The organism is Streptomyces sp. NPDC090798, assembly GCF_044768965.1.
Classification (GTDB): Bacteria; Actinomycetota; Actinomycetes; order Streptomycetales; family Streptomycetaceae; genus Streptomyces.
On record NZ_JBIVXA010000030.1, the window covers coordinates 1 to 115343 of the forward strand.

General features: G+C 69.0%; 86 protein-coding genes, 6 pseudogenes and 2 CRISPR repeat arrays (1 of these 94 running past the window's edge). Of the genes and pseudogenes, 41 read left to right on the forward strand and 51 right to left on the reverse strand.

Features of this window, described 5'->3' with window-relative positions:
• The first annotated feature begins 270 nt into the window (after positions 1-270).
• The gene (locus tag ACIQTP_RS41260) at positions 271-1983 is read left to right on the forward strand and encodes an IS1182 family transposase (RefSeq protein WP_403409834.1); all 1713 of its coding nucleotides are present in this window, start codon (positions 271-273) and stop codon (positions 1981-1983) included.
• 197 nt (positions 1984-2180) lie between these two features.
• Here the strand turns inward: ACIQTP_RS41260 and ACIQTP_RS41265 are convergent, their stop codons facing one another.
• From ACIQTP_RS41265 to ACIQTP_RS41280, 4 genes are all read right to left on the reverse strand, one after another.
• Positions 2181-4874 (reverse strand): tetratricopeptide repeat protein, encoded by a 2694-nt coding sequence (locus tag ACIQTP_RS41265; protein WP_403409837.1) that lies wholly within the window; start codon positions 4872-4874, stop codon positions 2181-2183.
• 367 nt (positions 4875-5241) lie between these two features.
• On the reverse strand, positions 5242-5766 hold the full coding sequence (locus ACIQTP_RS41270; RefSeq protein ID WP_403409839.1) for an AAA family ATPase: 525 nt from the start codon (positions 5764-5766) through the stop codon (positions 5242-5244).
• Between the two features lie 153 nt (positions 5767-5919).
• Positions 5920-6861: a helix-turn-helix domain-containing protein gene (locus tag ACIQTP_RS41275; protein ID WP_403409842.1), complete on the reverse strand. Its 942-nt coding sequence runs from the start codon at positions 6859-6861 to the stop codon at positions 5920-5922.
• The gene (locus ACIQTP_RS41280) at positions 6858-7367 is read right to left on the reverse strand and encodes a hypothetical protein (protein ID WP_403409845.1); all 510 of its coding nucleotides are present in this window, start codon (positions 7365-7367) and stop codon (positions 6858-6860) included. Before ACIQTP_RS41280 ends, ACIQTP_RS41275 begins: the two co-directional genes overlap by 4 nt.
• Before the next feature lie 2 nt (positions 7368-7369).
• A CRISPR array of direct repeats spans positions 7370-10204; the repeat unit is 29 nt; unit sequence GGGAACATCCCCGCGGGTGCGGGGAGCAG.
• Between the two features lie 350 nt (positions 10205-10554).
• Here ACIQTP_RS41280 and cas3 point away from each other — a divergent pair.
• The 9 genes from cas3 (at position 10555) to ACIQTP_RS41325 (ending at position 23201) form a co-directional block, all read left to right on the forward strand.
• Entirely contained in the window at positions 10555-13365 is a 2811-nt protein-coding gene (gene cas3 / locus ACIQTP_RS41285) for a CRISPR-associated helicase Cas3' (RefSeq protein ID WP_403409848.1), read from the forward strand.
• Positions 13346-15070: a type I-E CRISPR-associated protein Cse1/CasA gene (gene casA, locus ACIQTP_RS41290; RefSeq protein ID WP_403409851.1), complete on the forward strand. Its 1725-nt coding sequence runs from the start codon at positions 13346-13348 to the stop codon at positions 15068-15070. Before cas3 ends, casA (ACIQTP_RS41290) begins: the two co-directional genes overlap by 20 nt.
• Entirely contained in the window at positions 15067-15753 is a 687-nt protein-coding gene (gene casB / locus ACIQTP_RS41295) for a type I-E CRISPR-associated protein Cse2/CasB (RefSeq protein WP_403409853.1), read from the forward strand. Before casA (ACIQTP_RS41290) ends, casB begins: the two co-directional genes overlap by 4 nt.
• Positions 15750-16958: a type I-E CRISPR-associated protein Cas7/Cse4/CasC gene (cas7e, locus tag ACIQTP_RS41300; protein WP_403409855.1), complete on the forward strand. Its 1209-nt coding sequence runs from the start codon at positions 15750-15752 to the stop codon at positions 16956-16958. Before casB ends, cas7e (ACIQTP_RS41300) begins: the two co-directional genes overlap by 4 nt.
• Positions 16955-17680: a type I-E CRISPR-associated protein Cas5/CasD gene (gene cas5e, locus ACIQTP_RS41305; protein ID WP_403409858.1), complete on the forward strand. Its 726-nt coding sequence runs from the start codon at positions 16955-16957 to the stop codon at positions 17678-17680. Before cas7e (ACIQTP_RS41300) ends, cas5e (ACIQTP_RS41305) begins: the two co-directional genes overlap by 4 nt.
• The gene (cas6e, locus tag ACIQTP_RS41310) at positions 17680-18471 is read left to right on the forward strand and encodes a type I-E CRISPR-associated protein Cas6/Cse3/CasE (protein WP_403409861.1); all 792 of its coding nucleotides are present in this window, start codon (positions 17680-17682) and stop codon (positions 18469-18471) included. Before cas5e (ACIQTP_RS41305) ends, cas6e (ACIQTP_RS41310) begins: the two co-directional genes overlap by 1 nt.
• Complete coding sequence (gene cas1e / locus ACIQTP_RS41315; protein WP_403409864.1) at positions 18468-19436, forward strand: type I-E CRISPR-associated endonuclease Cas1e; 969 nt, start codon at positions 18468-18470, stop codon at positions 19434-19436. Before cas6e (ACIQTP_RS41310) ends, cas1e begins: the two co-directional genes overlap by 4 nt.
• Positions 19433-19795, forward strand: coding sequence for a type I-E CRISPR-associated endoribonuclease Cas2e (gene cas2e, locus ACIQTP_RS41320; RefSeq protein WP_403409867.1), 363 nt, complete (start codon positions 19433-19435; stop codon positions 19793-19795). Before cas1e ends, cas2e begins: the two co-directional genes overlap by 4 nt.
• Positions 19796-19887: 92 nt before the next feature.
• Positions 19888-23029: a CRISPR direct-repeat array (repeat unit 29 nt; unit sequence CTGCTCCCCGCGCCCGCGGGGATGTTCCC).
• A 31-nt stretch (positions 23030-23060) separates the two neighbouring features.
• Positions 23061-23201, forward strand: coding sequence for a hypothetical protein (locus tag ACIQTP_RS41325; protein WP_403410083.1), 141 nt, complete (start codon positions 23061-23063; stop codon positions 23199-23201).
• Here ACIQTP_RS41325 and ACIQTP_RS41330 read toward each other — a convergent pair.
• The 16 genes and pseudogenes from ACIQTP_RS41330 to ACIQTP_RS41405 all read right to left on the reverse strand — a co-directional run bounded on the left by ACIQTP_RS41330 (position 23170) and on the right by ACIQTP_RS41405 (position 39207).
• A complete protein-coding gene (locus ACIQTP_RS41330; RefSeq protein ID WP_403409870.1) occupies positions 23170-23463 on the reverse strand; it encodes a hypothetical protein in 294 nt (97 codons plus the stop codon). The genes ACIQTP_RS41325 and ACIQTP_RS41330 overlap by 32 nt on opposite strands.
• Before the next feature lie 82 nt (positions 23464-23545).
• A complete protein-coding gene (locus ACIQTP_RS41335; RefSeq protein ID WP_403409873.1) occupies positions 23546-23923 on the reverse strand; it encodes a toxin Doc in 378 nt (125 codons plus the stop codon).
• A 2-nt stretch (positions 23924-23925) separates the two neighbouring features.
• Entirely contained in the window at positions 23926-24171 is a 246-nt protein-coding gene (locus tag ACIQTP_RS41340; RefSeq protein ID WP_403409876.1) for an antitoxin MazE7, read from the reverse strand.
• A 326-nt stretch (positions 24172-24497) separates the two neighbouring features.
• The gene (locus ACIQTP_RS41345; protein ID WP_403409879.1) at positions 24498-26390 is read right to left on the reverse strand and encodes an ATP-binding cassette domain-containing protein; all 1893 of its coding nucleotides are present in this window, start codon (positions 26388-26390) and stop codon (positions 24498-24500) included.
• Positions 26391-26616: 226 nt separating this feature from the next.
• Complete coding sequence (locus ACIQTP_RS41350) at positions 26617-27159, reverse strand: hypothetical protein (protein WP_403409882.1); 543 nt, start codon at positions 27157-27159, stop codon at positions 26617-26619.
• On the reverse strand, positions 27159-27941 hold the full coding sequence (locus ACIQTP_RS41355) for an aldo/keto reductase (protein WP_403409884.1): 783 nt from the start codon (positions 27939-27941) through the stop codon (positions 27159-27161). The genes ACIQTP_RS41350 and ACIQTP_RS41355 overlap by 1 nt, the downstream gene beginning before the upstream one ends.
• Positions 27938-28528: an AAA family ATPase gene (locus tag ACIQTP_RS41360; protein WP_403409887.1), complete on the reverse strand. Its 591-nt coding sequence runs from the start codon at positions 28526-28528 to the stop codon at positions 27938-27940. The genes ACIQTP_RS41355 and ACIQTP_RS41360 overlap by 4 nt, the downstream gene beginning before the upstream one ends.
• The gene (locus ACIQTP_RS41365; protein ID WP_403409890.1) at positions 28525-29133 is read right to left on the reverse strand and encodes an exonuclease domain-containing protein; all 609 of its coding nucleotides are present in this window, start codon (positions 29131-29133) and stop codon (positions 28525-28527) included. Before ACIQTP_RS41365 ends, ACIQTP_RS41360 begins: the two co-directional genes overlap by 4 nt.
• Positions 29130-29468: a hypothetical protein gene (locus tag ACIQTP_RS41370; protein WP_403409893.1), complete on the reverse strand. Its 339-nt coding sequence runs from the start codon at positions 29466-29468 to the stop codon at positions 29130-29132. The genes ACIQTP_RS41365 and ACIQTP_RS41370 overlap by 4 nt, the downstream gene beginning before the upstream one ends.
• Positions 29469-29699: 231 nt before the next feature.
• Positions 29700-30818 carry an ATP-grasp peptide maturase system methyltransferase gene (gene tgmC, locus ACIQTP_RS41375; RefSeq protein ID WP_403409896.1) on the reverse strand — a complete coding sequence of 373 codons (1119 nt, stop codon included), beginning with the start codon at positions 30816-30818 and terminating at the stop codon, positions 29700-29702.
• A complete protein-coding gene (tgmB, locus tag ACIQTP_RS41380) occupies positions 30815-31762 on the reverse strand; it encodes an ATP-grasp ribosomal peptide maturase (RefSeq protein ID WP_403409899.1) in 948 nt (315 codons plus the stop codon). Before tgmB ends, tgmC begins: the two co-directional genes overlap by 4 nt.
• Entirely contained in the window at positions 31759-32052 is a 294-nt protein-coding gene (gene tgmA / locus ACIQTP_RS41385; protein ID WP_403409902.1) for a putative ATP-grasp-modified RiPP, read from the reverse strand. The genes tgmB and tgmA overlap by 4 nt, the downstream gene beginning before the upstream one ends.
• 349 nt (positions 32053-32401) lie before the next feature.
• Positions 32402-32530 (reverse strand): hypothetical protein, encoded by a 129-nt coding sequence (locus ACIQTP_RS41390; protein ID WP_257016307.1) that lies wholly within the window; start codon positions 32528-32530, stop codon positions 32402-32404.
• Positions 32531-32592: 62 nt separating this feature from the next.
• Positions 32593-33996, reverse strand: a complete 1404-nt coding sequence (locus tag ACIQTP_RS41395; RefSeq protein ID WP_403409905.1) for a glutamine synthetase family protein — start codon at positions 33994-33996, stop codon at positions 32593-32595.
• A pseudogene (locus tag ACIQTP_RS41400) lies at positions 33996-34775 on the reverse strand (amino acid permease); the annotation flags it as partial. The pseudogene ACIQTP_RS41400 and the gene ACIQTP_RS41395, both read right to left, overlap by 1 nt.
• Positions 34776-35505: 730 nt before the next feature.
• The gene (locus ACIQTP_RS41405) at positions 35506-39207 is read right to left on the reverse strand and encodes a hypothetical protein (protein WP_403409908.1); all 3702 of its coding nucleotides are present in this window, start codon (positions 39205-39207) and stop codon (positions 35506-35508) included.
• Between the two features lie 934 nt (positions 39208-40141).
• Between ACIQTP_RS41405 and ACIQTP_RS41410 the strand changes: the two genes are divergently transcribed.
• The 11 genes from ACIQTP_RS41410 (at position 40142) to ACIQTP_RS41460 (ending at position 52967) form a co-directional block, all read left to right on the forward strand.
• Positions 40142-42991 carry a CRISPR-associated endonuclease Cas3'' gene (locus tag ACIQTP_RS41410; protein ID WP_403409911.1) on the forward strand — a complete coding sequence of 950 codons (2850 nt, stop codon included), beginning with the start codon at positions 40142-40144 and terminating at the stop codon, positions 42989-42991.
• Positions 42992-43654: 663 nt separating this feature from the next.
• On the forward strand, positions 43655-45247 hold the full coding sequence (casA, locus tag ACIQTP_RS41415; protein ID WP_403409914.1) for a type I-E CRISPR-associated protein Cse1/CasA: 1593 nt from the start codon (positions 43655-43657) through the stop codon (positions 45245-45247).
• Between the two features lie 55 nt (positions 45248-45302).
• A complete protein-coding gene (locus tag ACIQTP_RS41420) occupies positions 45303-45974 on the forward strand; it encodes a type I-E CRISPR-associated protein Cse2/CasB (RefSeq protein WP_403409917.1) in 672 nt (223 codons plus the stop codon).
• Between the two features lies 1 nt (position 45975).
• Positions 45976-47193, forward strand: a complete 1218-nt coding sequence (gene cas7e / locus ACIQTP_RS41425) for a type I-E CRISPR-associated protein Cas7/Cse4/CasC (RefSeq protein WP_403409920.1) — start codon at positions 45976-45978, stop codon at positions 47191-47193.
• The gene (gene cas5e / locus ACIQTP_RS41430) at positions 47190-47981 is read left to right on the forward strand and encodes a type I-E CRISPR-associated protein Cas5/CasD (protein WP_403409923.1); all 792 of its coding nucleotides are present in this window, start codon (positions 47190-47192) and stop codon (positions 47979-47981) included. The genes cas7e (ACIQTP_RS41425) and cas5e (ACIQTP_RS41430) overlap by 4 nt, the downstream gene beginning before the upstream one ends.
• On the forward strand, positions 47978-48697 hold the full coding sequence (gene cas6e / locus ACIQTP_RS41435; RefSeq protein WP_403409926.1) for a type I-E CRISPR-associated protein Cas6/Cse3/CasE: 720 nt from the start codon (positions 47978-47980) through the stop codon (positions 48695-48697). Before cas5e (ACIQTP_RS41430) ends, cas6e (ACIQTP_RS41435) begins: the two co-directional genes overlap by 4 nt.
• Positions 48698-48737: 40 nt before the next feature.
• Positions 48738-50324 (forward strand): Mu transposase C-terminal domain-containing protein, encoded by a 1587-nt coding sequence (locus tag ACIQTP_RS41440; RefSeq protein WP_351539841.1) that lies wholly within the window; start codon positions 48738-48740, stop codon positions 50322-50324.
• A complete protein-coding gene (locus ACIQTP_RS41445; protein ID WP_403409929.1) occupies positions 50321-51172 on the forward strand; it encodes an AAA family ATPase in 852 nt (283 codons plus the stop codon). The genes ACIQTP_RS41440 and ACIQTP_RS41445 overlap by 4 nt, the downstream gene beginning before the upstream one ends.
• A gap of 339 nt (positions 51173-51511) precedes the next feature.
• Complete coding sequence (locus ACIQTP_RS41450; RefSeq protein WP_351537684.1) at positions 51512-51859, forward strand: PadR family transcriptional regulator; 348 nt, start codon at positions 51512-51514, stop codon at positions 51857-51859.
• Positions 51856-52689 (forward strand): HD domain-containing protein, encoded by an 834-nt coding sequence (locus ACIQTP_RS41455; RefSeq protein WP_403409932.1) that lies wholly within the window; start codon positions 51856-51858, stop codon positions 52687-52689. The genes ACIQTP_RS41450 and ACIQTP_RS41455 overlap by 4 nt, the downstream gene beginning before the upstream one ends.
• On the forward strand, positions 52686-52967 hold the full coding sequence (locus ACIQTP_RS41460; RefSeq protein WP_351537690.1) for a hypothetical protein: 282 nt from the start codon (positions 52686-52688) through the stop codon (positions 52965-52967). Before ACIQTP_RS41455 ends, ACIQTP_RS41460 begins: the two co-directional genes overlap by 4 nt.
• Before the next feature lie 11 nt (positions 52968-52978).
• Here ACIQTP_RS41460 and ACIQTP_RS41465 read toward each other — a convergent pair whose 3' ends face one another.
• Positions 52979-53635, reverse strand: coding sequence for a BlaI/MecI/CopY family transcriptional regulator (locus tag ACIQTP_RS41465; RefSeq protein WP_403409935.1), 657 nt, complete (start codon positions 53633-53635; stop codon positions 52979-52981).
• Positions 53636-53851: 216 nt separating this feature from the next.
• Positions 53852-54886, reverse strand: coding sequence for a hypothetical protein (locus tag ACIQTP_RS41470; protein WP_403409938.1), 1035 nt, complete (start codon positions 54884-54886; stop codon positions 53852-53854).
• A 174-nt stretch (positions 54887-55060) separates the two neighbouring features.
• Here ACIQTP_RS41470 and ACIQTP_RS41475 point away from each other — a divergent pair, with 174 nt between their 5' ends.
• The 4 genes from ACIQTP_RS41475 (at position 55061) to ACIQTP_RS41490 (ending at position 58324) form a co-directional block, all read left to right on the forward strand.
• The gene (locus ACIQTP_RS41475; RefSeq protein WP_403409941.1) at positions 55061-55324 is read left to right on the forward strand and encodes a helix-turn-helix transcriptional regulator; all 264 of its coding nucleotides are present in this window, start codon (positions 55061-55063) and stop codon (positions 55322-55324) included.
• Between the two features lie 170 nt (positions 55325-55494).
• Positions 55495-56355 carry a DUF6083 domain-containing protein gene (locus ACIQTP_RS41480; RefSeq protein WP_403409944.1) on the forward strand — a complete coding sequence of 287 codons (861 nt, stop codon included), beginning with the start codon at positions 55495-55497 and terminating at the stop codon, positions 56353-56355.
• Between the two features lie 2 nt (positions 56356-56357).
• Positions 56358-56834: a hypothetical protein gene (locus tag ACIQTP_RS41485; protein WP_403409947.1), complete on the forward strand. Its 477-nt coding sequence runs from the start codon at positions 56358-56360 to the stop codon at positions 56832-56834.
• Positions 56831-58324, forward strand: a complete 1494-nt coding sequence (locus ACIQTP_RS41490; RefSeq protein WP_403410080.1) for a UvrD-helicase domain-containing protein — start codon at positions 56831-56833, stop codon at positions 58322-58324. Before ACIQTP_RS41485 ends, ACIQTP_RS41490 begins: the two co-directional genes overlap by 4 nt.
• Before the next feature lie 105 nt (positions 58325-58429).
• Here the strand turns inward: ACIQTP_RS41490 and ACIQTP_RS41495 are convergent, their stop codons facing one another.
• From ACIQTP_RS41495 to ACIQTP_RS41515, 5 genes are all read right to left on the reverse strand, one after another.
• Positions 58430-58930, reverse strand: coding sequence for a hypothetical protein (locus ACIQTP_RS41495; protein ID WP_403409949.1), 501 nt, complete (start codon positions 58928-58930; stop codon positions 58430-58432).
• Positions 58931-59142: 212 nt separating this feature from the next.
• Positions 59143-59961, reverse strand: a complete 819-nt coding sequence (locus ACIQTP_RS41500) for a hypothetical protein (protein ID WP_403409952.1) — start codon at positions 59959-59961, stop codon at positions 59143-59145.
• The gene (locus ACIQTP_RS41505) at positions 59933-60835 is read right to left on the reverse strand and encodes an aldo/keto reductase (protein ID WP_403409955.1); all 903 of its coding nucleotides are present in this window, start codon (positions 60833-60835) and stop codon (positions 59933-59935) included. The genes ACIQTP_RS41500 and ACIQTP_RS41505 overlap by 29 nt, the downstream gene beginning before the upstream one ends.
• Entirely contained in the window at positions 60832-62028 is a 1197-nt protein-coding gene (locus ACIQTP_RS41510) for a cupin domain-containing protein (RefSeq protein ID WP_403409958.1), read from the reverse strand. Before ACIQTP_RS41510 ends, ACIQTP_RS41505 begins: the two co-directional genes overlap by 4 nt.
• A 19-nt stretch (positions 62029-62047) precedes the next feature.
• A complete protein-coding gene (locus ACIQTP_RS41515) occupies positions 62048-62185 on the reverse strand; it encodes a hypothetical protein (RefSeq protein WP_352054419.1) in 138 nt (45 codons plus the stop codon).
• Between the two features lie 201 nt (positions 62186-62386).
• On the opposite strand from ACIQTP_RS41515, the gene ACIQTP_RS41520 reads away from it, so the two are divergent.
• Positions 62387-63793, forward strand: a complete 1407-nt coding sequence (locus ACIQTP_RS41520; RefSeq protein ID WP_403409961.1) for a helix-turn-helix transcriptional regulator — start codon at positions 62387-62389, stop codon at positions 63791-63793.
• A gap of 818 nt (positions 63794-64611) precedes the next feature.
• On the opposite strand, the pseudogene ACIQTP_RS41525 reads toward ACIQTP_RS41520, so the two are convergent.
• A pseudogene (locus ACIQTP_RS41525) lies at positions 64612-64965 on the reverse strand (MFS transporter); the annotation flags it as partial.
• 1368 nt (positions 64966-66333) lie between these two features.
• Between ACIQTP_RS41525 and ACIQTP_RS41530 the strand changes: the two are divergent.
• Positions 66334-68829, forward strand: a complete 2496-nt coding sequence (locus ACIQTP_RS41530) for an NACHT domain-containing protein (protein ID WP_403409964.1) — start codon at positions 66334-66336, stop codon at positions 68827-68829.
• Between the two features lie 477 nt (positions 68830-69306).
• On the opposite strand, the gene ACIQTP_RS41535 is transcribed toward ACIQTP_RS41530, so the two are convergent.
• Positions 69307-70680, reverse strand: a complete 1374-nt coding sequence (locus ACIQTP_RS41535) for a hypothetical protein (protein WP_403409967.1) — start codon at positions 70678-70680, stop codon at positions 69307-69309.
• Positions 70681-70969: 289 nt separating this feature from the next.
• Here ACIQTP_RS41535 and ACIQTP_RS41540 point away from each other — a divergent pair, with 289 nt between their 5' ends.
• From ACIQTP_RS41540 to ACIQTP_RS41580, 9 genes and pseudogenes are all read left to right on the forward strand, one after another.
• On the forward strand, positions 70970-72922 hold the full coding sequence (locus ACIQTP_RS41540; RefSeq protein ID WP_403409970.1) for a helix-turn-helix domain-containing protein: 1953 nt from the start codon (positions 70970-70972) through the stop codon (positions 72920-72922).
• A 668-nt stretch (positions 72923-73590) separates the two neighbouring features.
• Complete coding sequence (gene tap / locus ACIQTP_RS41545; RefSeq protein WP_403409972.1) at positions 73591-75849, forward strand: telomere-associated protein Tap; 2259 nt, start codon at positions 73591-73593, stop codon at positions 75847-75849.
• Positions 75850-75855: 6 nt separating this feature from the next.
• On the forward strand, positions 75856-76413 hold the full coding sequence (gene tpg, locus ACIQTP_RS41550; protein WP_403409975.1) for a telomere-protecting terminal protein Tpg: 558 nt from the start codon (positions 75856-75858) through the stop codon (positions 76411-76413).
• A gap of 326 nt (positions 76414-76739) precedes the next feature.
• Entirely contained in the window at positions 76740-77180 is a 441-nt protein-coding gene (locus ACIQTP_RS41555) for a hypothetical protein (RefSeq protein ID WP_403409978.1), read from the forward strand.
• 232 nt (positions 77181-77412) lie between these two features.
• A pseudogene (locus tag ACIQTP_RS41560) lies at positions 77413-78169 on the forward strand (transposase family protein).
• Positions 78170-78472: 303 nt separating this feature from the next.
• Positions 78473-78709, forward strand: coding sequence for a recombinase (locus ACIQTP_RS41565; protein WP_403409981.1), 237 nt, complete (start codon positions 78473-78475; stop codon positions 78707-78709).
• A 142-nt stretch (positions 78710-78851) separates the two neighbouring features.
• Positions 78852-79655, forward strand: a complete 804-nt coding sequence (locus ACIQTP_RS41570; RefSeq protein ID WP_403409984.1) for a hypothetical protein — start codon at positions 78852-78854, stop codon at positions 79653-79655.
• A 581-nt stretch (positions 79656-80236) separates the two neighbouring features.
• Positions 80237-80440: a hypothetical protein gene (locus tag ACIQTP_RS41575; protein WP_403409987.1), complete on the forward strand. Its 204-nt coding sequence runs from the start codon at positions 80237-80239 to the stop codon at positions 80438-80440.
• Positions 80441-80595: 155 nt separating this feature from the next.
• Entirely contained in the window at positions 80596-81099 is a 504-nt protein-coding gene (locus ACIQTP_RS41580; protein ID WP_403409990.1) for a hypothetical protein, read from the forward strand.
• Between the two features lie 412 nt (positions 81100-81511).
• Here the strand turns inward: ACIQTP_RS41580 and ACIQTP_RS41585 are convergent, their stop codons facing one another.
• The 3 genes from ACIQTP_RS41585 to ACIQTP_RS41595 are packed head-to-tail and all read right to left on the reverse strand — an operon-like array spanning position 81512 to position 84979.
• Positions 81512-83383 carry a hypothetical protein gene (locus tag ACIQTP_RS41585; protein WP_403409993.1) on the reverse strand — a complete coding sequence of 624 codons (1872 nt, stop codon included), beginning with the start codon at positions 83381-83383 and terminating at the stop codon, positions 81512-81514.
• Positions 83376-83852, reverse strand: coding sequence for an ABC-three component system middle component 2 (locus tag ACIQTP_RS41590; RefSeq protein WP_382334665.1), 477 nt, complete (start codon positions 83850-83852; stop codon positions 83376-83378). The genes ACIQTP_RS41585 and ACIQTP_RS41590 overlap by 8 nt, the downstream gene beginning before the upstream one ends.
• Positions 83849-84979, reverse strand: coding sequence for an ABC-three component system protein (locus tag ACIQTP_RS41595; RefSeq protein ID WP_403409997.1), 1131 nt, complete (start codon positions 84977-84979; stop codon positions 83849-83851). The genes ACIQTP_RS41590 and ACIQTP_RS41595 overlap by 4 nt, the downstream gene beginning before the upstream one ends.
• 202 nt (positions 84980-85181) lie before the next feature.
• On the opposite strand from ACIQTP_RS41595, the gene ACIQTP_RS41600 reads away from it, so the two are divergent.
• Positions 85182-87614 (forward strand): Helicase associated domain protein, encoded by a 2433-nt coding sequence (locus ACIQTP_RS41600; RefSeq protein WP_403410000.1) that lies wholly within the window; start codon positions 85182-85184, stop codon positions 87612-87614.
• 147 nt (positions 87615-87761) lie between these two features.
• On the opposite strand, the pseudogene ACIQTP_RS41605 reads toward ACIQTP_RS41600, so the two are convergent.
• Together ACIQTP_RS41605 and ACIQTP_RS41610 are read right to left on the reverse strand one after the other, a co-directional pair.
• Positions 87762-88037 (reverse strand): annotated as a pseudogene (locus ACIQTP_RS41605) (RNA polymerase sigma factor); the annotation flags it as partial.
• Positions 87997-88203, reverse strand: a complete 207-nt coding sequence (locus ACIQTP_RS41610) for a hypothetical protein (RefSeq protein ID WP_403410003.1) — start codon at positions 88201-88203, stop codon at positions 87997-87999. The pseudogene ACIQTP_RS41605 and the gene ACIQTP_RS41610, both read right to left, overlap by 41 nt.
• A 61-nt stretch (positions 88204-88264) precedes the next feature.
• Here ACIQTP_RS41610 and tpg (ACIQTP_RS41615) point away from each other — a divergent pair.
• A pseudogene (tpg, locus tag ACIQTP_RS41615) lies at positions 88265-88823 on the forward strand (telomere-protecting terminal protein Tpg).
• 127 nt (positions 88824-88950) lie between these two features.
• Here the strand turns inward: tpg (ACIQTP_RS41615) and ACIQTP_RS41620 are convergent.
• The 10 genes and pseudogenes from ACIQTP_RS41620 to ACIQTP_RS41665 form a co-directional block, all read right to left on the reverse strand.
• Positions 88951-89724, reverse strand: a complete 774-nt coding sequence (locus ACIQTP_RS41620; RefSeq protein ID WP_403410006.1) for a hypothetical protein — start codon at positions 89722-89724, stop codon at positions 88951-88953.
• Between the two features lie 321 nt (positions 89725-90045).
• Complete coding sequence (locus tag ACIQTP_RS41625; protein WP_403410009.1) at positions 90046-90846, reverse strand: hypothetical protein; 801 nt, start codon at positions 90844-90846, stop codon at positions 90046-90048.
• A gap of 1077 nt (positions 90847-91923) precedes the next feature.
• Positions 91924-92313, reverse strand: a pseudogene (locus ACIQTP_RS41630) (reductase); the annotation flags it as partial.
• 310 nt (positions 92314-92623) lie between these two features.
• A complete protein-coding gene (locus ACIQTP_RS41635) occupies positions 92624-93034 on the reverse strand; it encodes a hypothetical protein (protein ID WP_403410012.1) in 411 nt (136 codons plus the stop codon).
• Between the two features lie 1428 nt (positions 93035-94462).
• Complete coding sequence (locus tag ACIQTP_RS41640) at positions 94463-95917, reverse strand: Wadjet anti-phage system protein JetD domain-containing protein (RefSeq protein WP_403410015.1); 1455 nt, start codon at positions 95915-95917, stop codon at positions 94463-94465.
• Positions 95910-99014, reverse strand: coding sequence for a hypothetical protein (locus tag ACIQTP_RS41645; RefSeq protein WP_403410018.1), 3105 nt, complete (start codon positions 99012-99014; stop codon positions 95910-95912). The genes ACIQTP_RS41640 and ACIQTP_RS41645 overlap by 8 nt, the downstream gene beginning before the upstream one ends.
• Positions 99011-99655 (reverse strand): hypothetical protein, encoded by a 645-nt coding sequence (locus tag ACIQTP_RS41650; RefSeq protein ID WP_403410021.1) that lies wholly within the window; start codon positions 99653-99655, stop codon positions 99011-99013. The genes ACIQTP_RS41645 and ACIQTP_RS41650 overlap by 4 nt, the downstream gene beginning before the upstream one ends.
• A 3-nt stretch (positions 99656-99658) precedes the next feature.
• Positions 99659-100219, reverse strand: a complete 561-nt coding sequence (locus tag ACIQTP_RS41655; protein ID WP_403410024.1) for a hypothetical protein — start codon at positions 100217-100219, stop codon at positions 99659-99661.
• Complete coding sequence (locus tag ACIQTP_RS41660) at positions 100216-101265, reverse strand: hypothetical protein (RefSeq protein ID WP_403410027.1); 1050 nt, start codon at positions 101263-101265, stop codon at positions 100216-100218. Before ACIQTP_RS41660 ends, ACIQTP_RS41655 begins: the two co-directional genes overlap by 4 nt.
• Before the next feature lie 553 nt (positions 101266-101818).
• Positions 101819-102565 (reverse strand): hypothetical protein, encoded by a 747-nt coding sequence (locus ACIQTP_RS41665; RefSeq protein WP_403410030.1) that lies wholly within the window; start codon positions 102563-102565, stop codon positions 101819-101821.
• Positions 102566-103195: 630 nt separating this feature from the next.
• Between ACIQTP_RS41665 and ACIQTP_RS41670 the strand changes: the two genes are divergently transcribed.
• Positions 103196-104167: a hypothetical protein gene (locus ACIQTP_RS41670; protein ID WP_403410032.1), complete on the forward strand. Its 972-nt coding sequence runs from the start codon at positions 103196-103198 to the stop codon at positions 104165-104167.
• A gap of 213 nt (positions 104168-104380) precedes the next feature.
• Here the strand turns inward: ACIQTP_RS41670 and ACIQTP_RS41675 are convergent, their stop codons facing one another.
• The 5 genes from ACIQTP_RS41675 to ACIQTP_RS41695 form a co-directional block, all read right to left on the reverse strand.
• Positions 104381-106900, reverse strand: a complete 2520-nt coding sequence (locus tag ACIQTP_RS41675) for a DEAD/DEAH box helicase family protein (RefSeq protein WP_403410035.1) — start codon at positions 106898-106900, stop codon at positions 104381-104383.
• Positions 106901-107140: 240 nt separating this feature from the next.
• Positions 107141-107626: a hypothetical protein gene (locus ACIQTP_RS41680; RefSeq protein ID WP_403410038.1), complete on the reverse strand. Its 486-nt coding sequence runs from the start codon at positions 107624-107626 to the stop codon at positions 107141-107143.
• A complete protein-coding gene (locus tag ACIQTP_RS41685) occupies positions 107623-109761 on the reverse strand; it encodes a hypothetical protein (protein ID WP_403410041.1) in 2139 nt (712 codons plus the stop codon). Before ACIQTP_RS41685 ends, ACIQTP_RS41680 begins: the two co-directional genes overlap by 4 nt.
• A gap of 896 nt (positions 109762-110657) precedes the next feature.
• On the reverse strand, positions 110658-111857 hold the full coding sequence (locus ACIQTP_RS41690) for a helix-turn-helix domain-containing protein (protein ID WP_403410044.1): 1200 nt from the start codon (positions 111855-111857) through the stop codon (positions 110658-110660).
• 12 nt (positions 111858-111869) lie between these two features.
• Positions 111870-112163 (reverse strand): hypothetical protein, encoded by a 294-nt coding sequence (locus ACIQTP_RS41695; RefSeq protein ID WP_384023861.1) that lies wholly within the window; start codon positions 112161-112163, stop codon positions 111870-111872.
• A gap of 540 nt (positions 112164-112703) precedes the next feature.
• On the opposite strand from ACIQTP_RS41695, the gene ACIQTP_RS41700 reads away from it, so the two are divergent.
• A complete protein-coding gene (locus tag ACIQTP_RS41700) occupies positions 112704-113135 on the forward strand; it encodes a hypothetical protein (RefSeq protein ID WP_403410047.1) in 432 nt (143 codons plus the stop codon).
• Positions 113136-113181: 46 nt separating this feature from the next.
• Here ACIQTP_RS41700 and ACIQTP_RS41705 read toward each other — a convergent pair whose 3' ends face one another.
• Together ACIQTP_RS41705 and ACIQTP_RS41710 are read right to left on the reverse strand one after the other, a co-directional pair.
• Positions 113182-114012: a hypothetical protein gene (locus ACIQTP_RS41705; protein ID WP_403410050.1), complete on the reverse strand. Its 831-nt coding sequence runs from the start codon at positions 114010-114012 to the stop codon at positions 113182-113184.
• Positions 114009-114875: a PIN domain-containing protein gene (locus ACIQTP_RS41710; RefSeq protein ID WP_403410053.1), complete on the reverse strand. Its 867-nt coding sequence runs from the start codon at positions 114873-114875 to the stop codon at positions 114009-114011. The genes ACIQTP_RS41705 and ACIQTP_RS41710 overlap by 4 nt, the downstream gene beginning before the upstream one ends.
• A gap of 402 nt (positions 114876-115277) precedes the next feature.
• Here ACIQTP_RS41710 and ACIQTP_RS41715 point away from each other — a divergent pair, with 402 nt between their 5' ends.
• Positions 115278-115343, forward strand: the start of a protein-coding gene (locus tag ACIQTP_RS41715; protein ID WP_403410056.1) for a hypothetical protein. Its footprint extends 885 nt past the window's final position; 66 of the gene's 951 nt are visible here — the first part of the coding sequence; its start codon is at positions 115278-115280; its stop codon lies beyond the right edge, outside the window.

The window sequence follows — 115343 nt, forward strand, 5'->3', positions numbered from 1 at the left end:
CTCTTCTCCGCGCGGGAGGCTGCCCCGTCAGGCGCGGTCCGATGACGTCGAATCAGGGCTGTGACCAGCGTGGATGCAATATTCGGCACGTACAAGATCTTGGTGGTTAATTCCAACTGCCGTGCATTGGCGCCGAGTTGGCGGGCGTCGTGATGACTGGCGGAGTCGGTCGTGGGTCTGCCCGTGCGCCAGGGGTCGCAGCGCGACGAGCAGGCGGTGGACCATGAGTGCTGGTGATCACTCGTGGGTCTTCTCGGATCGGAGCGTGTCGTGTCGGTGCAGCCCCAGCCTTGGCCTCAGCCGGATCCGCAGATAGTGGCGGCGGTCCGGGTGATGTACTCGGGCAGGCGGGAGGCCCCGCTGGCGGTGCAGGTCCGCGACCGGCTGGGCGAGCTGTTCCCGGACGCCGCCTTCGCCGACGGGTTCGGGCGGGCGGGCAAGCCGGGCTGGTCGCCAGGCCGGCTCGCACTGGTCACGGTGCTGCAGAAGGCCACGAACCTCACCGACCGGCAGGCCGCGGACGAGGTCCGGGAGAACCTGTCCTGGAAGTACGCGCTCGGCCTGGCGCTGGAGGACCCAGGCTTCGACCACAGCGTGCTGTCGGAGTTCCGCTCCCGTGTCGTCGCCCACGGGTCGGAGGAGCGGGTGCTGGACCTGTTGCTGGAGCGGCTGCGCGAGCTGGGACTGGTGGCGGCAGGCGGCAGCCAGCGCACCGACTCCACGCACATCGTGGCCGCGGTGCGGGACCTGAACCGGCTTGAGCTGGTCGGCGAGAGCGTGCGCGCGGCCCTGAACGCCCTGGCTGCGGCCTGCCCCGACTGGGTGGACCAAGCGCTGGTCGTGGAGGACTGGAGCCGCCGCTACGCGGACCGGATCGACACCTGGCGCCTGCCCTCCTCCAAGACCAAGCAGGACGAACTCGCCCTGCACTACGCCAAGGACGGCTACACCCTGCTGGAGGCCCTCTACGCCCCGGTTTCCCCGGCATGGCTGCGTGAACTGCCCGCGGTGCAGACCCTGCGGATCGTGCTGGTGCAGAACTACACCCGCACCACGGGTGGGGGCGGCAGGCTGCGGATCCGGCGCCGCGAGCGCGCCGAGGACGGGGGTGACGGGCTGCCGCCCGGCCCGATACGCCTGGCCTCCCCGTATGACACCGACGCCCGCTGGTCCGCCAAGCGCGATCTGTTCTGGAACGGGTTCAAGCTGCACGTGTCGGAGACCTGCCATCCACAGGCCGACGGCGACCGTCCCGCCCGGCCGAACATCATCACGAACGTGGCCACCACCGCCTCCACCCTCCCGGACACCAAGGCCCCGGAGCCGATCCACCAAGCCCTCGACCGCCGCCACCTGCTGCCCGCCCGGCACTACCTGGACTCCGGCTACCCCAGCGCCGACCTGATCGTCGCCTCCGCCAAGGACTACGGCATCGCGCTGGTCACTCCGGTCCTGCTCGACACCTCCCGCCAGGCCAAGGCCCAACAAGGCTTCGCCGCAGATGACTTCACCATCGACTGGGACGGCAAGCGAGCCGCCTGTCCGGCCGGAAAGATCAGTGCCACCTGGAACGACGTCGTCCAGGAGGGCGTGGCCAAGACCGTCGTTGCCTTCGCCGCCCTGGACTGCATCCCCTGCCCGGTCAAGGAGCAGTGCACCAGCTCACGAAAGGGCCGCCGGCTCAGCCTCTACCCCCGTGAGCTCACCGAGGCCATCCGCACCGCCCGCGCTCAGCAGCAGGATGGCACCTGGCAGCGCGACTACGCACTGCGGGCCGGGGTCGAGGGCGCCATCCGTCAGGCCACCCACACCACCGGCCTGCGCCGAGCCCGCTACCGCGGCCTTGCCAAGACCCACCTCGACCACACCACCAGCGCCGCCGCCCTCAACCTCATCCGACTCCACGCCTGGTGGCACGGCCGCCCCCTCGACCGCACCAGTCATTGCCACCTCGCCAGACTCCAACTACGCCTCGTCGCATGACAATTGGAATTAACCACCAAGATCGTACAACGTCACCGAGACCGAACCCCGTTCATCCTCCTCACGGAATTTGTGCCTGATCCCCGTTCTCGGTTACGAAGCCACTGTGAAATGTTCGCGAGTCGGCGCACCGCGCACAGCCGGGCCCAGGGCACCATGACCGCGCGGTAAGATCAGGACGTCAATCTCCGGCTGGTTCAGTCCTCGTCCGGCACGGCGACCGCTCCGTCCCGGCCGTGCATGCGGTCAAAGATCGGGTTGGCGACGGAGATGCCCCGCTGCATGACGTCGGCCTCCTCAGTGCGGCCTTCCGCTCGGAGGGTGCGGATCACGTCGTGGGCGACCGCGGCCTCGTTCCATTCGTACGAACCGGACCTGTAGACCTCCAGCGCGGCGTCGAAGTTGGCATGGGCCTCCGGGTACCGGCCAAGTTCGCGGTAGGCCACGCCGCGCAGGTGACGTGCCATGGCGCCCGCGTAGGCATCGCCAGCTGCAGCACAGGTGTCCACGGCGTGAGTGAGCGGTGCCTCGGCGTCCTGGGGACGCCCGGCACGCAGGTGCAGCCAGCCGACGTCCCGTTGGGTGTGCGCCACCCACATCTCGTTGCCGAGCTGCTCAAACAACGCGATCGCCTCGCGGGCGGTGGCGGCGGCGTCATCGAGTTGTCCCATGCCGGCGAGGACGCGAATACGTGCGTTGTTCACCCGGCCGACCCACAGCTGCTCGCCCATCGGGCCGAAGATGCCCTCCGCCCTGCTGTAGCAGTCGAGTGCCTTCTGGCGCTCTCCGAGGAGCCGGTAGATCTTGCCGAGAGCGTACTCGGTGGCGCCTTCCCAGCGGCGGTCGCCGAGGAGCCTGAAGTCGTCCCTGGCCGACTCGAGCAGCGGGGCCGCCTCCGAAGGACGGCGCACATAGCCCAGTGTCTCAGCCAGGGTGCGCCGCAGACGTGCCTGAGCCTTCAGGTCACCCACTTGTTCGGCGATGCGCAAAGCCTCCCGCTGGCCCTGCTCGCCTAGCTCCGGTTTGCCACGCCAGCGCTGCAGCTCGCCCAGCAGCTCGAGGGAACCGAGGGTGTGCCAGGAGTCGTCGGCCGAGCGGAGGCGGTCCACTGCGATCGTCATGCGGTCGAGGGCGGTGCGGTAGTCGCCCTTCATGGAGTGCGCCCGGGCGACGACCATCGCGTCCCGGGCCCATGCGGCCCGGTCCCCGGAGCTCTCCGTTGCATCTTCGCTGTCCGAGGTCAGGAGCGAAAGCACCCTATCTGGGTTGCCTTCGGCTAGGGCAGCCCTCGCGCGTGCCCTGCGGAGGCCGGCCAGCACCCGCGGCCGAGTTTCCCCGGGAGCGTTGAAGAGCCAGTCGGCGGAGTTCGGGGCCAGAGTGATGTCGTCGAGGAAGTACGACAGCGCCTCCCCGATCTCCGCCGCCACCGTGTTCAGCCCAAGGTTTCGCGCACGGTCGATCGCCCAGAGGAGACGGTCCTGCTCTGCGGCGACCCACTCGGCGGCCGTCGTCTGCGAGTCACGGAGGTCCGACACGCGCTCGGGGTCGACCTCGGCGCGCAGTTCTGGGGCGCGCTGAGCCGCCCAGTGGACAACGGCGTCCCTGTAGGCCCGGACCAGGCGTTCCTCCAGAGCGTTCTGTTCCTCCGGCGGCAGCTCGTCGTACTGGCGGGCGGCGAAGACACGGATCAGGTCGTGAATGCGGTACCTGCTTTCGGAGTCGCGGCCCCCTTCCCCGTCCAGTGTCTCCATCATCGCGACCTCGACCAGTTCGTCGCCGGCCGCGAAACCGGCCCCGCGGGTGACCGCGAGCCGGGCGAAGTGCCAGTCCGCCAACCGGCCTGCGGGCAAGGAGGCGAGCATGGCGAAGGAGGAACGAGTGGTTGGCGTGAGGCCCTGGAAGCTGAAGATGAGGCAGGCGGTCAGGCTGCGGTTCCCGAACTTCAGGTGGTCCAGGCGGCTTCTCTCGTCCTCCAAGAGCACGCGCATGCGGCCAAGACTGGGACCGGATCGCTGCTTCAGCTTGCAGCCGACCAGCCGCAGGGCCAGCGGGAGGTTGCCGCAGAAGCGGACGATGTCCATTGCCGCCTCCATCTCGGCGGCAATGCGTTCCTGCCCCGCGTAGTGTGAGAGCACGGCAAGTGCGTTCCGGTCGTCCGGCAGATGTACCGGGACGGGCTCCCGCTGGGTGATGCTGTTGAGAGAAAACGCCCGCCGGGAGGTGATCAGTACCGAGCACCCCGCGCCGGTGGGCAGCAGAGGCTCGACCTGGTCCGTACTGTGCGCGTTGTCTAGGAGGACGAACAGTCTCTGGTCGGAGGTGAGCGTCCGAAACATCGCCGCCCGGTCGTCGACGGAGTCCGGCATGTCCTCCCGCGCCACATGCAGGCTGCGGAGCATGTGGCCGAGGGCGTCCGCGCTGCTTCTCGGAGTCGCCTTGTCACCGTGGAGGTCGAGGTAGATCTGGCCATCTGGGTAGGCGTCCTTCACCCCGTGCGCGGCGTTGAGCGCCAGGGCCGTCTTCCCCACGCCGGGCTGACCATGTACGACGACGAGCTTCGACTGGCTCTCGGCACCGCTCGATGGGAGCGTGCGGTTGTCGGGCGCGGGCACGTCTCGGAAATAGGCGCGTAAACCGTCCAGGGCAGTGGTGTCACCCACCAGCGCTTCCCTAGTGGGAAGTTCGCGGGGCGGCAGCGCCTGGGGCACCGCATCCCGGGCAGGCACCGGCTCCTCAGCACGGTGGGCTCTGAGCGTCCCGTACACGCCCAAGCCTGCCGCGACCAAGGCCGCGCCGCCGCGAACAGCCCAGGAAGCCCAGCCTTCGAAGACGTCGAAGACCATGTCGCCGGTGAGTCCCAGTCCGGCGACCACACCGGTCGCAGTGGCCACCAGCAAGGTGTTACGCCGTGCAGCGACTTGTCCCGACACGCGGCCTCCCCCGAGTTTCGCCGGTGCTCGATCGTATCGGCTCCGGATGGATCTTGGCAGGTGCGGGGAACCGATCCGTCGGGATGCAAGAGACCACTCGACGACCTTGCTCATCCCTTCGGCCAGCTCAGCTTGTCCATGTCATTCAGCCGGGTGGGGTTCGTGTGTAAACCGATACGGCATGCAGGTGCCGCGACTCGGATCGCCTCGCGCTCAACTCGCCAAATCAAGTGCTCAGTCACAGGCCGTTTGAGCCGAAGCACGATTAGTTGTCACATAGGAAGGCTTATTGTTACCTGCGAGGTTTGACGCCGGAAGGTCGTTTTTCTCAACTCTTGACGGCTTCTGCGATCTGCTGGGCGGCCTGGGCGGGTGTGAGGTGCGTGGTGTCGACGACCTCGGCCTCGGCGTGCAGCCACGTGCGGGCTGCCTCGGCGTAGGGCTCAAGGTATTGGAGACGGAACGGGGAGTTGGGGCCAAGAACGGTGTCGCTCGCGATGCGCTCGCGGAGGGTGTCTTGGTCGGCGTGGAGGACGAAGTGCCGGACCGGGATGGCGTGCTGGGCAAGGCCCGAGCTGATCTCGCGCCAGTACTGCTCGACCAGGACGGTCATGGGCATCACCAGGGTGCCGCCGGTGTAGTCGAGGACGCGTCGGGCGGTCTCGACCACGAGGGGCCGCCACGGCGGCCAGTGCTGGAAGTTGTCCGTCGCGGGCAGCCCTGGCGTGATGTCCATGAGTGTCTCGCCGACTTTCTCGGCGTCGAACACCCGTGAGTCCGGGATCAGTTGCTGCACGAGCGCACTGGTCGTCGTCTTGCCTGCGCCGTGGGTGCCGTTGAGCCATACGATCATGGACTTGACGCTAGCGTCGTGCGGGCCGCGGGGACAGGCGGAAATGAGCGTGTGTGACAAGTCGGATGCTTCGCCTGTGACAACCAGGATGCTTCGACCGATCCCTTTTGCCATCTCGTTCGACCCCGCTAGTGACAACTCCTGAGCTTCGGCTCACCGATGAGGGCCGGGCCAGGCGGGGGAGTGGTGGAGGCCGAGGTCTGCTTGGGCGGCGGTCCGGGACGGCGCTGATGGTGCTTGACCTGGTAGATCGTCGTGTGACCGTCGGCGGTGGCCGACGAGGGCCGTGGTGGCCAGCCACTCGGGGACGGCGGTGGCGGTGCCGTTGAGCCGTCCGCGTTCCTCGAACAGGCGGGCGGTGCCAGCGGTGAGGACGGCCTCGACGTCTTCGGGTGACAGGACGGTGAGCAGGTTCTGGAAGGGCGGGCTGATCTTGTCGGTGAAGGCGGGCGGCCCGTCGGTTCCGCCGTGGGACAGCGGGATGCGCTGAAGACGCCCGGCCCGGCGGCGGGACGGGGGGAGGGGGCGGGTGCCGCGGTCGGCGGTGATGCGGTGGTAGGCGTCGATGTACGGGCGCTGCTCGGCCGGGCTGATGCCGCAGGCGGTGAGGAACGTCACCAACTGCTCGGCGGTGGGCGGCAGCTTCCTGCGCTTGACGATCCGCCAGGCGGTGGTGCGTGGCAAGGGGCTGCGTCCGGGGGTCAGGCGGGCGTCGCTCAGCGAGGGTGCGCCGGCCCGTTCGTAGGCGGCGGCCAGGGCGGCGCCGAGATCGTCCTCGGTGTGGATGAGGGGCGAGGCGGGGGCGTCGAGGTGGCGGAGCCGGTCGCGCTGGGCGGTGCGGCCGCGGGTGCGCAGGAGGCGGGCCCGGGCGTGTTCGGCAGGGCTGCCTGAGCATGCGCGTACATAGGCGTCGAGAACGGCCAGCGAGGGCGGCGCGGTGCCGGACTCGGCGCGCTGGACGGTGCCGCGCGAGACGTTGGCGGCCCGGGCCAGTGCGCGCTGAGGCAGCCGCGCGGCCCGGCACAGGGCGATCAGGTACTCGGCGAGGTGAGCGAAGGGGCGCTCTGCGGCGCCGCCGACAGGGGAACGGGTCATGGCGGCCACCTACTTGCCTGCGCCGCGCACGGCGGCCTCGACGAGGACGGCTGCCAGACGCCGGCCGCGGTTAGGGTGGCCGCGCCGATGGCTCCCAGGCCACCCAGCAGAGTGAAGACGTCGTCCAGCGGGGTGCCAGCGAGGAACAGGCCGCTGCCCAGCGACAGGACGCAGAGCAGGACCTGACCACCGCCGGCACCTACATCGAGATGACCTCCCGCCTGGCCGAGCCCGTCCTTCTGGGCCTCGCGGTCCTCGCCGTCCGCAACCGCGTCAAACGCTGACCCACTGCCACCCGACACTGAAGCAATCGCTGCACCCGAACCCGCATGAGCCATCGCACGGAAGATTTCAGTGCCCAGGTCACAGGCTCGCTCACTGAATGCTTCCGTGCTGCCCGACAGTCCTGCCGCCTCGGGATGGTAGTGAGGAGTGCCGCCGCAGAACCACATGTCCCCCATGCGGCAGCGACAGCCCCGGATGCTCCAGTGCGTGCGTGTCGGCATGAGGGAACATCCCCGCGGGTGCGGGGAGCAGCCAATCGGGACTTTCCAGTCCATCGGCCGATCGGGAACATCCCCGCGGGTGCGGGGAGCAGCCACCGTGAGCACGTCTGGCCGTCGGCGCACTGGGAACATCCCCGCGGGTGCGGGGAGCAGGGCATCGCGACGGTGTGCGCGATCATCGCCTTGGGAACATCCCCGCGGGTGCGGGGAGCAGGTGATCAGCCGGGACGCCTCTGATCGGGGCCCGGGAACGTCCCCGCGGGTGCGGGGAGCAGCCGGATTTGTCCGCCAAGACGGTGGCGGCGGCGGGAACATCCCCGCGGGTGCGGGGAGCAGGTCGCGCACGAGATCCGCATCCGCCAGGAGCTGGGAACATCCCCGCGGGTGCGGGGAGCAGGTCGCGCACGAGATCCGCATCCGCCAGGAGCTGGGAACATCCCCGCGGGTGCGGGGAGCAGGCCTCGATCCGCTCGGCCTTCTCGGCGCGGATGGGAACATCCCCGCGGGTGCGGGGAGCAGACCGAGCCCGACAGGTAGTCGTCGGGGGTCTCGGGAACATCCCCGCGGGTGCGGGGAGCAGGGCTGGGACTGGACGGTGATCAGGCCTGCCCGGGGAACATCCCCGCGGGTGCGGGGAGCAGATCGAACGTGCCCTCGCGATCCTTGAGCCCGAGGGAACATCCCCGCGGGTGCGGGGAGCAGCCCGGGTTCCTGGCCTGCAGGAGTGACGTCGGTGGAACATCCCCGCGGGTGCGGGGAGCAGACGACACGAAGGGAGGGGCCGTGAAGGGATCGGGGAACATCCCCGCGGGTGCGGGGAGCAGGAGCGAACGTGAACCGATCTTTCGTGTTCGGCGGGAACATCCCCGCGGGTGCGGGGAGCAGGGCGCTCCGGGCTGGCCTCCCAATTCAGCCCCAGGAACATCCCCGCGGGTGCGGGGAGCAGCCCTGATGGAGCCCCTGTTCGAACTCAACCTGGGGAACATCCCCGCGGGTGCGGGGAGCAGGAGGTGAGGCACAGGCTCCGGGCGAGTGCGCCGGGAACATCCCCGCGGGTGCGGGGAGCAGTCCGACAGACCGGGCGATCGCCTCGATGGTCCGGGAACATCCCCGCGGGTGCGGGGAGCAGTTCTTGTAGCGCTGGGCGATCTGGTTGCGGACGGGAACATCCCCGCGGGTGCGGGGAGCAGGGGGGTGGTGTAGTCCCAGGGCTGGGGGGTGAGGGAACATCCCCGCGGGTGCGGGGAGCAGAGGGTGGTCGTGGTGGTCATGCGCGTCTCCTTGGGAACATCCCCGCGGGTGCGGGGAGCAGCCTGCAACGCGGCATGCACATGGTTCTTGAACGGGAACATCCCCGCGGGTGCGGGGAGCAGTCGCCTTCATGGCCTGGCTGTTCTTCCACTTCGGGAACATCCCCGCGGGTGCGGGGAGCAGAGTTCGCCAATCGGACGCAGGATGCCGGACATGGGAACATCCCCGCGGGTGCGGGGAGCAGCGCACCACCAGCCGACGGAAACACCCGAAGCCGGGAACATCCCCGCGGGTGCGGGGAGCAGTTCCAGCCGGTCAGGTTCGTGTCGAAGTCCGGGGGAACATCCCCGCGGGTGCGGGGAGCAGCTTGAGTCCGGTATTCATTGGACTCGTTGCCGGGGAACATCCCCGCGGGTGCGGGGAGCAGTTTTTCACCAAGACGATTCCCAGTTGGGCCTCGGGAACATCCCCGCGGGTGCGGGGAGCAGGCCTTTTCGATCTGGTACATGCCGTCGACGAGGGGAACATCCCCGCGGGTGCGGGGAGCAGGTCCCGTGGAATTCCCCGCGCACCGTGAGGTTGGGAACATCCCCGCGGGTGCGGGGAGCAGGACGCTCGGCGCTGCGGCTGTGGCGTCGTCCTGGGAACATCCCCGCGGGTGCGGGGAGCAGCCGGAAGGCGGTGGCCGCGTGAACGCCGAGCAGGGAACATCCCCGCGGGTGCGGGGAGCAGTTCCTGAGCCAGCTGGCTCCGATTTTCCCGCAGGGAACATCCCCGCGGGTGCGGGGAGCAGGAGACCAGCGGCGCGAACCCGTGGGTCATCAAGGGAACATCCCCGCGGGTGCGGGGAGCAGCCCGCGCGCCGGGCTGCGAAGCCAGCGCTTACGGGAACATCCCCGCGGGTGCGGGGAGCAGATTCGTGGATGGCCCGGAGGTAGTCGAGTTGCGGGAACATCCCCGCGGGTGCGGGGAGCAGTCCGGATCCCAGTGCGGGGCACACCCGCGGTAGGGAACATCCCCGCGGGTGCGGGGAGCAGAATCGTCGAGATACCGATCGAGGATGTGCGCGGGGAACATCCCCGCGGGTGCGGGGAGCAGGCGGGCTCATCCGCGACGGGATCGGGCTTGTCGGGAACATCCCCGCGGGTGCGGGGAGCAGGCCGTCACCGCAGGCAGCCTGTCGCTGGCCTCGGGAACATCCCCGCGGGTGCGGGGAGCAGGCGACGCTGCCGTTGAAAAACCCGGACGGAAGGGGAACATCCCCGCGGGTGCGGGGAGCAGGCTACCCCGGACCCGTACGCCGACCCGCTGAAGGGAACATCCCCGCGGGTGCGGGGAGCAGCAGCCGAAGAAGTGGCCCCAGTAGGCGTATCCGGGAACATCCCCGCGGGTGCGGGGAGCAGGATCCAGCTGTGGCGCCGTGTCATCGCAGGGAGGGAACATCCCCGCGGGTGCGGGGAGCAGACCTTGGAGTTGGAGGTCGCGCGCCTGCGGCTGGGAACATCCCCGCGGGTGCGGGGAGCAGAGCCCAGGGAGGCTCAGCTTGTCCGCGGCGACGGGAACATCCCCGCGGGTGCGGGGAGCAGACTGTCTGACCTGCTGGTCTGGGGCTAGGGCTGCACGGTTTCACGTACTTTCACCGATCTCGGCAAAGGGTGCATTTCTCGCTTATCTCTTTCTGGGGTGGATGCCGATAGCAAATGGATCACCTTATGGCTTGAGTGTGCCTGCCGGGAGCTGGATAGCTCTATCGGCTGCAGATCAAGTCTGTTTCCTCGATTTGGCCTGCTGGGTGTTGGTTTGCGTGTAGGCATCTTGCATGACCAGTGGGGGTGTTGTCGGTTGTGGGCTATTGTCGCGGCTTCAGGTGTCGGCGCGGTCGGTGTGGGCGAAGCATGATCGTGACGCTGACGGATGGTTGCCCTTGTGGCGGCACATGGAGGACAGCGCGGCTGTCGCCGGCCTGCTGTGGGACGAGTGGCTGCCTTCCGGTGTGCGGCGGTTGATCGCTGGGGCGTTGCCCGGTGGTGAGGGGGACGGGCGCAGGCTCGTCGTGTGGCTTGCGGGTGTGCATGACATTGGTAAGGCGACGCCGGCGTTCGCCTGCCAGGTCGATCAACTCGCCGATGTCATGCGGGAGAAAGGTCTGGAAATGCGGTCCCGTCAGGCGATGGGGCCGGATCGGCGACTGGCACCGCACGGGCTGGCCGGTCAGGTGCTGCTGGGTGAGTGGCTGGAGGAGCGTCACGGGTGGGCGGCCAAGCAGACCGGGCAGTTCACCGTGGCGGTGGGTGGGCATCATGGGGTGCCGCCGGAGAACGGTCAGATCAAGGCCCTGTACGACCATGAGGAGTTGCTGCGTACTCCTGGCCGTAGCAGCGGGCTTTGGCGACAGGTGCAGACGGAGCTGCTCGATGCGTGCGCGGAGTGCTTTGGCGTGGGGGATCGGCTTCAGGCGTGGCGGGAGGTGAGACTGCCGCAGCCCGTGCAGGTGTTGCTGACCGCGCTGGTCATCGTCTCCGACTGGATCGCCAGCAATCCCGACCTCTTCCCGTACTTCCCGGATGCTGCGTCTTGTGGCAGTGAGGAGCGGCTGGCGGCGGCATGGCAAGGGCTGGATCTCCCGGCGCCGTGGCGGGCGGCAGAGCCTGTCGGGGAGGCGCAGGAGTTGTTCGTGTCCCGGTTCGGGCTTCCGCAGGGGGCGAGGGTCCGTCCGGTTCAGGAGGCGGCGCTGGCGCTGGCCCGGGAGATGGAGGCGCCCGGGCTGATGGTCATCGAAGCTCCGATGGGGGAGGGGAAGACGGAGGCGGCGCTCGCTGTGGCCGAGGTCTTCGCGGCGCGTTCGGGTGCGGGCGGTGTGTTCTTCGCGTTGCCGACGATGGCGACGGGCAATGCGATGTTCCCGCGGTTGCTGGAGTGGCTGAAACGGCTGCCGGACGACGGCAGCCGCCGGCACTCTGTGCACCTTGCGCATTCGAAAGCGGCTCTCAACGAGGACTTCGCCGGCCTACTGGCCCGTGGCGGGCAGGTGGCGGCGGTCGATGTGGATGCCGCCGTGCCTGCGTCCGGGCGGCTGGGGGAGCCGACGCGGTCCGCGGGCGCCGAGCTGGTGGCTCACACCTGGCTGCGGGGCCGTAAGAGGGCGATGCTGGCGTCGTTCGTGGCCGGTACCGTCGACCAGCTGCTGTTCGCCGGGCTGAAGAGCCGGCATCTGGCGCTGCGTCATCTGGCGGTGGCGGGCAAGGTCGTTGTGATCGACGAGGCGCACGCCTACGACACCTACATGAGCGTCTACCTGGACCGGGTGCTGGCCTGGCTGGGCGCCTACCGGGTTCCCGTGGTCGTGCTCTCTGCGACCCTGCCTGCTGCGCGTCGGCGTCAGCTGGTCGAGGCGTACTCCGGGACGGCCGGCACACAGGCCGACAGCGCTCCGGCAGACGGGGTGTATCCGCTGCTCACCGCTGTCGCGCCGGGCGGCAGGCCCGTGGTGCGCCATCCGGTTGCTTCGGCCCGGTGCACGGATGTCCGGGTGGAGCGGCTTGCGGACGGTCTGGATGTTCTGGCCGACCGGCTGGAGAGGGAGCTGGCCGGCGGCGGGTGTGTGCTCGTCGTTCGCAATACGGTCAAGCGAGTGCTGGAGACGGCCCGTGTGCTGCGGGAGAGGTTCGGCGACGGGGACGTCAGCGTGGCGCACTCGTGTTTCGTGGACGTCGACCGGGCGGCCAAGGACCGTGACCTGCTGGAGAGGTTCGGTCCGCCCGGCAAGGCGACGGGGCGGCCTTCAGGGCGGCATATCGTGGTGGCCAGCCAGGTGGCCGAGCAGTCCCTGGACGTGGACTTCGATCTCCTCGTCAGCGACCTGTGCCCGGTGGACCTGCTGCTGCAGCGGATGGGCCGGCTGCACCGTCACCAGCGCGGGGAGGGCCAGAGCGAGCGGCCCGCGCGGCTGCGTGCGGCACGGTGCCTGCTGACCGGCGCCGGCTGGGAGGCGGACGTGCCCGTCCCGGTGCGCGGATCGGTTGCGGTATACGGGGCGTATGCGCTGCTGCGGTCGGCCGCGGTGCTGCTGCCCCATCTTGACGGCGGGCCGCAGTGTCCCGTGCGGCTGCCCGCTGACATCAGCCCGCTCGTCCAGGGCGCGTACGCCGACGCTCCCGTCGGGTCGGAGCATTGGGCGTACGCGCTGGAGGAAGCAAGGGCGCGGTTCGAGCGGCACCGGGCCGACCAGGCCGAGCGGGCGGCTGTGTTCCGCCTCGGCGAAGTCGGCCGTCCCGGTCGGGCGTTGTTCGGCTGGGTGGCGGCCGGGGTGGGCGATGCCGACGACACTCGTACGGGGCGGGCCCAGGTCCGCGACAGCCGGGAGAGCCTGGAAGTCGTCGTCATGCAGCGGCGTGCCGACGGCACCCTTGCCACCCTCCCGTGGCTGGAAGCAGACAAGCGGGGCCGCCGGCGCGGGGGACTTGAGCTGCCGCAGGACCAGGTGCCCACGTCGTTCGCTGCCCGGGCGGCGGCGAGTTGCGGGCTGCGGCTGCCCATCCAGTTCTCCTACGCCGAGACCCTTGACAAGGTCATCGCGGAACTGGAGCAGCTGTACGTGCCCGCTTGGCAGGGCAAGGACAGCCCGTGGTTGGCTGACCAGCTGATTCTCGCGCTCGATGAGGATTGTCAGACCCTGCTGGCAGGCTATGCGCTCCACTACAGCCCTTCCGATGGCTTGGAGGTGACCCGTGACGGAACCGACCGGTGACAGCACGGCCCGTGTCCCGTTATTCGACCTGACCACCGAGCCGTGGATCGGGGTCCTGAAATGTGACGGCTCGCAGGAGGAGCTGTCGCTGCGTCAGGTCTTCGCCCGGGCAGCCGAGGTGCGGCGCCTCGCGGGAGACCTGCCCACCCAGGAATTCGCGCTGCTGCGCCTGCTGCTGGCCGTTGCCCACGACGCCCTCGACGGCCCCCGCGATGTCGAGTCCTGGGGCGAACTGTGGGCCGACCCGCGGTGCTTCGCACCGGTCGGCGCGTATCTGGACACGCACCGCGAGCGCTTCGGCCTTTTCCACCCGGCCGCCCCGTTCTTCCAGACCGCTGGGCTGCGGACGGCGAAGGACGAGGTCTTCTCTCTCAACCGGATCGTGGCCGACGTGCCCAACGGGGAGCCCTTCTTCACCGCCCGGATGCCCACCGTCGAACGGCTCACCTTTGCCGAGGCGGCCCGCTGGGTCGTCCACGCCCACGCCTACGACACTTCCGGGATCAAGTCCGGTGCGGTGGGCGACGACCGGGTAAAGGGCGGCAAGGTGTATCCGCTGGGCACGGGGTGGGCCGGCGGCCTTGGTGGCGTCTTCGCGGAAGGCGACACCCTGCGCGAGACGCTGCTGCTGAACCTGGTGGCCGCTGACACCGACGCTCTGGAGTTCACGGCGGACGACCGGCCGGCCTGGCGGCGTGAACCGTGCCCACCCGGCGGATTTGAACGCACGCCGACCGGGTTGCGCGATCTGTACACGTGGCAGTCGCGCCGGCTGCGCCTCCATCACGACGAGGACGCGGTCACGGGCGTCGTTCTCGGCTACGGAGACCCGCTCGCGTCCCGGAACATGCACCGCCGTGAGCCGATGACCGCGTGGCGGCGCAGCCTGGCGCAGGAGAAGAAGCTGCGCCAGTCGCCGGTCTACCTGCCCCGCGAGCACGATCCGGCCCGCTCGGCGTGGCGGGGCATCGCCTCCCTCGTCGCGGACCGGTCGGATACGGTCCAGGGCGCGGAGGCAGCTGCGTACCTGCGTCCCGGGATCCTGGAGTGGATCGCCCGCCTGGTCACCGAGGGGGAACTGCCGCGGGGCTTCCTCATCCGGGCCCGGATCGTCGGCGCCACGTACGGGACGCAACAGTCCGTGATCGATGAGGTGGTCGACGACCAGCTCGCCATGCCGGTCGTGCTGCTGCACCGCCAGGACCGTACGTGTGCCCGGCAGGCGATCGGTGCTGCCGAGGACGCTGACCTTGCGGTGCGGGCGCTGGGGGATCTGGCTACCGATCTGGCCCGTGCGGTTGGAGCCGAGGGGGAGGGGGCACGATCGGCAGCACGTGAACTCGGCTTCACCGCGCTGGAAATCGCCTACCGCACCTGGATCGCTGCCCTGGCGGACGCCGGTGACCCGTTCGAGCGCCGCCGTCGATGGCAGCGCGACGTACATAGCATCGTCGACGGTCTCGGCGACCGTCTCGTCGCGCAGGCGGGGGATGCTGCATGGCAGGGCCGGACCGTCACCGACAAGAAGGGCGCTCTGTGGCTCAACGCGGGCCTGGCGGACAAGTGGTTCCGCGGACGCCTGGCCAAGGCTCTGGGCCGCTCGCTGGAGGCCGGTGAGCGAGACGACGCAGGCACACCCCCGTCAGGTCCGCCTGGCCGTCACGAGACCGACCCTTCCGCGACCGACCCGAAGGTGCCCGCATGACCACCACAACAGCCCCGTCGACCGCCCGCTCACGGATCGCCGAACTCGCCGCAGCACAGATCACGCCGTGGCAGGAGGGCTACCTCAGGGACAGCCCGAAGGACGTCGCAGTGCTGGCCCGTCTGCGCCGTGGCGCAGGCCGGGATGCCGCCGACCTGCCCGACCTGTGGGAACTGGTCGACACCTCCCCCCTGCAAGCCCGCCTCGAAGGCGTGCGGCCACTCGGCGAGGAGGAACTCGTGCGTGCGGAGGACGCCCTGCACGCGGCCCTCACACTCTGGGCCCTGCACCAGCAGTCCCGTGGCGCGCGCATGCACCGCCCCCACACCTACAAACAGCCGGCCGGACTGGGTGCGGCCGTGCGGCGTCTCATGACGCCCGACGGCATCGACGAGCCCGTCCGCAAGCGCCTGGTGCGCGCCGGCACCGCCCCCGACCTGACCAGCCTCTCCCAGCGGCTGCGCGACTTGATCGTCCTGCTGCGCCGCGCGGACATCCCCCTCGACTACGGCCTGCTCGCCGGGCAGCTCTACACCTGGCAGCGGCCCGGCGGCGCCGACACCATCCGCCGCGAGTGGGGCCGCTCCTTCCACTCCTGGCAGGAACCGGCCGCACCAACCCCCAGCCAGAGCCCCGACGACACCGCCGCCAGCCTCGACGACAGCCACAAGGACGCCTCGTGAACCGCATCTTCCTGGACGTGCACGCCCTGCAGACCGTCCCGCCCAGCAACCTCAACCGTGACGACACAGGCGCGCCGAAGACGGCCGTGTACGGCGGTGTGCCGCGCGCCCGCGTCTCCAGCCAGGCATGGAAGCGGGCCACCCGCACGTACTTCGACGACGAGCACCTGCTCGACCCGAGCGAACTCGGCGTACGGACCAAGAAGGTCGTGGAACTGCTCGCCAAGCGCATCACCGAGCTCGCCCCCTCCCTCAGCACCGACACGGCCCTCACACTCGCCGACGAGACGGTCAAGGCGACAGGGCTGAAGACCGAGGTGCCCAAGCGGAAGGCCGACGCCGCCAAGGAGTCCGGTAACACCCCGGCGCCGGAGGCGAAGTACCTGGTCTTCCTCAGCGCCCGCCAGCTTGACGGCCTCGCCCGCCTCGCCGTCGACGGCGCCGCCGACATCACGGCCTTCCTCAAGGAGAAGACGAACAAGGAGAAGACGAACAAGGAGAAGGCCAAGGAGATCGCGGACAGCCGCCACTCCGTCGACATCGCCCTCTTCGGCCGGATGGTCGCCGACGCCGCCGACTTCAACGTCGACGCCGCCGTCCAGGTCGCCCACGCCATCAGCGTGCACCGGGTGGACAACGAGTCCGACTACTACACGGCCGTCGACGACGAGAACACCGAGGAAGAGACCGGAGCCGGAATGATCGGCACCGTCGACTTCAACTCCGCCACCCTCTACCGCTACGCCGCCCTCGGCGTCCACCAGCTCGCCGCCAACCTCGGCCAGGGCCTGCGCGAGGACGAGCCGAGGACCGAGCCCGTGCGCCGCGCGGTCGAAGCGTTCGTGCACAGCTTCGTCGCCTCACTGCCGACGGGAAAGATCAACACCTTCGGGCACCACACCCTGCCCGACGCCGTCGTGGTCAAACTGCGCACCACCCGCCCGATCAGCTTCGTCGCCGCCTTCGAAGAACCCGTCCGCGGCGACCAGGGCGGCCACGTCCGGGAGGCATCCGACCGCCTCGCCGCCTACGTCCCGGACATCGAACGCGCCTACGGCGACCAGGACTCCACCCTCAGCTGGGTCCTGCGCGTCGGCCCCAACACCCTCAAACTCGCCGACCTCGGCACCGAGTCCGACACCCTGGGCGACCTCGTCACCGCCGTCGGCCAAGCCGTCGCCGAACGCCTGGGCAAGCCCGCATGAGCGGCGTCCTCACCCTGCGGCTGGCCGGCCCCCTGCAGTCCTGGGGGGCCTCCTCCCGCTTCACCCGCCGCACCACCGAATCCGCCCCCACCAAGAGCGGCGTCATCGGCCTGCTCGCGGCTGCGGCAGGCATCGAACGCGGCGACGACACGGAACTCGCGCCCCTGGCGGCCCTGCGGTTCGGCGTCCGGATCGACCAACCCGGCACCCGCATCCGGGACTTCCACACCGCCCACCACGCCGTCACCGGCAAATCCATGCCGCTGTCGGAACGCTTCTACCTCGCCGACGCCGTCTTCGTCGCCGCCCTCGAAGGCGAGCACACACTGCTCACCGATCTGCATGCCGCGCTGAAATCCCCGGTCTACCTGCCGTTCCTCGGCCGCCGCTCCTGCCCGCCCGCCGCACCGCTCGAGCTCGGCCTGTACGAGGACGCCTGCTTGGAGCGCGTTCTCCGAGAGGTGTCGTGGCAGGCGTCTGCCTGGTACCGCAAGCAGCAGCGGTTCCGTCCGGAGGAAGGACTGACGGTGCTGTGGGAGGCGGCAGCCGGCGAGCAGGGCGGTGCCGACACTCTGCGCGACCAGCCGCTCAGCTTCGCCGCCGCACACCGCCGCCACGCCCTGCGCACCGTCGTCACCACCAAGGTGCCGGTGCCCGGCGCCGTCGCGGCCGTCGCCCCGCGGCATGACCCGTTCGATGCTCTGGAGGATGAGAGCAGCTGATGTTTCTCTCCCGCTTCCGTATGAACACCGCCCGTCCCGGCGCCCGCCGACTGCTGTCCTCGCCGCAGGCCCTGCACGCAGCCGTCATGTCCTCGTTCCCCGGCCTGCTGCCCACGGACGTCCCCACACCGGACGCGCCACGGGTGCTGTGGCGTCTGGACCACCAGGCCCGCGCCGAGGTGCTGCTGTACATCGTCAGCCCCGACCGCCCGGACCTCACCCACCTCGTCGAGCAGGCCGGCTGGCCAGCGGCAGCCGCAGCCGACCCACACACCCCCGGCTGGCAGACCAGGCCCTACACCCCGTTCCTCGACAAGCTCTCCACAGGCGACCGCTGGGCCTTCCGGCTGACCGCCAACCCGGTTCACACCATTCGCCGCACCCCCAACGAGCCCCGCAAGATCACCGCCCACCTCACCCCCGTCCACCAGACGGCATGGCTGATCGACCGCCAGGAGCGCAGCGGCTTCCGCATCCTGGAGAAAGCCGACGACAAACGTCTACTGCCCAGCGGCACGACGTACCAGGGCAAACACGAACACCACGGCGACCGCTACGAGCTGTCCATCCGCAACCACAACAACCGCTCCTTCGATAAAAGGCGCACAGACGACGACAGGAAGACCAAACCCGTCACCCTCGTCGCCGTCACCTTCGACGGCCGGCTCGAAGTCACCGACCCCGCAGCCCTGCGCCGCACCCTCACCCAGGGGATCGGCCGGGCCAAAGCCTACGGCTGCGGCCTGATCACCCTGGCACCCCTCACCCCGCCCGCCCGGCAGACACCATGACCACGATCTCCCAGCACGCCGCACTGACACCGCGACAACTCACCCGCACCGCAGAGCGCATCTCCTTCATCTACCTGGAACGGTGCACCGTCCACCGGGACGCCAACGCCATCACCGCCCAGGACGCAGAAGGCACCACCCACATCCCCTCGGCGACCATCGGCACCCTCCTCCTCGGCCCCGGCACCCGCATCACCCACCAGGCGATGAGCGTGCTGGGAGAAACCGGCGCGGCCGTCTGCTGGGTCGGAGAACGCGGCGTGCGCTACTACGCCGCCGGCCGCGCCCTCACCCGCTCCTCAGCACTCATGGAAGCCCAAGCCCGGCAGTGGGCCAACGCGCGCAGCCGCCTCACCGTGGCCCGCGCGATGTACCGGCTGCGCTTCCCCGACGAAGACCCCGCCGGCCTGACCCGCCACGAACTCCTCGGCCGGGAAGGACGCCGCGTCAAAGACTGCTACCGCGCCCAGGCCGCCCGCACCGGCATCCGCTGGCGCGGCCGCCAGTATGCCCCCGGCGATTTCACTGCCGCAGACGCTGTCAACCAGGGCATCACCGCGGCAGCCCAGTGCATGTACGGCATTGCCCACGCCGTCGTCACTTCGCTGGGCTGCAGCCCAGCCCTCGGCTTCGTCCACTCCGGACACGAACTGTCCTTCGTCCTTGACATCGCCGACCTCTACAAGACCGAGATCGGCATCCCACTCGCGTTCGACGTCGCCGCGCAGGACGAGGAGGACGTCGGCCCCCGCACCCGCCGCGCTCTGCGGGACCGCATCAACGAAACGTCCCTGCTGGAGCGCTGCGTCGACGACATCAAACAGCTGCTGCTGCCGACAGGAACCAGCTCGGCCGACCCCGGCGGCGACCGGGACGTGGTCACCCTCCAGAGCGACGGCGGCCGCGAAGTCCCCTCCGGCTTCAATCACGACGACACTGGCGACTACGAACAGGTGGCCTGGTGACCGTCATCGTCCTCACCAACTGCCCCGCAGGACTCCGTGGCTTCCTCACCCGCTGGCTCCTGGAAATCTCCGCAGGCGTGTTCGTTGGCAACCCGTCAGCCCGCATCCGCGACGCGCTCTGGCACGAGGTCCAGCAATACGCCGGTCAAGGACGCGCCCTGCTCGCCCACACCACCAACAACGAACAGGGCTACACCTTCCGCACCCACGACCACGCATGGCACCCCACCGACCACGACGGCGTCACCCTTATCTACCGCCCTGACATGAAACCCCCGTCCCCGCAGGCGCCCCAACCCACCACGGCTCCTCCCGGATGGAGCAAGGCGGCCAAACGCCGACGCTTCGGAAGAGCCTGAAGGGCATTGGGGCGAGTTTGGGTTGATTGTCGGGTTCGGAGAAAGTGCTCTGGAATCCGTCGCCTCAGAGGTAAACACCCAGGTCAAACAGTCTGCTCCCCGCGCCCGCGGGGATGTTCCCCAGGCTTTCTCGGCCGTGTAGTCGCCCTTGGACTGCTCCCCGCGCCCGCGGGGATGTTCCCCCCCGCCGGTGAGGGGCACTCTGCTGTCAGGCCTGCTCCCCGCGCCCGCGGGGATGTTCCCGCTCCGCCGTCGAGGTAGTCGCCCAGGACGGTCTGCTCCCCGCGCCCGCGGGGATGTTCCCGCTGGGTACAGCGTGGGTACGGCGGCCGTCCTCTGCTCCCCGCGCCCGCGGGGATGTTCCCGGTAGAATCAGCCGTAACAACAATGGACCCCGCTGCTCCCCGCGCCCGCGGGGATGTTCCCCAGCCGCTCAGGGTGAGCGTCCCGGACGGGATCTGCTCCCCGCGCCCGCGGGGATGTTCCCGACGGGCATCGACAAGGGCGCGATGGAGCGGACTGCTCCCCGCGCCCGCGGGGATGTTCCCAGCCCACCGCATGACGAAGGCCCCGCCCGGAACTGCTCCCCGCGCCCGCGGGGATGTTCCCGGGGCATCCGGGCTGGCACTCCCCGCCGTCGACTGCTCCCCGCGCCCGCGGGGATGTTCCTCCCAGGTCGGCCAACCGGGCAACGGAATCCGCCTGCTCCCCGCGCCCGCGGGGATGTTCCCGTCTTGGTGTCACCCAGGCCGCCCATCCACGGCTGCTCCCCGCGCCCGCGGGGATGTTCCCACTGCCGACGGCGACTTGATCCCGAGGGCGTGCTGCTCCCCGCGCCCGCGGGGATGTTCCCGACGCGGCAGGCCAGATCAGGGCAGCTTTCAGCTGCTCCCCGCGCCCGCGGGGATGTTCCCGGGCTCATCACGTACGAGGACCTCTACACCGGCTGCTCCCCGCGCCCGCGGGGATGTTCCCGGCACCATCGCAAGTCACGTCCAGATAAAGGCCTGCTCCCCGCGCCCGCGGGGATGTTCCCCAGATCGGCGCCGCCAACGCCCTTGCGAAGCTCTGCTCCCCGCGCCCGCGGGGATGTTCCCCCGGCGAACCCACCCACGGGGAACCCGTCACCCTGCTCCCCGCGCCCGCGGGGATGTTCCCAAGGGCACTTCGGGCTCTTCCAGGTGAGTCGGCTGCTCCCCGCGCCCGCGGGGATGTTCCCCGTCGCGGGGACACCGTTGCGACGCTGCCGGGCTGCTCCCCGCGCCCGCGGGGATGTTCCCGGTGGGCCGGCTGGCACGTAGCGTTACCGGGGCTGCTCCCCGCGCCCGCGGGGATGTTCCCATCGAGGTCCCGGTCGACGACGCCGCGTACGCCTGCTCCCCGCGCCCGCGGGGATGTTCCCCATGCGACAGTGCACAGCAGACGCAGACCTGACTGCTCCCCGCGCCCGCGGGGATGTTCCCGGAGCGCTGTCATCGAAGTGGTAGTCGGGCGACTGCTCCCCGCGCCCGCGGGGATGTTCCCCCCAGCGTCGGCGCCATCTCTCAGGCCCTCCGCTGCTCCCCGCGCCCGCGGGGATGTTCCTGACCCACCACCTGCCCCGGCCACTCAGGCCGGGCTGCTCCCCGCGCCCGCGGGGATGTTCCCGACGACGGCATCGACACCGGCCCCGGCATCACCTGCTCCCCGCGCCCGCGGGGATGTTCCCGGGCGGTGAGGGGAGCGAGGGACAGTCCCGAGCTGCTCCCCGCGCCCGCGGGGATGTTCCCGACGCCGAGGCCGTCCAGTGCATCACCTTCGACTGCTCCCCGCGCCCGCGGGGATGTTCCCCTCTACCGCAGCGCCGCCAACGTTCTAAAGACCTGCTCCCCGCGCCCGCGGGGATGTTCCCCACACCGAGTTCGGCGTCGAGTACGGCGAGGACTGCTCCCCGCGCCCGCGGGGATGTTCCGTTCAAGGAGCTGCGGGTACTGGCCCGGTGTGACTGCTCCCCGCGCCCGCGGGGATGTTCCCGGTCAGCGACCCGGGGCGCGTGACGTGGAACGCTGCTCCCCGCGCCCGCGGGGATGTTCCCACCAACCCCGCCCCGGGCATCGGCGGATACGCCTGCTCCCCGCGCCCGCGGGGATGTTCCCCACGACCGACGGGTCGGCCGGGCCGTACTTGCCTGCTCCCCGCGCCCGCGGGGATGTTCCCGCCTCCGAGGCTGACGAGTTCACCGCCACCGGCTGCTCCCCGCGCCCGCGCGGATGTTCCCGCCGCCTGGTCCGCGAAGCCGCCGTCATGGGCCTGCTCCCCGCGCCCGCGGGGATGTTCCCCACCCGCCCCGCACCACCGGAAGGAGCACCACCTGCTCCCCGCGCCCGCGGGGATGTTCCCCCGGTGCGGTCGGGCTGGGCCGGCGGCCTCAACTGCTCCCCGCGCCCGCGGGGATGTTCCCGGGCGACACCCCCCGCAGGGCGGCGTACAGCACTGCTCCCCGCGCCCGCGGGGATGTTCCCACGAAGGTCGCGTTCGCGACCAGCATCGCGAACTGCTCCCCGCGCCCGCGGGGATGTTCCCACGACGTTCCTGCGGGGCACCACGGTCACGGCCTGCTCCCCGCGCCCGCGGGGATGGTCCCGAAACGGTTACGGCTGACCAGCTCGACGGCCCCTGCTCCCCGCGCCCGCGGGGATGTTCCCACGAACGACAACGGGTCGGCCGAGGGCGACGGCTGCTCCCCGCGCCCGCGGGGATGTTCCCGTGCGGGGCGCCGCCGATGGCGGGCTCTCCACCTGCTCCCCGCGCCCGCGGGGATGTTCCCTGGGTCGAGGTAAGCGGCGACTGGTCGATCATCTGCTCCCCGCGCCCGCGGGGATGTTCCCGTGGGACGGCGCCCGCTCGTGACGCAGTACGACTGCTCCCCGCGCCCGCGGGGATGTTCCCTCGCCACCGAACACGCCAAAGCCGTCGCCGCCCTGCTCCCCGCGCCCGCGGGGATGTTCCCCCGACCTCCGCAGGCGAGGCCTTCACGATCTCCTGCTCCCCGCGCCCGCGGGGGATGTTCCCCACGAGCACGTCAAGGGCGGATGGCAGTACCTCTGCTCCCCGCGCCCGCGGGGATGTTCCCGATCGGTGATCGCGGACATGGCGGGCTCCTGACTGCTCCCCGCGCCCGCGGGGATGTTCCCTGGCTCATGTCCGGGATCAGTGAGACCCGTGTCTGCTCCCCGCGCCCGCGGGGATGTTCCCATGTACCAGATGTTCCCATGGTGGAGCGATCGTGAACGTGAGCACCATCGCGGCCGCGCTGGGGTTCTCGGGAATGGCGCTGTGGACCGTCAGGCGTGCGAGTTCCGACGAGCCGAGCCAGCCACCGATGGTCGTCAGGATCAGGCCACCGGGTCGGGTCTGCTCGATCTAGGCCGCAGAACGGTGCGCACGCCGCAGGTAGCGATCACCCGGTCGTGCGGTGCCCCCTCGGCGTAGCCGAGAAGGCCGTCGCCGCTGACGAGCGTGGGGTACATCCCCTGTCGGCCAAGGGCTGTCCGTGCACGCGTGGCCACTTCCTCGTCGTACTCGATCGAGGTGACCCGCTGCACCTTGCCGTCTTGCGGCGGGGTTCCACCGTGAGAACCGGGGACTCCAAAGACGGCTGGCTCGTGCCGATGCTCCAGTACCCCCACGACTCGTAAAGCGTTGATTCGCCCGACCCGGGGCGTTCGTCTCTTGCTTGAAGCCGCCTAAAGATCGGACCCCACTGGATGATCACGGGGCCCGCCAGGATCGGAGACGATCCGCGATGTCGAAGGTGTCCAGTCGCAGGGCCTTGATGTCCTCGATCAGTTGAATCCACTGGACCTGACTCGCGGAGACGGTCTCGCCGGAGGCCTCGATGTACGCCACGGCGACGGCATATCCGTACAGCTCGTTCCGTGCCGGGAGCGGCCGCTGGAGCACGATGGTGTCCAGGAGTGCGGCGGCACGCCAGTAGGCATCGGGGTCGGACACGTCCAGGTGCGGGGTATTCACCCGGTGCCGCGCGACGGCCGCGACCAGCGCCGAGTAGTCGCGGATCTGCAGGTCCTTGCCGAGTGCGCGCTCTTGCCGGTCGAGGAGCCACCGGACGTCGACGAACAGTTCCAAGATCAGGCCGCCCGGCTACTGGCGGGCGCTGCGGGGAGGCCGCCGAATGCCTTGTCGAAGGCGTCGACGAAGCCCGGACGGTCGATCGCGGCGTCGAACGCGGCGCTCGCCCGCCCCAGTAGCGCCTGGTGCTCTTCTTTCTGGGAGAGGTCGTCGAGGTAGGCGGCCAGACTCATGCCGCGGGCCTTGGCGAGGGCCGCGAGGCGATCCCTCGTGGCCGTGTTGATCCGTACGCTGGTGTCAGCCATGCACCCAGTATGCACCTGTGCATGCGTTTACGCATACACCCGCCTCTGACCTGCGTCCTTCACTCACCGGCAGCAAGAGGCCTGCCGCCGATGTCGCGTCGAGCTCGAGCCATGGTGGCCTCGGGAGCCGTCGCGGCGGTGGATGCTACGGAACCCGAGGCCCTGCACCAGCGGTGGTACTCGGCGTGGTGCAGCACTCAACGGGAAGTAGCGGGAATCAGGCGAGCACGCAGGTCAGCGTCTCACCACGTCAGACCGCATCCCGTTACGCGTTCTTTCGCTGATGAAGCACGGCGAGGTCGACGCCCCGCCGTGACTCCTCTCGGTCAGCGATCCTTGGCCAGGGCAAGGAGTTCAGCGAACAAGCCGTTCCCGTATGCAAGTTCGTCGTACCGGCCTTGCTCGATGATGCGGCCGTCACGCATGACGAGGATCCGGTCTGCGAGACGGGTGTTCTCGAGCTGGTGCGTCACGACGATTGTCATGCGCTCGGCGGCGATGCGCTTGATCTCAAGGAAGATCTGGTGCTCGCCACGCGGGTCCATCTGCGAGGTCGGCTCGTCCAGGATCAGCAGCGGGGTCTGCCGGTACAGGGCCCTGCCGCACGCGAGCCGCTGCCACTGGCCTCCGGACAGCTCGGCGCCTCCAAAGAGTTCTTTGGCGAGCAGGGTGTCGAGCTGCTTGGGCAGTTTCTCGACCGCCTTCCGCATGCCGACAGCGTCGACGGCTGCCCACACGGGTCCGTCGTCGAAGGTTTTGGGCTGTCCGAGGGTGATGTTCTCGCGGGCCCGCAGGGGCCAGCAGGCGAAGTTCTGCGGGACGAGGGCGGTGCGGGACCACACGGAGTCAGGACGGGTGTCGGCCAGGTCGGTGCTGTCCCACAGGACACGGCCCTTGTCGGCGAGCAGGATGCCGGTGATGAGCTTGGCGAGGGTGGACTTGCCCGAGCCGTTCTCGCCCACGATGGCCAGGATCTCGCCCCGTCGCAGGGTGAGTGAGACTCCGTCGACGGCGGGTTCCTCCGTGCCGGGGTACTGGTACACGACCTCGTCGAGACGGATCTCCTCTACCCGTTCGGAGATGGTCAGCTCCCCGCGCTTGGGGACTCGTTCGGCGGCCATGTCGAGGAAGGACCGCATGTCGGCGAGGTACAGCGAGGTGTGGAACATCGCGGCGCCGTGGATGACGAACTGCGAGAGCGCGGCCAGGGTGGTCTGGACGGCGACCACCGCGGTGGCCGCGACCGGGAGGGCGACGCGGCCGGTGGTGGCGAGCCAGGCGAGGGTGGCCCAGGTACCGAGCAGGAACACCCCGCCGAGGGCGCTGCTCGCAAGGACGATGCGCAGCATGCGGGGCGCGGCGGTGAGGGTGCGCTCGTCGATGCGATCGGACAGGGCCCGGTACCAGTAGACGAGGTAGCTGGTCATGCCGTTCGCACGGACCTCGTCGCCGTAACGGGAGTAGGTGGCCCACCAGCGCATCATGGCCCGCACGTTGCGGTCGCCGACGTTGGCGTAGTGGGTCTCGTAGTCGACGCGCGCGGACAGCACGGCCCCCATGCCGGCAGGGAGGACGGCGAGCAGCAGCAGCGGCAGCATCATCCAGTGCAGCGCCGTGATGACGCCGCCCGCGGCGATCATGCGGACGACGGCGGTCATGAAGCGCTGGGCGTCCTGCACCATCATCCGTGTGCGTGTGACGCCGACCTCAGCGGCTTCCTGCCGGTCGGAGAAGCCGTCCTCCCCGTATGCGGAGGCTTCGACGCGGCACACCGCGGACACCAAGGCGACGTCCGCCTCGGTCATCAGCAGTGGGGTGATCCGCCCGTCGGCGTAGGAGGATAAAGCGCTGCTGACTCGGCCGACCGCCGCGGCCGCCGTGACGACGATGAGAGCGGGCAGGGCGGCATGCAGGCGTTCGGAGACCGCGCCGGCTCCGAGGATATGCGCCATGGCCTTCGCGGTGAACGCGAGGACCATGGCGGCCGCGGCTCCCGTGAGGAACTGGCAGGTGAGCAGCAGCATGACGGCGGGCCGGTCCACGGCCCAGGCCATGCGGGCGGTGTGCCCCAGCACGGACGGAAGCCGGCCGCACATCTTCGCAAAACTGGCCTCAGCCAGCGGGTTCTTGCCGTGTTCCCCCTCAAAGCTGATGGTGGCCGGAGGTGGAGGGGGTGGCGTGGAATCTTCGGGCGAGGTGTCGGTCACGGTCACCTGCATGCCTCCTCGGGGGTCCGCGCCGCACCTGGTTGGTCCGGCGGTGTCAGGCTCAACGAGACGGGGAGCGAGTCGAACGCGCTCGATTCCGGACGAAGGGCAGCGCCCGGAATCTCAAGGCGTCGAACGCGTGGTCGCAGTGCTGGACGGCCTCCGACGAGCTGCGAGTTGGCCGAAACGCCGAGGCTTGTTGCGCAGGTGACGGAAACAGAGGCGGCCCGGCATGCCTTCATGTGCCGGGCGACCTCTGCCCCCACCACTCTGGGGTGAGGTTTGGTGGTGCGGAGGGAAGGACAACGCCTCCTTCGATGTAGGCCGTCTCGCCGGTGGCCAGGGCCTGTAGCCCGACGAGGACCCGTAGCCGACCCTGCGTGGGAAGGTCGTCGATGACGCGCGCGGTGGGCAGCACACGCACTGTTGCCCGCGGATCGCGGTAGATCAGGTGACCGACGGCCTCGCGGGTCATCGGCGCAGTCGCCAGTACGTGCGTGATGACCTTCCTGCGCCGCGTCTGTGCCCAGTCCACGGCGACGCGGCGCAGCAGCCGAAGGCCGCCCGGGGGGCCGGAGAGGACGCGATGGGCGGCATCCTCCGGCGTCTGCCTCTCGTACACACCCCCGCCGGGCAGCACGAGCATGCCCCGCAGGTCGGCGACGGCGAGACAATCCGCTCCGACCGGCACCAGAAGAGAGACGCCGATCACCGGTGGCCGCCAGTTCTCGTACGGGGCCCGTATTCGGGGAGCGGCGACGGCCTGGGTGACTGCTGACATCACGGCCTCCCGCCGGCACCGACGGCGCTGACGATCTCGGCGAGATGGCTGAGCTGGCTGGTTGCGGGGATGGGGGCAACGTGCGGTCCGAGCTGGAGCAGCCAGGAAAGGGATGCCTCAAGTCCGGGGCCGCGCAGAAGGTTGCCCGCGTCGAGCGGCCGGTACGCCACGTACGGGATGCCGAGGTCCCGGCAGAGTTCCAGAGCCGGGTCGAAGTGGTCCCTCACGTTGAGGACGTTCTGTACCGCGGCTACGGTGATGTACTTGCCCGCGAGGCGAATGTCCTCGGATGTGACCTTGGACAGGCCGATGTGTCCGATCTTGCCCTCGCTCTTGAGGGCTTGCAGCGTGCCGAGTTGGTCCTCGATCGGCACTTGGGGGTCGATGCGGTGCAGGTAGCAGAGATCCAGGCGCTCACGGCCCAGTCGGCGCAGGCTCGCCTCGACGCAGGCCCGGAGATAGCCCGGGTGGCCGTGCGGAGCCCAGACGTTGGGTGCGGGGCGGATCATGCCGACCTTTGTGGCGACGAGCACGTCATCCGGGTACGGATACAGGGCATGCCGGATGAGGCCTTCAGCCGTGTGTGGACCGTAGGCGTCGGCGGTGTCGAAGTGCGTGATGCCGTAGGCGTTGACCGCTTGGCGCAGCACGGAGACCGCGGTAGTGAAGTCTTCGGGGTAGCCCCAGGTGCCGGGGCCGGTCAGACGCATGGTGCCGAATCCGAGCCGGGAGACGGTCTTGCCGGCGATGGTGATGGTGCCCGCGGGCGGTTCGATGCTCATACCGCCGCCCCTTTGAGGCTGAGCTGGAGAGCGAGTTCGATCGCGCGCGCTTGACTGTCGGTGTCGCTGGTGACGCGCTGGTGGGGGATCGCGTCGTCGGCCAGGAGGCCGTGGACATGCTGGTCGACCAGGCGACGGTATCGGGGATCGAGGGCGTGGCACTGGGCGATCGGGATGGACTCGTCGAGCACGGTGGCCAGGAGCAGGTCGTACTTGGGTGCCTGTGTCGAAGCCAGGAGCCGCAGCCTTTCCCTCTCCAGCCGGTGGGGGCGCTCGCTGCGGCTCTCCACGGCGGCGTTGAAGTACGCGACGGCGTCGAGGGCAGCACGGTCGGCAAGCACGACCCGGGCACCGTGCGCGGCTGCCGCGATCTCGTCGGCGATGCCCTGGGCGATGATCCACTCGGTGGAGGCCACGGTGTGGTGCCGCATCTTCGGCAGCCCGATCGCGGCAGCGCGTTTGCTGAGTTGGCCGGTGCGGGCCACGGCGAGGCCGTGGCCGCGCAGCTCCATCTCGATCCGCTTCAGCAGAAGAGTCTTGCCGGTGGAGTACGTGCCGAGTACGCCGATGCGGATGGGGTCGGTCACCACAGGGTTGGCTCCGTTTCTGGTTCGGGGGCGCCGGGGAGGCTGGGCGGGACTGCCGCGGTGATGAGCTGCTCCCAGCTCTCGTAGCGGTCGGCCATGGCGAGCAGGAGCTGTGCCGTGGCGTAGGCGTCGAAGGTCGCGCGGTGCCTGCCGACGCGTGGGGCGTTCGACAGGTCGGGCCTCACTTGCTTGATCAGGGCGTCGAGGGTGTACGAGGGCAGGGCCGTGTATGTCGCCTTGGCGAGGCGCAGTGTGTCGATGACCCCGGCCGGCTGCCACTTCGGCAGGTGACGGCTGAGCTCCCGGTAGTCGACGTGCGCGTTGTGGGCGCAGATCCAGTCCCTGCCCAAGAAGTCGTGGACCTGGTCGGCGAGCTCCGCCCATGCGGGCTTGTCCGCCAGAAGTGCGTTGGTCAGGCCGTGGATCCCGGCCGCGCGCGCCGTGACCGGGCGTTCCGGACGGATCAGCCACGCCCCGGCCGTGCTGGTGTCCGGCTGACCGCCACGGACAGGCAGGGCGGCAATCTCGACGAGGTCGGGCGGGTTCGTACCGTTGCCTTCGACATCGACGACGAGCACACGCTGCGGCCAGGACTGGAAGTTCATGGTGTCGGCGTTCCGTTCTCCGCCTCCCAGCCGATGGGGGCCCGGCCGTGCTGGCGGTAGAGATGGGGGTTGTTCCGGTCGTGGCACTGGAAGCCGAACACCTGCTGGAGGTAGTTGCGCGTCGGTCCGTCCAGGCCCTCCACGATGATGGCGCGTTCGTCGATCTCGACAGGCCCCGTCGCGCCGAGCGCACGCGCGTGGCGGGTGACCTCGGCCAGGTCGGGCTTGACCCACGCCTCATTGCACAACGTGATCTGTGCCAAGGGGCAGATGCTGCACACCTCTTGGATGCCGTAGTGGCCGTTGTAGTCGGCCTCTTGGTGGGCGAAGGCCACGCCGCAGCTCGTCTTGCGGAACAGGTGCCCGTACGGTGTCTCGGAGTTTCCGGGCTCGCGGAGTTCGATGACGCTTATGCGCGCTGTGCACGGACGGGCACGTTCGTTCCTGGTCGTCGACGTGGCCGGAGCAAGGCTCCGGACGAGGGACGTCGGACGATGTTCTGAGCACCGACGCCCGCCCCGGCTCGTCCGTCACAGGGGGCGGACGAGCGGGGCCGGCATGGGGGCCTACCAGTTGATGGTCTGGCCCTGCGGGGTGACGCTGACGGTGAACTCCTCCAGTGCCGGGGTGCCGGCCGCGTGCCAGCGGCCGAGCTGCTCCTCGACAGCATCCCAGAGGGCGTTGGGCCCGTCCTGTCGCACGATCCAGCGGCCGTCCTCCTCGTAGAGGGCAGCCCACGAGCCGGACTCGACGTCGACGAGAACGCGCTCGGTGCGCCCGTCGCGTTCCATCGTCAGGTGCTGTGCGTGGGGAGCTGCGATTTGCACGACGAAGCGGGACGTCCAGTCGTTTAGTGCGTCGGTTCCGATGATGGCCTCGCGCTCCTTGCCCTCGCTGAGGTCGGGGAGCAAGCCCAGCGCGGGCGGCAGGTGCGGGCGCGCGAGCATGAAGCTGACCTGACCGCTCAGCAGCGGCCCGGTTGCCGTGCCGTCGTCGTGGACGGTCAGGCGTGCGAGTTCCGACGAGCCGAGCCAGCCACCGATGGTCGTCAGGATCAGGCCACCGGGTCGGGTCTGCTCGATCCAGGCCGCAGGAACGGTGCGCACGCCGCAGGTAGCGATCACCCTGTCGTACGGTGCCCCTTCGGTATAGCCGAGGAGGCCGTCCCCGCTGACGAGCGTGGGGTACATCCCCCGTCGGCCCAGGGCTGTCCGTGCACGCGCGGCCACTTCCTCGTCGTACTCGATCGAGGTGACGTACCCCTCGCCCAGCCGCGCGCAGAGCACCGCGGTGGAGTACCCGGTGCCGGTCCCGATTTCCAGCACCTTCGACTCCGGCTCGACCTGGAGGTCCTCCAGCATGCGCACCACGAGAGACGGCAGCGTGCTGGAACTGGTCGGGTCCCGCATGATCTGACCGCGGATGTCCGCGGGCATGATCGTGCCGGCGATCTGAGTCACCAGGGACTCGTCCTCGTAGCAGGCTTCGAGCCAACCGGCGTCGCCTTCCAGGACGGGTGCCCATGCCGAGGGCACAGCGCCGTCCACGCGGCGGAAGAACCCGGTCCGCAGGAACTCGTGTCGGGCGATGGTTTCGACGGCACGCTTCCACGGCTCCGTGCGCAGACTGCCGTTCGCCGTCATGGAGTCGATGAGTTGCTGGTGGAGCTGCGCTTGGTCGGTCACGACGTCCTCTCCAAAAGGTCTGCCAGGGCTGCGCACATCGGCAGACCGGTCTCAGCCTCCAGCCAGTACCACTGACCGGAGGGGTTGCACTCCAGGAACCACCATTGCCCGTCTTCGCCTACGCAGAAGTCGAAAGCCCCGAAAACGAGCCCGAAGCAGTCCAGGTAACGGTGAAGCGCCTGCTCAACCTCTGGCGGTGGCTCCACGGGGGTGTAGGTCAGGCGGTCGTAGTCGGTGCGCCAGTCCAGGACGTCGGAGTTGATGCGGACGCAGAACACCTGGGAGCCGATGATGGTCACGCGCGCGTCGGCTGTCTTGGGGACGCGTTTTTGGAACAGGTGGACTGTGCCGGACACGCTCTCGTCGATGTCCTCGGCGGTCACCTCAGTGATCCTGACGACGGACGAGACGCCGTCGATTCGGTACACGGGGTTGTGCAGTGGCTTGTAGATGACCGAGTCGTGCCCCTTGACGAAGGCCCTGGCGGCGTCGGGGCTGGAGGTGATGAGTGTGGGCGGTACCAGGAAGCCGGCCTTTACCGCCGCGGCCAGTCCGGACGGCTTGAATTCCGCGTCCCCGATGCGGTGTGGGTGGTTCACGTAGAGGCAGCCGGGAAGCGACGCCAGCACTCCACCGAGTCCATACCTGGCCTGGGTGATGGCGAACCGCGCATCCTGCTCACTGAGATGTGGGAAGGCGAAGCCGGTCGGACGGCGGTAGTACAGGGCGCGGACGCTGGCCAGGTCAGCGATACGGGACGGGGTGGTGAGTCGCCCCCGGACGCCTTGCGAGGTGATCTCGGCCTCCACCGACAGTGATGCGGGGAAGTCCCCCGAGTCGAGCCGCACGACCGGGATGCCCCGGTCGTGCAGCTCGCGGATCACCACGTCGGCGGTCGGGTCGTGCAGGCTGGTGACGACCAACACCGGACGTGGGTCATTCACTGGTCGTTGTCGCTCCCCGTGTCGGTGTCCTGGGTCCCGCCGTTGCCGTCGGGGCTGGTACCCGTGGACGGGCTGGTGCCGGTGCTGGTGCCGTGGCCCGGCATTTCCATGACCTGGCCAGCGGTGTCGTAGAAGACGGCGGTCTGGGTGACCGGGTCCAACTCAGCCCTGGCGTACTCGGGGGCCGTCGTGGGGTAGGGCGCCATCCGGCTCGCCCCCCACGGGGACGGGGTGATGGTTCCCTGCGGAACCGCGGTGCCGGTGGGCAGACGGTCGGAGTGGACGAACATGCGTCTCCTCTGTGTCGCAGTGATGAAACCCACCTGGTCGGCGGGTCAAGGTCATACCAACAGGGCGGCGCTGGGGCCCGCCGGGGGGACGTAGCCCCAGCGCCGTTTCCGCCCGCGCCAACTTTCGTGTCCTACGGGCGGAGCTTGTGAACTGCCCGATGGCCACGGCCGGACGGCATCCGGGCCACCGGGCAGGGTCTATGCGGCCTGCTTGCGTGGATGAAGCTGTGGAGTCCCGGCGCGGACGGCTGCCATGCCGCCCGAAGGGAACCGGGGGTCGCCTGGCCCTCCGCGCGAGGGCCTCCGCCCGGTGCCGACACCCCCTCATGCGGCGGGCACCGGGCGGGAGTCATGCGGTGAAGAGAGCGAAGTCGATGTCGTCGTACACAGCGAGTTGCCCCCACGGGTTCACGCCGGAGCTGAAGCGCGCGACTTGCTGGGCAAGGGCGAACAGCACGGTGGCCGTGAGGCGGTCCAAACGTCCTGAGCGATCGGCAGCGGCAGTGCTGGGCCAAGATCTCTGTGGCACAAGGGAGGAGGTCAGGCACGGAGGAACCCCCGCTCCAGCTCTGCATCAGTGACGCGTTCGCGATGCGCGTCGATCTCGTGCTGCGTGGCGTAGGCGTAGTGCCGCACCACGGCCGCCCCGAATGCGCTCTGTGCGATCTTGCTGTCGTCGAAGTCGGCCAGGGCTTCGACGAGGTCGCGTGGCACGGAGAGCGCGTCGGCCTCCTGGTAGGCGTCGCCGGTGGTGTGGGGCGGCAGTTCGGGCTCGGTGGTGAGGCCGTGGTGGATGGCGGCGAGGGTGGCGGCGAGGGCGAGGTAGGGGTTGGCGTCGGCTCCGGGCAGGCGCACCTCCAGGTGTCTGCCTGCACCGTGGCCGGTGACGCGGATGGCGCAGCTGCGGTTGTCGTATCCCCAGGTGAAGCGGGTGGGGGCGAACGAGTGCTCGGTGTAGCGCTTGTAGGAGTTGGCGTGGGGTGCGTACAGCGGGGCGAGGTAGGGCATGGCGGAGATCAGTCCGGCGATGGCCCGCTGCATCGTCTCGGGCAGCTCTTCTTCGTCTGGGCGGGTGGCGAACGCGTTGCGGTAGTCGGCGACGTCCAGCAGGGAGAGGTGGATGTGCAGGCCGCTTCCTGTGCCGGTCCGCGGTGCGGCCATGAACGTGGGCGTCATGCCGCGCCGTTGCGCGATATGCCGTACGGCGTGCTTGTAGACGGTGTACGCGTCGCAGGCCGTCATCGCCGGCCCGTAAGGGAACGTGATCTCCAGCTGTCCGGGGGCGCCCTCGGTCTTGACCGATTCGACTGGCGCTCCGGCGCCGCGCAGTGCGTCTTCCAGGTGCTGGAAGAAGTCGGTGAGGGCCGGGGGATGGTCGAGGGCGTAGTCGAGGTTGTGGAAGGCTACGGGCTGAAGGCCCCGGTATCCGACCGCGTGCGCGTGGAGCGGGCTGCCCTGGTAGAGCACGAACTCGCTCTCCAGGCCGACGCGGACCTCCAGCCCGAGGGCCGCGAGCTTGTCGAGCTGCGTGCGGAGCATGTGGCGCGGGGCGATCTCGAGCAGCTCGCCGCCCTCGTCGGCGACGTCTGCGTGGATGAGGACGGCGCCGGGCAGAAACGGCAGGACGCGGATGGTGTCCTGGCTGGGGATGACAGACAAGTCGCCGTACCCGTCGTCCCAGCCGGTGAGGTCGAAGCCTTCCAGGGGGGTCATGTCCACGTCGGTGGCCAGGATGTAGGCGCAGGCCTCCGACTTGGCCAGCATCCGGCCCAGGAAGACGGAGGCGCTCAGACGCTTGCCCTTGAGCCGTCCCATCATGTCCGGGACGGCGAGCATCACCGTGGTGATCTCTCCGCTGTGCACGGCGGCGCGGAGCTCGTCGGGGGAGAGAAGCCCCGACAGGTGTGGCGCCTGGTCGTACCGCTTGATGGCCTGGTCGTTCATCACACCACGTCCCTGGCAAGGGCGGTGTTCTCGGCTTCGCTGCCGAGGGTGGGGATCTGGTAGTCGCGCTTGCCCTTGGTGATCCACATGAGCCAGGCGAGGACCAGGACGACGGCCAGGGCGACGCCCGCGTAGTTGAACGACTCCGCGGTGATCGGCGAGGCCTGGGGCAGGCAGAACACCACGGTCAGGATGGTCACGTAGGTGACGGAGATCCAGCCGAGGGGCTTGCTCCAGCGGCCCAGGTGCCACGGACCGGGCCGGAAGCGGTCACCCACGCGCAGGCGGAGGTATACCGGGATCGCGTACGCGGGCGTGATCCCGATGACGTTGATCGCGGTGACGGCGGCGTACGCGGTCGGCGAGTACAGGCTCGGCAGCGCCAGGACCAGCGCGACGCTCACGGACAGCCACACCGCGGCGATGGGGGTGCGGGTGCGGTGGCTGACCCGCCGCCATGACGAGGAGAACGGCAGCGCCCCGTCACGCGAGAACGCATACACCATGCGGCTGGCGGCGGCTGTCTCCGCGTTGCCGCAGAACAGCTGTGCGACGATCACCACGAGCAGCAGCCCCTTGGCGACGCCGGTGCCCAGGACGTCGATGAAGATCTGCGCCGGAGGCACGCCCGTGCTGGTGCCGAGGGTGCCCGCGTAGTCCTGAACGGCGAACAGCATGCCTGCCAGGAGCACGAACCCGGCGATCCAGGAGTAGCCGATGCTGCGGACGATGCCGAGCGGGGCCGCTATCTGTGCCCGGGTGGTCTCCTCCGACAGATGGGTGCGACTTCTCATTATGGTGTCATCAGTAGTTCTCACCTGGGTGTCATGAGTCTCTGCTGGTCAGCATCCAGAAGCGATGACACCGGCTGAGAATTGTTGGTGACATCGCGTGAGAATCCCCAGCGCGCTGAAATGAGAGAGCCATAAGGGTGATGCCATGACCAGCAGTTTTATCTTTTTGATCTTGCTGGGTGAGAGCTGTGGGTGGTGTCTGAGAGCCGCGAGGGCATGAGTAAGGAGCAGGAACGCCTGCTTTATTGTGTGGCCGTCGCTGTTGCCGCTTGTGGCTCGTCATGACGTCTGCGGTGAAAAGCTATCGGCGCCGCTCACCCAACTCCGGGCTGGCTACAGACCTCTACGCGCGGGGGAGGGACCGCATCGAGCGTGGAATCGGAATGCCTTCACATGGATAAGCCCCCACGAACGTGGGGAAGAGGCACCGCAGCCCTTCGCCGTGGGCAACGACCTGGGCAGACCCCCACGCGTGTGGGGAAGACAGTCCATCACATGCCGCTTTCGCGGACTTGTTGGACAGACCCCCACGCGTGTGGGGAAGACCCTTGCGCACCTGCTGTTTTGGAGATCGGTAGGGCGTATTTTGCTCACTTTACATGATCTGGCCGTGCTGGTGAGGGCTGCTTCCTGGCGGCGGTCGCCTTTGGTGGTTCGGCTTGAACTGCGCGACTCGTAGGTGGATTTGGGATTGTCAGTGGCGCGGTAGTTGCGCTTACCTGTGGGGTTTCTTCCGTTGGGCGCGGGTTGACCGGCGGGGTTGCTGGCGGGCTGCAGCCGACGGCCGGTGCTGAACGGAGGGTGTGGGCTGGAGGCGGACGAATACGAGTCCTGCGGCGAGGAGGCCGTTGTCGCTGGCGCTGTTGATGTGGCGGCCTAGTTCGGCGGGTGAGGCCATGAGTCGCCGGTGCGTGGGGGAGTCGTGGAGGGCGAAGCCGTAGCCGAAGTAGACCACCGCGCTGTGGCGGGAGCGGGCCGCCTGTCGCCATTGGCTGGAGGCCTGCACGGTCGCGCGGGCGATGACGGTGCCGTCGTCGTGTTCGAGGGTCAGCTGCTGGCCGGTCAGCACGAGCGTGAGGTGCTGGGGGGAGATGAGGGTGGGCTGCGGTCCGGCCAGTCGGCGCAGCCCTTTGTCGCAGGCTCGGTGGACCTGGAGCTCGATGGACTTGCCAGTGTCGGGGGAGGTGGCGCCGACCATCTTGTGGGGTTGCAGGATGACCAGAGCCTTCGGGCCGGGCAGGAACTTTCGGGCTTCCGGCAGGAGGAGGTCGATGGTGGAGCGTCCGGCGAGGCTGCCGTAGACCGGGTCCGTGGACAGCGACAGCACCGCGTGGCAGCGGGCTGCCTCGTAGGCGTCTTTGACTGCTGGATCCCGGTCGAGCATGGGCAGGCCGGTGGTCAGGATGGCATCTCCCTCCTCCTGGTAGCTGCGGTGCACCGTCTCACCCATCACGGCCGACAGCCGCGGCATCAGTCCGGAGTAGATCCGCTCCCACACGTTGTCCGGGTCGTAGGGCTCGGTGAACGTCTTGTCGTTGAGCTGGCTCATCTGCTCCAGGAATCCTTTGTCCTGGGAGCTTCCGTTCATGGCCCGCCAACTGTCGTGCACCACCTGGAGCAGGATGAACCGGGCCTCATCGGTGGTCGTCTCGAGCGCCGGATTCTCGGCGATGCCGGTTTCCTCCAGCAGCCGTCCCAGCAGTTCCACTGCACGCTGCTCTCCCTGGGTCACCCACGTCCAGGCGCAGTGACAGCCGACGTTGTGCACCAGGTGGTGCAGGGCGAATCCGTACAGTGTGCGGGGGCCGGCATAGAGTAGGAAGTCGCTCAGCGCGGCATTGGCTTGCTCCCACTTGTCCTGTAGGACGAGCGCCTCGATGAGGAGGCGTTTGAGGTCGGCCGTGACCCGCGACCATGGATCGGTGCTCCTGGCCAAGGCTGCTGCTGCGGCGTGTTCGGCGCGCTCGCCTTCGCTGTGTCCCAACAGGTCCTGGATGGCGAGGAGGTCTTTCGTCGCCTGCGTTGACTCGGTGGGGGGCAGGGCATCTGCCAGGGCACGGAAGTCCTCCAGCAGATGCGCGAGCGCAGGGTCCGGCTCGTCGCGCAGGTGCCTCTGCAGGATTCGCGACGCCTCGGCTGAGAGGTGGGCGACGGGCTCGGGCAGCGGACCGTCGAGCCGGCGGAGGTAGGCCAGTACGGGAAGCAAATGGGCAGCAACGCGGTGGCCGGCGTCGGCCTGCTTGCGCAGCTGGGTGAGGTGCGCGAGCAGGATGTGCGTTTGGGCGGCCAGTCCCTCGTCCGGGTCGCCAGCTCGTGCCAGCCATTCCAGCTCCAGCTCCAGCAGGGCGCGGGCGGCGTCGTACTGGCCGTGAGCATGGTGAAACGCTGCCAGATTGCCCATGAGTAGGGCCGTGTACCCGTCGGCGGTGTGTGTTGAGCGGATGTGCCCGACCAGCGCGGTGGCGTGCTGGGCCAGTTCCCAGGACCGTTCGGCCTGCCCGGAGAGCAAGGCCCCGCGCAGCCAGCGGTCGGTGTGGCAGGCCACGTGCGCCAGACCCGCAGCTACGTCTGACTGCGACAGCCCCAGGTGTCGGGCCAGGATGTCCTGCAGCACCGCGTTCATCGACACGGTGTCCTCACTGCCGGGAAATACCTCCTTGCGGGTCGGTAGCGGCTCGTCGTACCGGACAAGGGAGACATCGGTCAGTTCGCGGATGACCTCGCGCACCGGGACCTGCGCCTCGTCGAACACCACCCATCCGGGAGCCGGCGGCAGGTCTGTGGGGCCGACGAACGCGCTCGCCAACGCTAGATGCACCGGCGCCCGGCGCGGAGCGAGCCAGCACAAGGCGGCCACCGTGGCCAGGGTTGGCTGTAGCAAGCCACGGGAGCGGGCACTGCTGATCAGCCGCTCGGTGCTCAGCGCGACGGCCGCCGCCAGCGTCCGCGGATACCCGGCAGGCACCAACCGCTCATCGTCCGCGGCCCGGTGGATCAGCGTATTCGTGTAGGCGGGAAGCCGGTCCACGCCGATACCGCAGGTGACCAGATAGCCGCAGGCCACCTCGATCGCCAGCGGCCAGCACTCCAAGACCTGGGCCAGCCCGGACAGCGACGACGCGTACTGCTCAACCTGGCCCTCACTCAAGTCCAGCCGCAGCTGCAGCAAGCGGAGTGCTTCCTCGTTGCTCATTGGGCTCAGATCGATGCGCCCTTGCACACCGTGCCAGTGGCCGCCCAGAGTGGTGACAATGACCCTGCCCCGCCCGCTACGTGGTATCCAGGCACGGGCCACGGGCGCACTGGCGTCGTCGAACACCATTAGCCATGGCCCCGGCAGGGACTGCAACTCGGCATGCACCCGCTCGCGCACCAGCCGCGGATCCCGCACCTCGGCCGGTTCCTCACTGCCGGTCAGATGTGCCAGCACGCGGGCAAACGACGCGACCAAGGCCTCCTCGCTCTCGGCGTCTACCCAGAACACCACGTCATAGCGGAAGGCCTGATCAGCGATGTGTGCCGCGGCCAGGCTCGACTTGCCAAGTCCCGACAGCCCGGTGATGACACACGTTCGGATGCCCATGGCGCCGTCCCCACCGGAAGAGAGGATCTCTCCGATCCCATCGACGAGATCCGCGCGCTCAACCTCAGGAAGGGGCGGCATCTGTCCGTAGACGATCCCGAGCTCGTGCCGGCCGACAGCTGAGATCAGTTCCTTGTCGCCGACCAGCACCGACCGGCGAAACTCCCGCACGTCCCAGTGCGCCAGGTCAGGGTCGGCCGCCCGGCGCATGACCTCGGCCACCAAATGGCCCAGCACCAGCCCCCCGGCCCTGTGCGACAACCCCTGCCCGGCACGCTCCCGTTCGGTGCGCAGCGCATTGTGAAGATCCTCACGCAACTGCCCGTCGCTGCGGCCATCGAACTCGATCCCCGCACGCCCCAGACGTTCCCAATGCTCCTCGGACAGAGCCTGGCAGATACCCCACACGGTCGGCGCCCGAACCAGAAGCTCCCGCAAGTCCGCTTTGAGCAGAGGAACATCACCGCCATGACGGCGCAACACCTCAGCCAGCCGCAGACATCCTTCGTCCGGCGCAGCCGAGGTGATCAACCGGTACTGCTCGGCCTCGAAACCGGTGACCAGATGCACCAGCACCGTCACCGCCTCTCGAGCCTTCACAGACCGCCCCGCTCCGGCGCTCTTCACCTGCACCGCCATCAGCGAGTGGCCAGCGGCGTCGGCCAGATCGAAATCGACCGAATCCGTATGCTGGAGCGACACCGCGTTCCCGGGCCCCTCGATACGGCACACAGCTGCTTCGCCGTTCCGCACACTGGCCAGCAGTGCTTCCACAGTGCGCAGATACTGGTACTGGAATCCGCGAGCAGCAACCCGCCCACCGTCGAACGCCACGCAAACCCCCTGCGTTGAAGCCGACTTGTCGCCGTAAGACTAGGCACGGGGTCTGACAACGGGTGTCCCACAGCAGGATCTGCGACGGCTTTCGGCCTCAGGTGCCCGCTGCAGGCTCACGCGCTATGGATAGGCCCCCAACTGCGCGGGGAACACGCGGTGGGCTGGATCGGGTGGGCCCAGTTCACCGATAGACCCCCACGAGTGTGGGGAAGACAGCACGCTCTGCACGGTGCCCGCAAGGGTGGCGGATAGACCCCCACGCGTGTGGGGAAGACATCGACTACGGCTGCGCGCTGTTCGTCGGAGCGGATAGACCCCCACGCGTGTGGGGAAGACCTGATGACGAGCTCCTCCGTGGCCGCGTCGACGGATAGACCCCCACGCGTGTGGGGAAGACCCTTACTGGCCAGCGGGTTTGAAGATCGACAGACTGTTTTTTGCTTACTTTAACACTGCACTGCCTGCACGTCGGCCTGCAGGTACGCAGCCTGTCCCACGACCGGGTCTGCGAGTTGTTCAGGGAGTTGAGGGAGCAGGCCGCACACATCGGCACATCGATGCTGGGACTGCGCACCCCCAGATGCCACGGCACGTCGTCGAGGAATGGTCCGGGCAACTGGTTCCCTTCAAGGCATTGAACGCACGGTCCTGCGTTTGTTCAGGGACGCGGACAACAACGTCCCCACCCAGGGCTGACCTCCGCCGTAGCCTGGACAGACCCCCACGTGAGTGGGGAGGCAAAGGCCCCGAGCGGCCCGTGATGACCAGCAGGGGCGCACCCTCGCAGGGTGAGGAAAGCGGCGAAACCCGGACCGCAGACTACACCCTCCGCTGCCGGGGACGTCTGCACCGAGAGATGATCCGCATGCGGCAGGATTGGGCGTCAACATCTCTGCTTTCAGGGCGGGTTGGCGTATGGCGGGAGTGGCTGGTGGGAGTGCGGGAGGATGCCCGGTACGGCGGGATCGATCTGACGCCCTGGGGCAAGTTCGACCGCGGACAGAGGGCGGTGTATCCGCTGCTGTTTCATCTGCTGGATGTCGCGGCGCTCGCGGGCGTGGTCTGGGACCGGTATCTGACCCGCGGCCAGCGCCGACTGATCGCCGCCGGACTGGGGCTTCCCCTGGTTGAGGCGCGCTGCTTGGTGATGTTCATCGCCGGCCTGCACGATTTGGGCAAGTTGTCCGCGTTCCAGGAGCAGGAGGCGCATCCCTGGGCCCGGGTCAGCGATATCCTGCGCGCGGACACCCGTAACTGGCGGCGTATGCCGCACGAGCGGGCGTCCATGCATAGTGCGCTGCACCTGCTGGCCGAGGCCGGCTACCCGGCGGACACATCCGACAGCACCGGGGTACTGGTGGCGCAGATCCTGGGCGGCCACCACGGCCGGTTCCTGCAGGTCGACATCGATGGCGCGGCCAAGGCTTCCCGGGTCAACCTCACGCTGGGCGGGCCGGCCTGGCAGGATCTGCGCCGCCGCTACTTCGCCCTGCTGCGCCATCTGACCGGAGCCACCGCGGTGCCCGCGGACGTGTCGGTGCCGGCGGCCCTGCTGATCACCGGAGTGGGTATCATCGCGGACCGGCTGGCCAGCCAGCGCCACTACTGGCTGCCCAAGGCCCAGGCGCCCGCCTTCGCCGCCGCCGAGCACTACGCACAGGCCGTCCGGGACGCCCCCGCCCTGCTCGAGCAGTCCGGTCTGACTCGCATCACCCTGCCGCACACACCCTTCACCCGCGCGCACGGCGGCTTGGACACCCCGAATGACCTGCAGGCATCGGTGATCGAGCAACTCGCCCCCGCAGTGGGGGAGAAGGGGCCCGGGATCTTGGTGGTCACCGATGCCACCGGCGGCGGCAAGAGCGTCACCGCCCTGGAAGCCGCACGGATCTTCAACGCCTCCGGTGACACGGCCGGCATCCTGTGGCTGCTGCCGACCTTGGCCACCACCAACGCCGCCTACGACGTCCTCGAGGCCTACGTGGCCGCCCACCGGCCCGAGCACGCCCCGGTCTCCCTGGTCCACAGCCACAGCTACCTCAACACCGCGTACACCGACCACCGCCTCGCCGCTCACGAGCCGTCGACCAGCGACGCCTTCTGGCCCGACGAAGGCGACGCCGACACGCCGACGGGGGAGCGGCCGGAGGAAAGGGTGACGGTGCCCGACGGTTGGCTGCGCGGCTGGGACCGGGCCCTGCTGGCCCAGTTCACCGTTGCCACCCACGACCAGGCCCTCATGGCCGCGTTGCCCGTCCGTTTCAGCGCCCTGCGCATGCTGGCCCTCTCCGGGCGGACCGTCATCGTCGACGAAGTCCACGCCTTGCCCCCGTTCATGCGGCTGATGCTGGGGCGACTGCTGCACTGGCTGGGCGCCTTGGGCTGCCCCGTGGTGCTGCTGTCCGCGACCCTGCCCAGGCACGTGAGCAGCGAACTCATCCGAAGCTACCTCGACGGCGCCGGCCACCCGCACCCCGCAACAGCCCATCTGGACTGCCATCCCCCTTATCCCGGCTGGCTCTACGCCGCGGCCTCAGACGCCTCCCTCACCCGCATCGACCCTGCCGCGGCCGCCGCCCACGCCGACCGGCACCGCCGCCGCGCCGACATCCGCCTTCACCCGGTGCGCCACCCGTCCTGCACCGATCCCGAGGACGCTCCAGCCCGGGAGACCCGCCTGGAGCGCATCACCAAGGAGATCGCACCTGTCGCCGAATCCGGCGGCTGCGCGGCCATCTACTGCGCCACCGTGGCCGACGCCCAGGCCACTCACGAACACCTGCACGCTGCCCTGGACTGGCCGGACGGCGGACCCGACGGCCAACTGCTCTTGCTGCACGCCCGCCTCCCCGGCCACGAGGGCGAAGCCCTCACCCGCCACGTCCGCACCGCCCTCTCTCGCAGCGGCCAGCGCCCGAAACGTCTGGTGATCGTCACCACCAGCCTGCTGGACATGAGCCTCGACATCGACGTCGACGTCATGGTCAGCGACCTGGCCGCCCTGCACACCCTCCTGCAACGCCTGGGCCGCCTGTGGCGCTTCGACCACATCGTGCGGCCCGCCTGGATACGCCGTCACGGCCGCCCCCGCCTGAGCGTCCTTGCACCCACCGACCACCGCGGCCGCACCCTCCTGCCGCCCGCCTGGCGCGTCCTGGACTCCCCGTTCCTGCCGCTCGCCACCGCCGACCACCTCGCACACCGGCACGACGGCCCGCTCACCCTGCCCGACGACGTGCAGCACCTCGTGCAGAGCGTGCACGGCGACGCCGAAGACCTCGCCACCACCGACACCGCCCTGCACCGCAGCCACACCCTCCACCGAACCCGGCAACGCACCGAAGAACACCACAGCGCGCTGCACCTCGTGCCCGCCTGGCACGACACCCTCTCGCTGTCCGACCTGCACCGCCAGAACCTGCACGCCAGCGAGGCCGCCACCCGGCTGGGCGTCATGCCCCGCCGGCTCCTGCCCGTCTACCGCACCCCCCGCGGACGCCTCACCCTGGACGCAGCCGGCACCCAGCCGCTGCCCCAGCAACGGAAACCGACCACCGCACAGACCCGCACGATCCTCCAGCACACCCTGCCGGTGCCCGCCGCCTGGGTCGCCGATCGCAGTCGGCGCAACCAGGTCCCCGCCTCCTGGCGTACGCACGCTCTCCTCGCCGACCTTGTCCTGCTGCCGCAGGATGCCGAAGACCCCGCACAGCCGGTGCGTTTCGGGCGCCACAGCCTGCGCCTCGACGCCACCTTGGGGCTGGTCCACACCCAGGCCTGAGCCGCCTTCGCCCGCGTGCCTCCGGCCGCCGCCCTTTCCTGAGCCCTTCAAGGCGCTGCGGCTGCTGATCGCGAACCGCGTCGGGCTGTGCGACGACCGGGAGAGCACTGTCGCGTCGGCATCCGCCGGTGCGCCGTCACCTCAGTCCGGCACCTGCCGACCACTCCGGCAGCCGCCCGGGCAGGCCCGGACACCCTGGAGACGGTGGCGCGTTGCATCCCTGTCTTCTCGAGGCGGTTCGGTTGTGTCCGTCGGGTGGCAGCGAAAAGAGGGGGATGCCGGGGCAGAACCGCGAATAGGGCCGCTCCGCATCCGGGAATTGACTCTGGGTCAAAAAAGGAAAACCGACCGGTAATTGCAGAGTGAACAACATGGTTCGGAAAGCTGCTGCGCTGTGGCTAATATGGAACTGCGAAGCCGGACGAACGTTCGAGTCCGGTGCCTCGCACCTGCTGCGCTGCGTGCACCGCACCCTTGGTGTTCCCGTGTAGCGCCTTGCTGCCCGCCGGCGTGGCTTGACCCGGCCCACGACCGCGCGGCCCGCCATCTTTCCTTGGTCCTCCGCATGCACCCGCGGCACTGCGATCCAGGCGGGCTCCTGATTTCGGCAGGCAACTCTTTTCAGAAATCCCCTCTTTCCTCACACCCGGCAATGGAGCCCGTGTGCCTGCCCCGCATTATGCGACAGACCAAGAGCCCTGCATTCCCGTCTTGTTCCTGAACGGGCGCCAGGAATACCTGGGATGGCGGGATGTGCTGCTGCACGCCCACCTCATCCAGGACCTGGCGCTGCCCCTGCCGCCGGCGGCATCCGCCGCCCTGCGCCTGCTCGTTGCGATGGCTGCACGGGTGAGTGGCCTAGACGCGCAGGCAGATGGACGCATGACCGCACGACAATGGGCACAACGCCGCCGTGACCTGCTGAAGAACCCCGAGGGATTCGACCCGGGCGCCGTCCACGACTACTTCGACCGCCACATCTGGGACCTGTTCCACCCGCAGCGGCCGTTCCTGCAGGACCCACGGCTGGCCGCGCAGTGCGCGAAACGGGCCGGCGTCAACAAGCTGGTCTTCGGCCGCCCCGAGGGCAACAACCTGGCCTGGCTCAGCCCACACACCGACACCGCCCCCCAGCCCGTGCCCAGCGACCAGGCTCTGTGGCACCTGCTCATCCACCACTACTACGGCGGGGCCGGCCAGTGCTCCGTGCGCACAGTAGGCGGCCGCCCCCTCGGACGGGCCAAAGCCGGACCGCTGCGCTCCACGCTCTCCTTCCACCCCCTGGGCCGCACCCTGTACGAAACCCTCCTGGCCGGCGTGCCCAAGCCGTCCCGGCTGTGGCCGGACGCAGAGGACCGCTGCCCGTGGGAGGAACCACTGCCCGCCCCGGACCGGGACGACGGCCCCGACCCCGATGCCGCGCCACCACCGGTGTCCTCCCCGGGCCGGCTTTTGACCGGCCGCTCCCGGCACGCCGCCCTCCTCATCCCCTCCTCCGACGGCCGGCAGGTGACCGATGCCTACCTGACCTGGGCCACCCAGAAAAAGCTCCCCGCCCTCGACCCGTACCTCATCCACCACGTCCATGCCGACCAGCCCGTCACCAAGCGTCACAGGCCGCGCCTTGCAGACGCCGACCGGGCCCTGTGGCGGGACCTGGACGCCCTGCTGCTGGCGGGTGATGAGGACGACCGCAAAGGAAAGACGGGCAAAGTCCGTAAGAACTACACCGTCCAGCGTCCCGACGCCTTCACCACGCTCAACGACCTGCCCCCGGACCTGCGGGCCGCTTTGCGGGTGAGGGTCTACGGCTTCGACCAGGACGATAAGACCATCAACCGCACCTGGTACACGGCCCTGACCCCGCCGATCTGGCCCTGGATGCAGGAACACGACCCGGCCGCGGCCGAGCGCATTGCCGAATGCCGCAAGGCTGCCGAGGAGATCGGCGAGCACCTTGACGCCGTCTCCAAGATCGCCTGGAGCCAAGTCACTTCCCCGGCCGGCGACAAGGCCGGGCGCCCGCCGAGGCGCCTGCCGTCGTGGACCCACAGCGCCCGCACCCTGTACTGGCCCCGCGCCGAGACCACCTTCTGGGCCCTTCTCGACGATTCCACCCGCGCTGCACGCGCGGCGTTCGCCGCCGACGCCATCCACGCGCTCCGCACCGCTACCCGCCCGGCCATCGCCCAGCACTTCCGCGCCGCCGAGGCCATCGCCCTAGCCGTGGCCCAACTGCGCCGCCACCGTCACTGACCCCCGGCTGCTGCCCCTTCGTCCCGCTGCCACCCCACCCAAGGCCATCGCACCCATGTCCTTCACCACCGCGCAACGCCGCGCCCACTACGACGACTTCGTCTATCAGGTCATTACCCTGTGCGCGGTCAACAGCATCCGCGCCGACCTCAACTCAGGATTCGGACGCCCCGTCGCCGAGTGCCCCCGGATGCCAGAGCACCTCACCCGGCACATCGCAGGCTTCGGAGCACGCCGCGCCCACTACGCCGTGGCCGGCCTCATCGCCCAGAACCGCGACCTACCTCACGAACACGGCCCCTACCAGCCGGAGTTGGTCACCCCCGGTACGGACCACACCGCCCGCGCCACCACCGCACCAGCCGTCACCGACGCTGCACCGGTGCCGGGCCCAGTCCCCGCACCACCGCCTGGTACTACCGCACGGCCCTGGCGTAGCCGCCCCGACCTCGGCACCCACCTCGCCATCGCCGTGGCCCGGTACGGCTTCAAGGAAGCCACCATGACCAACCGCATCAAAACCCTCACCAAACTCGACACCGAGCTGCTGCACCCCCGGCTGTGGTCGCTGACCAGCCACCTCCACAGCCGCGGCGCCGCCCGTCTCGACTTCGCCGTCCTCCTCGAGGACCTGGCCTGGTGGGACCACGACCAACTGGAGACTGCCGCCCGCTGGCGCGAGAACTACTTCCTCACCCTGCACACCCTGTCCGCCAAGGAGCACTGACATGGCCGCCTACACACCCGCCCGCTACGTCGACTTCCACGCCCTGCACCCACTGCCCGCCTCCGTACTGAACCGAGGGGAGGACGACCTGCCCAAAACGCTGCAGATGGGTGGCGTGGTACGCGCCATGGTGTCCTCGCAGTCCTGGAAGCGGCCCATCCGCACGCGGATGGAGACCGACCTCAACGAGTACGCCGCCCGCACCCGCATGCTGCCCCTGCGCATCGCCGACGCGCTACGCGAGGCCGACTGGCCGGCGGACCTGGCGGCCTTCGCCGGCGCCCAGGTCGTGCGCTCGGCCACCCGGGAGGGACTGAAGACCGAGGAAAAACAAGGAGGCATCACCTCGGTCACCCTCTACCTGCCACGCACCGTGCTCGATGACCTCACCGACCTGTGCGCCGAACACCGCCCACAGCTGGAAGAGGCCCTCGCCAAGGAACAGGCGGAAAAGGCAAAGGAGGCGGAAGCCGAAGCCAAGGGCACCCGCAAGAACGAAAAGAAAGACAAGACGCAGGCTGTCCTGCCCACGCCCACCGTCGCCGCCCTCGTCCGCCGGCGCACGGCCACCATCAATCTCTTCGGCCGCATGCTCGCCGAAGTACCCGGCGCCCAGGTCGACGGCGCCGTGCAGATGGCGCACGCCTTCTCCGTCCACCAAAGCGGCCAGCAACCCGACTACTTCACCGCGATGGAGGACTGGTCACTGCCCCACGAGACGGGCAGCGCACACCTGCAGACCAGCTTCTTCACCACCGGCCTGCTCTACCGCTACGCCACCGTCAACCTCACCGAACTGACCCGCAACCTCGGCGGCGACCACGACCAGGCCCTGCACCTGCTGGAACTGTTCGCCGAGGCATTCATCGACGTCATGCCCGGCGCGAAGAAGACGGCCACCGCCCCGCACACCTACCCCTACCTGGTGCACTACGCGGTACGCGACCGCCGCCCCGTCTCCCTCGCCGCCGCCTTCGAACAGCCCGTCCAAAGCGCTCCCGGCGGCGGCTACATCACCCCCGCCATCCAGGTCCTGTCACAGCACGCCGGCGCCCTGAACCGGCTGCTGGGCACCCGCCGCCTGATCGGCTCCGGCTACGCCACCGCGCACGACGCACCCGTCGACCACCTCGGCACCGTGCACGCCGGCTTCGACGACCTGACCGGCGCCCTCACCCAGACCGCCGCCCAGCCCTCCCCGACTCGGGCGGCCGCATGAACGGCTTCCTGCTGCGCGTGGCCGCCCCGCTGATGTCCTTCGGGGAACACGCCGCCTTCCACTACCGCGACACCCTCCCCTTTCCCACCCGCTCCGCCCTCATCGGCCTGTTCGCCGCCGCCGACGGACGCCCGCGAGAAGAAGCCCTCACCCCCGCCCCGGACTCTCACAAGATCCCTTATACGGACCTGGAGTTCACTGTCCGCATCGACCGGCCCGGCCATCGCCACACCGACTACCACACAGCCGGCGGCGGCCGTCCCCACAAACAAGGCCTGCGCACCAGCGTCGGCGACTACCGCCCCCAGACCAAGTCCACCCTCATCAGCAGGCGTGTCTACCTCGCCGACGCCGTCTTCACCCTCGCCGTCCAAGGCCCCGACCCGCTCCTGGAACACCTCATCCAGCGGCTCGAACAGCCCGCCTTCGGCCCCTACCTGGGCCGGCGCTCCTGCATCCCCGACGAACCCCTCGTCCTGCGCGGCCCGCACCCCGACCCCGTCGGCGAACTCCGCCACCACATTCCGCTCAGCCTGGCCGCCCCACCGCATCCCCAACAGGCCACCGTGCCCGTGGACTTCATCTGGGAACGACAGCCCGATCACGTGCCCGCCGCCCCCTCCCACCGTGAAGTCGCCGACGTGCCCGCCGACTTCACCCCCACCCGGCGCTTCCACGACACCCGCCACGTCTGGCGCACCACCGAACCCCTGCCCGCCGCCCTGTACGCCCCACCGCCCGCCCTCACCGCCCTCGCCGCCTACCTCGACCAGGACACCCCCCTGTGACCGACACACCCGAGATGATGCTCACCACCACGGCGACACTCACCCGGATCCGCCTCAACCGCCGCAGCAGAGCCGTCCGCCGCGACCTGACCGACACCGCCCGCCTGCACAAGACCGTGATGCTCCTGGCCGCCGACGCCCTCGGCGAGCACCCCCGGCAGAAAGCCGGCCTGCTCTTCCGCCTGGAAGACGCCACCGACGACACCCCGCCCACCCTGCTCATCCAATCCCACCAGCCGCCCGACCTCACCCGCCTGCCCCAGGACTACGGCAGCGCCGAAACCCGCGCTCTGCACCCCATGTTCCAGGCACTGACCCCGGGCCGAGCGGTGCGCTACCGCATCACCGCCAATGCCAGCGCCGTCCGCCGCGTCCTCGACGACCACCAACCCGTCAACAACAAGTACGGCAGGAAAACCGTCGCCCTCTACGGCGACGACGCCCTCGCCTGGTGGCAGCGCCGCGCCCACCAGGCCGGCCTCGCCCTGACCACGACCGACACCACCCCCGCCCGCTTCCGCCACCCCCACAAGCCCCCGAACCTCTCCACTGGGCCCGGCGAAGCCGACCACGCTCCCGGCCCGTCGCACGTCCTGACCCGCTTCGACGGCCTGGCCACCATCACCGACCCCGACCAGCTGCGCCACGCGCTGCTCACCGGGATCGGGCGCGGCAAGCCCTACGGCGCCGGCCTGCTCTCCCTCGCCCCCGCCTGACCCACCCCGACCCAGCAGCCCCAAGAAGGACGCGCCCCCCGTGCCCGCCACGCCCTCACCCGACGGCCCCTACGACACCACCTCCCTGCGCGCCGCCGCGGTCCGCCGCCTGCTGCGTCTGCGCGACACCGAGCGCCTGACCCACCACGACGTACGCACCGTCGCCGACGCCTTCACCGTCCACTGGCGCACCGTGCGCCGCTGGATGGACAACGCCGGCGCCCACAACGGCACCTACACCCCCCAAGGCCGCCGCCACTTCACCCTCACCCCGGCCATGCACGAAGCCCTGGCCCAATGGCACGGCAACGTGGCGAGCGCCTACCTCGCACTCGTCACTCACGGCCACCTTGGCACCCCGCCCCGGGCCTCCCAGGCCACCTTCTACCGCGCCGTGAACCGCGAACTCAGCCCCGGGCAACGCGCCGCCCTCAAGAACGGCGAAGCAGGACGCCGCCGACACGACGTCCACGCCCTACGCCCGCACGGCAACCGCAACGACGTCTGGGAGACCGACCACGTCGAAGCCAGCGTCTTCGTCAACGTCGACGGGCACCGCAGCAAACCGTGGATCACCTGGTTCGTCGACCACGCCACCGCCGTCATCTGCGGTCTGGCCATCACCCCCCACCAGCCCAGCCAGGACGCCATCCTGGCCGCCGCCCGCGACGCCATCCTCTGCACCGATCACCACCGGCCCTTCGGCGGCATCCCCCGCAAGGTGAGAGTCGACCGCGGCCGTGACTTCCTGGGCAGGTGCGTGGCCGAGGCCTTCCAGAAGTTCGGCACCGAACTGATCGTCCTGCCGCCCTACAGCCCCCACCTCAAAGGCACCGTCGAAGCCATCAACGGCGCCGCCAAGCACATGCTGTTCAAAGGCCTGCCCGGCTACGCCCACACCCCCCGAAGCCGCCGCGACCGCCGCGGACAGCCCCTGTGGGCCCTGGACGAACTCCTCGACTACGAAACCTTCGTCACCGTCGTCCTTGACTGGGTGGACTGGTGGAACAACGACCACACCATCGCCCGCCTCTACCGGCGCACCCCCGCCCAGGCCTGGCACGCCGATCTCACCCCCATCGACACCCTCGACCCCGGCGACTTGCACACCTACACCCTCAACGACGCCGGGCCACCCCTGAAAATCACCAGCAAGGGCGTCCGCTGGAACAGCGCCTACTACGTCGGCGAATGGATGCACGGCCACGGCAGCGCAGGCGAGATGGTCCGCCTGCGCCACGAACCCCACCACTACCACCGCGTCGAGCTCTACGACGCCGACACCCTCACCTACCGCGGCCCCGCCTTCCGCAGCGACGAGATGAGCCCCCGCCAAGCCCGCGCACTGCGCAACGCCCGCCGGCGCGAAGCCGACCGCTACGCCGCCAAAGCCCGCCGAGCCCGCAAGAACGCCAAACCGCGCTACGCCGCCACCAGCGTCGCCGCCACACCCGAGCCCCTCAACCGGCTCACCGCCAGCCAAGCAGCCGCCCAGCTACGCCAGTTGCAGACACCGGAAGCAGACCTCCACACCGAGGCCCGACCCGACCTCCTCAACCGGCCCACACCCTCCTCCACCCGCTGGACCAAACCCCTCTCCGGTCCCAAGCCCCAGGACACCGAGTGACCCACCCGACCACCGCGCCCGAAGACCAGCCGTCCACCAGTCCCAACTACCACTACATGGGCCTGCCCGGCGCCCGCGCCATGCTGACCAACGCCAGCGCAGAGACCTACGCCAACCTCGTCACCACCCTCAACGCCGACGCCGGCAAGGGCGCCATCATGTGCATCCACGGCGGCGTCGGCCTGGGCAAGACCTTCGCCGTCAACAGCCACCTCGACGACCTCGCCCCCCACACCACACTCCGCATCAAAGTCGGCTCCGCCAAAATCCAGGCCCTGCGCGCCGCCCTGTACAAAAAGCTCGACCTCCCCGGCGAGGCCCCCCTCAACAGCACCCGCTGCGAAGCCATCCTCAAAGAAACTTTGTCCGACACCCCGCGCGTCCTCGTCGTCGACGAAGCCCAGTGGCTCGACACCCGGGCCTTCGAATTCATCCGCGAACTCTGGGACGACGAGAACACCCGCCTCGCCGTCGTCCTGGTCGGAGCCGAAACCTGCTACCAGAAGATCAAGAACCGGCCCGCGCTGGACTCGCGCATCCTCGTCTGGCAGCGCTACAAACCCCTCACTCCGGCCGAAGTCCTCGCCGTCATTCCTCAGTACCACCCGATGTGGTCCGACGTCCCCGCCGACGACCTGCTGTGGATCGATGACCTCGCCTGCCACGGCAACTTCCGCCAATGGGCCAAGATCACCTACCTGCTCAACGAAGCCGCCCTCAACCCGCATCCCTCCGGCAGCGTCGCACCCACCCGGCCGGACAGGCCCGGCGCCGGCCCTGCGTACAGCCGCGATCTTGTACGCGCCGTCCTCAGCAGGATCGACCCCACCCAGCGACACACCGGCTGAGGCCGGGGACGGGCGCGAACACCCCTGCCCAGCCGGGGAGTTGAAGTCGCCCCGCCGGGGGGGGGGGGGGGGGGGGGGGGGGGGGGGGGGCCCCCCCCCCCCCCCCCCCCCCCACCACGAGGGGCCGGGCGTGTGGCGACTGCTGGGGGAGACGCTGCGCGGACGCGGCGTGGCGCGCACGGAAGGGGAACGCCGGTATGGCGTGGTGGAGTTGCACGAAGCCCACGCCCTGATGGAATCCCTGATCAAGGCAGGTTGCCGCGGTGGGAAGTTCCGGGAGGCGCCTCACCCCGTCACCACCTCTAGACAGCCTGTATATAGGCTATGTAGAGTACGAGTATGGGTATGCTGCGTATGACCCTGCAGACTCAACTGGTCCTGCGGGCTTTGCTGGAGGACCCTGCCAAGCAGCGGTACGGCCTGGAGCTGTGCGAGTTGGCGGGGCTGCCGTCGGGCACGATCTATCCGATCATGGCCCGGCTGGAACAGGTCGGCTGGGTGGACAGCAGTTGGGAGGACCCGACTGTGCATGAGGCGGCGGGACGCCCGCGCCGCCGCTTCTACCGGATCACGCAGGACGGTGCCGAACAGGCCCGCGATGCTCTGGCGCGCGCCTACCGGTCCCGGAGGCAGCCCCTGCCCGGCTGGGCGGCCGTCCGCCCGGCACCTGAGGGAGGCCCGTCATGAAGACCCGCCATCGGTTAGCGCCGCGCCTCGTCGTGCGGACAGGCACGGCACCGTCTCTCGACGGCCTGCTCGCCGTCGTCCGCGCCCACCATCCCGACGCTGATACCGCCCTGGTGGAACACGCCTATGCCGAAGCCGCCTTCTGGCACGAAGGCCAGACGCGCCGCAGCGGAGACCCGTTCATCGCCCACTGCCTCACCGTTGCCGCCATCGTCACCGATCTCCGTATGCCCCCGCCTGTCGTATGCGCGGCGCTGCTCCACGACGTGGACGACACAGCCTGTCCGCCGCAGCGGATTGCCGACCAATTCGGCAAAGAAGTCGCCGACTTGATCGCAGCGGTCCGCACCGCCGTGGTCTCCGCCTACCCGCAAGCCGGCCAGGGCACGACACCCCGATCCGATGCTGCCTGCCCGTCACGAGAGATGGCCGTGCTGGCCATTCGGCTCGCCGACCGGCTTCACAACATGCGCACCATCGCGTTCGTGGCCCAGACTCGGCAGCTCCTCATAGCGCGTGAAACCCTCGATGTATTCGCACCCGTGGCTTCTGCGGCGGGACTGGAGACGGTCGGCCGTGAACTGCAGGACCTCGCCTCAGCGGTCCTGCAACCGGCACCGGCTTCCTACGCCGTCACCGGCCCGCTCCTGGCCACCGTCACGCTGCTGCTGCCGTCACAGCAACGCGCGCGCTGGCAAGAGGAATGGAGTGCCGACCTGGCTGCCCACGCCACCCGCCGCGCCCGCACCCGCTTCACGCTCCGCGTCCTGCTCGGCGCGCCCCGACTCTCCATGACGCTGCGCCGCCCTTCCTGCCGGGAGCGGCGATGATGGGCGGAGCGGCGCGGCTGGGGGCCGCCCTCGGGGCGCTGGTCGCATTCGTGATGGCCATGGTGCACGGAGGGCTGACCGCCTGGGCGGCTGGAGCGCTCGCCGTGGGCGGCCTCGTGCTGGTGGCGGCAGTGCTCTTCGTCCCCAGTGAGACACCGGCCCGCCGTCTGTGCCGCCTGATCCAGGCCTGGCAGAGCACCACGACCGGTGCCGCCGGGCCCGAACCCGCGCGTATGCCGGGGCGGATCCCATCTGTGACCCCGCCGGAGGCAAACTGATGGTCTGGCGGTCAGTTCGTCTCGGGCAGGGTGTCGGCCAGGGACGCTGCGGGAGGGGTGGGTTCCGGGGTGGCGGTGGCGGTGTAGTAGACGGAGGTGCCTTGCTTGGTGCGCTGGGCGTGGCTTTTGGCGACGAGGTTTTCGAGTGTGGTGCGTACGACGGTGGTCTTGATGGTGCGGTCGGGATGAGCCTGGTCGAGCGAGGTGGCGATTTCCGCCGCGGAGCGGGGTTCGCTCTGATCGGCGAGATGGCGGCGGATGAGTTCGACGAGGGTGGGCCCGGTCGCCTTCGCGGTTGTCGCCTTGGCGGCGGGCTCCGGCCTCTTGGCGGCAGACTGCTTGGTTGCCTTGCCGCCTTCCTCGGAGGTGGTTTTCTTCGCCCGTGCCCGCTTGCCCGCACCGGACTTGGTTCCGGTCTTCTGCTGCGGAAGTGAGGGCGCTGCGGTCTCTTCGGGGGTGGGCTGGGTGGCGGTGTCCGAGGTGCCGAGCGCTTTTTGCATGTGGGCCAGCACGGTGTGGTCGTGCTGCAGGGCGCGCAGTTGTTCCTGCAGCGCGTCGATTTCCGCGGTGATGCGTTCCTGTTCTTTGGCGTTGCGCTCGAGGTCGCTGGCGACCTGGACCGTGTACTGCGAGGTCAGTTCGGTGGTGGGGGTCTGGGTGTCCGGCATGATGCTGGCCTTTCCTCGGGTCGCGGCCGCGGGCTGAAGTACCCCGCAGAGCGGGCGCCAGTGCTGGGTAGTGATTCCGCTGGCGTTGATGGAGCTATGGGTGGGACGCGACTGCTGTGGGTCGTCCCCGCGTAGAGATAGTACGGACAGGCGGAGTCAGTTGTTCCTCTCGGGCGGTGTCTCCGGCTCAACTCCGCTGTCACTCGTGGGCCGTGGTCAGCGTGATCGATGCGCATTAAGCCGTGCTGTGGCGTGCTGTTGGGGCAGGTGCCAGACGACTTCGTCGGTTTCCCGGTTGTGTTGCCAGGTGGTCAGTGTGTGTGATGCGTGCAGCCGATCGAGGAGTTGCGTGGTCTGGTGGGGTGAGTGTCCGCACAGGCGGGCGAGCACCTCCATGTCGGTACAACCGGCATTGCCCGAGGTGTGCGAGGCCAGGGCGAGTGCAGTTAGCTGCACGGCCGGAGGCCGTCCGGCCGGCAGCGCCAGGGGAGTGGGGCGCAGGGCCCAGTGTGCGGCGCGGGCCCGTGCTTGGCTGCCTGGTTGCTGGGAGAGGACCGCGGCATCCAGTAGCTGCGCCTCCGTATGCGGCTGCTTGCCTCCGGCGCGGTGCAGCCAGCCGGCGTGTTCCAGTTCCTCCCACAGTTCGCCACGGCCGCGCAGCCGCATGCCGCGCAACAGGCCGCCAGGTAGCCGGATGTAGCCGTTGGTGTTGGCGCGCAATGCGCACTGCAGGGCGAGGAGGCGGGCGGTTGGGGAGGTGAACTGGGGGAGTGCTGCTGCGAGGTAGGTGAGTATCTCCCGCACGCGTGTGCGTTCAGCCGGGCCGCCCGGTGGTGTGGGGCGGCGTCCGGCGTATTCCGGTCGGCGGGGAGCGAGGAGGGTGGCGGGGACGACGGCTGTGTGGCTGGTGGCGGCCGCGCAGGCGGCGCAGGCGTCTGCGAGACGCCAGGTCCGGCCGCTGCGGTCGCGGGTGAGGGCGAGCAGCACCGGCCCGGCGCAGCCGCGATGGCGCGGATGCCAGGAGCAGCCCCGTGCCCGGCACTGACAGGTGCGCAGATAGCCCGGCAGTGCGTCGGTACGCGCATGGCAGGCGAGATGCGCCAGAGCGGCGGACCGCGCGGAGGCGGCCTGGAGGGGGCGGGTGTGCAGCACGGTGCAGTGGGGGCAGACGAGACTCGGACCGCCCGCCCGTGATCGCAGTTCCACCGTCCAGATGCGCCGCACTGCGGCATGCGCGCCGGCAAGCCTCATCGGCCCGTTGTCCTCCTGTCTGTCCGTGCCGCCGTGGCAGGTGCTCCAGCCGGAAGCACCCAGGACGCACGCACGGTAGTGCAGATCCCTGCACCGTGAATGTCACCCCCACTCCGACGGATAGTGCAGAGGTCTGCACTGACAGGGCAGGGTCCTGCACCGTCGGATGGTGGAGTGACGATCTTGCCGCCCGACCCCGACCTCACCGCGCTGCGCGTGACGCTCGCACGGCTGAGGAACGAACGCGGCTGGACCTTCGATGAACTCGCCAGCCGCAGCGGCCTGGCCCGGCGCACCCTCATCGACCTCGAACACGGCCGCACCACCGGCAGCGTCACCACCTGGCACGCACTCGCCCACGCCTTCGACGTGCCGATCGAACACCTGCTGAACACCCTCTGCGACGACCACACCCCGCCCGGCACCCCGGACTCCTGACCCCGGCCCCGCCTCCTCGCGCACCGCCCTGCGAATCACCCGAACCGGTGCCCATACCCCGAACACCCAGGCGCCGACTGGGGCAAATGTTCGGTACCGCTGGGCCGCCCGAGGGATACCACCCTGCCTGTTCCCCTCACCGCGGGGTGTCGCCTGGCACGGTCCCCGCCATGCACCCCAACACCGTCTCCACCGGCTGCCACTGGGACGGCAGCCCCCGCACCACACGCCACCGCCGCCCGCTGCGGGTAACCGCCGCCAGCCCGAGCCGCCTGCTGCGCGCCGGCCAGAGCGGCCGCTGCCGCAGATGCGGCAACCGCATCGACTTCTACCAGCGCGCCGACCAACGGCCGATTGCCCTGCACCCGGCAGAACTGGCCACCACCCACGTTCCGGCCTCCTGCCGCTGGCACCTGAGCTGCGGCATCGCCATCCCGCATGGCGACGGCAGCGCCTGGTGCCGCATCCCGCACGCCGTACTCTGCCCGGACCGCACCCCCACCGCCCAGACCGGCCCGCACATCGAGGCGGTACGCCGCCAACTCGCCGTCCGCACCCGCCGCCTCATCGACGCAGGCGCGTTCACCCCCGCCCCGCCCACCGCCTGCGAGCCGCCTGCCAGCAGCGACCGTCCCGCCCGGTCCGTCGTGCAACTGCTGCTGGGCCGCTACCTCGCCGACGCCCCCCTCGCCGACGTCCGGTGCGTCGCCCAGACCCGACACCGGCACCGTTGCCCCCAACCCGTGCTCGCCCCCAACACCCCCCAAGGCATGTGGACGCTGCTGCCCGCCAGCCCACAGCGCGGCCAACTCGCCCTGCCCGCCGGGATGATGGCCATCTACGACCTCAGCCGCCTGCCGTACGCTGAGCAGATGCGCTGGCGCACCCAGCGCTGCCCCGTCCATGCCGCAACCCCGGGCGCCGCCGACCTCGCCCTGGCCGGATGGCAGGTCTTCGATCCCCTCCTGCACACGGAGTACATCCACACCCGCCTGCCGCACACCACGCCCGGCCGCCACGGGAAGGACTGACGATGCCGCACCACGCCCTGGACATCTCCCTGACCCGGCCCCTCACCTCGGCCGAACTCCACCAGGCCACCCGCACGATGCCACTCGCAGCCAACCACGACGCCACCCACCTCCTCGCCTTGGTCCCCGCCAAAACCCCAAGCAAGGCCCTCAACCGACTGCGCCACCAGATCAGCAGCCAGCTCCCCATCGGCGTGATCACCACGCACTACCCCGACCCCAGCGGCCAGATCCTGCTCAACGTCGACTTCCCACCCGCCACACACGCTGCCCTCCAAGCCGCCGCCGACGGCGCGGGACAACCACTCCGCCTCTACCTGCAACTGGCCCTCCACCAGGCCCTGGCCCGGCACACCAGCGCAGAGGCCGATCGCCTCGACCGAGCAGTCCAGCACCTACTCGCCAGCACCACCGCCCCCCACCTCCTGACAGCCCTCGGCCGCGCTCTCACCCACGCCCCCGGAGCAGCCCCGTGCTGACCCCCACCAACGAGCAGCAAGCCGCAGCTGACGCCTTCCACGCAGGCAAACACCTGGCCCTGCAAGCCGGAGCGGGCACCGGCAAAACCACCACCCTGGCCGAACTCGCCCACGCCACCCCGCGCCGCGGCCGCTACCTCGCCTACAACCGGGCCATCGCCCAGGACGCGCGCACCCGCTTCCCAGCCACCGTCAGCTGCAAGACCGCCCACGCCCTCGCCTACGCCGCCGTCGGCCACCGCTACACCCGCCGCCTCAACTCACCCCGCCGCCCCGCCTGGCAGACCGGACAGGCCCTCGGCATCACCAAAGCCATCCGCATCGGAGAACGCGACCTGTCACAAAAGACCCTCTCCAACGCCGCCCTACGTACCGTGGCCCGCTTCTGCCACACCGCCGACCCCGCCATCACCCGCCACCACGTCCCCCACCTGCGCGGCCTCGAAGACCCCGGCCTGCACACCCAACTCGCCGCCCACCTCGTCCCCTTCGCCCGCAAAGCGTGGGGCGACCTCCAGCACCCCGACGACGGCGCAGTCCGCTTCGACCACGACCACTACCTGAAAATCTGGGCCCTCACCCGGCCCAAAATCGACACCGACTTCCTCCTGCTCGACGAGGCCCAGGACACCAACCCCGTCGTCGAACAGATCTTCCTCGCCCAGCGCAGCCACGCCCAGCTCGTCATGGTCGGCGACTCCGCCCAGGCCATCTACGACTGGCGCGGCGCCAAAGACGTCATGACCGGCTTCGACGGCACCCAGCTCGCCCTGTCACAGTCCTTCCGCTTCGGCCCCCGGCTCGCCGAGGAGGCCAACCGGTGGCTGGCCATCGCCGACGCCCCCCTCCGCCTCACCGGCACCGAGACCGTGCCCACCGAACTCGGGCCCGTCAACCGGCCCGACGCCGTGCTGTGCCGCACCAACGTCGGCGCCATGGCCCAGGTCATGGAACTGCTGGCCACCAGGTACCGGGTGGCCCTGGTCGGGGGAGGAGACAGCCTGCGCGCCCTGGCCCTGGCCGCCCGTGACCTGAAGCAAGGCCGCCGCACCACCCATCCCGAACTGGTCCTGTTCCCCTCCTGGGGCGACCTGCAGGACTACGCCGCCCACGACCCAGCCGGACGTGATCTACAGCCCCTGGTCGACCTCGTCGACACCCACGGCACCGACGCCATCCTCAGCGCTGTTGCTCAACTCGTCCCCGAGCAGCAGGCCGAGGTCACCGTCTCCACCGCCCACAAGGCCAAGGGGCGTGAATGGGCGCGGGTGAAAATCGCCGACGACTTCACCCCGCCCAAGGACAGCGACCAGCTGGACGACACCGGCCGCGCGGTGCCTGGCCCGATCGACGACGGTGAAGCTCGCCTCGCTTACGTCGCTGTCACCCGTACCCGCAGCCGGCTCGACATCGGAGGCCTGTCCTGGATTGAGGATCACCCTGCCGCACCCTTGCCACTGTCACCGCAGGCAAGGGACGGGCACACGTAGACCTCGACTGACGGGGCCAGGCTGAATCGCCGGGCTCTGGGTCAAACGGCCTGCCGCTTGGCCCAGACCGTCTCAGCCCTCGACCGAGCCCCGCCCGCAGGCGGGCTATGCCTGATCTCGCAGGACCTCCAGTTCCGCACGCAGCGCGTTGTTCTCGGCTACCAGTTCGGCCTTGCTGCGCCGATCTGCGGGCGGTTGCCGTGTGGAGCGACTGGACATCAGGGAGCGGCTTTCCGCTGGGGGTTCGGCGGCAGGTCCCAGGGGCTCGAAGGCGACGATCACTGCGGGGTTCAGTCCGCATTCTGGGCAGCGTTCCTCGTCGCGGCCCCCTCCATCGGGCCGGGGGTTGTTCCGGTTACGGGTTGCCTCGATGACGTGTCCGCAGTACAAGCGCAGCCGCCACCGCTGCAGTTCCCACGGAGGAGTCGGAGGCCCGAGGAGCTGGCGCATCTCCTCCAAGTGCTTGTCTGACCAGGGAGGGGCCTTGGCAAGTTGGCGTTGAACCCACTCATGGACTTGCACAGCCTCTCGCTGCCGACGGTGGTCGGCCTTGGTCAGCGGGTAGTCCGCCAAAGGCACGCCGTGGCGTAGGTATTCGACCTCCATACTGGTGACGGTAAGCAACGGGGGGATCGGTCTGGGACGAGCCTTCAGAAGTCCACCCGTTCGGATGGCCCGCTGGGCGCCTGCCGCTGGAGGGCGCACCGGCGCGGTGTACCGCAGCTCCCTCAGCTACGGTCCGCAACTGTTGCGTATCGGTCCCCGGGTTTCTGTATTCACTGTGCATCAGGTCCTGGCCCCGTAAGAGCGGTGGTTCCTCAGGTGAGGGAGGCGACGAGGGCTCGTAGGGGGTCGGAAAGTTCGGGGTGGTCGCCGCGGGAGCAGGACTGCAGGAGGTCAGCGGCGACAACGAGAAGGGCCGTGTTGCCGGCTGGGGTGTTCAGGATGGGTAGTTCCCGGCGGATCGTGGCGGCCGTGGCCGGGGCGAGAAGGGAGTAGGCGTAGAGCATGGCGGCGTCGTAGCCGAGAGGGGCGGCGCCGAAGCCTTCCCAGTCCAGGATGACGGGTTCAGCGGTGATGTTGGCGAAGTGGAAGTCGCCATGCGCCGTGGCCCAGTTGGCGATGTCCGGTGCGGGAACTCGGGCGTGCTGAGGGACGGCTCGCGAGATCCATTCCTGTCGCACGGCAACACGGGTGGTGCGGGTGGCGGCAATGGTGTCGAGGTCGGTGCGCAGGCTCGTCCACCATGCCGGGGCCAGGTCCAGTTCGGCACGCAGGATGGGCTCGGGTGAGCAGGTCGGGCTGGCGACGAATTCCGACAGCTCGGCGCGGAAGACAAGGCCGCCGTAGCGCAGGTCATGGACGGCGTGGAGGGCGGGTTTGTGCACGGTGGGGAAGGCAGCCGCGGCCTCTGCGGTGCCGTCCCAGAGTTTCCCGTTCGCCTGGCTGGCCGGGGCGGAGATAAGGCGCAGCCAGCAGGCCCCGTGCTGTGGGTGGTGGGCCTGCTGGCCGAGGGTGCGGCCCTGGTAGCCCCACTGACGGGGCCCGGTGACCGTGATGCCGAGGGCGTCGGCGGCGGCCGACTGGGCGGTCAGGGCGCGCTGTTCGTCAGTCGAGGTGGTGGGGGGCGAGTACATCCAGGACCTTCCGCAGGGTCTCGGCGGGCAGGGGCGGCTCGTCGAGGGCTGCGCGAGCGGCATCCCAGTGTGCCGGAGTCGAGGCAGACAGCAGCACTTTTGAGACGCCGGGGCAGGAGGCCACGGCCAGGAGGCAGGCCTGGGCGATGCTCAGCGAGGAGTGGAGCAGGGCGGCGAGTTCGGCGGTGGCCAGGGCTAACAACTCTCCGCCGTGCAGGGGCGCAGAGGCATGTACGTCCCATCGTCGGGCGGCAGCGTCGGCGATCGGGCCGTGCCCGTCCAGCGCCGCAACGAGTGCTGAGTCCATCACGAGACTTACCGGCAGCTGAATGGCCTTCAGATGATGTTGCGGACTGCCGGCCGCCTCGGTGGCGAGGCCGTCGAGGCTGGCGACGGTGAACAGCCGGTCACGGAACCCGGTCCAGGTCGCGACGCCGTACGAGACAAGGTGCCCGGCGGCTGCTTCCTGTTCGAGGACCGAAAAGGCATCCCTCAGGACCTGTCGGAGTGAGGCCTCGCCGACGCGTTCGGGATTGTGGAGAAGGACGGTCTCGACGCGGTCCCGGCCGAGTTCGTGCCGGTTGCGTTCCACCTGCCACCGGACGTACCGAGGGTGCAGGCTGTAGCGCATCCCGGGCGGGAGGACGCCCGCGGCCGAGACTGCTTCCCTGTTCTGAGGGGTGAGGAACCCGACCTTCGTCGCGACCTGCAGGCGTGGGTGCTCGACGAGGACAGGGGCAAGGAGTGTCTGGGCGCGTCCGTGCAGGTAGTTCGGCGCGGTGTCCAGCCACGTAGTTCCGGAGGCGGCGGCGTACCGGACCGCGCTGGCCACGTCCCGCAGCCGGTACGTGCCGAGCGCCAGCGCGGCGGTCACCGGTGACCGGCCCGGACGCAGGCAGCCTGACCATCCACCAGCTCACCCACTACGCCGGCTGCATCGGGCACGGAGAGGCTGGCGGCAGTCGCCAGATCGGCCAGTGTCCACCAGCCGCCTTCGAGCAGACGGCGCAGCAGCGATGCGGTGGCCGGGGCGAAGTCGATCTCCTGTCCGGCCGCGGTGAAGCGGATCACCTCCGCACCGTCGTCATCGCGGGCCGTGGTGAGCCGGGCTCGGCCGGTGGTCAACCGCACCGCGAGGTCCGGATCCGCAGGGACGCCGTTGAGGAAGGGCAGAGAGGGGCGCAGTCGGCCGAGGTCTTCCGCGTCCCGGGCTGCAGCGAACCGCCCGATCAGGTCCGGCTCGTCCAAAGCGTCCAGCAGCAGCTTGCGCAGGGACTCCACATACGCCTCCTGGGCGCCGGGGCAGGCGTGCAGGGGGAGATCAGCTCGGACGAGGCCGTGGGTGCGTAGCCGCTCCGACAGCCAGCCGATCAGGTGGGCGCCGGTGTGGGGGCCGATTCCGCAGGTCAGGTGCAGGGAGGCGGTGCCTTGGTCGGCGGTGACCGCGTGCCACCAGCCGCGCGGCAGATACAGGACGTCGCCCGGGTTGAGAACGACGTCCGCGACCGGTGTCTCCGGTGGCGGCTCGGGGAAGGCGACGTCGTGGTGCATGGGGGCTTGCCGGGTCGGGCCGTACAGCCGCCAGCGTTTGGCGCCCTCGACCTGGACGACGATGACGTCGTGGTCGTCCCAGTGGATGCCGAATCCCTCAGTCGGGGTCCATGAGGCGTAGGCGTTGACCTGGATGCGGGTGCGCAGCCAGCTCTCCAGGTGCTGAGCGAGGTCGGCGACGGGCTCGTGGAGTTCGTCGATCGCGTCGATCGCCAGGGAGGCGCCGCCGGACAGGCATTGGTGCAGTTCGGCCGGATGGGTGCGCTGCCACACCGTGTGCCGTCGTGTGGTGACGGGCACGGTGTAACGGTGCTGGGGGAGGACCTCGCCGTCGGCCGACAAACGCAGCCGTGGCGGCTCCAGCCGGTGCGAGGCGATCAGTTCGTTGAGAACGTCGAAGGAGACGAGAGAGCCGGGAGCGTCCACGGCTTGGGTGACGTGGCGGTAATCGCGGTGCAGCGACCGGGCCAGGAACCCGTCCTGGCCCAGCCGCTCCGCGATGGACACGATGGTCATCGCTTCAGGCCGTCCTCGGCTAGTCGTTGCCGTCCGAGCGGCCGGTGCCGCCGCCGTCTGACGGCGTTGCCCCGCGGGCCCGGGCAGCGTTGATCTGACGGCGGGCGCGGACCAGCCCGCTGCCCGGCTCCGAGGACTGGGTGGTGGTGTGCGGCATCAGGAACCTCCTGAGACGAACCGTCCGGCTCACGATGGCCGGCTGCCCTCAGAAAACCGCCCCGGCAGACCACCCCGATACAAGGCCGGGAGCATCCTCAAGCGACTTGCAGGATCCGCAAGTTCGGCAAAGACGACCAGCCTGCCCCGGCCCTGGCGGATACCGTGAATATCCCCACGCAGGGCATGTCCAGGAGGCTTGATGAGCATCCACGCCCTACCGCCGCATCCCGTGGTTCTGCCCGTGGTCGCAGTGGACTTGGGGGTGCTCATCCGCAGCCGCCGCAATGCCCGCCGACCCCGGATGACCCAGGCCCAGTTAGGCGTGATGATCGGCTACTCCGCGGCCTGGGTATGCCGAGTGGAGAAGAACGAACTGACCCCGCCCTGGGAGATCCTGATCCGCATCGCGCGCATCCTGACCATCACCCCGGAGGAACTCGGACTCGCCCCCTCCTCACCCGGGCGACCCGGACCGCAGGAAGCGGCAAGGTCGGCTCACCTGGCCCTTCCGGCCACTAGGGTGGCCCCAGACCAGGCCCCGGCGGAGCAGGAGGACGACCCGGTGCGACGCAGAAACTTCCTTGCCGGAGCGGCCGGCCTCGGCGCCACCCTGGCCTCCACCGCCACCACGGCCGCTGCCGCGGACAGCAGCACCGCCACAGACCCCGCCGCAGTACTGGAATCCGCGCTGTTCCAGCCCCTCACCGCCGAGCCAATGCCCCTGGACCGGCTGTCCCTCGCGCTCACCGCAGCCCGCAGCGACTTCCGCGAAGCCCGCTACACGAGTCTGGGCGAGGAACTCCCCGCCCTGATCGCGGCAGCCGAGGCAACCCGCGACTCACTCAGCGGCACCCGCCGCGAGCACGCCAGCACGATCGTCGCGCGCGCCTACGTCCTGGCATCCGAACTCACCGTCAAGGCCCACTCGGACACCGCCTGGGTGACCGCAGATCGCGCCCTACGCGCCGCCCGCGAGAGCGGACAACCCGCCCCCGTGGGAGAAGCCGCCCGCGTTCTCGCCATCGCCATGCGCCGCTCCGGACGCGGACATACAGCCGTCGACCTGCTCACCCACACCGCCACCACCCTGGGCGCGGAACGGGGAACACCGGCACCGTCCGCGCTCGCCGTCCGGACCAGCCTGCTGCTGACCGCCGCGTACAGCGCCGCCGTCACCGGCGACCGCACCACCGCGCTGAACCTCGCCGACGAAGCCGACCAGAGCGCCCAACGCCTGCCCGCCGGCCCCGACGCCGGGCTGTTCACCGTGGACGCCAGTCCCCAGCAGTGCGCGCTGTACCGCATCGGTATTCACAATGCTCTCGGCACCCCGGACGAAGGCATCAGGTACGCCGACTCGATCAACCCCGCACGACTGCCCACCGCCGAACGCCGGGCACGCTTCTACACCGACACCGCCCGTATGTGGCACCAGCTGAACAATCCACGGGCCACTTACGCCGCACTGCGCGGCATCGAACACCAGGCCCCCGAAGAAGCCCGCCGACCCGCAGTCCGCGCCCTCACCGCCGACCTCGTGTACGGCTCCGTCGCGCTCCCCGGCCTCAAGGAATACGCCGTTCGTACCGGGGCCGTCAGCGCCTGAGATGGGTCGGTGTCAAACATGGCGCATACGCGTGGGGCGGCAGCTTGTCCCGAGCTGCTTGATTTGGCCGGTGATAGCCCGTGGGCTGAGGCCGGACATCCCCTCGGTGAGGCCACGCAGCGCAAGGTCAAAGCCCTCGCTGCTCCCGTCGGATTCACTGCGGCCGCCGCCGTCGCCAGCACATCCGCCCGCTCAGCCCCTGCACCCCACATAGCACGTGGACGCAAGACACCGCCGAAGCCAGGCCGCCCAGACGGCACCAGTACCAGGCTCCTCGAGGGAAGCGCCTTGAAGACGAAGGGGGCCAGGAGGCGCCCAGGCCCAGCGCGAGGCGCAAGCGGCCGAACAGCAGGGCCGCCAGCGAGAGGAGGAACACCAAGAGGTTTAGACGGCCGTCGGGCGGACCGAAGCAACACTCCGTCAACTTGAAGAACGCGCGACGGAACTGGCCCAGCAACTTCACGCCGTGGTGAAGCTGAGACGCCGGATCCGAAACGACCTCGACAACGCACGCAACCGAGCCGCGGAAACAGACCATGCCGCACAGCAGCACGCCGCGCCGCTGAGACGTCGCGAGACCGTGCCGAGCGCCTGGAGAAGTGAACCCGCTCGCTTCTCGACCGGCCGTGCCGCCGCTGTGACCACTCTCCAGGGTCCGCTGCAGGCCGTTCTCGCCGGCTGGCAAATCGACTCCGCGGGATGTCTCCGGGGCCAGAGCACGGATGCAAAGTCTGGTGCCGCAAGGTGTCGGTGCGGCCCTGCACAGCGCGGGCGGTCTGCCGCCCGGGCGCCCGGAACGACTAACGTGCGCCATAGCCAGTACGCCTTCCGGTGCCCGCCGAGGCGCTTTTGTGCGCAGGCAAGGTTTGCCATTGCAGCAGGGTGAGCGCGGCGAAGATGGCGGCGGCGACCGTGCATACGAGGCGGAAGTCGGCGGCCAGCAAGGCGAGTCCGACGAGCGGGTCGAGGAGCATGCCAGCCTGGTAGTAGACGTAAAGGGTGGCGAAGGTGTCCACGCGCCATTCGCCCGCCTAGGCGGCCAAGTAGGCGCGGACGGCGGGGTTGAACAGAGCGCCGGCGAAGCCGGTCGCGGCGGAAGCGGTGATCAGGGCGGCCAGGGTGTCGACCCAGCCCAGGAGTCCGAAGCTGGCGGTGCGCAGAAGGCACCCCGCCTTGTTGAAGCGGTCGCGGTGGTGCCGCCGAGTCGGAAGACCGGTGGAGTGAATCACGCAGGGGCTGAACGGGCCCCGGACGGGAACCCGGTTGGATACCTACGGGGGGCGAGCAGGGCCTCCTGAACCGTCTGTATGGCCAGGGTGACGTCACGCGGTGCCACCGCCACCTCAGTTCCCCTGTCGAGGGTCGTCTCGGCCCTTGTGGAGCACCCTTCACTAACCTTCACGACGACGAGGCCTCCTGGCCTCATCCCGTCCCAGTAGGCGGTCCAGCACGGTCAGCGCGGCGCGGCGTCGTCCTGTGTCGCGGCTCCACACAGCGGGACAGACCACGAAAAGGAAAGCGCACAGAGGCAGCGCGGCGACGATGACGGCGGGGATGTAGTTACCACTCCACGCTGCCGCGGCCGACAAGGTGACCGTCGATGTGGCGGAACCGCTTACGGCGGCACCCCGCATTCGCGAGAGAAGGGACGGGGTGGGGCTGGTGACCACGTGCAGCTCCAGGAAGTGAGAGTCGGACCGTGAGACCAGCACACACCCGTGATCGATTCTGTGGCCAACGAGCGGATTTCCCGAGCCTCTGAGCTGCTTTTACTGGCCTGCGGCACGGAATGAGCGGCATTCTGTGGAGAGTAAGCAGGTTTAGGGGGGCGAGAGTTGAGCGAGTACGCCGACAGCCCGAGGCGGTCGCCTGGCCGCCCGGCCGGGCCGGTGCGCCCCGACGAGCCGGGACACTCATACGCGACAGGGCTGCGCGCTTGGACCACCTCGGCGGGGATGTCGCGCAAGCGCCTCGCGAAGGCCTCCCCCTACTCTGAGACAACCATCAGCCACACACTGTCGGGGACCCGGTTCCCCGGTCTGACAGAAGCACTGCTACGCCGGGCACTCAGGATCCTTGAGCTGTGTGGCGCCAGCCGGTCCGACCTCGAAGCCTGGGAGCAATACCACGCTGCCATCGGAGCCTGGGCCCGCCGCGGCTTCCCAGGGACACCGCCCCAGCCGCCACTCCCTCCCGGCGCTGTGCGGACTGGGCCGCCACCAGAGCTGCCCGACACAGTTACCGAGCTCCTCGCACGGCAGCAAGAAGATGGCGACAGTGTGCCCTACCTGCTTCCAGAAGGCCGACTGCCCCGCCTCTCAGAAGTTTACGTACGGCAGGTCATCGACTCCGACGACAATGGGGGCACAACAGGCGTGGAGGCCCGGGCCGCGCAGGACGTGGTCACGGAAGAACCAGGACATCTCCTGGTCGTCGCCGGACCTGGTGGCGGCAAGTCCACCCTATTACGTCAGCTAGCAGGAGGCCTTGCAGCTGCCTGGCTGGAAGGAGACACGCCTCCGCCGCTCGTTCCCGTGTACATGACCGCCACCGAACTCGCTCGACGACCTGAAACGATCGAATCCGCCCTGATTCCTGCCGCGCTGCCTGAAGGCATGCGCTGGCTTGCCCTCGTGGACGGGGTCGACGAGATCGTCGAACCTGGGGCGCGCCGAGCGTTCGTGCTGAGCCTGGCCCGCTTCGCCGAGCGCCAGCAAGGCGCCGCCCAACTTCTCGTCACGACACGCCCGTTGCCCGCCAGCGAAAGCAGTGCTTTGCAGACTGCAGGACTGACCCCCTATGCGCTCGAACCCTTCGACCGGCCGCGCCTGATCGACTTCGCGACGCGTTGGTTCGGCGACGCGGAAGTCGCTGCTGACTACCTACGTCAGGTAGATCGCGCGTGCCTCGGCCCGCTGGTACGCGTACCGTTGCTCGCCACTATCACAGCCGTCGTCCACGAGGCGTACCCGGACAGCCCACTGCCGGGCAACCAGTACTTGCTCTACGAGCAGTACCGCAGGCATCTGGCCCGGTCCAAAGCACCTCAACTGCGCGAGCAGTGGCAATGGTTGGAGGACGCCGTGGATGGTAATCCACAGGGCGCCCCCGCCATCCGCGAGTTGGCCGCACAACGCGGCGAGGCACTCTTGCACTATCTGGCTGTCACTCAAACTGGACGCGGCGTCGAGAGCCTGACCCGCACCGCACTGAGCTGGCTGGACGACCGACTGGACACACCTGCTAGCCGTCTAGTACTCGGCTGGCCTGAGCACGTCAGGGGAATCCTCGCAGGCACAGGAATGCTGCTGCGCACGGCGACGGACGTACGGTTTCTGCACAACAGCTTCGCCGAGCATCTCGCAGCTGAGTACCGAGCAAGACAACTCCCCAGTTCGGGATTCTTTGACGAACCCGCATGGCACACGGTCATCAGCCAAGCCCGTGGCCACGACAAGGCCGCCCTGGCCACACTCATCCACGCCGCCCACCGCTCGACCAATCTCGCCAAAGAGTTGCTGGAAAGGCTGGAGGAGGGCACGCCCGCAGATCGCCTCGTTGCCGCCCACCTCCTTGCAGAAGGTCCCCTCCTCGATGACACGCATGCTCAGTGGTTTCTCACTCAGCTGGATGCAACCGACCCCGACCTTGAACCCGATTGGTGGTCGCTTGCAGCCCGCATTCGTCATCCGAAGATTGCGAACACGCTTACACAACTAGCGAGCAGGCCAAATGAACGACGCTACGCGGCGGCGGCGGCCCTTGCCGCGCATCGACCAGATACTGCGGGCCATGAGCTAACGAGAATCGTTCAGTCAGCTACCGAGCCATGGGAGACCCGATGTGACGCATTGCGTGCTCTGATTCGCCTGGGGGATGGGCGGGCGCAACGGGCCGCGCTGGCATTAAGAGAGCAGCTTCTCGAAGAGGACCGTGATCTCCTCGATCTTGAAAATACTCTCACAGTGCTCAAAGAAGTTTGGCCTACCGATGAGCTAGAGACTTATCTTCAAGAACGGTCGCTCTTCCCAGACGAGACAGCGCGCTTCACTGCACTAGCGTCGCTGGCCATCTTTAGTAGCGAGCATGCGGAAGATGCTTTGGATCATCTGTTCGCCCTGATTGATCCGAACTGCATCGATTCGCCGACATCTCTCCGATCGATCTCCACGCTTGCCCAACTGCCCGGTGGCAAAGCAAAGCTAAATGGAGTGTTCGCCGCAGCGCGCTGTGGCCTTAAGCAGCAACTGCAGCTAGCACGGCGACAAATCCAAAGGGGACTGCTGGAGCAAGAGGTCGTTGTAGTCATGCTGGCAGGTACTGCTGAACTGCCGCGCTGGTATGAGTTCACCGACGACCTAGAACTCTTCGATGCTGCTCAGGCTTTGAGACTGCTCTTGAATGACCTGCATGAGGATGTGCGATCGGCTCTCCATCTAGTGCTTCAGAGGAACGTAGTGTTCTGCCCTGACGGCTCCTCACCCCGGAATAGTGTGCTACTGGCGCTCATGGTCGCTGGTTGGGAATTGATGAGCCTGTATGGCTGGGGTGGTGCTTGGGGACCCGCTAACTCGGTCAGTGCTGTGAAGAAGGTGCTAGTCGACGGAGTGCTTTCTCCGTCCGAAGGCTCCCCAGGAGCTATTTGGCTTCACTGCGCAGAAGATTTCTCCGATAGTCCTATCGGCACGGGCAATGATTTAGAGGCGGTCATTCCCTTGGATAGCTATCTTGATTGGGGTACGTGGCTGGGTTGGCTGGCAATGGTGGTGGATGAATCTGGCCCGTGGGACTCACTGGTCAGTGAGCTTATTTCTTTTACTGTGGATACAGCTATCCCAAGGTCAGGACGAACAGCGATCCTGCTAATGGTGGCTCTACTGTTGTGCGTGCGCCATGTCCGAATGGATAGGGAGAGACGGGCTGCGTACCTATATTTTCTGGCGGACACTAACCGCCATAGAGTTATTCGGCTTGATCGAATATTGCGAGAGATTGCGCGAATGATAGTGCAAGAACCCGAAGCTCCTCAGGCTTAGTTTCCTCCCGTCATTTCCTTTCTCGGAGAACTGAAATGACGGGAAGCTGGAAGGAAGAAGGCGCGTCACTCCTAGCTCCTTCTCCCTCTGTGAAGTGACGCTTTGGTGCCAGTGACTACATGCTGTTTCTGTGACATCGTCAGGCCGTCTCGACTGGGTATCTGACGTGGTGAAAATGCCTTGGAGCCACTGGCATCTAGCGAGATCAAGCATTGGCGAGTAGTGGCGTCATCTCTGGACGGCTTCGAGGCACTCCCTATAGAGGGGTGGCCCACACACTTCTACGTGGACTGTGTGCGGCGCTGAGTAGGTGCTTTTCAACCTCAACGCTGCAAGTCAGGGCGTCCGTGTTTGCCTGTGGGGCACGTCCATAACCTGCTCACCGGTGAGGACGGGCAGGTTGCCTCGACGTGCGGCGCCGACCCGGTCCCCCTCGGATGCCAGGGATGTCATGCCTGGCGCCCACGGGTTTTGGCATCAGCTTTCGGTCTGAGCTGTCGGGTTGTTTTGGCCGTTGCTGCGTCGTCGGCGGGACAGGAGGCGGAGCCAGGAGAAGCGGTTGCGCCTTTTAGCGGGGCGTTCGGGCGCCGTGGCGGCCCGACGCGGAAGCGATCCGGTCGGCGCCACGGCAAGTACCGCAGCGCGCGCGGTAGCGGACTCCGGCATGACAACTTCGGTCGTCTCAGAGCGGGTGGTCGGTGTCACGGCCGTGTGCGGGGGTGCTGGTTCGCTTCGGGCTTCGTCGGCGGTGGGCAGCTGTAGTTGCTGGGGCGGACGGCTGCGGACTGTGGAGTGCTGTGTGTGGTTGCGGGCGAGGCTGCGGCGGTGGCGTTCGCGTCCTTGTTCGGCGTGTGCGAGGTCGGCCATGACCTGGAGCGCGGCCGCCAGGCGCTGGCCGGCGGGGCGGCCGAGGGCGGAGAGCGGTAGGGGGACCAGGCCCCACCAGTCGGCTTCACCGGCTGGGCGGGGGCGGGAGATGCGCCAGTCGTGGCGCCAGGACGCCATGTCGCCGCTCCAGTCTTCTCCTTCCCGGGCGGCGTGCTGGTGGTTGTGGCCGCCGTAGGGGATGAGCAGGGTGTCCTCGGCGAGCCAGCACACCGCGCCGCGCAGGGCGTTGATCTGCCGTTGGGCGAGGGTGGGCTGCACTTTGCGGTGGGTGAGGGCTTGGCCGCGTGGCCGGACGGAGAGGCTGCCGGCGCTGGTGTAGTGGACGGGGTCTTCACGGTCGAAGATCCACCAGTGCTGGGTGCCGGCGCCGTACTGCGCGCGCACGGCTTTCATCTGCTGGTCCACGAGGGCGGGGGAGAGCAGCCGCCGGGGGCGTTCGATGACCGCGGTCTCGTCCCCTTGGCGCACGACCAGAGCCGGTGGAAGTTCCCAGCGCTGCCCTACCTGGCCGGGGCTGATCTGCAGCCATGCGGCGACACCGGGCAGGGCGGACAGCCGGTCGCGCAGGTCGAGGACGCGCGTGAGGTCGGCCTGGACGTCTGCCTGCTGCTGCGCCGGGGCGCCGCAGCGGTCGGATCCGGGCCGGCTGCCGTGGTGACGGAAACGCGGGGTGAAGTGGGAGCCGGCGCTGGCGGGTCCGGTGAGTATCAGCTGCGCCCCGCAGGCGCAGCACCGGTAGCGGCCGTGGGCCAGGCCGCGCGGCAGGCTGTGCGGGGCCTGCGGGTCGCGGCGTAGGTCGATGATGCGTCCGGCGGTGGACTGGTCGATGGCGAGTTCGCTCATGCGGGGCAGAGCGGTACGGCGCCGGCTGGTCCGTGTGGCGGGCAGCGGCGCGGGAGCGGCGGGCCCGGACAGGGCGCGGGGGCGGGAGAGGGAGGAGCGGGAAGCAGCGGGGCGGGTCATGGACGACTCCAGGCAACAGGTGTGGGGACGAGACGGGCGGGACTGTTCACAGCCTTGCTCCGCCTGCTTTGTCCGACACAATGTTCGCGCCTTTGGCCTGGTGAATTGCGGACATGGCGCGGCAGCGCCGGACCGTCCACCCGCCGCCGGGCCCGTAGTGATCCGGCCATCCGTGTCCTAGGGAGGCTGGTTGACGCCCTGCCGTCTCTGGCGTGATCTTCGTACGCTGGGCCGCCAGCGAACTGTGCACTGCATCATCGGTGCGCCGCTGCCGTGGGGGAGGGGGGCTATGGCGGAGAAGAAGGCCGGCCGGGGATGGGGCGACCTGCAGGCCGACACGGTCGAGGGGCGGGCTCTGGCGATCTATCTGCGGCAGTTGCTGGACCGCTCCGGCAAGCAGCTGAGAGACCTCGAGCCGTCTGTCCGCTACGGCCGCAGCACGATCTCGGAGTTCTTCAGCGGCAAGAAGGTCCCATCACAGCAGTTCATCGTCAAGGCCGTCGACGCGCTCACAACGCCCCTGGAGCGGGAGATCCGCCGCCAGGAGGCCCTGGCGCTCTGGCACAAGGCGAAGAATCCCGCGCCGCCCTCCGCCCATCTGCCCGCCCCACGGCCCGCCGAGGAAGCCGCGGCGGCCGCGCTTGCCAGCGTTGCAGCCACCGCCCAGGACCAGGCGGCTCAGGCCCAGGAGCAACTCACCCAGGCGCACGAACGCAACGACCGCCTCACCCAGGAACGCAACCGCGCCCAGCAGATGGTCACAGCCCTCAGCATGCTCACCGTCGACCTCCAGCAGCGCATGAGCGGTCTCAAAAACCACCAGGGCCAGGAGACTCAGCAGGAGCTGGCCCGGCTGACCTACCAACTCGACACCGCACAGCAGGATCTGGGGCGCGCCCGCGCCAGCCGCGAGGAAGCCGAACAGCTCACCCGCCGCCTGCGCCGGCGCAGCGACGAACTTGAGGAACAGCTCGCCCGTCTCCGCGCCACCGCACCCGCCCCGCGCAGCGACAGCGACCCCACCCTCCTGCCACCCATGCCCGAAGACCTTCAAGAGGCCTTCTTCCGAGCCGACTTCGACCAGATGCTCGACACCGTGCACGGCTTCCTCGACGAAGGCCAGGCCCTGCGGGACGAAGTCCGCGACGAATGGGACCTGACCCCGCCCCGCCGCACCGCCACCCAGATCATCCAGCGCTGGCAGACCGCCACCCACCTCCTGGGCCGCGCCCTGGGATGCCTGCTGCTCATGACCACAGCCGTCGCCCTGCTCGCCGTCACCGACGCCGGCGCTCCCGGATGGGCACCGCTCCTGGTCCTGCTCGCGGTGAGCGGGCTGGTCTTGACTGCTGATCCGTGGGAGCCGGCACGACGGCTGTGGCCCGTGCTGCGCAGCTCTCTGCGGGGCGAACCGCTAGCCCGGCAGATCCGCTTCAGCGCCAAAAGCCTGTCGGACCGCCTTGTGCGCTGCCTCACCGCCCTCGCGGGTGCCGCTACGGCAGCTTTCAGCCTGTTCACGGCCACCCGGTGGAGCTCCTGGTGGCTGCTGGCACTGCTCCCGGCTGCTGCCGCGTTGGCCGCCTACACGGTCGTGGGCAAAGACCGCCGCGTCCTGCCGATGCTGCAGGACGCCATCGGCAGCCTCGCCGCTGACCTGAAAGCCCCCCGCCGCCAGCAGCCCGATGCCGCACCGCGCCCTCGCCTTGTGCTCACCGACCGGGACTGGCTCGATGCGCGGCGCCAGGAAGTCGCCGACGCCATGACCGGCCCGTGGCGCCAGACACCGCTGTGGATCAAAACCGCGGTGGTCATCCCAGCCTTCCTAGTTTTAATGTCCGCGACGGGAGCACTTCTGAGTGCGCTCTCGAGCCATGTTGCGAAAGCCTGGGACGGCAGCGGGCTGACCGCCACCGTCGACCGGCCGGTCCGCGCCTACCTGCATGCCCACACCGCGGGACTGCCTGTCACCGCCACCACCCTGCACCTGGTCTGGGTTGCCTCCGGCGCCGGGCTGCTGGCTTTCTCGTTCCTCACCGGGGCCTTCGGAGCACGGCTCACCTGGATCCTGTGGGGTGCCGCCACCACCGTCATGGTGTGGTCGGGAACAGCCGGTCCCGCACGACAGGTTGCCGCCGGACTTGCCGTCATCGGCTGGGGCATCGCCTCCATCGCAGGCTTGCGCGGCCTCGTCCTGCGTCCCGAACTGAGCCACAACGTCACCGTGAACAACAACAGCGACTGATGCGGATGATGGGCCTTCGGTAAGGCGGGGGTGAGGTGTCGGCAGCTGGTGGTATGAGTGGGCGATGACCGACACGACTTCGGCGATAGCCCTGTTGCAGGCGGCGATTCCTGCTGAGGTACGGCGACAGCCTCTGGGCAGGCACTTCGTACCTGGGAGGAACGACAAGGTGTCGCGCTGCCCGAGCCGTACCGCACCTTCGTAGCCGAGATCTCGAACAGTGCCTATGCCGGTCCGCCCGAAGACGACGGTTTGCTTTTGCCGGCGTCGATGCCCTGGCTGGTCTCGGCCGTTTGCCGAGGTCTTCACGCTCTGGGCGTCGACCACGGCCGCGGTGGGCTCCGTGCTGCGGCCGTGTGCCCGACGGGTCTTGTCGCGTAACAGGTCGTGGACCTGTACGAGGTCGGCGATCTGGGTCTTCCCGGTGCCGGGCTGTCCGGCGACGACGACCACGACCACGACTGGCCGGGGCTGCGGGACGGCGCCCTGGTCCGCCGACGGGAGGGTCGCCCGGTGCAGCACGTCGAATGTCTCCTGCTCACAGAGTTTTCTGTCACCGCTCCTCCTGGAAGAACCTGCGGCGTACTTAGCATCAAATGAGCGATCGATGTTAAATCGAGGAGAAATCCATGAGTGATTGAAGTAGGGTGGGGTCGGAGGTGAGCGCTGTGCCCAACGAGGAAGACGCGCTTTTCGGCGCGGTCGACGCACTGCTGGAACAGGTCGCCCAGGACCCTCTGCCGCCCCCGGCGGAGCGCAAGCGTCTACGGGAAGCCGCGGGCCTCAGCCAGGGGCAGATCGCCAAGGCGCTGGACGCCCGGCGGGAATCCGTCGGCAACTGGGAGACCGGCCGCAGTGAGCCGCGGCCACCGAAGCGGGCCGCCTACGCCCGGCTCCTGGACGGCCTGGCGGCGCGCTTCCCTGTTGCCTCCAACACCATTGCGCCCGTGCAGGACACGGCGGTGCGCGAGACGTTCACCGGCGTCCTCGCCCCGGCGGAGGCGCGGACTGTGCCCGCAAATCCGGCGCCCGGGGCTGTGGCCCTGCCGGCTGAAGGCAACACCCGTCCCCGCCCCGCCAAGACCGCGGCTGCGGCTGCCGCGTCCCCTCCGGTGCGCGCCGTCAGGCCGTCGGCGACATCGCGGCGCCCGGGCGTGAAGAAGGCGGCCCCGGCGAACACTCCGGCGGGCGTCGACCCGCGCTTCGAGAACGGGCCGTTGGCCGTCGTCGACGTCGAAGACGGCAACGTCGTCGCGTACTGCGTCGACGGTCTGGTCCTGGATGTGCCCGCCAAGTCGATCCCGGCGCTGGTCGACTGGACGCTGAAGGAGGCGAAGCTGGGGCAGCCGAAGCTGTCGGGACCGGGCAAGGACGCCGACCCGCTGCTCGTGCTCACCGAGGCCGCGTGCGAGCGCTACGGCCTGCCGGTCGCCCTCACCGAGAAAGAGCGGCTTGCCGGGCGGCTCCCCGAGGGGCACAAGGCCATCAGGCAGCTCGCGCGCGCCGACTGGAAGCTCACGAAGCGCGGGTTCGGCCCGTGGGCGCGGATCTACCGCCCGGCGCAGGGCTCCGAGCGTGCCTGCGTCCAGATGTGCATCCCGTCCTGGCACGCGCTCGGCACCCGCCACTGGGGCGAGGCCGGGCAGCTTCCGCCGGCCGAACTCGCCCGGCTCCTGGGCACGTACGCGTCCCGGGTGATGACGCCCCGCGGCTCCACCGCCGTCACCGGCCTGGAGCTGATGACCGCGCTACACCCGCCGACCCGCGCGTCCGAACCGGACGCCCACGGCGTGCGGCACAGCGAGCACAACCCCGGCTCGCTGGGAAAGGACCCGGTCGACCCGGCACCGTGCGAGGCCCCCGACGGCCATCCCGTGCTCAACGAACTGAACCTGCCCCGCTTCCACGTCCGCGGCCCGGCGGAGAAGCTGTTTGAGGAGGCGTACGACTGGGCGCGCCCGCTCACCGACGCCGAATGCATGCACCGGAACCTGGTGGGCATCGACGTGAACATGGCCTTCGCCGCCGGAGCGAACGGCACGGTCGTCGGCCTCGGCGCGCCGACCCGGGTGAAGAGCCCAGTGTTTGACCCGAAGCTGCCCGGCTCGTGGCTGGTCGACCTCTCACACGTCGACCTGTCCCGCGTGAAATCGGGCAAGGAGTGGGTGGACCTGGAGGGCGAGCTGCTGCCCAGCCCGTTCACGCCGAAGGGCGAGCGGCCCCAGGGCCCGGCCTGGTACGCGACGCCGACCGTCGCGTACGCAGTGGAGCTGGGCTACGAAGTGCGCCCGGTCGAGGCGTGGGTGCGCTACGACAACGGCCGCTACCTGGACGCCTGGTACAACCGGCTGCGCGACGCGTACGTCGCGACGATGGCCGACCTCGGGGTGCCAGCCGACGTGCCGCCGCAGGAGTTCCTGGCGGCGATGGACGGCTACAAGGAGCGCGACCCGCAGCTGGCGGTCGTGGTGTCCGCGATCAAGGCGACGGTCAAGGGCGGCCTCGGCAAGCTGCGCGAGCGCCCGCGCGGCGAGGGCTGGAAGCCCGGGCAGCCGTGGCGGGCCCTGTCCCGGCCGACCTGGCGTCCCGACATCCGCGCTGCCGTCATCTCCCGCACGCGGATCAACATGCACCGCAAGATCCTCAAGCACGCCGCCTTCACCGGGCAGTACCCGGTCGCGATCCTCTCCGACTGCGCCGTGTACGCGGTCGACGGGGAAAGCCCGCTGGACTTCCTGCCGTACCGGGAGGGCAAGCCGCTGCCGGGCGGCTTCAAGCTCGGAGTGAACCCCGGTCTGGTCAAGTGGGAGGGCACCCAGAGCGTGTTGTGGGGCGAGGGCGTCCGCGAGCAGTTCAATGCCCCCGAGCTCAACCTCGCCCGGTACATCAAGGACGGCACCGTCACTGACAAGGACAGCGGGGAGTAGGCGGGCATGGGCATGTTCAGGGACGGCCTGGACCAGGCGGTGCAGAAGGCGTTCACTCGCCCGGTCCCGAAGTCGGCCGGCGCGCAGATGCGGTATCTGGTCAAGCAGCTCAAGGGGACGAAGGCGGTCGCCCAGACGCTGCGGGTGTCCCAGCGCACCGTGGAGCGTTACGTGAAGGACCAGTTCAAGAAGCCGCGCCCGGACCTCGCCGCGCGTCTGGAGCGCGAGGTGAAGGCGCGGTGGCAGCCGCAGATCCGGGCGAAGGCCCGGGAGGAGGCGGCAAACACCGGCGGCATCGTCATCGACACCCGAGCCCGGCTCGGCTACACCGCGCCGATCGGGTCGACGGACCAGAACCGGATCCGGCACCTGACCGTCGCGCTGCCGCCGCGCTACGCCGCCCGCCTCTTCGACGCCCAGCAGCAGGGCGCCAGCGATCAGGAACTGCGGGAGATCGCCGCCGAAGCACTCAAGGAGGTGTACTTCCAGGACAGCGGCCGCCGCGCCGGAAGCTTGGAAGAGGTCCGCTTCACCGACATCGAGCACCTGGAGTTCGACCTGTAGAGGCCGCGCCCTGAACAGCCCGCGAGCCCCAGAAGTGGTCGGGCGCTTCAGTTGGCGAGTGAGTGCCCGGGTTGGCGAGTTGAGCGTTCGGCGGGCGTTCTTCCCTGGTCAGCGGGCCGTCATCTCCTGAGGATGGTTCGCCTCGGAGTACCTGTATGTAGGTGTTAGTTGGCACTTTGGCCGCTGGGCGCGTACGCATGCCAGGCCAGGAGCGAAGGTACGGCTGTGAGCCGGCCAGATGAAGGGTGGGGACAGTGAGGGCTGGCGAAGAACGGGAGCGTTGGGAGTCGCTGCCCAACGTTGGCGTGGGACCGCTGCGGTTTGGGATGAGTTCGGCTGAGGTCGCCGACGCGCTCCAGGTCTCAGGGCCCCAGGAACGTGCGGGTGGCCCGTACCGACGGGAAGACTTCGCCGACGGGGTGGCGGCGTTTTACGACGCGGGCAAACTGGCGTGCGTGGCGTTGGATGCGCTCACCGGTCCGCAGGTCTATCTTGCAGGCTTCGCGCTGGCGGGCCGCGACCCCGAGCAGGCGCACCAGTACCTCCTTGACTACGCCGCCGAGCACGGCAACTGCCTGTTGTACACCCCCGATGACTCCCTCTCCCTGACCGATCTCGGGTTGCTTCTGCGGGCCCAGCAGATTGCGGATGTGCGCTTGTCGCGCCCGCTCTTCGTGATCGAGGAGTGGTTGGACTCGGAGTACTACCGCGAACGCCTGCCTCTTGAAGGCACCCCGGCCACGCATGGATGGGCGGGGCCTTCGTAGCGCGCGAGCCGCTGCCAGGCTGTGCCGGTACCCTGCCCGCCTGCCCGCCCCCGGCTCAACTCGCCAAATCAAATGCTCTGTCACACCAGATGTGACTGAGCAACTCCAGTTGGCCACTGAGTGTCTTCCAAGCTGGCGGTGCTGACCGCGAGTTGGACAGTCCTGCACAACGACGAAGCTCCTGGTAGACGGGTTCTCGACCAAGACCACCCGTGTTCGCCAGGAGCTTCGCGTGCTTGTCTACCCGTCCTCGATTGATCTGTCCAGCCGCACCTTGCGGTTCCTGACCGGGCAACTGGCGGTCAGGCGGCAGGAGATCGGGACGCGGTGGCGGCGACTTTCCGCCGCACGTCAGGCCCTGCTCGCCCTGGCCCACCTGCGGTGCGGTGACACATACGCCCAGCTCGCCGCCGGATTCGGCATCGGGATCGCGACCGTTTACCGCTACATACGTGAAGCCGTCGAGGCCCTGTCCACCCTCGCTCCGTCCCTGGAGGAGGCGATGAGGACGATCCGGACGAAGGCGTTCGTCATGCTCGATCGGCACCCTGCTGCCGATCGACCGCATCGCCGCCGACACCCCGTACTACTCTGGGAAACACAAACGCCACGGCATGAACGTCCAGGTCCTTGCCGACCCGTTCGGACGGCTGCTCTGGGCCTCTCCAGCTCTGCCCGGCTCGACTCACGATCTGACCGCCGCTCGACAGCACGGCATCATCGACGCCCTCGCCGAAGTAGGGCTCAAATGCTGGGCGCACAAGGCGTACCAAGGAGCCAGCGGACATGTCCGGGTACCGTTTCGAGGCCGCCGCCTCAAGAGATGGAAGTGCCGCCACAACACCACCCACGCCAAGATCCGCTGCCTCGGCGAACGGGCCATGGCCACCCTCAAGGGCTGGCGCCTGCTGCGGAAGCTCCACTGCAGCACCAACCGAATCACCGACGTCGTGAAGGCCGTCCTCGTCCTTCACCACGCATCAACGTGAGGTCGGAAAACGCTTCTTGGCCACCTCGCCGCCTTTCCCGGGATGACCTGGCAGAAGCGATGGGGGGCGTCCGGACACGACGAGGGGCGGCCGGTCGGCGACGAGGCCGGCGACAACAAGTACCTGCGCAACCAGCTGCCCATGAGCCAGGCCCGTCGCACGGCAGGACGTCTGCTGCGCGTTGACCGACTTCGGCATCGACCTGAAGGACCTCACCCCCGAGGCGTTGCTGCACCACTCCGCCGAGTCCCGCAAACACGATCTGCGTGCATCCGCTGCCCGATACTCAGCGTCAACCCCAGGATGCTGCCCCGCCTCGACGAGATCGAGGAGGACTTGCTGGCCCGCCGCAAGCGGGCTGTCACCGAGGGCTGGCAGGGCGAGATCGAAGGAATCGACCTGGCGGTCACCTTCCTTCGCAGCAAGCGCGAACAGACTCGCGGCTTCGAGGGGTCCGGCCCCGTTTCGCTGGGGCCCCGTGATCCCCGAACAGCCGACCATCCACCGCAGCCACGGCATGAGCCCAACGGCCCGGACTAGCCCTCCCGAAAGCACAATTGAGGCATAACCGTCAGGTGCCAGATGAAAGTCAGCAGCTTCTCTGAAACCTGGATGCACGCCCGCGTCCCGCAGCCGCAGGATGGACGCCATGCCAACCCTCAGCACCAGGACGCTCGCCCGAATGATCAAGATCGGCAAGGAGCTCCCGAAGTCCGACATCCTCGACCTGATCATGGAAGCGAACCTCTGGTCCAAGCACGTCAGAAGAGACGAGAACCGGCAGGAGCTCCTGCGGGCCGTCCTGAACGATGCCCGCGAAAGGGCACGCGATGAGATCCTCGGCGACGAGGCGCACCAGGCGCTTCTCGACTTTGCTCGGGCCCTGGTGGAGTTCAACCTCCGCAAGGACCTCCGAGACCTGGTCGAAGACCTCGCGGAAGCGCTCCGGAGCGATGGATACGAGCTCATCGTTCAGCCCGAAGCGGACCTCGGTGCCTTTAGCGGGTTCCGCCACAAGGCGAGGATCCTGCCCACCGACCCCAGCTGGGTCCCTCTCCATGAAGAGATGACCGCGCTTGAACACGAGTTGGCGGTGCGGGGCTACATCCAGGCCTTGGGCCACTACAAGGCGGCGGTGAAGAACTTCTCGGAGCAGGATCACCCGTCGTCGAACGGGCAGCTCCGGACAGCGCTCGAAGATTTGATCGTCAACCTGGCCATCGACCACGCGGGTTACACGGATAATGGTCGGGCCAACCAGGGCGGCCTTGCGATCAAGAGTCTCTATGTCCAGGGCGGACAAGGTCCGGCCGTCATCGGCCAGCCGTTGCCCGAAAAGGATGGAGGCACTCTGATTCAGGGCCTGTGGGACATCTCCCACCTGAACGGCTCGCACCCGGGGCTCTCCGATGCCCAGGAAGCCCGCATCCGGATGCAGTTGGTGACGGGGGTCATGCAGTTCCTCCTCCGGCACTTCCCCGTCTGACCGGAGGCTGATCTTACGACGGAATGGAGGAGTGAGTATCGTTCACGACCAAGATGAGATACAGCACCACTACTCCATGATCGAGTCTACGACTGCACAGTCATTGTCATCAGATACAACCGTTCTTGGCGCAGAGAACATCCAGCTCCATCCACGTACTGCCCGGCCGGTCAGCTCGGAGGTGGCCTTGCTGTCGTCGTCGACGCGAGCGGCCTTGCAGTGCTCGATGTAGCCGGTCTTGCCCGCCTTCTTCGCCAGTATCGGCAAGTTCGGATGTCCGAGTGTGCGGAATAGGTAGCAACAGGACTGCTTGGCAGATTCACGGTCGTACGGCCCAGCCGGGCCCGGCGGGCCAGCATGCTCTTACTGAGATGCACCGCAACCAGCCCGGCCTCAAGACGAGCACGCAGCTCCGCGAGCGCCGTCGCCGGGTTCTCGAAATTCTGCCTGGTCACCCGCGTGTCGGCCCTCCCCTTGTGCTGTTCGCCGGTGTTCATCTTCAACCGCCCGCACCCCAGCGAACACCCGCTTCACGAAACTCGGCCACGACAACCCGCCCTGGTCGAAAAGGAGCGACACCGATGTCCGACCGTACCGCCGTGATCATGCTCGCCTGCGCCCTGACTGTTCTGATCGCAGTTCTCATCGGCGCAGCGGCCGGCTATCTTGCCCGCCGCGACCACGCCACCTACCCCGCTGCCCTCACCCGAGCTGCCTTCGCCTTCGCCGCGACGCTCACACTGGCCGCGACCCTCACCACAGCATTGACCGACGCGAGCGGCTGACAGGTGGCCCGCATGGCACCCACTGGCTCCGGGCTGGGGTTGCCAGGGCGATGCGCTCCGCGGGCAGCCGACGCAGCGCGAGGGAAGATGGCTGGGCGTGCCTGGCTCTGTGGGAGCGGGTGTTCGGACCAGCTGGCGCACGCTACGGTCCTTGCATGAACTGGGGAGATGCGCCGGCGTGGGCTGCTTTCGCGCTGTCGGCTGCGGCGCTCTTTGTGAGTATCAAGGCCCGCCAGGACGGAAAACGGTCAGCAGACGCCTCAGGCAAGTCGGCTGATGCAGCGGTCCGTTCCGCAGATGCCGCCGAGGCCACGCTCGCCGATCAGCGGCGAGCGGCGCAGGAGGACCGCTGGGCTCGGCTGGAGGCCGAGCGGCCTCGCGCGGACGTAGTCGTCGAGTACGTCAGCGGTGACACCTGGGCCCTGCGCAATAAGGGGTCGGCTCCGGCCAGGGCCGTGACGGTTGGCGAGCGTGACTGGCCGCCAGGAACCGAGCGGCCGGCGGGCTGGGAGCTTGCCTGTGGCGAGGCCAAAGCGTTCATGATGGCGGGGGACATGGTCCATCCCGTGCCCACCCAGCTGTGGCTGACCTGGTCCGGCCAGGAGGAGCCTGTGGCCCACGCGGTGCCGCTCCGCACACCGCGGATCCGCAAGCGATGAACCGGCTCTGCCCGGCCAGGATGCGCGGCAGAGCAAAGACGGGCTCACCCATATGGAACGCGCTCGGCGCCCTCTGGGAGGCGGCAGCTGCCTTCTTCGCACCGTAGGCCACCTGAGCATCGGCTCCCAGCCCGCAAGTCCGGCCGGTCCTACGCCGAACTGGTTTGTGGGCCGCTGGACGGCCTGCTGCTCGGCATCACCGGCCGGACGCAGGACGAGATTGACACCGGCGTCTCCCTCCCGGCTGAGTTCGGTCAATTCGGCGCCAACGGTCGGGCGATGTACGACGCGCGCCGCTTCGACTGGTCCGGCGACAGCCCCTGATCGCCCGCACTCGGCCGGGTGAAGGGGGTTCGAGGACAGCATCCTGTGCTGGGCTTGTGCCCGGTCTCGTTCCTCGGCAGCGGAGTGGCTATCTGCCAGCTGCGTCGTCTTCGTCGGCCACCGTGTCAGGCAGGACGGGGAAGAACCCGAAACGATGGTCGTGCGGGTCGCGGCTGAACATGTACACATGCGCCTGCTCCACGATGTCCGCAGGCGGATCCCCGTTCTCCACGACGACGGCCTGGCCCGTGAAACGGCGGAACAGGTCGCGGTAGAAGTAGTCGATAACGCTGTCGGGCAGGTCCGGGTCGTCCGTGCGCCGTATGCCGGGCTGGCGATAGGTGACCAAGGGGGAATCGAGGACCACGAACCCGGGATGACGGTGCTCCTTGCCCAGGCAGTACTCGGCCAGTGAGACGGCGAATGAGGCGTGCAGCACTGCACGCATGCCCTTGCCGTGGCCGGCGCGGGCGTGGTCGCCGACGAACAGCTCCGCGCTGTACTGGTCGTAGGACACATCGTGGAGGCGGACCTGCCACTGCTCCAGTGTGCGTTCGATGGCGCGGTCGAACTCGGCGACGATTCCGGCAGGGATGCCGGTGCTGGGGCGGCCACCGGGTACGGCGCCGTCGGCGACCAGGCCCGCCCTGACGTCCTCAAGCTCCTGGATCCGGCGGTGGAGGCCGAGTTGGGCTTCCACGCGGGAGCGCGCTGTCATCAGTTCCGCAGCCTCGTTCTGCAGCGGCTGCATGTCGTCCTCGATGTGTGCGATCGACTGGTCTGTTTCCTGCGCTCGCACCACGTGTACGGTGTGCTTCCCGACGAGCTCCTCACGCTGCACCCGCAGATCGTCAATGGTCAGACGAAGATCGGACAGGAGCTGCTGGGTCTTCGTGCTCTCCGCGTAAACGGCTGTGTGCAGCGCCGTTGTCTCCTGGCTGTCGTGGTTGGCGCTCTGGTGCTCGGGCTCTGCTCCGCAGAAGACGCAGGTTCCAGTGCGGAAGTAGCCGAGCAAGCTGCCGGCCTCATTGACCATTTCCAGCCGGGCGAGGTCGGACTCGTACTGGTTGCGCAGGAGCCCGAAGCGCCCTAGAAGGTCGTCGACTTCGCCCAGACGCTGCTCGTACTGGCCCAGAGTCACCGACAACTCTGCCCTGCGCGCCACGGCCCGTGCGTGCAGGCCTGTGATGTCCCGAAGCGACAGAGCGGCCTCGTCCTGGTGGGTGAGGACACGGCGCAGCTGCCCGGCCAGCTCGGCTTCGTTGCCTCCGTTCGGATCGAGCTGCCGCTGCAGATCGAGGATCAGCTCGTCCAGGAGACTGATCTTGCCCTTGTGGACGCGGCGCTGACCTGGGCTCGGCCGGTCGCCGGCCGGAGGCTCGCCCTCACCGGTCAGCAGCAGCTTCAGGACGGATTTGTGCGCGGTCTGTCCACTGGTGCCCGTGGCACGCAGCACGGGCGAGACCTTGGAGACCATTCTGGTCTCGCTGATCAGACACAGATGGAGCAGATCACGAAAGCCCAGGAGTTTCGTGCCGCCGGTGTCGTTGGTGCTGATCAGACTGCCGTCCAGACCGATACGCTCCAGCAGGTAGCGGGAGAGATTCTTCGAGCTTCTGGCGCTGTGCTGTGCGGTCAGCTCCAGGTCGGCAGCCCGGTAGATCAACTCACGCAGGTCCGCGTTGTACACGCTGACCTTGCTCGACTGAGGTCCGCGCATGAGCGTGATGACACTGCTGTCGGGCAGCTGCAGGCCGAGAAGGATCTGCGTGTATCCCTCGGCCTCGGGGATCATGCTGAGCTTCCGTGCACCGAGCATGTAGTCGATCGCTTCGGTGACGAACGACTTGCCGGTGTCGGAGGCCCCGTAGATCACTGTGAGCTTGGGGTCGAAGACGACCCGGGCGGGGTCGCGGCCAATCCCGGCGAACGTCAGGTGAAGCAGCCTCAGATTAGGCATGGTCACTTCCAGAGGCAGGAAGACGGGACTCGAAGTCGTAAGCCCACCGGTCGGTGATGGCCCGTGTAGCGGAGCGCACGTCCAGATCGGATGACGCCCGAGCGGCAATCACCCACGAAGCCCTGTCCTTGAGGGCATCCGCATACGGTGCCGCGAGGATGTCCACAAAGCCCGGCCCTTCCTCGCTGGCCCGATAGAGCAGGCCCTCCGGGGTCGCCTCGACTTCGGCGAGCCCCGCCCGTAGCAACACGATCAGCCCCTGTTCGATCAGGCCGCGTTTCATCGCGAGTTCTCCCGGTCCGGCGGGCAACGCCGGATGCAGGCTGGGGGGACCGTTCACCTCGCTGCTGTGCAGCATGAGATGGTCCAGATACACCAACTGCGCCACATCCAAGGGCTGGGGAAACGAGGCTGCCAGCAGCATCAGGGTGCGCATGCCGACCTCGAGCGGGCTGTTGAGGGGATTCACTGCTCCGCCCCCTGGACCCAGGTGAGACGGTCTTCGTTGGCGAGCTGATGACAAATGCCCTTGCGATCATCCGGATCCACCACCTGCAACAGCACGTTGGTGCCCAGCTGCATGTCCCGGGCCGCGGCGAGCACGGCCTTCAGCCGCGCCCAGCCAGTGGCGAAGTCGTCTTCCTCCACTTCCACTACACCGCTGAACACGGACTCCTGCAGGGACTCGAAGGTTCCGACGGGCACGCTGTCCCGGGCGAACATACGCAGCTGCTCCGCACGGTAGAACGCCTCACGCTGATTCTGCAGATTGCGGCCGGCTCTGGGATGCGCCCTGGCCTCGTCCGGAGAGACGGCGGAGCATCCCCATTTCTCGCAGTAGACATCCAGCAGCTGCTGGATGTACCGCGCCTCTTCCGGGGAGTGCTCGGCCGGTGCCGGTTCCCGGGCAGGCCGGTCTGGCAACGGCGTTCCGAACCGCCGCACATGATGAGGCGTCGAGGCGTGCTGCTCAAGGACCGTGTCCAGGTTGCCGGCTTCGAAGCGCGAGAACTCCGACTGGCGAGCAAGATCCAGCGCCCGGTCCAGCAGACCGCCCGCGTATTCCAGCGCGAGCCGGGCCGAATTCTTCGTCACCCAGTCGAAGAACCCCGCGCTCAACGCAGAGGGCTTCGCCAATAACTGGATGAGTGACCCCCCGATCCGCGGCGCCACAAAGACATACCGCTCGGGCAGCGCCCTGTACTGTTGCTCGGCCACCGCTGAATGGATCTTGAGGATCTCCGGGTAGGCGACGGACGGTCCCAGCGCTTTGTCATAGTGCTTGCACTGATAGCAGTGCCAGCGGCCGTCGGTCTTCGCCGAAGTCAAGAAGGCCGCGATGTCTGCGCCTCGGTCGTTGGATCCCCCCATGCCCACCACGTCCACGTACCCGGCCTCCTTGAGCGACATCACCCACTCGTAGATGAACTCCTCCCAGTCATCAGCCGAGTAGTGCACCAGGCGCTGTTTCGGCGTCAGAGCGGGTGGTAGGGCCATCATGGGGGACACCACTGTCACTGGCGTCTGCGACGGCTTGGGCAGCTCGGTGAACAAAGGCTCGGCAGGAAGCGCCGACGGCCGCTCCGATGTGCTCATTGATCTCCCGGTCGTACCTCAACCAACCGCTGCAACAGACGTATTACCACTCGTCATCAGTTCCCGACAGCCAGTGATCAGGCCTTGATGGCTGAAACGCTGCACCAGCGAGCAGACGCCTCTTCACCGCCCGAACGGCCCCCGGCGACGTCAACACCACCAATGCCGTACCCCCCGCCCGCCCCTGCGTCATCATGGACACATGGCCACGCCGGTTGACGCCTTCACGACCCGCTCGCTTCGAAAGCCGCTCCTTCACGCAGACCAGGAACGCGGCTTGGCGGCAGTGGTCCAGCACCTGCGGCGGCCGCACAGCCGGGCGCTCTACGTCTCTGCGACGGGGACCGGCAAGACGCTGGTGTCGATCCGGGCTACCGATGCGCTCAAAGCTCGGCTGGTCCTGGTTGTGGTGCCCACGCTCGACCTGGCCGCGCAGACTGCCCTCGCCTGGCGCCGGGACGGCCACCACGAGCACATGGTGATCGTGTCTTCGATGGACGCCGCTGCGCACGATGTCCTCGCCGCCCGCCGCATCGGGTCGACCAGCAATTCTCAGTCCCTTGCCGCCCTGATGTCTGTGGTGGGGGAGGGCTCGGACCAGATTCCCGCGCTGACCCTGATCAGCACCTACGACTCGCTGGACAAGATCGAGGAGACCCAGAACACGCGCTACGTCGTGCCGCCGTTCGATCTGGCGATCATGGATGAGGCCCACCGCATCGCAGGCCGGGCCGACAAGAAGTGGGCGGCCGTCAACGACGCGCACCGGATCAGGGCAGACCGCCGCCTCTACATGACCGCCACCCCCAGGATTTTCGCCGCACCGGAGCTGGCCGAGTCCGCCGACCCCACCCGCCCGCGCCGCCCGCGCCCCACCGGACCGGACGCTGACGCGTTCGCCAACTCCATGGACAACGAGCAGGCGTACGGCAAGAAAGTCTTCGAGTACCCGCTCGCCCAGGCCGTCGAAGACGGCCGCGCCGCGGACTACCGCATCGTGGTCCCCACCCTCACCGACACCGACCTGCGCAGCCGCCTCAACCTCTCCGCCTCCGGCACCACCAGCACCGTCCCCGGTGAAGAGGCGGACAGTGCGCTGCGCACTACGGCCCTGCACCTGGCCGTCCTGCGTGCGATGACCGAACACGGTCTGAAGAAGGTCCTGGTCTACTTCAACCTCGTCTCCGACGCCCGCCTCTTCGCCCGCGAACTGCCCCACACCCGGCGTCAGCTGGCCAGGACCGATCCCGGCTTGTGCCCGGACATCGCCCCGCAGCTGTTCTTCGCCCACGGCGAGCACACTCCCGCCCAGCGCGCCGACATCTTCGCCGCGTTCGCCGCCGCAGACTGCGCGATCCTGGCCAACTCCCGCCTGATCGCCGAGGGCGTCGACATCCCCAGCGTCGACGCCGTCGTCTTCGCCGACCCCACCCGCAGCGTCATCCGCTGCGTCCAGGCCCTCGGCCGCGCCCTGCGCCTGGACGTGTCCGGGAAGACCGCGAGCCTCATCGTCCCCGTCTACGTTCCGCCCGGCGCCGACGGTGAGGACATTCTGGGCACCGCCTACGAACCCGTCTGGGCGATCGCCACCGCGCTGGCCAGCCACGACCATCGCATCCTCGAACGCCTGCCGGACAAGGCCAACCGCCTCCCACGCGAGACCAGCGACGTCATCGAACGCCGCTGGCACTTCGACTTCACCGCCCACCCCGAACGCATCGCCCGCGCCATGGATCTGGCCTCCTTCGACCCCCGCGACCAGACGGTCTCCCGCTCCCGCCGCCTGGGCCTTGCCGCCGCCCAGTCCTACCGCGACCAGTACGGCCACCTCGACGTACCCGCCGACCACGTGGACTCCACCGGCTACGCGCTGGGCACCTTCATCACCACCATGCGCGACGCCGCGACAGCCGGCCGCCTCGACGCCGACTGGATCGCCGAACTCGACGCCCTCGGCATGATCTGGGACAAGCACGACGCCGCCTGGCGCGCGCGCCTGACCGCGGCCGCCGACTATCTGCACACCCACCACCACCTTGCTGCCCCCGCCACCACCCCCCTCGGCGCCTGGCTCGCCGAACAGCGCCACCTCGCCGCCAAGAACACCCTGGATCCGGCTCGCGCCGACGCACTGACCGCTCTGGCCGCCGACTGGCGCCTGCCCCATGGCGCCGACTGGCACCGCAAATACCACGTCCTGCGCGCCCACCTCGCCGACGGTGCCGACCCGGCCGCCCTCACCCGCGACACCCTCCTGGGCGGCGTGAAGATCGGCTCCTGGCTGCACCGCCAGCTCACCACCTGGCACGCCCTTGCCTCCGGCCAGCAGCAGCTGATGTCCACGCTCGGCCTCACCCCCGAGAACAACCCGCTTGCCCCTGCCCGCCGCACCCGCCGCAGCTTCGAACAGACCGTCCAGCTCCTGGAACTCTTCCTCCACCGCGAAGGCCGCGCCCCCGCCGCCCGCGAGACAATCCGCGTCGACGGCGACACGGTCAAGATCGGGGCCTGGCTCGCCAAGACCCGCACCAAACAGCGCACCGAGCAGCTCCCCGACGAACACGCCCGTCTGGTCGCTGCGTTGTTCGACGGCGACTGGACAGCCGAGGGCACGCCTTCCGCAGCCCTCGACTGACCTCGTGGCCGCCGCGAGAGCGCCGGGTTGCTCAGCTCGGTGCCCGGTAGGGCGGCAGGTCCAAGTGGAGCAGCCGCACATCGCTCAGGACGGCGGCCGTAGTGGTCAGGCAGCGCGGCTGCCCGGGGCCGAGTCAGGTGGGATCCGGGCGGCGATGCGCCGGACGGCGGTGAACAGGTAGGCGCGTACGGCGTGCTCGGGGCCTTGGCCGCGGCGCACTGCCTGAAGCGTGCGGGCGAAGACTTCGTGGGTGAGGTCGTCGGCGGTACGGATGTCGCGGCAGCAGGTGCGGGCGTAGCGGCGCACCGCGTCCGCGTGGCGCCGACACAGCTCCTCAAAGGCGCTGTCGTCACCTGAGCGCATTCGCTTGATCAGGTCGGCGTCACTGGGGGCGCCGTAGTCGGGGAGGTCGATGCCGACCAATGAGGTTGGTGGCCGTGAGCAGGTCCGGTACGGGGGTTCCGTTGCGCTGGGCCTCGTGACTCATCGCGTCGGTGAGTGCGTTGACGAGCAGGTCCTCGACCGCGCCGTCCGGGAGCTGCTGCGCGGCGATGGCGGCCAGACCGGTCAGTTCGAGCCCCGAACTCAACCTGGCCCGCTACATCAAGACCGGCGAGGTCACCAGCCAGGACACGGGGGAGTAGTCCGCAATGAGCCTGTTCGGCGACAGCCTGGACAAAGGCAGTCCGCAAGTCATTCACTCGCCCGGCACCCAAGTCGGCCGGCTCTCAAATGCGGTACCTGGTCAAGCAGTTGAAAGGCACCAAATCGGTTGCCGCGCTTCTCGGGATCTCCCAACGCCAAGTGGAGCGCTACGTGGCAGACCAGGCCAAGAAGCCCCGCCCCCTGCTCGCAGCCCGGCTGGGAGCCGAGGTTGCCCAGCGCTGGCAGCCCCAGGTCCGCGCGCAGGCCCGCCGGAAAGCAGCGACCACCAGCGGCATCGTCATCGACACTCGTGCCCGCATCGGCTACACCGCCCCGATTGGCACGACCGACGAAAGCCGCCTGCGCCACCTGACCGTGTCCTTGCCGCCGCAGTACGCCGCCCGCCTTTTGACCGCGCAAGAACAGGGCGCCTCCGACCAGCAACTTCAGGACATCGCCGCCGAAGCCCTCAAAGAGGTCTACTTCCAGGACAACGGCCGCCGTGCCGGCCAGCTGGAAGAGGTCAGCTTCACCGACATTGAGCACCTGGAGTTTGACCTGTAGGCCCAGGGGCCGGGGCGCTTTGGTGAGCGCTGAGGTGACGGGTACCTCAGTTGGCCACTGTGGCTGAGCATTACAGTTGGCGGCTGACTACCTCAGTTGGCGTGATTTTCCAGGCATGGCCACGATCTCAGGACTCCTTGAGCCCATGCTCAGCCGCCTGTTCGGGTGTGTAGAGGTAGAGGCTCTCGCGAAACGCGTCGGCGAATGCTTCGAAGGCCTCCCCGTTCCGTGGCTGGACGGGGGGAGGGAAAGCTAGGTCGCTGGAACGACGGGGCCAGATCCGGGCAACGGAGAGGTGGAACTCACGCGCGTGCTGGATGACGACGTCCGCGGCTGGGAAATAGACGTATATGCACAAGTGCCCGATCTTCATGGGGCAGTAGAACCCGACCGGCTGGGGGGTGTCAGGAGCGGATACACCTGTGAGGTCGATCCTCACGGTGTGACTGGTGACGGTGGGGTTGCGTTCGGGGCAGGACCCGAGCCAGACGCGCGTTCCACCAGGAATCGCTCGGTGCGTACGCATTCTCCGGAGCTGATGGGACGGCAGGAGGGGCTCCTGCTGAACCTGGTCGGCCATCATCGCCGTCTTTGTGGCCCAGAGCGCGATCTGGCGTTGCCGGCGGAGGGATATGAGATCGAGATCCTGCCGGATGATCAGTGGTTCGAGGGCGCCCCTGGAGGAGCCTTCGAGCTTCGACATCCAGCCGTTGTTGCACGGGCCACACACCTTCTTGACCGTGAAGTCCAGGCCCATGCTCTGCCTGGTCACGTCGAAGGCACCCGCCCCATAGCGGGCCTGTTCGGTCTGCTGCCGCCCTGGCGGAAGATACTGGTTCAGCCACTGAGGGAAGACGTGTTCCTTGGTGACGGGAGAACCGCCGCAGAAGACGCAGGACATCAGCGGATCTTAGCGGATTAGCTCCGGTGTGGTTCAGTACCGCCGAAGCCCGCTACCGCGGTGTATCAGGCGTACCGGGGAGTACGTGGCCATGGACGCCATCCCCGGCGGGGAATCGGGCGACCTCTCTCTGCCCCCGCACTGTGTTCGCCCGCCGACCCGTTTCCGCTTCACGGTGCTCCCCGACACTGACCTGCCCGTCTCAACTGTTGCCTCCCGCCGCCGACTCGCTCAGTGCTGCGGGCGAGGGAGAGCCGACTGCGGAAGCACGCTGGCAGCCTCTCCGGCCGTGTCATTCTGCAAGGCCGGAGAGGGCACCCTTCATCCCGTGATGCGCTTTACGAGTGGCTCATCAGAGGCAAGCGTCTTGAGGAGTGCTTCACGCGTTGCAGGATCCACTGGCTGTCGTGCACGACGCTCCAGCGGGTTGGCCACCTCGTCTGAAGCACACAGGACATTGTTCGGCTCCAGCTGTAGTCCTGCGCGCAGCCGAAGGATGACATTGCTGTTCGGCAGCAGCTCGCGGCAGAAGACGGCTGGATCGCCTATCGATAGACCAGCGGCACGGACCATGTCCCAGGGAAGGTCATAGTGCGAGGAGCCTTCGCCAGTCAAAAAGCGCACCCACTTGCCGACTTGTGCGGCTAGGACGCCGGGAACTACGTCCTCGTCGGGGACCGGGGGCAGGTCAGCGCGTGCATCGGTGACTGCGTCACTGAACGTATGCAGAACATGCCACGCCGCGCGGCTTCGCGGCTCGGATGGACGTACAAGTTCCGCCGGTCGCACGCGGTGGTCTGTGAGGAGTTGCCTCAAGCGCCCCTCGAGAGCCGTGGACGCATTTCGGTAGAGGTCAGCCGATGTGCTGTCACCCCGTCGTGAGAGCACTGCAGCGTCGATGTTCAGTTCGCAGAACAGGGATACTTTGCCGCTCAGCCGGCCGCCAGCTTCATGAACGGCCTCCTGGACCCCTTCAGAGACGACGTGATTGCGGCGCAACGTCCGCAGCCGGGCTTCTGTCGGCTCCCCGACGGGGCTGTATGCGTTCAGTACGCCTATCCAGCTTGCTACAGGCCAGGGGCGGACCGGGGCTGCTTCGGTCATGTCGGCAACGACGTGCACAGCCGCTCCCCTCTGATGGAAAGGCGCCTCCTCAGGGCCAAGGAGTGCCGGAACGTGCGCGATGCAGTCCGGAGAGATCTCTCCGAGGGTCCTTGCGCGGCCACGAACGGCATCACACAGCCGACGAACAGCATCACACAGCCGACCGTCGCGAAGAGCACGCTCGCATGTGGTTGCATGGACGCCACCCCGATCCGTCGAAAGAACGCTTCGGTGCCACAGTAAGTGTATTCCGGGCGTTTGGTCAACCGGATCCGCGGCCTGTCGCTTGCCTCTCTCCGCAGAGCGCACCAGTGATGACCTGCGCTTTTATCATGTGGACTGGAGTGTCAGGCAAAGAGAAGGGGGTCGTGCCGGCACTGGTGAGGGTGTCCCGATCGCGGATTGGGCAGGTCAATGAGCGATTGGCGGCGAACCCAGGGAGCGTCTCCATATTCCGGGGCTGCATGCCTCGGCGGGCAGTTGGCGCTGCCTCTACGCACTGGCCTGTCGGCTTGCGGGCAGGGGAGGGGCTGTGCACGTTTGAGCGTCGTCCACCGCTGCTGCACCTGGCTGACGCGGGCGTTTGAGGTTCGGCTGCCCGTCTGATTGGGGCGCCACCGGAATCCCGCCTCCGCTGCCTGCCCCGAAGTGGATCCACCTTGTGAAGTGCAGGTCATCCTCGATGGTGGGGCTGGCTGTCTATGAAGGTGCCCATCGGCGGAGGCAGACCTCAATCCGGCTGATGTGGACGGGTTGGGCCGCAAGGGCGTCGCTCCCGACGAAGTCGAGAATTCCTGGCCGGGCGCCTATGGATCATCCGTGTCCCTGGGGGGTTGTCTATGGCGTAGGGCTGACGTTGAGCGTCGCGAGGCAGGTCAGGAATCGGCTACCCCGTTCTCTCTTCCCGCCTGTCCCCCTGGGGTTGCCGCTTCCTGTCGGGAGGGCGGCGTCGTATCGTTCGCAGCTCGGCTCGAAGAGGTGAGAGCCACCGGTTGCAATGAGGAATGCAATAGCAAATATTGTTGCTTCTTCGTCGCCCGTGACGCGGGTATGCCCGTTCGGCAGGGGTTGGCCGTGGCCGGGGGCAAACGGCTGGATGTAGGTTGCCGGGTGGTCGACGGGCGGCATGGCGATCTCCTCGCCGGTGCGGATGTGCTCGGCGTAGTGCTCTGACGGCCGGTGAAGTCGTCGTCGCCTCCGAGGGCATGGGCGACGCGCACGGCCGCGTGGGGGGGGGAAGACCGGGTCGGTCGCGAACACGGCCTCGGCCTGCCGCTTGCCCTCGCCGTAGTGCGTGTCGAGGAACTCCGGGTCGTCCCAGGGGAGGTCGTGGTCGACGGCGACCGTGCGGGGGTCCACGGCGCCCTCGGTCACCGGGGCCGCCGTGTCCTTGTACTCGTACACCTCGACGGTGGACGTCATCATGTACCGGCGGGTGCGCCCCGCGAAGACCCGGCGTGCGATCTCCGCCTGCCGCGGCGTGTAAGCGCCGACTTCGTCCGGGCAACCATGCGGCGTCCTGACCGAACTCCGGGTCGCAGAACTTCAGATGGAGGCGCGGCAGGCTACCCGTCCGGGTCCGCCCGCGCCGTCGCGCTCTCCGGGATCTTCATCTCGGAATTGCCGGACGGGCGGCGATCACCTCGGCGCCCTGAAGTCGGGTTCGACCGCGTTGAGCGACGGGGCGATGGGTCTTGGGCACAGGGCTCGCCGCCAGGTCGACGGAACCGTTCTGGCGCGGGCGTGCCCGGCTGGGAGGACTGCGGGTTTCCGGAGATGGGCCGGCAGATGCCGGTCAGCAGAGGCGGGCGGTGTAGAGCGTGTAGTCGCCGTCGGTGCTGTTGTGCTGGACGCCGTGGCGGTTGAGAACGGTGCGAGAGGCCTCGTTGGCCGAGTGGACCGAGGCGTGGAGGAAGACGACCTGTTCCTCCCCGTGACGCGAGGCGATGTCCATGAAGACCGCGTTCAGGACCGCCGCGGACGCGCGGCGGCCGTCGGACAGTGACTTTCCCTGATGGTCGACACTTACCGCATAAGCGACAAGAGCCCGCTCGCGAAAGCCGGCCGGATCGTCGGCTTCGGTCAGTGCGTGCACGGCCGCCCCGACAAGGTCCGTTCCGTCCAGGACGAGGAGCAGGCGCTGGTCGTAGACGACGTTGTGCTGGTTGCATGAAGCGATCGCGTCGCGTCGGAAGTAGGTCTGCACCTCATGGGCCCAGGGCTGATCGCACGCGCGACGCGGGGGATGATCCGCGGGGCAGCAGGTGAAGGACTCGAGAAGCTGACGATCGTGCTTCCGTCCGCGGCGCCAAGAGACATCGTTCATCCTTGAGCCCGCTTCGCCTGCGGCATCGTCACGGCGGGCAACCCCATGAAGGGTGCGCGAGTCGGCGGCCGTGTGTGTGCCAGCAGCAGACGGACCGCGTCGGCGTCACCCACGCGTATGGAGGCTTGCATGACCGCTCCGATCCGTCGAAAGAACGCTTCGGTGCCAGGTTAGGCATCTCGTGACGCTGGGTCAAACGAGCATTAGGGATAATGAGTCCTGATCTCAGGCGACTTGGGCTGACCTGCGGATCCTGCCCCTGGAGGCGTGGCCACCGGGGCGGCCCGATAGAGGACGCACCGGCCGGGCCCCGGGCCCCGGTGCGCGTTGCGTGTTCCGGACGTGGCGATGCCCGCGACGCATCCGTGCGTGCGCGTGCGCGTCGAGCGCAGTCGGGGCCTGCCCATCCCGTGCTGTCGCCGATACCGACCGCAGGGTGAACACCTTCTCCGGGACGTTCCGTGGGCTGCCGTTCAAGAGGAGGGCGACTGACGGAGGGGTCCCCGCGCGGCGATCCTGGCCGGATCGGGCCTCGTCGATCCGTCGACAGGGCCCGGGGCCTGGTCCGGCGGCCGGCGGCCGGCGGTGGAAGCCGACCTGAGAGAACTGGACTTTGTGCCGACCTTCGCTTCGGCAAATTTAGGACGGTGCCCACCAGATGTCGGTCAGGTATCTGGTCCGGGACCGCCACTGCATCCGCTCCGCCAACGCGGAAGCCGGACAGAGGCTTTGTCCCTCGGTCCGCCCCTGCTCCATGAACATCTTGGCCATGCCTCGACGCCGGGCTGCTCACCCCGGCAGCACACGCTCCTCACCGGGAAGACTTCCTCGCGGACAAAGGCCCCCGGGCGCCGCGACACCACCACTGCAGCACGAGCTGTGCGGAGTACGGTCCGGGAGCGGTCAGGCCGACCGTTCTGCCACCGGCTCAGTTCCTGGGGCCGTCCTGGATGCGCTGCTCTGAAGGCGCCCCTCCCGCCACCTGCCGGACGGCCTGTTCTGGACCGGCCGTTGACCACCCAGGTCGGCGCACGGTCGGCGCGCCGGCCCGGGATTTGGCGGAGTTGAAGGTCCACGTGGCGTATTCACGAGCCGAATGCGCCGTTGAAGAGCGTGTCGTCAAGTGCCAGAACCCGGGAGGTGACGTGACTCCTCCCGCTGTCGATCCGGTCAAGGGGGGGTGGGTGTTGACCTCTTGCCGCCAGTAGGTAGCAGGTGGAACCCGGGATCTCCTCTACGCAGCCCCACGGACAGGCGCATCAGTGGACCGGCTCGAAGTTCAGGGCAGGGAACTGTGGAGGGATCGGATCATCGGGCGTCCTCGCTGTCAGCCTGCACCTCAGTGCTCCCGACGATCTGCTTGAGCACGCCGGACAGTGAGGGCAGGACGTCGTCGTAGAGGGTTTCGTGCTCACAGCCGTCCCCGCCGTTGCGGGCGATCTCGGCGGCCAGGGCACGCAGCGGGAGCGGTCCGCTGGTGGAGAGTTCCTCCGCGAGCTTCAGATTCTCCGCCCGCTTTTCGGGTTTCTGACGGTACTTGGTTCCGTTGCGGTAGAGGTCGACGTCCATGCCCACGGGAGTGATGCAACGGCCGGTGCGGTCTGTGAGGTTGGCGATGATCCGGATGCCGTGGGCGTCCAGGTCCTGCCAGGCGGCTACCGGCAGGGGAGCCATGGCCTTGAGGAACGCGACCAGACCGTGCGTGGCGTAGCCGGCGCCCCACACGCACAGCCAGCGGTCTGCAAGGTCCGGGAGCTTGCAAACCTGCTCGAAGGCGTCCTTGTTCTCGATCAGGAGCACGCCGACGGCATTGCTCTCGATCAGACCGAGGCTGAGCAGACCGTGGGCAGGCAGGCCCAGCCATGGCCTGCAGGCGGCAGCGTCAGCGATGACGGTGCCGACACACCAGCGTAGTGGCCCCCGCATCCGCAGTTCGGTCTCGCTTCCTTCCACGGCTTGATCAAAGGGCATGCCGACGAGGTTCGCGAAGGCTTGCCGACGCTGCAGGGTCCATGGGTTCTTCGTGTCACGCAGCGCCTTGCCGGCCAGCGCCTTCGCGGTCAGCGGCTGCGGACTCGACCGCGCGTGCCACCACACGGCGGCCGCTCTGACCGCCACCTCGTACACCCGCCAGTCCTCGGTGCCGGCGGCACTACCGGGGGGAACCTTGAGCGTGCGGCCCGGGGGAGTGGCGGCCAACAGAGCCTGTTCCGCGGACAGCTCGGGAACCTGCGACATCAACTGCGTTAGTTCGGCGTGCAGTTGCACCGGGTCGGGGTGTCCCCGCAGCTCCGCGAGCTTGTCCTCGCGCAGGGCGGCCCAGGACTGTGTCAACCGCCAGCTGTCGGGGGCGAAACCCGTGGTCTGGACAACCTTGCAGCGCAGGATGACCGCGCCGCAGCGGATCAACGACAGGGTCATGCGCCAGGCGGCGTCGCCCTCGCCGAACTCGGCCTCGATGGTGGACCACCGTTTGTACGTGCCGGTGGTGAGGACCTTGATCAGATCGCGGCCCGACAGCCCGACCGGCGGGTCGAAGGCTTCGACCGGGTCGGCGGCGACCAGGTCGACCCGGTCGGGCTTCACCCGCTTCCTACGGTCGACGGGCACGCGCGTGTGGACTTCGTCGCCGTCTCGGCTGGTGCGGGGCACCGTGACCGCGATGACTCCGGAGGGCAGAGCGCGCAGCCAGACCTCGCGGCGGCCGTGGGCTTCGCCGATCAGCAGCGGAGGCCGACTGGGGGGCCGGGGTGCGTCAGGCATGGGACCGTCCTGCAGTGATCCAGTCGGCGATCAGTTCCACGCGCCGACCGTCGGGGTCGTATCCCCACGCCCGGGTGGGCTGGTTGTACGCGTCGGACGAGGAGGCGTGGGTGAACCACAGCAGTTCGTCACAGACGTCGGCTGCGTCCGCGAGAACGCTGTCCTGGCAGGTACCCAGAATCGTCAGATGCCGTTGGCGGGCTACATCCCGCAGTGAGGCGAGCATGTCCTTGCGGTTGACCTCTCCCAGGCTGTTGCCGAGCTCGTCGAGGATCAGCATCCGGCCGCGCGTGTCGGTGTCGGCGAGCAGGGCCGCCAGCACCAGCTGAATGGCATACACCTTGACCTGCGCACCGTTGGCATTCGTCCGGTAGGGCACGTAGTCGCTGCGGGCGGAGCGTTTCCAGCAGGGCGTGACGTGCCAGCGCCAGGGCCGCGCCCCCTCCGGCCGCTCTCGGGCGATCTGCAGTTTCGCACCGTCTCCGCCGCGCTGACGGTCCAGTTCGTCGAAGGCCCGGCTGATCTCCTCCAGAAGCCCGTCGAGGTGCCGCTCGATCATGTCCTGCAGCGTCTGCAACGTCCGGGCCGCGTTGGCCGCGCCCTCGACGAGACCCGCCTGGATCTGCTGCCGCTCGGCACGGTCGGCTTCGATGCGGGCCGCTGTGACCAGGTCCCTCTCGGCATACCCCGACAGCCGGACCCGCAGGGGCAATGTCATGTCGTCGTAGAGGATGCCGGGCACGGCGGACTCCTCCTCCTCGGCGAAGTCGTCCCGCAACCTTGCGGCGCGACGCAGGTCCTCGTCGACGGCGGACGGGACACCGCCCGGCAGACCGTAACGCTCGTAGGCGATGCGTACCTGCTGTTCCACCTGGCGCCGCAGCGGACCTGGCCGGGGAACGGGAGAAGCGACATCGGGAAGTCCCAGGACAGCGGCCGCTTCCTCGACGCCGGCACCCCACAGCTGCAGTCGACGAGGGAAGGCGATCCGGGTCCGGGCGTGCTCCAGCGCCTGGTGCTCCGTGCGTCGTTCGGTGTGTGCCCTGCGGTCCGCCTCCAGGTTCTTCCTGGCGGCTGTCTTTGCCTGCTCATGCGTGGCCAGCGCGGTGAGCGCGCGTTCCCACGCCTTCTGCAGCGTGTCTTCCTTGGCCGAGGCCTTCACGACTGCCCTGTGGGCGGCTTCCACCGCCAGGGCCAGAGTGCTGTCCTGCTCCTCCAGCTCGTCGAGGCGTTGCGTGGCCTTGGCGGCCTCGTACTCGATCAGGGCCGCCTCGTGCGTCGCCGCGGCGGTCTTCACACCGGCCTTCGCGGTGTCCGCGTCGTGCCTGCGCCGCTCTAGAACGGCGCAGGCCTGGGCCAGCCGTGCGACCCGCCCGGCCAACGGGGCGTCGAAGCCCCCGACGACCGTGAGGGACAGCCCGGCATCACGGGCTGCATCTGGGTCGCCGAGTACCTGCATGCGCTCGGCGAGCGTGCCCAGAAAGCTACCGAGCGCCAGCCGGGTGCGCACTCCCTGGGGGAGGGGAGTGCAGGCATCGACTGGGTCGGCCTCGACGATCAGCGCGCCCGGCAGGCAGCCCAGTAGCGTGCGGGCCCGGTCGGCCTGGCCATGAGGAACGACCACGGCGTCCCGCCAGGGCCACAGGCGGCTCTCCCACGCAGGGCGGGCCTCCTCCAGTTGCAGCTGGTCCATCAGCCCCACCGCACCGATCTCGCCGTCGAGGACCTCGATGGCCTGCCCCGCCGATCCGCTGCGGCCCTGTTCGGTGGCTTCCACCAACTGCTCGGCCGCCTCGACTGCCTTACGTGCGTCACGGTCCTTCTGCCGGGCGTCGGACAGTGCGTCCCGGGCCGCCTCCACCGCAGCGTGCGCCGCTTTCGCCCCCGTCCCGCGCCAGAGCGCGGCCTCGGGCCGCAGACGAGCCATCTCCTGGCGCGCTAGTTTCCGCGTGGCTTCGGCCACAGCATGCGTGCTGCGCGCATCGTCGGTGATCTGCCGGGCGTCGGACCTTGCCTGGCGGGCCTCCACAGCGGCAGCGGCCACCTCGGTGTCCGCCTGCAGCTTGTCCATCTCCTGACGGGACTTCTCAACGCGCTCCTGCGCCAGCCGCACCTGCTCCTGCTTGTCCTTTAAGTCGGCCGCCAGCGCATGGTCCTCCTGAAAGGCCTGCAGACAGGACACGGCCAGGAAGCGCTCCCACGCACGCTGCCCCTCCTCGAGCGCGGCGCGCGCCTGGGCGCGGGCCCGCACGCCCTGCATCGTTGCCTCGGCCTCCGCCTCGTCCTGCTCGTGCTGCGCCTGCACCTGCTGCAGCGTCAGAGCCTGTTCCAAGGCCTTGCTGCGGCGTGCGCTCTCCTGCTCCAGCAGATGGGACATGCCGGACAGCGCGATCAGAGCCTCCCCGATGTCGTGCGGCTTCATCGAGGTGAGCTGCTGACTCAGCAGCGAGGGGACCGCAGGGCGCAGCGGGGTGTCGAGGTAGGTCAGGCAACGGGGCGCATTGCCATAGAGCACCTCGGCCATGCGGCGAGCCGACAACGCCCGGCCAGGGCCGAGTTCCTGCCACAGTGTGTCTGCCTGCTGGACGCGCTCGGCGTCGGTGAGAGCATCGGCCACATGGATGCCGTCGACCCAGTTGGCCTGCACGTAGGGAGCGGAGGAGGCGATACGCACCCACACCGTCAGCGCTCCTGCGGCGGGGTTACCGGGGTCGCCGGTGAAGACCCCGACCACATAGCCGTGGGAGGCCGCCGGCATCTGCTGCGCACGGTCGACCCCGGCGGCATCGGGCTTGAACAGGATGCCGCTGGCGTGGCTGCCGTGGCTGGACTCGAACCGCCACTGGGGGTCTGCCAGAAGCAGCGAGACGGCGATGAGGAAGGACGTCTTGCCAGAGCCGTTGGAGTCCTCCCGGGGACCCACCCCGGACACGGCGACGAAGGTGTCGGGAACCACCGGCACTGCGTGTGTGGTCAGGCGGGCGATGTCGAAGGTCTGCACGGCGACGAGGTGTCTGGTGCCGACGATGCCGCGGTGCTCGGCCAGCGCCGCAAGTGCCTCCTCACCCAGCTCATCGTCGTCCCACTCCCCGTTCACCGCACCCCCAGGTCTTCCTGGTCCTGCGTGGAGCTTGCGGTCTGCGCACAGCGCCGCATGATCGACTCGGCCAGCGCACCCGTCGGCTCGGCAAGCAGCACGAGCTGCTCGAACAACGCCGTCTGCACGGCGGGCGTCAGCCGCAGGAATTGCGGCCCGAGCACCACTCCTGATCCCGCGGAACGGCGCACCAGATCAGCCCCGGCCAGACGGCTGAGCGCCGCATCCACGACGCCGTCCGCCACCGAGGACTGCTTCAGCCGCTCTCTGCTCACCGGTATGCCCTGGGTCCACAGAGTCTGCGGCAGGACACGGCCCTCGGACCGGGGGACCGCGACACTGAGCAGCATCACCAGGGTGAGCACGGCCCGGTCCTCCCGGGGCAGGACACCGATGCCCTCGACCGCCAGCCGCTGCCGCACCGTGTCGTCATAGCCGGACAGGTAGCCGTCGCCCACCGCCAGAAGGGCGCGCCCCGAGGCGGCCAGGACCTCCTCCACCACCATCCGTAGTGCAGTCTCCGCCAAGGCTCGGAAACGGGCGGTCGGTACTGGCAGCCGGGCGGTCTCCACCGCGCACACCGCTGCCCGCACATCCGCCCTGCGGTGCTCCGACAACGCCTGTAGCAGCACTGCTTCCACGTCCTACTCGCTCTCCACTCCAGGCAGGCACGTATAGCCGCGTCGCAGCTCATCGATGTCCCGCTCGCCCCATGCGGCCACCAGCGGCCCCAGACGCACCTTTCCATCGCCGACATCGGCGGCCAGGTAGCCGAATGCGCGCAGCATCCGCAGCGCATACCGGTACGGCGCCGCCTGCCTGGCCGGCCCGACGTCTTCCGATACCCAGCCGTCGGCAGGAGCCGCAGCCGCGAGCACGTCCTCCTCCGCGGCCGCTCCTCCCGGATACAGAGGCTGCTGCGGATTTGGCCAGCACAGGCGCAGTGCCGCTCCCAGAGTCAGCAACTGCGTGGGGGTCGCCATCCGATGCGTCTCGGCATCCCAGGCGATCCCGCTGACCGGTTCCACCTCCGGAGCCCAGCGGACGATGACACCGCGCCCGCCGCCCGGCAGCCGGACCTCCACCAAGCGCCGCTCCACGCCCGCAGCAGCATCCTCGAGCAGGGCCCGGTCACCGGCCGCGGTCCGGCCGACGACCACCCGAGAGGCACGCGCCCGTGCCAGCAGATAGGCAGCCTCGTTCACGCCGGACCCTCCTGAGCCCAGGACGCTCTGCCTCCGGTCTGCGACACGTCGTCGGGTACGCGGTACAGCACCAGGGGAGAGGCGTAACTGACGGTGCCGTCCGGGCTCACCAGGACGCTGGGGCCGACGTCCACGAAGAAAGGGACGGCCGGGTCCGCCGACGCCTGCAGCAGGTCGACCACGGCGATGATTGCGGCCCTCCATGGCAACGCACGCAGCACGTCCGTCGGATCGGCCTCCTGACGTCCCTGGAGGTGCAGCTCGGCCGCCGCCGCCCGTCGCCTGCGCATCTGCTGCGCCCTGCGGCGGGCCATCTCCACCGGATCGGGGCCGGGCGGCAGAGCCGCAGGACGCTCCGGACGCCTGCGGGGCGGCGGCGGCCGCCGATCCTGTGCCGCGACGAGCACCTGGGCGGTCGTGATCTCCGTGCCGGCCGGATCGAAGACCACGTTGGCGAACACGTCCGCCAGCGCGTCCACCGAAGCGCTCCTGGCGGCCGAGACGTACTGCTCGGGCAGCAGCATGCTGAAGTCCCGCCGTGCACGGGCCTGCTGGAGCAGCCGGTCGTAGAACTCCTCCACGGCAGTCGAGTAGCGCAAAGCTTCGTGGATCAACCGGGTGCTGGACGCCCGAAGTCCGGGGAAACGACTGCTGACCGCCTCCACGAGCCGGTAAGCATGGTCGAGGAGAGGAGCTCTGGACCGATGATGATGGCGCTCCTTCTCGAGCTCCTCGATGGTCTTGGAGCGCACGAGCTCCAGCAGGTGGCTGGTGTGGATCGCCAGGCCTCGTCGCGCCCGCAGCAGTCTGGCCGCGAGCTGCTGCTCGTTCAGCAGCCCCTTCTGGAGGTCGTCGCGAGCGCGATCCAGAAGCGTCATGATCTCCTCGACACCGCCGGCCTCCGTCAGCCGTTCGAAGACCAGCAGAGCCGCGGCGCTGGTCGGGTTGAAGACATATCGCCCTTCGTACGCCTTGCCGCGACGTTGCCTGAGCAGGCCCAGTCCAGTGAAGACCCTGAACCGGCTGTTGAACACTTCCTCCGGCACCCACGGCGCGCATGCCGCCGCGATCTCCGACCGGGTTAGCCCCCGATCAGGAGCAAGATCACCGAAAGCGTCGTGAATCGCCTCGGCGAGCCGCAGCGACAATGGATCCTCCGTTACCGCGGCCACGTCAGCGGCCACCGGAGCCACGAACGGCCGCACGTGCTCCAGTGGCACGGCACCGTCCTGTGCCGCCCCGTCAGCGAACAGGTCACCCTGCTCGCCCACGCTCGTTCCTGCAGGCAAGATCCCCCCTGAGCACGGCCACACCCAGCCCCCGTTTCAAGGAGCAGAACCTATCTGCTGCAGGGACCAGCCGCCGCCGCATCCTCAACATCACTCGCTTTAGTGAGAGACGGCACAAATAGCACAACTCCGTTGCCCTGAGCGGCACATAGCCACCCGCGACCTACCTGACACATCGGTACCCGACAGCGAGACAGGCGCTGGCTGCCGATCCTCATCCGAACGATGCCGCCTTCGCGAAGGCCGAAGGAAGAGCCTGGGACGGCACGCGCCGGTGCGAGGCAGCGCGAAACCTCAGCCAAACTGCGGGCTAGAGAGGACGACGTCCCGTGAGGCTCTGCCATGTGCTCCGGGCGTCGTCGAGGGCCATGCGCGCCTTCGGGAGCTTGAGGTCTGCGTCCTGGCGGGCCCGCGTCTCTTCCAGCCGTCCCTTCGCCGCCTCCATCTGCTCTGTCGCTGACAGAGCCTCCCGCAGCTCGGCCTTGGCCGCACGAACACTGCTGACGCGCTGCTCCTTCAGCTTGTCTGCTGCCGCCACGGCGTTCTGGACTCGTACAGCGAACCGGCGCACCGCGTCCTCGGTGTACTCCGCGCCTTCGTAACGCTCCATGCGTTCACGTCCGTCGGGCTGCGTGAGATACACGTACGACGTGCTCCTCGAGCGACCCAACTCGAACCGGACCTGCAGGTCGACCAGTGCAACTTCGTCGTTGCCGACGACAACTGCGTGCTCGTACAAGGTGATCTCACCCAGGTGCTCGACGCGTGCCCCGCGGTACGTCGTGCGCAGATGCTCCAACTCGGACTCGGCCCGGCGAACCCGGCGCCGGTACGCCCACTCCGCCCGCCTCATCCCAGCAAGCGCCCACCATTTCTCACGACGTGCTGCTCTGCGCAGCCCGCGTACGGCGCCGCGGGCATCCTCCAGAGCGCTGCGTGCCTCCCTGTGCTCCTCGTGGAACGCGTACGCCCACCCCCCGGGGTACCGGGCAAGCCGCCACAGAACCCACCACACTCCCACGGCCGTCACCGTGACGACCCACCCCAGCACAATCACGTGCCCCCCTTCCGCGACTGCACAGCCGCGGCTATCGCCAGAAATAGCGTGCACCGATGAACCGGTCAACTCGCCCTGTCGCGAGCCACGATGCCCGCGTCTCGAGCGCACGTGCGACCCGAACGGCGAAGGTGCTGGCCTGCGGCCCAGTACCCTGGTGAGCTGCCCGGCAACTCGATCATCACGCGCGCCGACGCGCCCAGTGACGGGTCAGCGTCAGACTTAGGACGAGCAACAGGTCCTGACCGCGCCCTTCGCTGCTACACCGGTGCCGAAACCCTGCGACGGTTAGGGCCCTGCCCGATCACGCATGGGCGCAGGACAGAAATCCCCTGCCACCAAGTGCCTTTCGCGTCCGTGTCCGAACCAGGGTGATAGAGAGAGCCGGTACGACGATGCTCTCAGCCTGCGTCTGACGGCCCTGACTCTCGAATGGCGACGATGCTCCCCAACGGCCCCGCCCAAGTCCGCACCTCTGCCACGCAATTCCCGGCTAATGCTGGCGTTCCTGCGTGCCTGGATCTGCAGATCACACCCCAGGCTCTGGCGCGCGCTCTGTTCATCACGGGCAGAGCTCCGAAGGACCAAAAGAAGCACGCGAGGTCATCGACCTACGAGTGGTGCCACAGGGTGGCAGCCATCCCCGCCTATCTCAGCTGGACCGACAGGCAGGTCCGTCGCATCACACGCACTGACCTCGCCCGAGAGCTCGATCCCTCCGAAAAGGGCATGCTGTCCTACACTCTGGGGCAGGCCATGTGCCAAATCTTCGCAGAGACGCAGCTGTCCGTCCGCTTCTTCATGCATGTAGCCCGCTACGCCAGCGCTTACGGGCTCACCTTCGCTCCAGGCCAGAGCCGAGCAGACTTCTTCGGAGAGCGGACCTCCGGAGGCTACGTCGTTGCCGAGGCCAAAGGCCGCTCCGGCCCACTGCCGAGCCGTCTGATCAAAACCATGGAGATGCAGAAGAGGACAATCAAAACCATCCGAGGCGACGTACCGAAGATCGCCTATGCGAGCGCGGTGCACTTTTCCTCTGCCCGTGGAGCCATGCGTCTGACAGCGATCGACCCAGATGAAGCCACCCCTAATGCCATAGACCTCGCCGTCGACCCGGATTTGCATGTCCTGGCCTACTACGCGCCGTTCCTGGACGCCTTTGCTCACCAACAACCCCAGCTCCTGGGCGACTACGTCGTGGCCAGCTTTGCCACGTTCGGAGTGACCCTTGGGGTGCTGGCGCCTGTGTTGCAGCGAGTTGAGAGGGCGTCACGACGAGACCATATCGCTGGCCTTCGCAACGACATCCTGCGCCTTCTCGACCGCCACACCCCCCGCCAGGACCGTACGCTCTACTCCGACGGCACACTTTTCGCTACGGACTGGACGCTTCCTCGAGTTGACCGGCTCCGGCTAAGCGGCCAAGACCGCGATGAGCTACCCGAGTTCCTCCACCAGGCATACCGCAGCACAGATGAGGGAGACGCGTGGCGGGAAGAGGTTGTGTTGGAGGGGGACTTTGATTGGCGAGACCTACCCCATGCCAGCGGCCTGATGCCGGGAATCCACCCTGCCAACGACGGTGATCTACTCGAGAACTGAGGCGGGTCGCACAGGCTGCGCGAGGCCCTGCCACCACCCGTTGCGTACCGCGGGGACACAGCCGCGAAGGATGCAGATTCGACCGCGCGCTGGAAAGAACGGACGTCACCCGCCGTGGTGCCTGCTTAGCAAGGTCCACTTGTGTCCGCCAGTCGGTACGGGCCTGCCGGTGTATTCGGCAGGCCCGGGACCCGTCGGACTTCCGGGCGTTGATCAGGCGCGCAGGGGTTCGGAGTAGGTGGTGAAGAACCGGTCGCTGGTCAGCTTGTGATGCGCGAGCTGTTCGCGGACGGCCTGTTCGTCCGCCCAGCGGTCCGGGTTGCCGGCGAGCGCGGCCGCGTAACTCGTCACCGCCTCCTTCAGCTTCTCGAACAGGGCCGGGGTGACGACGCGCATGCCGGGTACCGCGGTGGCCTTGGCGTCGCTGACCCGGCTGGGGTGCAGCATGACCGGCAGCGCCTCCACCTCTGCGTTGTAACCATTGAGCCAGCGGACGCTGCCGCCGAGCTGGTCCATGTCCTTCTTCGCGATCGTGTCGGTGACGCACCCCGTCTTCAGCTCGCACACCGCATGACGTGCTGCCGAGAGCGCCCACAGGTTGTCCGGGCCCGTGCCGTACAGCTTCTCCGGGCGCGTGCTGGCGAATCCGAGATGCTCGCCCAGAGCCTGCCAGGCGCGCTCGGCGTCATCGGAGCGCTCCTCATCTCCCCACACCACATCCTCGAACAGCTCCTGTACGCCGAGCCTGAGGCTGATGCCGTCGCGGTACCGGCCCGCCAGGAACTCCGCGGCGGCACGTGACTGTACGGTGGCCGCCTTGAGCTGCACGGGAGCGCCGCCGTTCACGGGACGCAGGACGAACGCGTTGTCGCTGAGCGCTCCGGCCAAAGCCTGCTGGGCGGCTACGGGATCGGTCAGGTGCAGGTAGGCGGCCTTCTGCTCCCGCAGCCAGCCCCGCAGAGCCTTGTCCCGGTCGCCGAGGTCGTTCACCGACTTCTGCACCCGCTCGGCCGCGGCCGGGGTGCGGCCGGTGGCCGCGAGATCGAACGCCTCGCGCAGCGCGACGGCCTCCTGCCGTATCGTCCCGTGAGAGGCGTAGCGCACCTCCGCCAGCGCCCGCCGACTGCGCTGCGTCCACTGCGGCACCCGACCGAGGCAGGCCCGCAGCGCCTGCCTCACCGCGTTCAGCCCCTCGCCCTTGATCTGGCTGGCGATGTCCCGGCTCAGCTTCAGCTGCGCCTGCGTCGCCGGGGAGAACAGAGCCAGATGACGGGCATCATGGATCGCCGTGGCGAGCTTGGCGCCCAGCAGTAGGACCGCACAGTAGTCCTCGCCGTCGCGCACACCCCGGCCCATGCCCTGCTCGATCCGCTGGACTTCCCTGGCCAGGCGGACGGTGCTGTCGGCCAGCGCGACGGCCTCGCGCCGCTCCACCCCGTCCAGGGGGCGGGGGATCCCGTCGAGGATCAAAAGACGGCAGGCGCCGGCCGGAAGGTTGACCCCGTCGTACTTGTTGACCAGCACCACTAGGCCCACATGGCCGGCCTGGAGTTCCTTCACGCCGGCCTCGAGGTCACCGACCCGCCAGATGCGGTCGGCGTGGCGCTCCCATGCCGCAGTGGCCGGGTCGCTGGGCACCAGCACCACTACATTGACCGGGTCCGTCTCCGCCACTCCGTCGCCGTCCTGGTCCCCGTTGGCAAACTGGCGGGCCAGGACGCGTACGGCCTCGTTGTCCAGGTCCGGGTTGAGCGCCACCGGGGCCAGGATCATCCGCTCCCCGAGGTCGGCCGCGCTGCCCGGCGTGACGGGCTTGGCGACGAGGGCCGGGTCGGCACCGAAATCGGTTACCAGAGCACTGTCGTCGGCGAGCGTCGCGGTCAGGTAGACCCGGCGCCGGGCACGCACGAACGAGGGAATGCGGTCGATCGGCGTGCACGAGGGCCGGATCTCGATCGCCTTCGAGGTCGCCGTCGCGGTGCACAGGTGCAGCACCTCGGCGATCAGCGGCCACACGAACTTGAAGGCCAACTCATCCCGATGCGGGCGCAGGACCTTCCGCACCTCGTCGTTCTTGTCGGCCCACGCCCAGAACGGGATCGGCGCCAAAGCGGTGGGGTCCTTGTCCTCCAGCCCCGACCAGGCGTTCGCCGACTGGTGCCGCAGATCCTGCGCGAACAGCTCCAGCAGCTTCCCGTACGCCTCGTGGCCGGCCGGCACGCACAGCCGGAACTGGTCCTCGGTCCGCGCCAGCGCGGCATGCGCGTCATCGACAACGACAACGCCCAGATCGAGCGGCTCCTTGCCGTCCCCGACGACGCCGAAGGCCGACTTGCCGTTGATCAGCTTCTGGTAGTTCGTCACCAGCACGGCCTGGGCCGTGAGGAACGCCTGGTCGTACGGATCGTCCGTGGTGGCCACGCCGAGCCTGGCGGCCTCCTCACGGACCTGCTTGACCAGGTAGTTGTCCGGCGTCAGATACACGGCCTTGCCGACGCCCTCGTTCAGGGTGCTCTGCGCGATCAGCAGGCCGACAGCCGTCTTACCCCCGCCGGTGTTCTGCTTGATCACCACATCGCGGTCACCGCGCCGCTCGAACCACCCGTCCAGCACCTCGCCCTGCTCATGGCGCAGATACGGCCATGGCCGACTGGCCAGCCCCGCGTAGATGTCCCGGGGCCGCAGCAGCGCCTCACTGTCCCCTGTACCGATCCGATCCCAATCCAGCGCCACGCGCCGTCCTCCTCACCTGGCTCGGCGGCGTCACGCCGCCTGCACTTTTCGTTCTTCAGGGCCGCCGCACACCGGCGACGGCCTCACGCCGCACCGACGTCCCCAGACCTCGGTGCGGCCCTGCTGCGCTCTGGCACCCACGCCCACCAGCGAGGTGCCTTCCTGGGTTCGCCGGGAAGACACCCGTTCGCGGACCACGCGTGGTCCGTCAAGCCGGCACCGCAGGACCGCGGCTGTCTCCTACCGCACCTGGGTGGGCAAGCAGAGCAGCGTTGCGGGCGTCTGCGTGAGATCCACCCGCGGGTGGGCCGAGCCGTCCGCCGGGTTCAGCAGCCGGGCCGTCCACCCCTCGGCGATGCGGACCGCCTCCCGGGGGATCCCTTCCGGCAGCGGGAGCACGGTCAGCAGGCACCAGGACGTCCGCCGGGCCGCCCCGGCCGTGCGGTGGGCGTAATGCTCGGCCAGCCGGTCGCCGACCGCACCCGGGCCCTGGCGGCACACGCTGCCCACGTACCGGCACCCGCGGCGGTTGTCCCACGCGACGTACACCGCACAGCTCGCAGCCACCCGGCGGCGCACCACGGCCGGACTGGCCCGGCACACCACCACAGGCGAGCCCGCGCGGCCCTCTGCGGTCGCGCGTACGTCGAGCACCGGGCCCATCAGCCGCAGGACCGGCCGCAGCGCCTGGCCGATCGCCACCGGCACAGTCAGAGCCGTGCTCACTCGGCGTCCTCCTCGTCCCCGTCGACGTCCTCGTCGACCACGAAGATCGAGGGATCGGCCGGCCCGAACTTCGTGAGGATCCCGTCGAGCTTGCCCAGCTGCACACGCAGCACCTCGACGGCCTCAAACGCGCCGAAGACCTGGTTGCCGCGCTTCTGGCTCATACGGGCCAGGGCCCGCCCGGCCTTGGCCGCGCCAGTGATGCCCTGCTCGAGGAGCCGACGCTGCCGCGCGTCCTCGGCCTCCGGTTCCGCCGACTCGCCGTCCGTCTTGGCCTTGGCCTCCGCGCGGTTCTTGGCGATGGTGGCCAAGGCCTGGGCCGGGTCGGCGGCGTGGACGAGGTCCCACTCGTAGTCGAGGATCTCCTGCACACCGGTGCCGTCGAGCATGGGCTCGCCGTCGTGGACCGCCACGCCGTCGACCTCACGGCCCTGGGTGTGGAACAGCTTCGGCAGCACGGCCGGGTCGGCGGCGACATGGGCGCGGGCGATGGAGTGCAGCATCCGCAGCCCGCCCGAGGTCTTCGACAGCAGCGCCAGGAGCTTCACCGGCGTCGCCCGGAAGGGCGCCTTGTAACCGTCGCGGTCGGTGCCCTCCTTCGAGCCGCGGTCCCGCGTGATGTACCCGTCGAGGATCGCTGCGGTCCCGCCGAGCACGGTCAGCTCCGCGACGGCGCCCTCCTCGCCGTCCAAGGCACGCGCGAGGACGTCGTCGAGCACCCCGAAGACGTCGTCGCCCTTGGTCAACTCCCACGGCTGCTTCCACACCCGGTCGGTGATCGTGCCCCCGTTGCCGAAAGCCCGCAGCGGCTGCTCGATGCCCTCCTTGCTGCGGTAGGCCGACAGCGCCATGGGCGCCAGCCGCTCGCTGATCGGCTGCCGGTAGGCCTTGACCATCCCGAATTCCTGCTTGATCAGCCGGTTCATGGCGTCCGCGTGCGGTCCGGCGAGCACCGCGTGCTGGTGGACGGCAGCCGACCACAGCCGGTGCGCCGGCACCCCGAGCAACTCGTGCATAGCCTGCGTACCCACCGTGCCCGACAGCACCCGGTGCACGTCCGGGGCGATCAGGCCCTCGCGCTGGGCGTGCCGGTAGACCCGCTGCATGCCCTGCGTGTTCTGCGCCCCCGGCGTCCAGGCGGTGACGCGGACGTGCAGGGTGGCCAGCAGGTCGTCCCGCGCCGCCACCAGGTCCGCCAGCGGCCCACCCCCATCCGCCTGCGCGCCGACCACGACGGTGGCGGGGAAAGCCAGCGTGTGGCCCTCGCGGCGGGTCGCCTCGGTCAGCGTGTGCGCCGCCAGGTTCTTACGGGTCCGCGCCGTCAGCTCAGCCACCCGCCGCCGCGCGGCCGCCTGCTCCGCGCGGCTGCGCCCGCCGGACCGCTCGGTCGAGCCGATCACGGAGGAGACGCAGGCCGAGATCGCCTCCTCGATGTCGCCACCGGTGCGCGCCAGCCACATGCTCACCATCCGGCTATTGCCGTCGCCCGCGACCAGGAAGGTGTCCTCGGTGCCGTCGTCGTACACGACGCGCATCACAAACAGCGTCAGCGGCTCCTTCACACCCTGCTGAAGCACACTCGAGGTGTAGACGTTCTCGCCCTTCTGGGCCTTGTACGTCTTCCGCATACTCTCGCCGACCGCCTTGGCCAGCGCCTTGCGGTCCGGCATGCGCACCGTGAAGACCGCGATCGGCTTACCGGTCTTCGGATCGACCACGGTCCCGTACGCCGGCACCACCGACGTGGACGGCGCCACGTCCATGGCCGTGCGCAGCTGGTCCGCCCACCGCTGGTTGATGAAGTCCGGCAGGAAGTCGAGGTCGAGGTAGCGGTAGTGCGGCGCGGTCGCGTACAACATCCCGCCGACGACCGGCTTGGCCGTCAACAGGTTGATCGGCTCACCGGCCACGAGGGCCTGCAGCCGCTCCGGGTCCACCGCACCCGAGGTGATGGCGTTCGCCGCGGCCCCGTCCAGCGAGGCCGCGGGGTTCTCGAGCAACTCCCTACGGGCGCTGCGGAGCTTGGTCACCGGCTGCGGGTCCGCGACCGGCTCGGGGCGGCGCAGCAGGGGCGGCAAGCCATCGTCAGACTCCTGCCCGTCCAGGCCGTCGAAGTCGTCGAACGAAGAAGTCACGATCTTGCCCTCCTGGGCATCGCGCGCAGCAGGAAATACCCGCGGGCAGGGCATATGAGCCACTGCCTCCACTGCGCGCCGTCCACAGGGGGCGGCGAGCGCCGTCACGCTCCACCAACGGCTCATGTCTCCGCGATGTCCCGTGCCGACTGGCGTTCCACGGTCCTAGGCGAGCTGCTGGTCAGTCGGATCCCCAGGGACCGAACTCCCGCCGTCGACGGGTGCCAGCCGCTCTTCATGCCTCAGTTCAAACCCTGTGGCATGCAGTTCCATGTATCCAGAGCGGTGCGCAGCCGACGACAACAAGCTGCGCCGGCAACACCCAAGCCTACGCCCATCTCCCGCTAAACCAGACTGATTTCAAGATGACGGCTCTCAACCGGTCAAATCACCTGGTCAGTTCAGTACAGGCGGATCCAACACCGTTTGTGGTCTATGCCACTTGCCGGGGCAGTCATCCAACAGCCCAGTGCGATCTCGGCGAGTACCTGGCTCACGCCACCGTCCGACGCGCTCCCGGCCACGGTCTGCTCGCGCAGCGTACGGTTCCACGTCTTCATGAAGCCGGCCGCGCCCGTCGTCTGTCCTTCGAGGCGGTTTCGTCCGTTCGGCGGCGTACAGGGGGCCTCGTGGTCGGTCCTGGTCGAGTTCGGTGGCGATGCCGATCCCTTGTCGGTCGCGTCGCGGCGTTCGGCCGGGCTCTCTCCGGGCGCCGTCCGGTGTGGTGTTCGACATCGCCGCAGCAGTGGTCGGCCCGGCTGCCGATCTGTGCTTTGCGGTCTCGTCGGCGTGCTGACCGCAGTCCCGGCCGGGACCCGCCGCGGGGGTGCAGCTGTCCCTGCCGGGGGCGTCCGTCGTACGGCGTCGTGCTGCTCCGCGGAGCCGGGGCGGCCGGGTCAGTCGGCGTTGGCGAGGCGGCGGCCGCGGGGCTGGCTGGGCGGCCGGACGGGAGGCTCGGCGGCGCTGATGCCGGGCGGGGTGGTGTCGGTGGGGTGCTTGGAGTGCGCCGGGTGGGGGGTTCTGTTTTCGTTGAGGCCCACGGCGTCGATGCCGGTGTCGGGTGCGGTGCCGTTGCGGCGGGCCTCGACGCGGAGGATGAGGGTGAGGGCCGGGGAGAGGAAGGTCTTCCCTGCGGGGGCGCTGAGGCCGTCCGACAGTGTGGCTGTTGTGGCCCGGTGGGCGGGCGTCACGGTGTCGCATTCCCGGCTGCCGGGGTCGTCGGTGGTGCGGGCGGGGCTGTCCGGGGCGGGAGGCAGGAACAGTTCCCGGCCGACGCCGGCGATGTGGTCGTAGGTGGCGGGTGTGTTGGTGGGGCGGAGGTTCTCGGTGGTGAGGTAGGCGGTGCCGATAGTGAGGACGGTCTCGACCTCGTGGGGTGTCATGCGGTTCAGCAGCGCTTTGAACTGTGTGCTGATCTTGGTGGAGTAGTGCATGGTGGCCAGGCGGGCGAGTCTGGCGGACTGGGTGAGCGGGCCGTCTGCGGGGGCGGAAGGGCCGGGGGTGCGGGCGCGGGTGAAGGCCTCGTGCCAGAGGCGTATTTGGTAGGGGTGGGCAGCGCCGAGGGCGCGCAGGAAGGCCTTGCACTGCTTCCAGGTGATGGCCTGGGCCTCGCGGCGGGTGATGCGCCAGAGAGTGGTGAGCGGCAGAAGCACGGTGCCGTCGGTGGTGGCGGTGGTGGCGCGCTTCTGCAGGACGCGCAGGGGCGGGGCGCCGGCGCGTTCGTAGGCGGCGGCGAGAGCGGCGTTGAGGTCCTGGGGAGTGCGGATGTTGGGCACGGACGGGGCTTGCAGGGCGGCGAGGATGCCGCGGTGCTCGGCGCGGGCGGCCTGCCACAGACCCCAGGCGTCCCGCTGCTCCTCGGCACTGGCGCCGCAGGCGCGGACGAAGGCGGCCACGACGTGCTCCTGGGGCACATTGCGGGCGTCGACGGCGCGCTTGAGGGTGCTCGCGGAGACGGTGGTGGTGTCCTCGAGCCCGGAGGCCCGCAGGGCCAGCTCGGCGAACGTGAGCCGGGAGCGGTCCTTGAGCGCGGCCAGGAAGACGACGAGGGCGGTGTGGCGCCGGCCAGCGAGTGAGGCACGCGAGGGTGAAGTCATCGCGGCCGCCTCCTACTTGGCGCCGGTGTCGGTGGCAGTGTCGGCGGCCGCGCGTACAACAGCGGCGGCGAGCGTGCTGCGCAGGCGCCGTCCGCCGTCAGCGGCGGCGTTGGTGGCCGCGCCGATCCCGCCGCACCCGGCGAGCAGGGTGAGCGTGTCGCTGACGGGCATGCCGGCGAGGGTGAGGCCGGTGCCCAGGAGCGGGAAGACGGTGATGCCGCAGATCTGCGCGGTGGTGAGCGGGCGGGCCGCGGTACGGGACGGCTCGGACTGGGGCGCGGGCGCGCCGGGGTGGTGCGTGGACACGACGGGGGATCCTCCCTGACGGGGTATGCCGGGCCGCCGGTCCGCGAACGGGATCCGGCGGCCCGGTTGAGGTGCTACTGGCCGCAAAACCGGTGGGGCGGGCGACAGTTGACGGCTGCCGTCCTCCGGTGCCGAAGAGGATGACACGTCCCGCCCCTGCCCCGCCCGCCCGGAAAGCCCCATACATGCGTTATGCCCTTTTGCTGGTCCGCGGGTGTTCCAGGTATGTCTCCGGCTGACGACCACGAGCGTGCAGCGCCCTTGCTCGCCGCGACCAGCACCTTGTCCGCCGTCCCTCCATGGCCCCGGTCCGCGGGTGTTCCAGCCTGTGTTGCCCGCATCGCGCCCGGCATTGATGCTGTGTCACAACCCGGTTGTCTGCGACACCGCACCGACCTCCGGGTTCCCTGACCCGCTACTGGCCGCAAACCGACGCGACAGGGACCCCTTTCGCAGGTCACGGTGACGCGTGCCCGCGGACACGAGGACCGGCCCGGCTACGGGACCGGTCCTCGTGCGTACTGGCAGCCGCGGGATCGGTTGAGCCGGAACCGTCGTACGACGCCGTCCCCTGACCTTCCGGCGTCTGCGAACCTCCAGCGCGCCCCCGCACCCGTCAGCGGTAGGCGGTCGCCGCTGCTCGCCGAGATCAAGGACATCGCCGACCGCCTCGGCCTGCCCCCGCTCACCCGGCCCGGCACCCACCAGATCCTGCTCGCCGCCGCGCCCTCGGCCGGCCTCACTCCAGTCAAGGTGGGCGCCGCCTGGCGGGCCGCCTCCGGATTCGCGCACGGCCGCTACTGGCCCAACCTGAGGGCCTCCCAGCCCCGCGCCGCCCTGCAGGCAGACAACGGCATCCACACCCTCGCCCTGGTCATCGACGAAGACCAGCACCGGCCCCTGGCCCAGTACTGCCACAGCATGCTGCGCCGACTGCAGGAGCACTACACCGCGCGCGCCCAGGCCCACTGACCGAGCAGGCAGTAGCGCCCCTGCCCGCCCCCGGTTGCGGTGCCGCTTAGCCGGATGTCTCCCAGGCGGTGGTGAACAGCGCGTATTCGAGGAGGTCGGGGGCCGTGCCGGACGGCCATCTGTCGCTTGCGGCCAGCTGGCTGGCGGCGGCGTGCACGAAGGAGAGGTAGACCTCGTAGCGGTGGGGCGACCAGTTCCCGTCCGACCACACCCAGGCAGCGATCGAACCATCCACATCGTGGCCGCTCTCGCGGCCGACGGCAGCGGCCAGTTGCCGCAGGCGCCTGGACAGCACGCGGTCGAGGATGAGCGGCTGAGGGCCGTGGGCGGGCGGTATTGCGATGCCAGTGAAGTAGAGGAACTTGGTGAAGAAGGACGGTCCGAGCCCTGGAACCTGCCGGTGGAGTGCGGCGTACGCCTGTGGTGAGCCGTGCTCGCGCAGTGCGGTGACCGCGGTGGCCAGCGCCGCGTCCAGGCCGTCGAAGGCCAGGATCGTGTGGAGGGTGGCCGGTCCGCTGCCGCCGGGAGTGCCGCGCTTGCCCTTGCCCCACACATACGTCGCGACCAGTGCCTCCCTGAACGCCTCCCGCCGCAGCGCGTCGGCGACGGCCGAGGCCACCTCCGCCCGGCTGACCGCAGCGTCACCGCCGGCGGAGGTGGGCGCCAGCGCCTCCGGCCACGGAGTGATCTGCGCCCACCGGCTGGGCGTGTAGCGGACGGAGTGCGCGCCGGGTGTCCCGTCCGCGTAAGCCGACGCATTCGTCTCCCACCAGCGGCCCAGCGCCCGTACAACGGCGTCGGGCAGCAGGCGTGCGGCCATCTCGCGGTCCATCGCGTCAGCGCGGTCCTGGCGGCCCTGTCCGTCCTGTTCGTTCACGAGCCGCTCCCTGCCTGACGTCCTACCGAGTCAGGGGAGGATGCGGCGCAGTCCTTCGGCTCGGTCTGCTGCGGTACGCCCCCGCCCGGCACGAGCTCGGCGGCTGCCTGCTCCAGCTCCTGCCGGCGAAGTTCGCCGCCCTCGATCAGGTACGTGTCGGGCAGGGGCCGTGCAGGCAGCCCCCAGGCGCGGGCGCGGGTCCGTACGCCGATGTCGCGGCTGACGACGACCACCTCCGCGGGAGCGACGGCCTGGTGCAGACGCAGTGCCGAGGCCACCAACTCGTCGTCCGGCACGGCAAGGCGGGCGTGCCCAGGCTCATCGGCTGCGATGAATACGGGGGTTCCGTCGTCCGCGGTCGCTTTCTCAGGTCCCGTTTCCAGCACCGTTTCCAGCAGCCGGAACACGCCGCGCGCCCGCCGGGAGATCTTCTTGTCCCCGGTCTGGTAGCTCTTGGTGTCGATCTCGTCGACCACGACGTGCGGGACCATGACCGCGGTGCCCTTCCCGAAAACCTTCTGCCAGGGGACATTGTCGAACCGCGCGAAGTGCAGCGTGGTGTTCGTGTCCAGCACCGCGTACCGGCTGGCACCGGCGTGCCCGTACCGCTCCTGCATGGCACGCACCCGGTTGGCCACGGTCCTGAAGTAGTCCTGGAGCTCGGCGATTTCCACGTACATCATCAGCCGGGCCTCGTCCAACGGTGCGGTGAGGATCGCCCGGTAGCGGCCCGCGCGGAGCTGTCCCGCGATCTCCCGGTCGCTGAACCGCCGGTTGAGCTCCTCGGCGGCCTTCCAGGTCCACTCGTCGTACCGCTTGCGCACGGCCCGCATCGCTTCCTCGGCCTTTGCGCCCGTTTTCATCGAGTGAGGGATCAGGGTGGAGACGTCGTTGAGGCTCCCGGCCACGAGATCGTTATCCAGGAAATTGATTGCGTCGGTGCAGGTCGTTCCGGCTCTCAGCATGCCCTTGTTCTCCCCCCGGGACGGGGCTCGGTGCGCCCCGTCCCGGCCATCCTGCCAGCGTTGAATACGTCCGATGCGAGTTCTGCTTCCTGCGCGCGGCGGCCTGCTCCCTTCCGGGCGGGGTCGCCGTGCCCGAGACCTCCTGGTGCCGTTGTCCAGGTGCCGCTCAGCAGGAAGCGGGTGACGGCGTCCAGCGGCGATGTAGCCCGAGCGGGTGTCGCGAAGACCGCCAGCTGAGGCGCGCCTGCCGGAAACCCGCACGAGCCGTGCTCCGCCCTGCCGTCACCGACGGAGTGTGGCGTGGGGGTGGTCTACCTGAGTCGCAGAGCGCACGGCACCATGCTGTCCATGAGGGATCAGCGAGCT

Excerpts from the sequence above, each read along its gene's own strand:
- ACIQTP_RS41270 (WP_403409839.1), bottom strand. The coding sequence starts at position 5,766 with ATGATCGTATGGCTCAACGGCACCCACGGCGCAGGCAAGACGACGACC.
- ACIQTP_RS41275 (WP_403409842.1), bottom strand. The coding sequence starts at position 6,861 with ATGACCCGTTCCCCTGTCGGCGGCGCCGCAGAGCGCCCCTTCGCTCAC.
- ACIQTP_RS41280 (WP_403409845.1), bottom strand. The coding sequence starts at position 7,367 with ATGCCGACACGCACGCACTGGAGCATCCGGGGCTGTCGCTGCCGCATG.
- cas3 (WP_403409848.1), top strand. The coding sequence starts at position 10,555 with ATGGAGGACAGCGCGGCTGTCGCCGGCCTGCTGTGGGACGAGTGGCTG.
- casB (WP_403409853.1), top strand. The coding sequence starts at position 15,067 with ATGACCACCACAACAGCCCCGTCGACCGCCCGCTCACGGATCGCCGAA.
- cas5e (WP_403409858.1), top strand. The coding sequence starts at position 16,955 with ATGAGCGGCGTCCTCACCCTGCGGCTGGCCGGCCCCCTGCAGTCCTGG.
- cas6e (WP_403409861.1), top strand. The coding sequence starts at position 17,680 with ATGTTTCTCTCCCGCTTCCGTATGAACACCGCCCGTCCCGGCGCCCGC.
- cas1e (WP_403409864.1), top strand. The coding sequence starts at position 18,468 with ATGACCACGATCTCCCAGCACGCCGCACTGACACCGCGACAACTCACC.
- ACIQTP_RS41340 (WP_403409876.1), bottom strand. The coding sequence starts at position 24,171 with ATGGCTGACACCAGCGTACGGATCAACACGGCCACGAGGGATCGCCTC.
- ACIQTP_RS41345 (WP_403409879.1), bottom strand. The coding sequence starts at position 26,390 with ATGCAGGTGACCGTGACCGACACCTCGCCCGAAGATTCCACGCCACCC.
- ACIQTP_RS41350 (WP_403409882.1), bottom strand. The coding sequence starts at position 27,159 with ATGTCAGCAGTCACCCAGGCCGTCGCCGCTCCCCGAATACGGGCCCCG.
- ACIQTP_RS41355 (WP_403409884.1), bottom strand. The coding sequence starts at position 27,941 with ATGAGCATCGAACCGCCCGCGGGCACCATCACCATCGCCGGCAAGACC.
- ACIQTP_RS41365 (WP_403409890.1), bottom strand. The coding sequence starts at position 29,133 with ATGAACTTCCAGTCCTGGCCGCAGCGTGTGCTCGTCGTCGATGTCGAA.
- tgmA (WP_403409902.1), bottom strand. The coding sequence starts at position 32,052 with ATGTTCGTCCACTCCGACCGTCTGCCCACCGGCACCGCGGTTCCGCAG.
- ACIQTP_RS41395 (WP_403409905.1), bottom strand. The coding sequence starts at position 33,996 with ATGAACGACCAGGCCATCAAGCGGTACGACCAGGCGCCACACCTGTCG.
- ACIQTP_RS41420 (WP_403409917.1), top strand. The coding sequence starts at position 45,303 with ATGTCCTTCACCACCGCGCAACGCCGCGCCCACTACGACGACTTCGTC.
- cas7e (WP_403409920.1), top strand. The coding sequence starts at position 45,976 with ATGGCCGCCTACACACCCGCCCGCTACGTCGACTTCCACGCCCTGCAC.
- cas5e (WP_403409923.1), top strand. The coding sequence starts at position 47,190 with ATGAACGGCTTCCTGCTGCGCGTGGCCGCCCCGCTGATGTCCTTCGGG.
- ACIQTP_RS41450 (WP_351537684.1), top strand. The coding sequence starts at position 51,512 with ATGGGTATGCTGCGTATGACCCTGCAGACTCAACTGGTCCTGCGGGCT.
- ACIQTP_RS41455 (WP_403409932.1), top strand. The coding sequence starts at position 51,856 with ATGAAGACCCGCCATCGGTTAGCGCCGCGCCTCGTCGTGCGGACAGGC.
- ACIQTP_RS41460 (WP_351537690.1), top strand. The coding sequence starts at position 52,686 with ATGATGGGCGGAGCGGCGCGGCTGGGGGCCGCCCTCGGGGCGCTGGTC.
- ACIQTP_RS41465 (WP_403409935.1), bottom strand. The coding sequence starts at position 53,635 with ATGCCGGACACCCAGACCCCCACCACCGAACTGACCTCGCAGTACACG.
- ACIQTP_RS41470 (WP_403409938.1), bottom strand. The coding sequence starts at position 54,886 with ATGAGGCTTGCCGGCGCGCATGCCGCAGTGCGGCGCATCTGGACGGTG.
- ACIQTP_RS41480 (WP_403409944.1), top strand. The coding sequence starts at position 55,495 with ATGCACCCCAACACCGTCTCCACCGGCTGCCACTGGGACGGCAGCCCC.
- ACIQTP_RS41485 (WP_403409947.1), top strand. The coding sequence starts at position 56,358 with ATGCCGCACCACGCCCTGGACATCTCCCTGACCCGGCCCCTCACCTCG.
- ACIQTP_RS41495 (WP_403409949.1), bottom strand. The coding sequence starts at position 58,930 with ATGGAGGTCGAATACCTACGCCACGGCGTGCCTTTGGCGGACTACCCG.
- ACIQTP_RS41500 (WP_403409952.1), bottom strand. The coding sequence starts at position 59,961 with ATGTACTCGCCCCCCACCACCTCGACTGACGAACAGCGCGCCCTGACC.
- ACIQTP_RS41510 (WP_403409958.1), bottom strand. The coding sequence starts at position 62,028 with ATGACCATCGTGTCCATCGCGGAGCGGCTGGGCCAGGACGGGTTCCTG.
- ACIQTP_RS41515 (WP_352054419.1), bottom strand. The coding sequence starts at position 62,185 with ATGCCGCACACCACCACCCAGTCCTCGGAGCCGGGCAGCGGGCTGGTC.
- ACIQTP_RS41520 (WP_403409961.1), top strand. The coding sequence starts at position 62,387 with ATGAGCATCCACGCCCTACCGCCGCATCCCGTGGTTCTGCCCGTGGTC.
- ACIQTP_RS41530 (WP_403409964.1), top strand. The coding sequence starts at position 66,334 with ATGACCGCCACCGAACTCGCTCGACGACCTGAAACGATCGAATCCGCC.
- ACIQTP_RS41535 (WP_403409967.1), bottom strand. The coding sequence starts at position 70,680 with ATGACCCGCCCCGCTGCTTCCCGCTCCTCCCTCTCCCGCCCCCGCGCC.
- ACIQTP_RS41540 (WP_403409970.1), top strand. The coding sequence starts at position 70,970 with ATGGCGGAGAAGAAGGCCGGCCGGGGATGGGGCGACCTGCAGGCCGAC.
- tpg (WP_403409975.1), top strand. The coding sequence starts at position 75,856 with ATGGGCATGTTCAGGGACGGCCTGGACCAGGCGGTGCAGAAGGCGTTC.
- ACIQTP_RS41555 (WP_403409978.1), top strand. The coding sequence starts at position 76,740 with ATGAGTTCGGCTGAGGTCGCCGACGCGCTCCAGGTCTCAGGGCCCCAG.
- ACIQTP_RS41565 (WP_403409981.1), top strand. The coding sequence starts at position 78,473 with ATGCTGCCCCGCCTCGACGAGATCGAGGAGGACTTGCTGGCCCGCCGC.
- ACIQTP_RS41570 (WP_403409984.1), top strand. The coding sequence starts at position 78,852 with ATGATCAAGATCGGCAAGGAGCTCCCGAAGTCCGACATCCTCGACCTG.
- ACIQTP_RS41575 (WP_403409987.1), top strand. The coding sequence starts at position 80,237 with ATGTCCGACCGTACCGCCGTGATCATGCTCGCCTGCGCCCTGACTGTT.
- ACIQTP_RS41580 (WP_403409990.1), top strand. The coding sequence starts at position 80,596 with ATGAACTGGGGAGATGCGCCGGCGTGGGCTGCTTTCGCGCTGTCGGCT.
- ACIQTP_RS41585 (WP_403409993.1), bottom strand. The coding sequence starts at position 83,383 with ATGCCTAATCTGAGGCTGCTTCACCTGACGTTCGCCGGGATTGGCCGC.
- ACIQTP_RS41595 (WP_403409997.1), bottom strand. The coding sequence starts at position 84,979 with ATGAGCACATCGGAGCGGCCGTCGGCGCTTCCTGCCGAGCCTTTGTTC.
- ACIQTP_RS41600 (WP_403410000.1), top strand. The coding sequence starts at position 85,182 with ATGGCCACGCCGGTTGACGCCTTCACGACCCGCTCGCTTCGAAAGCCG.
- ACIQTP_RS41620 (WP_403410006.1), bottom strand. The coding sequence starts at position 89,724 with ATGTCCTGCGTCTTCTGCGGCGGTTCTCCCGTCACCAAGGAACACGTC.
- ACIQTP_RS41640 (WP_403410015.1), bottom strand. The coding sequence starts at position 95,917 with ATGCCTGACGCACCCCGGCCCCCCAGTCGGCCTCCGCTGCTGATCGGC.
- ACIQTP_RS41690 (WP_403410044.1), bottom strand. The coding sequence starts at position 111,857 with ATGACTTCACCCTCGCGTGCCTCACTCGCTGGCCGGCGCCACACCGCC.
- ACIQTP_RS41710 (WP_403410053.1), bottom strand. The coding sequence starts at position 114,875 with ATGAAAACGGGCGCAAAGGCCGAGGAAGCGATGCGGGCCGTGCGCAAG.